This is a genomic window from Pseudomonas sp. LBUM1673, assembly GCF_059695645.1.
In genome coordinates, this window is the sequence record NZ_CP166780.1 from 5558705 (window position 1) to 5674047 (window position 115343).

Consider the following 115343-nt stretch of genomic DNA (forward strand, 5'->3'; position numbering starts at 1 on the left):
TCTTGAAGCCAGGCCGCATGCATCCGTCGAAGTTGCGAAAAATTGCGAAGATTCGGACATGGCGATCCTGGCCATGGGTACCTGGGGCATCACTGACACGCCCCATCACTCCTGGCAGCTATGCCGACAATTTGGTGCTGCAGATTTTGGAGACGCGTTAAATGGCGCATAACGAAGCAGTCGACGTAGTACTGGTTGGGGCCGGCATCATGAGTGCCACCCTTGCTGTACTGCTCAAAGAGCTCGACCCCGCGATCAAGCTGGAAGTCGTCGAGCTAATGGATTCCGGTGCCGCGGAGAGTTCCAATCCGTGGAACAACGCCGGCACCGGTCACGCCGGGCTGTGTGAGCTGAACTACACGCCACAGGCCGCCGATGGCACCGTCGACATCAAGAAAGCCGTACACATCAACACCCAGTTCGAGGTGTCGAAGCAGTTCTGGTCCTACCTGACCAGGAAAGGCACGTTCGGCTCGTGCAAGTCGTTCATCAGCCCGGTGCCGCACCTGAGTTTCGTGCAGGGCAATGACGGCGTCTCCTTCCTCAAGGAACGCTTCAAGACGCTGAGCAAGCACCACGCCTTCTCGGACATGGAATACACCGAAGACAAGGCCACCATGGTCGAGTGGATGCCATTGATGATGCCAGGCCGCCCGGCCGACGAAGTCATCGCCGCCACCCGTGTCATGAACGGCACCGACGTCAACTTCGGCGCCCTGACCAATCAATTGCTCCAGCACCTGACCAGCGCACCCGATGCCCAGGTCAAGTACTGCAAGCGCGTGACCGGCTTGAAGCGTAACAACGGCGGCTGGACCGTCAGCATCAAGGACGTCAACAGCGGCAATACCCGTGACGTCGATGCGAAATTCGTCTTCCTTGGCGCCGGCGGTGCGGCATTGCCGCTGTTGCAGGCTTCGGGCATCGAAGAGAGCAAAGGCTTCGGCGGCTTCCCGATCAGCGGCCAGTGGTTGCGTTGCGACAACCCGGAAGTGGTCAAGCACCACCAGGCCAAGGTCTACAGCCAGGCCGCGGTCGGTTCGCCACCGATGTCCGTGCCGCACCTGGACACCCGCGTGGTCGATGGCAAGAAGTCCCTGCTGTTCGGACCTTATGCCGGCTTCACCACCAAGTTCCTCAAGCACGGTTCGTTCATGGACCTGCCGATGTCGGTCCGTGCCGGCAACATTGGCCCGATGCTCGCTGTGGCGAAAAACAACATGGACCTGACCAAGTACCTGGTCAGCGAAGTGATGCAGTCGATGGAGCAGCGCCTGGAATCCCTGCGTCGTTTCTACCCTGAAGCGAAAGCCGAAGACTGGCGCCTGGAAGTGGCCGGCCAACGGGTGCAGATCATCAAGAAAGACCCGAAGAAAGGCGGCGTTCTGCAGTTCGGTACCGAACTGGTCGCAGCCAAGGACGGTTCCCTTGCCGCCCTGCTCGGCGCTTCACCAGGTGCTTCGGTGACTGTTTCGATCATGCTTGAGCTGATCGAAAAATGCTTCCCGAACAAAGCCTCCGGTGAATGGGCTTCCAAACTGGCGGAAATCTTCCCGGCTCGGGAAAAGGTTCTGGAAACCGACGCTGCGCTGTATCGCAAGATCAATGCGCACAATAACGTCGCGCTGGAACTGGTGGAAGCCAGTAACGAGACCGAAAGCTACGCTTGATTCGGCAGCATAAAAAACGCCCCGTCCTCATTGAGGGCGGGGCGTTTTTTTATGTGCGGTGAAACAAGCTTTGTGGCGAGGGAGCTTGCTCCCGCTTGAGTGCGCAGCGCTCACAAAATCTGCGCCGTTCGCAGAATTTTGGGGCCGCTTCGCAGCCCAGCGGGAGCAAGCTCCCTCGCCACAAATGCCGGTGTGTTGACGTTAACCACGAGCCTTGCTGATCAGTTCGATGTACTCGGCGGCGTTGCGCTGATCCTTGATCAGGGCGACGAAGTCATTGCCGTGCTCATCCTTGCCATCCAGATCGTAGCCGGCTTCAACAAAGAACGTCAGAAAACGCTCGAAGTCATCGATGCGCAAGCCGCGGTACGCCTTGATCAGTTTGTGCAGCGACGGCGAAGTGGCATCGACCGGCTCGAAATCGAGGAACAGTTTGATCTGCGCGTCGCCGATCTCGTCACCAATCACTTGCTTCTTATCTTTACGCATTGCCGACTCCAGCTCGCAGACATTTCACGGGGCGGGCAGTTTACCCCTGCGCGGGCCTATGGCTCAACGCGGACGAACGCTGCCTGTGTGCAGATCGGCCCAGATATGACCGTTGGCGTAACTCAGAAACTGGCAATACACCGTGTCGTTGCGCAGCAAGTCGATCACCACCCGGTATTGAGCCAACGGGTAATAGAGGGTCAGGGTTTTGCTTTTGTCGTCATAGATCGGCTTTTTCAGGCTTTTACTTTCGCCATCGAAGTTGACCAACACCTGGCTGATGGTCGCGCCCTTGTTCAAGGATTTGCCCTTGAGGCGGATCAGTAACGGCGAAGTGACGGGAATCGGCTGTTGGTTGGACTGGCGCTGGCTGCCGATCACCACCGAATACTCGGTGACCTGCAACAGTTGTTGCTGCTCGGGTTCAGCGTCACGCAGGGTCAGGTCGTCCGGGGGCAAAAACTGCGCATGCATCGGCGCTGGCGCGGCGGCCAGGGGCAGGCTGAGGGTCAGCAACAGGGCGGCGCAGCTGCGGATCAAAAGGCTCATGAATGGCTCCAGGGGCGGGCCGAGCACTGTAGCATGGGTGTACGAAAACGCTTCTGTGGACACCGATCCCTGTGGGAGCGGGCTTGCTCGCGAAAGCGGTCTGACTGACACATTCATGTTGAATGTGCCGACGCTTTCGCGAGCAAGCCCGCTCCCACAGGGGGATATGTAGCCGGAGTTACATGCCTTTTACGGCAAAAATCCCGTTGGCGTTACGCCAGTAGCCTTTGTAGTCCATGCCGTAACCGAAGATGTAACGGTCGATGCACGGCAGGCCGACGAAATCGGCTTTCAGGTCCGGGCGTGCCTTGCGGTCGTGGTCCTTGTCGATCAGCACGGCAGTGTGCACGGCGCGGGCGCCGGCGTGCTTGCAGAAGTCGATGATCGCGCCCAGGGTGTGACCTTCGTCGAGGATGTCGTCGATGATCAGCACGTCACGGTCGATGAACGAAACTTCCGGTTTGGCTTTCCAGAACAGATCGCCGCCGCTGGTTTCGTTGCGATAACGGGTGGCGTGCAGGTAGGACGCTTCCAGCGGGAAGTTCAGATACGTCAGCAGCTTGCCGGAGAAAATCAGCCCGCCATTCATCACGCAGAACACTACCGGATTGCTTTCAGCCAGCTGATCGTTGATTTGCGCACCGACGCGGGCGATGGCCGCCTCGACTTCAGCTTCGGTGTACAGGCAGTCAGCCTCTCGCATGATTTGACGGATATGCTCGAGATCAGCGGACATGGCGCTCTCCAAGGGGGAATGGGGGGGGGACGTAGTCACGAAAAGCGGGCAAAGGTACGCATCAAGCACGGCCAGATCAAGCGTTTGTGGACTAACGTACTGTATGTCTATAGGACAACACCCTCGGATAGATTAATCTAGGCCGGTTTTTTTGCCCGCCGCCGGAGCCTTTCCCCATGCCCATCCGTGAGATCCGCCATCCGCTGATCCGTCATAAACTTGGCCTTATGCGCCGCGCCGACATCAGCACGAAGAATTTCCGTGAGCTCGCTCAGGAAGTCGGTGCCCTGCTGACCTATGAAGCCACCAAAGACCTGCCGCTGGAAAGCTACGACATCGAAGGCTGGTGCGGCACGGTGTCGGTCGAGAAAATTGCCGGCAAGAAGATTACCGTGGTGCCGATTCTGCGTGCCGGTATCGGTATGCTCGAAGGCGTGCTGAGCCTGATCCCGGGCGCCAAAGTCAGCGCCGTTGGCGTGGCCCGCAACGAGGAAACCCTCGAAGCCCACACTTACCTGGAAAAACTGGTTCCGGAAATCGACGAACGCCTGGCGATGATCATCGACCCGATGCTGGCCACCGGCGGCTCGATGGTCGCCACCATCGATTTGCTGAAGAAGGCCGGCTGCAAGGACATCCGCGCGATGGTCCTGGTGGCCGCCCCTGAAGGCATCGCCGCCGTGGAGAAGGCTCACCCGGACGTGACCATCTACACCGCCTCCATTGACGAAAAACTAAACGAACACGGTTACATCATCCCAGGCTTGGGCGATGCCGGTGACAAGATCTTCGGCACCAAGCAGAAGGACGCGTGACCATGCAGCAAGAGTTCAACGATCCGCTCTGGCGCACGGTGCTGTCCGGCGCCCAGATGCTGTTCGTGGCGTTCGGCGCCCTGGTGTTGATGCCGCTGATTACCGGCCTCGACCCGAACGTGGCGCTGTTCACCGCCGGCCTGGGGACGATTCTGTTCCAGGTCGTCACCGGGCGTCAGGTGCCGGTGTTCCTGGCGTCGAGCTTTGCCTTTATCACCCCGATCATTCTCGCCAAGGGCCAGTTCGGCCTGGCGGCGACCATGGGCGGTGTGATGGCGGCCGGTTTCGTCTACACCTTCCTCGGCCTGGCCGTGAAGATCAAAGGCACCGGGTTCATCGACCGAATGCTGCCACCGGTGGTGATTGGCCCGGTGATCATCTCTATCGGCCTGGCCATGGCGCCGATCGCGGCGAACATGGCGATGGGCAAGGCTGGCGACGGCACGGAGCTGATTCCTTACCAGACGGCGATGATGATTTCGATGCCGGCGCTACTGACTACGCTGATCGTCGCCGTGTTCGGCAAAGGCATTTTCCGCCTGGTGCCGATTATCTCCGGTGTACTGGTGGGTTTCGCGATGGCGTTCTACTTCGCAGTGGTCGATACCGCGAAGATTGCCGCGGCACCGTGGTTCGCGATTCCACAGTTCACGGCGCCGGAATTCAACTGGCAGGCAATTCTGTTCATCGTTCCGGTCGCCCTGGCCCCGGCCATCGAGCACATCGGCGGCGTGATCGCGGTCGGTAGCGTGACCGGGCGCGATTACCTGAAGAAGCCCGGCCTGCACCGCACCCTGCTCGGCGATGGCATTGCCACCACCGCGGCCGGTCTGTTCGGCGGCCCGCCCAACACCACCTACGCCGAAGTGACCGGTGCGGTGATGCTGACCAAAAACTACAACCCGAAAATCATGACCTGGGCGGCGATCTTCGCGATCAGCCTGGCGTTCATCGGCAAGTTCGGCGCACTGCTGCAAAGCATCCCGGTTCCGGTAATGGGCGGGATTCTGTGCCTGTTGTTCGGTTCGATCGCGGCGGTGGGGATGAACACAATGATCCGCCACAAGATCGACCTGGGCGAAGCACGCAATCTGGTGATTGTCTCGGTGACGCTGGTGTTCGGAATTGGCGGCGTACTGGTCGGCACCGGTACCGGCCCGGACGATTACGGCCTCAAAGGCATCGCGCTGTGCGCGGTGGTGGCGATTGCGCTGAACCTGTTGCTGCCGGGCAATGACAGCTGGAAGCACAAGAAGGCGGAAGAGCCGTTATTGTAACAGGCGACTCAATCCCCTGTGGCGAGGGAGCTTGCTCCCGCTTGAGTGCGCAGCACTCACAAAATCTTCATCGACTGCAAAGATTTTGGGGCCGCTTCGCGACCCAGCGGGAGCAAGCTCCCTCGCCACAACAAGCCCACCTTCACTTCAAAGTGTGTTCCTACAACACCAACGGCGCCCGTTCACACAAGGCACTCAACGCCCGCACCCACTGCGGATCATCGTTGAGGCACGGCACCAGCACCAATTCCTCCCCTCCCGCTTCGCGGAATTGCTCCTTCCCGCGATCACCGATCTCTTCCAGTGTTTCGATGCAATCGGCGACGAACGCCGGGCACATCACCAGGACTTTCTTCACGCCGCTTTTGGCCAATTCATCCAGGCGCGCTTCGGTGTAGGGTTCGATCCACTTGGCCCGCCCCAGACGCGACTGGAACGACACCGACCACTTGCCATCCGGCAGGCCCATGCGCTTGGCAAACTCTGACGCAGTGTGCAGGCACTGAGCGCGGTAGCAGGTGGCTAATACTTCCGGTGAAGCGTTCTGACAGCAATTTTCGCTTTTAAAGCAATGGTGACCGGTGGGGTCGATCTTGGTCAGGTGCCGCTCCGGCAAACCATGAAAGCTCAGCAGCAGGTGATCGTAATCCTGCTGCAAATATGGCGTAGCACTGGCCACCAGGGCATCGAGGTATTCCGGCTGATCATAGAACGGCTGGAGAATCGAGAACTGCACGTCGAGTTTCTTCTCCCGCACCACTCGCTTGGCTTCTTCGATCACCGTGGTCACGGTGCTGTCGGCGAACTGCGGATAGAGCGGTGCCAGGGTGACTTTTTTGTGACCCTGAGCCGCCAGACGAACCAGCGTCGACTCAATGGATGGCTCGCCGTAGCGCATCGCCAGTTCCACCGGCCCGTGGGTCCACTGCGCGGTCATGGCCCGTTGCAGACGACGGCTGAGCACCACCAGTGGCGAGCCGTCCGCCCACCAGATCGACGCGTAAGCGTGAGCCGATTGTTCCGGGCGCTTGATCAGAATCAACGACACCAGCAAACGCCGCACCGGCCATGGCAGGTCGATCACATACGGGTCCATCAGAAATTGATTGAGGTAGCTGCGCACATCCGCCACCGAGGTGGAAGCAGGTGAACCCAGGTTGACCAGAAGCAACGCGTGATCGGTCATGCAACGTCCTATTTCAGAGGCGGCTCGACAGATCGTCCAACGCCGCGCGCAAATCAGTGAACTGGAAAGTGAAACCCGCTTCCAGCAAGCGAGCCGGCATGGCCTTCTGGCCACCCAGCAACAACAATGACAACTCGCCCAGCCCCACCTTCAACACGAGGGTCGGCATTGGCATGAACGCCGGACGATGCAACACACTACCCAACGTTTTGGCGAATTCGCGATTGCGCACCGGCTTGGGGGCGCAGGCATTATATGGACCGCTGGCCTCATTGCGATGCAGAAGAAAATCAATCAAGGCGATTTGATCCTTGATATGAATCCATGGCATCCACTGCCGACCGTTGCCAATCGGGCCGCCCAGCCCCAGTTTGAACGGCAACAGCAGTCGTGACAGAAAGCCACCCTCGGCGGACAACACCAACCCGGTACGGATAAAAATCACGCGAATGCCCAAGGCTTCGGCACGCTGCGCGGTTTCTTCCCAGGCGATGCACAACTGGCTGGCGAAATCATCGATGACCGGTGGAGATTTTTCGGTCAACTCCCGCTCGCCACCGTCGCCGTACCAACCGATTGCTGAGCCAGAGATCAGCACCTGCGGTTTCTGCTCGCGGCTTTCGAGCCAGGCCAGCAAGGTTTCGGTCAGCGTGATTCGGCTGCTCCACAGCAACGCTTTACGTTTATGAGTCCAGAGCCGATCGGCGATCGGTGCACCCGCAAGGTTGATGATTGCGTCCACCGGTTCTTGACCCAGATCCTCAAGCCGTGCGATTCCACGGACTTGAGCGCCACAGACTTTGGCGACTTTTGCAGGCGTGCGACTCCAGACCGTCAGGCGATGCCCCTGGCTCAACCAGTGTCGGCAGAGTTGACGTCCTATCAAACCAGTACCGCCGGTCAGCAATATGTGCATGACATCTTCCTCGCGTGGCGTTTTACCCGGATCACTAGTCTATTTTTATAAGCAAGGATCTTTGGTATCGGGCAGGTTCTGTGTTTAACAATAGGCCAAGCTCTCAGAACGGGAACGCTAAAAGTTATACCAAAAAACAATATTGTACAGGTTTGAACCACGGCGTAGTCTGTACAGAAAGGTAAACGAGGCCCCTATGACTGTACCTATCGCAATCATCGGCACCGGCATCGCCGGACTCTCAGCCGCCCAGGCCCTTACGGAGGCCGGGCATGTCGTTCAACTTTTCGATAAAAGCCGCAGCAGTGGCGGACGCATGTCCAGCAAGCGCAGCGATGCGGGTGCTCTGGACATGGGCGCGCAATATTTCACTGCCCGCGACCGCCGCTTCGTCACCGAAGTCCAGCGTTGGCAAGCCAACGGCTGGGTCGCCGTGTGGACGCCGCAGCTCTATACCTTCCACGGCGGCCAGCTCAGACCCTCGCCAGACGAACAGACACGCTGGGTCGGCACACCGCGCATGAGCGCAATTACGCGCGGCCTGCTCGGTGATCTGGAAGTGCATTTCGCCTGCCGCATCGCCGAGGTCTATCGCGGTGAAGAACATTGGCATTTGCAAGACGCCGAAGGCTTCACTCACGGCCCGTTCAGTCATGTCGTCATCGCCACGCCAGCCCCTCAGGCGACCGCACTGCTGGCTGCCGCGCCGAAACTCGCCGGGGCCGCCGCCGGAGTAAAAATGGAGCCCACATGGGCGGTCGCCCTGGCGTTCGACACGCCACTGGAAACCCCCATCGAAGGCTGCTTCGTGCAGGACAGCCCCCTCGACTGGCTGGCGCGCAACCGCAGCAAACCGGGACGCGACACCACGCTCGATACGTGGGTGCTGCACGCCACCAGCGCCTGGAGTCGTCAGCATATTGACCTGCCCAAGGACGCGGTGATCGAGCAATTGCACGGTGCCTTTGCCGAACTGCTGCACGACGCCATGCCTGCTCCGACCTTCAGCCTCGCTCACCGCTGGCTATACGCCCGGCCGGCCAGCAGCCATGAATGGGGTGCCTTGGCCGATGCTGATCTGGGCCTGTATGTGTGCGGCGATTGGTGTTTGTCCGGCCGTGTCGAAGGCGCCTGGCTCAGTGGTCAGGAAGCAGCCCGCCGCCTGCATGAGCACCTGCAGTGAAGTGAATCAAGTCCAGTCCATTGCTGCTGTCGACATGGACAGCAGTCTCGCAAAAACCTATACAAAAAATTTGACTTGTACACCTTCGAATCTATGATGAAGTCATGTTGTACAGATCTGGATTCGAGGCGCTCCCATGCCTGCACAGTCGACGGCCCAACCGAAAATCGCCATCAGCCCTGAAGACAAACAGGAAGTGCAGTACGTCATCGGCCAATATCGCTACGGCATCGTGCCGCTGCAACCGCACCCGGAAAACCTCAGCCTGCGAAACGCGATCCAATGAAAAACCCACCGGACACCAGCGCCAGCGAAGACCTCGGCACCGACGTCAAGAAGGCCCTGGAGGCAGGTTGGCTGCCCATTCGTGAAGTGGCTCGGCAAACCGGGGTCAATGCCGTCACCTTACGCGCCTGGGAACGGCGCTATGGGCTGATCGTGCCCCAGCGAACGCCCAAGGGGCATCGGCTGTTCTGCGCCGAACACGTTCAACGAATCCTGACCATCCTCACCTGGCTCAATCGCGGCGTAGCTGTCAGCCAGGTCAAACAGCTGCTCGACATGCCTCAAGCGCTCGCCGAGCCCGTCGGGAACGATTGGCGGGTGCTGCGCCAGACACTGCTGCAAGCGGTCACCCAACTGACCGAGCGCACCCTCGATGACACCGTGAACCAAGCGATGGCGCTGTATCCGCCACGCACCTTGTGCGAACACCTGTTGATGCCGTGGCTGGCGGAACTGGAACAACGCTGGCAAGGCCAGTTCGGTGCGCAGATGGAACGGGTGTTTGTTTATTCCTGGTTGCGCAGCAAATTCGGCGCGAGGATCTACCATAACAACCGGCAGTTACGCTCCGCGCCGCTGCTGCTGATCAATCACTCGGATCTGCCACTGGAACCTCACCTGTGGCTCACGGCCTGGCTGATCAGCAGCGTCGATTGCCCGGTGGAAGTTTTCGACTGGCCACTCCCCGCTGGCGAACTTGCGCTGGCGGTCGATCACCTGCAAGCCCGCGGCGTACTGCTGTATTCCAGCAAAGCCATGAATCTTTCGCAGCTGCCGAAACTTTTGAATGGCGTCAGTTGCCCCAAAATGATCGCCGGACCAACGGTATGTATCCACCGCACCGAGTTGTCCGCAAGTACCACCGCCATTGCTGATTTGTCCTTGGCCGAAGACCCGCTGTCGGCTCATCTGGACCTGATACAGCGCAGGCTCATTTAAGGGTGCTTTTTTAATGAGTCGTGCGAACACCACCCTGCAATTGATCTGGCTGAGTCCACTGCAATGGGAAAGTTCGATACTGAAGGGGTTTTCATCAAGCATTGGTTACCGGAGCTCAGCGAACTGAACAAAAAAACCCTGCACAACCCGGCGGGTCTCGACGGATTGTCCGGCATAAGGGATTATCCGTCGCCGATCGTCAACCTGAGCACTTCCAGACGAGCGTTGGCCGCATACAAGAGCCTGCCGTCGCGACCAGGTTGATCGCACCGTAATTATTTTGATGCCGGAGTGTTGCCTTATAGACACTCATTGGCATCGAGCAAAAAACAGCCTAATAAAAAAAGGAATTTGGGATGAGTCTTACACCTCCAAGGCGATATTGGTTAACCGGCGCCAGCAACGGCATTGGTGCCGCGCTGGCCGAAGAAATACTGAAATCCGGTGCCCATCTGGCCGTCAGCTCCCGTTCGGTGGCGCCATTGAAAGCCCTGTCTCAGCGGTATCCCGGACAAGTGTTGGTGGTCGCGGGGGATTTGACCAATGGCCAAAGGGTGCGTGAAATCGGCGAGCAGATTGCCAAGCAATGGGGTTCTCTGGACACCATGATCCTTAACGCAGGCACCTGCGAATACGTCAACACCAATCAGTTCGACTCATCAATCATCGAGCACATCGTGCGTACCAACCTGCTTGCCAGCAGTTATTGCATCGCAGCCGCCCGGCCCCTGCTGCGGATGGGTACTGCGCCGCATCTGGTGGGCATGGCCAGCTCGGTCACCTACCTGCCCCTGCCACGGACCGAATCCTATGGCGATTCAAAGGCCGGGTTGCGTCAGCTACTCGAATCCTTGCGCATCGACATGGTGCCGGAAAACATCGGCATGACCGTGGTCAGTCCAGGGTATATCGATACGCCCCTGAACAACGACGTCCCGGCACACCTCGACTGGTCGGTGGACAAAACTGCGCGATACCTCTTCGACATGCTCAAGAATCGTCCACTGGAGCTCCCCTTGCCGGAGCTGCTCATGCCCGTCCTTTGGCCTCTTTCACAAGAATCCAGCCAGACGAGACTGACAATCGGCAAGCGTATGGCGCGAAACAATCCGCCGTTCGAGGACCTGCCGTGAAGCCTGAGCGTCCGTCAGGCCTTTCACACAGCAAGGGCCCACTGCCTTACACTGCGCGCCATGAAAACCATTCCCCTCACGCAAATAGCCGAGCCTGCGATCACCTGCTCGACCTGCGCAGCCTGCTGCTGTCAGCTTGAAGTCATGCTGATTACCGACACCGGTGTGCCCGAGCGTTTTATCGATACCGATGATTGGGGCGGGGAAGTCATGCTGCGACTGGATGACGGCTGGTGCGCCGCGCTGGATCGCAACAGCATGATGTGCACCATCTACGAAAAACGCCCGCTGATCTGCCGGGAGTTCGAAATGGGCGCACCGGAATGCATCAGCGAACGCCAGGGGATTGCGACGGCGTATCGGTGACGGCTAGATCACCCAATACCAATGTGGGAGCGATCTGTGGCGAGGGGGCTTGCCCCCGTTCGGCTGCGAAGCAGTCGTAAATCCTTTACATACGGTTTAATTTTGAAATCCCGGGGTCGCTTCGCGACCCAACGGGGGCAAGCCCCCTCGCCACAGCCCGCTCCCACATTTAAAGGTGCAGTGTCGCTTACAACGGCATCGTGTAATGCAGCGAGTAACTCTCTACGCCGTCGTTCGGGCTGCTGATCCCGGCATTGGAATAGTGCGTGGCGCGAATCCCGACTTCATGTCCACCGGTAAAACGCAGACCAAACCCGAAACGGTCTTCGAACTGAAAAGCACCACCGAGTTTATTGTCTTCGACTTCGGTGCTGGCAAACACCGCGATGCCGATACCCGCTTCGACGTAGGGTTTGATGGTCTGACCGGCAAACTCATACACCAACACCGGCGCGAACGACAAACTATGGTTGCTCGACGTTTTGTCTCCATCCCAGTAGGTGTAGGCGCCGCTCCAGTAGCCGGTCAAGCGACCGATGTCACTCTGTAACCAGCTCTTGTCCCAGTCGAATTGCATGCCCAGTCGGTAGGTCATGGTCGAATCGCTGGTCTGGCCGACCCCGAATTCCACCCCTGCTGCCTGCGCGATAAAACTGTGCCCCATTAACGCGGTCGCAATCGCGGCCAAGCAGAATAGTCGCTTCATTAGAAACATCCTTTTCCGAACAATTTCGTATGGTTTTTATGCTGTCCAAGAAACGAAGCTATAGAAGTTGACGCTGAATCAGAAGTTCAGCCCAATTATTCGTTTCTTCACATTTATTTCTACAAGTCGAAGCTTTGCACAACACCCGTCGAATGCCACAAAACCGGCAGGATATTTCTGAAATGCGCAGGATCGGCACTCGACCAGAACCGGGCAGCGCGAGCAGGTCCCTCAGCCAGCAATTCACGCTCGCCCAACAACCGTTGAAGCTGCCGCGCCACAGCGGCACCGGTATCGATCAAGCTGATGTTCTGGGGGAGCATCTGCTTAAGCAGCGGCTTTAGAAAGGGGTAATGCGTGCAGCCCAGAATGATCGTGTCGCAATCGGCAGCCAACAGAGGTTCGACATACCCTTGCAGTAACAGACGCAACGTCTCGCTGTGCAGATCGCCATTTTCAATCAGCTCTACCAGCCCAGGGCATGGCTGAGTGATCACCCGTACATCGGTGGCAAAACGGTCGAGCAAAGCGGCGAACTTGGCACTCTGTAAAGTGCCGGTGGTGGCGAGTACGCCCACCACACCACTGCGCGTCGCCGCCGCGGCCGGTTTGACCGCAGGCTCCATGCCGACGATGGGCCACTCGGGGAAATCGCGCCGTAAGTCGGCAACGCCAGCAACCGTCGCCGTGTTGCAAGCCAGCACCAGCGCCTTGGCACCCTGCTGCTGAAAGAACTGCGCCATGACACTGCAACGCTGACGGATGAACGCCGGAGATTTCTCACCGTACGGAATATTCCCACAGTCGCCGAGGTACAACAGAGACTCGTTGGGCAACAGACGCTGGATCTCGGCCAGCACTGACAGGCCACCGACGCCGGAGTCGAACACCCCGATCGGCGCTTCACGCATGGCTCGACCCACAGACGCTACAGCCCGGATCACGCTTGACCCGCAATTCACGGAAGCGCGTGCCCAAGGCGTCGATCAATAACAGGCGCCCCACCAGCGGCTCCCCGAACCCCACCAACAATTTCAGCGCTTCGAGGGCTTGCAGGCTACCGACCAGGCCCACCAACGGACCCAGTACGCCGGCCTCGCTGCAGGTCAGCTCGGCTTCACTGCCGTGCCCGTATAAACAGTGGTAGCACGGGCTTTCCGGACGACGGGGGTCGAACACCGACAATTGCCCTTCCAGCCGAATCGCCGCACCGCTGACCAGCGGTTTGCGCGCAGCCACACACGCGGCGTTGACCGCTTCGCGGGTGGAAAAATTATCGGAACAGTCCAGGACCAAATCCACCGCTGCAACTGCCGCTGCCAGGGAATCTTCATCCAGTGCGGTGCGATGGGCGATCAACTGAATCTCGGGATTGATCGCGGTCAGACGACGGATCGCCGAATCAACCTTACTCAGGCCGACGCTGTCGGTGTCGTGAACGATCTGGCGTTGCAGATTGGTCAGGTCGACCGTGTCGAAGTCCGCTAGATGCAACTCGCCGACACCGGCCGCGGCGAGGTACAGCGCAACCGGTGAACCGAGACCGCCAAGGCCGACAATCAACACGCGGCTTTCTTTGAGCCGCAACTGGCCGTCGATGTCGACGTGTTGCAGCAGAATCTGCCGACTGTAGCGCAGCAATTCCTGATCATTCAGCACGGCAAGCGCCCCAGACTGATACGTTCGTGACCGCCCAGATCGGTGCGGCTGTGGACCTCTTCAAAGCCACGGGTCCGCAGCAAATCGCGCACGACCCCGGCTTGATCGTAACCATGTTCGAGCATCAACCAGCCACCCGTTTCGAGGTGATCCGGCGACTGGGCGACGATCAGCCGCAGATCGTCGAGCCCATCGACGCCGGCTACCAGGGCACTGGCCGGTTCGAAGCGCACGTCGCCCTCCACCAGATGCGGATCGGCGGTCGCGATGTAGGGTGGATTGCTGATGATCAGTTGAAAACGCTGGCCTTCCAAAGCGCTGAACCAATGGCTGCTCAGCACGGTGGCGTTGTTCAGGTTCAGGCGCTGACGATTGCGTTCGGCCAGGGCCACGGCTTCCAGCACGCGATCCACGGCGGTGACTTTCCAGGCCGGACGCTCGCTGGCCAGGGCCAGGGCGATGGCGCCACTGCCGGTGCCCAAATCAAGCACCAAGGCCTGTGTGGCCGGCAACAGTTCCAGCGCGGTTTCTACCAGCAATTCGGTGTCGGGACGCGGAATCAGTGTGTGGGGCGCGACTTCCAGGTCGAGTTTCCAGAACCCTTGCTGACCAAGAATGTAGGCCACCGGCTCACCGCTACGGCGGCGTTGCAGGTACTCGGCAAACTTCAGTGCCGCTTCGCTCGGGACGATGCGTTCGGGCCAGGTATGCAGAAAACTGCGGGACTTGCCCAAGGCAGCCGCCAGCAGCAATTCGGCATCCAGACGCGCGGTAGGCGAGTCGGGCAAATCGGCGGCGCGCAGCAAGCTGGCAATGATCGTCATTTACTCACCTATCGCTGCCAATTGATCAGCCTGGAATTCGGCCAGCAACGGTTCGATCACTGCATCCACGCCACCGGCGAGAATTTCGTCGAGGGAATACAACGTCAGGTTGACCCGGTGGTCGGTGACCCGGCCTTGGGCAAAGTTATAGGTACGGATCCGCTCGGAGCGGTCACCGGAACCTACCAGCAATTTACGTTCGCTGGCGATGGCATTGGCCGCCGCGCTGGTCTGTTGGTCGTTGAGTTTGGCCGACAGCCAGGACATCGCCCGGGCGCGGTTTTTGTGCTGGGAACGTTCTTCCTGGCACTCGACGACAATACCGGACGGCAAGTGGGTGATCCGGATTGCCGAGTCGGTCTTGTTGACGTGCTGACCACCCGCACCGGAGGAGCGATAGGTGTCGACCCGCAGATCCGCCGGGTTGATCTCGATCGCTTCCTGCTCGTCCGGCTCGGGCAATACCGCCACGGTGCAGGCAGAGGTATGGATGCGCCCTTGAGATTCAGTGGCCGGAACCCGCTGTACGCGGTGTGCGCCGGACTCGAACTTCAGCTTGCCATAAACGTTCTCGCCTTCGACCCGGGCAATGACTTCTTTATAGCCGCCGTGTTCGCCTTCGTTCTCCGAAAGGATCTCTACTCGCCATCCACGTCGCTCGGCGTAACGCGAATACATGCGAAACAGGTCGCCGGAGAAAATCGCCGCTTCGTCACCGCCGGTGCCCGCGCGGATCTCGAGGAACACGTTGCGACCGTCGTTCGGATCCTTGGGCAGCAGCATGCGTTGCAGGCTGGCTTCGATTTCGATCAGCTGCTCTTTGGCTTCGCGGACTTCTTCCACGGCCATTTCGCGCATGTCCGGGTCGCTGTCCTTGAGCAGTGCCTGAGCCCCTTCGAGGTCGCCCTGCACTTTAAGCAGCTGTTTATAGGTGCCGACGATCGGCTCGACTTCCGCGTATTCCTTGGAATAGGTGCGGAACTTGTTCTGATCGGAAATGACCTCACCGTCGCCAAGCAGGGCGGTCAGTTCCTCGAAACGGTCCTGGAGGATGTCCAGCTTATTGAGCAGTGACGCTTTCATTGCGGTTTTTTATCCGAAAAGCTATCCGATGAGCCCTCACCGAGGGCAAAGAGTTCCTGGGCCATGGCCAGCGCATCGAGGCGGCCTTCGGCAGAGAGCTTTTTCAATTGCACGCTCGGGGCGTGCAAGAGTTTGTTGGTCAGGCCGCGGGCCAGTTGCACCAGCACGTCTTCGGCGCTGCTGCCATTGGCGAGCATGCGTTGGGCTTTGTGCAATTCTTCGTCGCGCAGGCGCTCGCTTTGTTGACGATAGGCCTTGAGCACATCAACCGCCGCCAGTTCGCGCAGGCGAACCATGAAATCCTCGGCACCGACCGACACCATCTCTTCGGCGGCTTGGGCAGCGCCCTGACGGCTCTTGAGGTTTTCGGCGACCACTTCGTGGAGATCATCGACGCTATATAGATAAACGTCGTCCAACTCGCCGACTTCAGGCTCGATATCTCGGGGAACGGCGATATCCACCATGAAGATCGGCTTGTGCTTGCGTAATTTCAAGGCACTTTCAACCGCACCTTTACCCAGAATCGGCAACTGGCTGGCGGTGGAACTGATGACGATGTCGCTGCGCACCAGTTCTGCCGGGATGTCCGAGAGCAGCACCGCGTGGGCGCCAAATTGCTCGGCCAGGGTACTCGCGCGCTCCAGGGTGCGGTTGGCGACCACGATTCGCTTCACACCCAGCTCATGCAGATGGCGGGCGACCAGGGTGATGGTCTCGCCGGCGCCGATCAGCAAGGCCTGACTGCGTTGCAAATCACTGAAAATCTGTTTTGCCAAGCTGACCGCGGCAAATGCCACGGACACCGGGTTTTCGCCGATGGCGGTGTCGGTTCGCACCTGTTTGGCCGCGTTGAACGTGGCCTGGAACAAACGCCCGAGCAGCGGACCGATGGTGCCCGCCTCACGAGCGACGGCGTAGGCCGATTTCATCTGACCAAGAATCTGTGGTTCACCCAACACCAGCGAATCGAGCCCGGAGGCAACCCGCATCATGTGACGAACTGCCGCATCGTCTTCATGCACATAAGCGCTCGCGCGCAGCTCATCGAGGCTCAAATGATGATAATCGGCCAGCCAGCGCAACACGATGTCAGCCGAAAGGTGATCCTGTTCTATATACAGTTCACTGCGATTGCAGGTGGAGAGGATCGCAGCTTCGCGGCTGTCGGTGAGTCGGCAGAGCTGCTGCAAGGCCTCAACCAGCTGCTCAGGGGTAAAGGCCACGCGCTCGCGGACGTCTACTGAAGCAGTCTTATGGTTAATACCGAGTGCAAGGAAGGCCATTCAAGGTCGCTGATGGTGACGTGAAGCCGACAATTGTCCTACTTCGACAGAGCCAGAACAACCACTCGATATCTATCGCATCGGTAGACGGCCCTGCAGGCTGCGATCCATTCTTATTTGCACAGCCGCCAGGCTTTTGTAGCCGCTGCCAAAGGCTGCGATTTTTTGCCTTTGCAGATCAAAATCAAGGGATCGGATTGCGCGCATGGGTAAATTGGCCGGGCGGTTATGTTTGGCCGAAGGCTTGTGTCATGATGATCTGACCGCAGGTTAGTCGTCCTCTTCCTATATGAATAGATCTTCCGCGTTGCTCCTCGCTTTTGTCTTCCTCAGCGGCTGCCAGGCCTTGGCTCCCGTTCCGTCGGACGGTACGCCGCCGGTCGAAGACAGCACTCCGGCACCTGAAAAGCCCAAGGTTTACAGCTCGTTCAGCGAAGAAACCGTCTTCAGCCTGTTGAGTGCCGAACTGGCTGGCCAGCGCAATCGTTACGACATTGCCCTGGACAACTACGTGACCCAGGCCATCAATACTCAGGATCCGGGCATCTCCGAGCGGGCATTTCGCATTGCCGAGTACCTGGGCGCCGATCAGGCCGCCCTCGACACCGCACTGGTCTGGGCGAAAAACGCCCCGGACGATCTCGAGGCGCAACGGGCGGCTGCCGTGCAACTTGCCCGCGCCGGGCGTTACGACGACTCCATGGTCTATATGGAGAAAGTCCTGCAAGGCAAAGGCGACACGCATTTCGACTTTCTCGCCCTGTCCGCGGCCGATACCGACCAGGAGACCCGCAACGGCCTGATGAAAGGTTTTGACCGTTTGTTGCAGCGTCATCCGCACAACAATCAGCTGATTTTCGGCAAGGCCTTGCTGCTGCAACAGGACGGCGATGCCAAGGGCGCGCTGGCCCTGCTTGAAGACAACCCGCCGGACGAGGGCGAAATAGCGCCGATCCTGCTGCGCGCGCGTCTGCTACAAGGGCTCAACCGTGGCGATGAAGCCTTGCCGTTGTTGCAAAAAAGCATCAAGAAATACCCGGACGACAAACGCCTGCGCCTGACCTACGCGCGCATGCTGGTTGAACAGGATCGTATGGAAGACGCCAAGGTCGAGTTCTCGAGCCTGGTGCAGCAATACCCGGAAGACGACGAACTGCGTTACTCCCTGGCCCTGGTCTGCCTGGAAGCCAAGGCCTGGGACGAGGCAAAAGGTTATCTGGAAGACTTGATCGCTCGGGAAAGCCACGTCGACTCGGCACACCTGAACCTGGGGCGTATTGCCGAAGAGCGTAACGACCCCCAGGGCGCGCTGATCGAATACGCCCAGGTCGGGCCGGGTAACGATTACCTGCCAGCGCAATTGCGTCAGGCCGATATTTTGATGAACAACGGCAAGACTGCCGAAGCCCAAAGCCGTCTGGCGGCCGAGCGCGATGAGCAGCCCGATTACGCGATCCAGTTGTACCTGATCGAAGCCGAAACCCTGTCTGCCAACAAACAGGGCGACAAGGCCTGGAACGTCTTGCAGCAAGCCCTGCAGAAATACCCGGATGATCTGAATCTGCTGTATACCCGGGCGATGCTGGCGGAAAAACGCAATGACCTGGCGCAGATGGAAAAAGACCTGCGCTTGATCATCAAGCGCGACCCGGACAATGCAATGGCGCTGAACGCCCTTGGCTACACCCTGTCCGACCGCACCACGCGCTACGCCGAAGCCAAGACCCTGATCGAACAGGCGCACCAGCTCAACCCGGAAGACCCGGCCGTTCTCGACAGCCTCGGCTGGGTGAATTTCCGCTTGGGCAACCTCGATGAAGCCGAGCGTTATTTGCGCCAGGCGCTGGAACGCTTCCCTGATCAGGAAGTCGCCGCTCACCTGGGCGAAGTCTTGTGGGCCAATGGCAAACAACGCGAAGCCAAACAAATCTGGAGCAAGTTCCTCAAGGAACAGCCCGACAGCCCTACCCTGCGCGGCACCATCAAGCGCCTGACCGGATCAGAGACTCTTTAAGATTATGTTTTTGCGCCACATCATCGTTTTCAGCTTCATCGCTCTGCTCGCCGGTTGCGCGGGTTTCGGCGCCCGTGAATCGGTCCAGGGTCAAGGCAACCCGGCCCAATGGCGCGAGCACAAACAGCTATTGACCGGTCTCGACGGCTGGCAGATCAACGGCAAAATCGGCATCCGCGCGCCAAAAGATTCGGGCAGCGGCACGTTGTTCTGGCTGCAGCGGCAGGACTACTACGATATTCGTCTCTCCGGCCCGCTGGGTCGTGGCGCGGCCCGCTTGACCGGTCGTCCCGGCAAAGTCTCGCTGGAAGTCGCCAATCAGGGCCGTTATGACGCGCAGACCCCGGAAGCCCTGGTCGAAGAACAACTGGGCTGGAAATTGCCAGTGTCCCATCTGGCGTGGTGGGTGCGCGGGCTCCCGGCCCCGGACAGCAAAAGTCGCCTGACCCTGGACATCGACAGCCGCCTGGCCAATCTCGAACAGGATGGCTGGCAGGTCGAGTACCTCAGTTATGCCGAGCAAAACGGCTACTGGCTGCCCGAGCGGATCAAACTGCACGGCACCGACCTTGATGTCACGCTAGTGATCAAGGAATGGCAACCGCGCAAATTGGGGCAGTGAACATGACTGCGCCACGCCTGACATTGCCCTCGCCCGCCAAGCTCAACCTGATGCTGCACATCCTTGGTCGCCGTGAAGACGGTTACCACGAGTTGCAGACGATTTTTCAGTTCCTCGATTACGGCGATGAAATCACCTTCGCCGTTCGCGACGATGGCGTGATTCGGTTGCACACCGAATTCGCCGACGTCCCTCACGACAGCAATCTGATCGTCAAAGCCGCGAAAAAACTTCAGGAGCAATCCGGTTGCTCGCTGGGTATCGACATATGGATCGAAAAAATCCTGCCCATGGGCGGCGGTATCGGGGGCGGCAGTTCGAATGCGGCAACCACGTTGCTGGGCCTCAATCACCTCTGGCAACTGGGCTGGGATGAAGATCGACTGGCCGCTCTGGGCCTGACACTTGGTGCCGACGTCCCGGTTTTCGTGCGTGGCCACGCGGCTTTCGCCGAGGGCGTGGGGGAGAAACTGACCCCTGTGGACCCCGAAGAACCGTGGTATCTCGTGCTGGTGCCGCAAGTATCTGTAAGTACAGCAGAAATTTTTTCAGATCCACTGTTGACACGTAACTCTCCTCCCATTAAAGTGCGCCCCGTTCCCAAGGGAAACAGTCGAAATGACTGCTTACCGGTGGTAGCAAGGCGTTATCCAGATGTACGTAACGCATTGAATTTGTTAGGTAAATTTACCGAAGCAAAACTCACCGGAACTGGAAGTTGTGTGTTTGGGGGCTTCCCAAGCAAAGCTGAAGCTGATAAAGTCTCGGCCCTTCTTACAGAGACCCTTACAGGGTTTGTAGCAAAAGGAAGCAACGTTTCGATGTTGCATCGCAAGCTGCAAAGTCTGCTCTAAAGGAACCGATTACTGGGTAATCGTTGCAACAGATACAGGGGCGTCGCCAAGCGGTAAGGCAGCAGGTTTTGATCCTGCCATGCGTTGGTTCGAATCCAGCCGCCCCTGCCATTTTCCTATACTCATCCAGGTTACCCTCAGCCTTCAGGTACTGCGCGTGTCCAAGATGATGGTCTTTACGGGGAACGCTAACCCCGATCTGGCTCGGCGTGTTGTACGTCAGCTGCATATCCCTCTCGGTGACATTTCTGTCGGTAAGTTCTCCGACGGCGAAATTACTGCCGAGATCAATGAAAACGTCCGCGGTAAAGACGTCTTCATTATTCAGCCGACTTGCGCTCCGACCAACGATAACCTGATGGAACTGGTAGTGATGGCCGATGCCTTCCGCCGCTCCTCGGCTACTCGTATCACTGCTGTTATTCCTTACTTTGGTTATGCCCGTCAGGATCGCCGTCCGCGTTCCGCACGTGTGGCTATCAGCGCGAAAGTCGTTGCTGACATGCTTACCGTAGTCGGCATCGACCGTGTTCTCACGGTTGATCTGCATGCTGACCAGATCCAGGGCTTCTTCGATATTCCGGTAGATAACATCTACGGCTCCCCGGTACTGGTGGATGACATTGAAGATCAGCGCTTCGAAAACCTGATGATCGTGTCCCCGGACATTGGCGGCGTCGTGCGTGCACGGGCTGTTGCCAAATCCCTGGGCGTGGATCTCGGGATCATCGACAAACGCCGTGAGAAAGCCAATCACTCTGAAGTGATGCATATCATCGGTGATGTCGAAGGGCGTACCTGTATTCTGGTCGATGACATGGTCGATACCGCCGGCACTCTGTGCCACGCGGCCAAGGCCCTGAAAGAGCATGGCGCTGCCAAGGTTTTCGCCTACTGCACGCACCCTGTGCTGTCGGGTCGGGCGATCGAAAACATTGAAAATTCCGTGCTGGACGAGCTGGTGGTGACTAACACCATCCCGCTGTCCGCTGCAGCACAAGCCTGCGCGCGTATCCGTCAACTGGATATCGCACCGGTAGTTGCCGAGGCGGTCCGCCGCATCAGCAATGAAGAATCGATCAGCGCGATGTTCCGTTAAGGGCCCTGCCCTTTCCATTACGTCTCGTTGACGAAAAGCGCCCCGCCCCGACATTCCTGTCGGGGCGGGGCTTTTTTGCCCATATCGCCTTTAGCGCTGGTCGCAAACGCTGGGGCGAATGTGGTTATTTTGGAGATACAACATGAACGATTTTACTCTGAATGCTGAAGTGCGTTCCGACCTGGGGAAAGGTGCGAGCCGCCGCCTGCGTCGTCTCGCAAGCCTGGTTCCAGCTGTAGTTTACGGTGGCGAAAAAGCCCCTGAATCCATCAGCATGCTGGCTAAAGAAGTTGCCAAACTGCTCGAAAACGAAGCGGCTTACAGCCACATCATCGAGCTGAACGTTGGCGGCACCAAGCAAAACGTAATCATCAAGGCTCTGCAGCGTCACCCGGCCAAAGGCCACGTGATGCACGCTGACTTCGTACGCGTCGTAGCTGGCCAGAAACTGACCGCTATCGTGCCTGTACACTTCATCGGCGAAGCTGCTCCGATCAAGAAAGGCGGCGAAATTTCGCACGTTGTTTCTGAAATCGAAGTTTCGTGCCTGCCGAAAGACCTGCCTGAATTCATCGAAGTTGACCTGGCTAACGCCGAAGTCGGCTCGATCATTCACCTGTCCGACCTCAAAGCCCCTAAAGGCGTTGAGTTTGTTGCTCTGGCTCACGGTAACGACCTGGCTGTTGCCAACGTTCACGCTCCACGTGTTGCTCCAGAAGCTACTGAAGGCGCAGCAGAGTAATTTCACTCTGTTAGCCGGAGTGACCGGAAACATCGCGGACTAGAGCGTAGCGAGAAAGCGGGCGAGAACGCGGAGTTTACATAATGGTAAATGAGCACTTTTCGTCCACTTTCGCCGCACCCCCTGATTGCGGCGATGTTATCCACCACTCCAAGGAAGGGCCCCTATCGTGACTGCCATCAAACTGATCGTTGGCCTGGGAAATCCAGGCGCTGAATACGAACAGACCCGGCATAACGCAGGGGCCCTTTTTGTTGAGCGCATCGCCCACGCGCAAGGTGTGAACCTTGTGGCCGATCGCAAATATTTCGGCCTGACCGGGCGCTATTCGCATCAGGGTCAGGATGTTCGCTTGCTGATTCCCACCACCTACATGAACCGCAGCGGCCAGGCCGTGGCGGCACTTGCCGGTTTCTTCCGCATCAAGCCTGAAGAAATCCTGGTGGCGCATGACGAACTCGACCTGCCTCCGGGCGTTGCCAAGCTCAAACAGGGCGGCGGCCATGGCGGTCACAACGGGCTGCGCGACATCATTGCGCAACTGGGTAATCAAAATACCTTTCACCGCTTGCGGCTTGGCATTGGCCACCCGGGCGTTGCCAGTATGGTTTCAAACTTCGTCCTGGGTCGTGCGCCACGCGCCGAACAGGAAAAACTCGATGCCAGCATCGACTTTGCCCTCGGCGTGCTGCCGGATATCCTCGCCGGTGAATGGAACCGCGCGATGAAAAACCTGCACAGCCAGAAGGCCTGACTCTAACTCCTCGGGGAAACACCATGGGATTCAATTGCGGCATCGTCGGCCTGCCTAACGTCGGCAAGTCCACCCTGTTCAACGCCCTGACCAAATCCGGGATCGCGGCCGAGAACTTCCCCTTCTGCACTATCGAGCCGAACACCGGTATCGTGCCGATGCCGGATCCGCGCCTGGAAGCCCTGGCGGCCATCGTCAATCCCAAGCGCATCCTTCCGACCACCATGGAATTCGTCGACATCGCCGGCCTGGTTGCTGGCGCCTCGAAAGGTGAAGGCCTGGGCAACAAATTCCTCGCCAACATCCGCGAGACCGATGCCATCGCCCACGTGGTCCGCTGCTTCGAAGACGAGAACGTGATTCACGTTTCCAACAGCGTCGACCCGAAACGCGACATCGAAATCATCGACCTGGAACTGATCTTCGCCGACCTCGACAGCTGCGAGAAGCAACTGCAGAAAGTCGCCCGCAACGCCAAGGGTGGTGACAAGGACGCCGTGGTCCAGAAAGGCCTGCTGGAGCAACTGATCGCTCACTTCACCCTCGGCAAGCCAGCGCGCACGCTGATGAAAAACATGGGCGCCGACGACAAAGCGGTGATTCGTGGCTTCCATCTGCTGACCACCAAGCCGGTCATGTACATCGCCAACGTCGCTGAAGACGGTTTCGAGAACAACCCGCTGCTGGACATCGTCAAAGCCATCGCCGAAGAAGAAGGTGCCATGGTGGTTCCGGTCTGCAACAAGATCGAAGCCGAAATCGCCGAACTGGAAGACGGTGAAGAAAAAGACATGTTCCTCGAAGCACTGGGCCTCGAAGAGCCTGGCCTGAACCGCGTAATCCGCGCCGGCTACGAAATGCTGCACCTGCAGACCTACTTCACCGCTGGTGTCGAAGAAGTCCGCGCCTGGACTGTCCGCGTGGGTGCTACCGCGCCACAAGCCGCCGGCGTGATCCACACCGACTTCGAAAAGGGCTTCATCCGCGCCGAAGTCATCGCTTACGACGACTTCATCCAGTACAAGGGCGAAGCCGGCACCAAAGAAGCCGGTAAATGGCGCCTGGAAGGCAAGGACTACATCGTTAAAGACGGCGACGTGATGCACTTCCGTTTCAACGTGTAGCAGGAACCGTGGATTTCCACGGGCCTCGATAGACGCAAAATCCCCGTAATCACTCGCTGATACGGGGATTTTTGCGTCTTGGGGTCACCATCCTCCTCCATCCGTGATACACCTTCTGTCAGGTCGCTTCGGGTAAAGGGTGCGCTTTCTCAGGCGGTTTGATTGAGCCGATGTAAACCGCAAAGATAGTCACCAGCGCGCCGCAAATCTGCAGCATGGAGCTGGCCTTGCCGAGAAAGGTGACATCAATGAAATACGTGATCACCGGCTCCAGTAACAGGATCAGTCCGGCCAACCCCAGGCTGATGGCTCCGATCGAACGGTTGACCAGCAACCAGCCGACAAACTGCACCAGTCCCCCGTATATGATCAGCATCAGCAAGGTTTGCCCATCCACGATGGCCAAGCTTTCCCCAGTTGCCAGCGCGTATGTCAGCAGAACCAGTGCCGCCCAAAGACTCAAATTGAGCATCTGTGCGATCTTGTCACCCCCGCCGTCAGGCAACTGGGTATTGATCTTCAGGAAGTACACACAGATGGCATACGCCAGCCCCGACATCACGCCATACACCACGCCCTTGATCCCTACCGCACTGCTCATCTCGGGTAGCAACAACAGATAGAGCCCAATAAATGCCAAGGTAATGGATACCAGGAAGTAGATTGAAGGTTTTTCCTTCAACAGGTACAACCCCAGCAGGGTCATGAAGAACACCTGACAGTTGGTCAGGATCGACCCGATGCCCGGGCCGACGATATAGATGCTCTGGTGCCAAAACACCAGGTCAATGGCCAAAAACACCCCAGCCAACGCGGTGTACAGCTGCGCCTTGACGCTTTTGAGCAGCACCGGTGTTTTGCGCACCTTGAGCAGCAGGAAGAACAGGATCGAGGCGAACACCATCCGATAGAACCCTGCGCCACCCGCACCGATATGGGCGAAAGCGACGGCTAGAGCAGACAGACTGAGCATCAGTCCACCGATGGTCAATTCAATGATTGCACGATTGTTATTAGTCGACATGAGAGACCTCATTGATAAAGACCGGCATTAACTTCATGAACAATCACAACTTCTCCCCCCAGGCAACAAATATCAGACTCGACAAAGCAGAAAAGCCCCAAAGGTCTTTTCTGCCACGCCCCCCCAAAAAACAACTAACTTAATTGACTTTAATAGTCAGCAGCAACACAACTCTTTAAACTTCTTGCGCGGCCAACTTCAACCATTGTTGTACCGGTGCATAACCCAGGATATTTTCGACATAGCCCTGCAGTTGCGTAGGGATGGCAATACCATAACGACGAAAGCGGAACACCACCGGAACAAACATCGCATCAACAATGCCAAAGTCACCACAGAGGAACTGTGTTGAACCGCTCACCTCACGGAGCTGGCTCCAGATAGCGAATACCCGCACTATTTCCTCTCGGGTCTCGGCGGTCAGGCTTTCTGGGATGTCACCGGTGTTCAGGCCAAACGACATCTGCGTGCGCAGGTGGATGAAACCGGAGTGCATCTCTGCCGCAGCAGCTCGTGCCAGGGGCTTGGTCCGTGAATCCTGGGGCCAAAGGTTGGCGGCCGGATATGTGTCGGCAATGTATTCGCTGATGGCCAGGCTGTCGTTGATGACGACATCATCAAGCAGCAGCGCCGGTACCTTGCCAGAAGGCGAGTGCTCCAGAATGCGCTGGCGCGTGTCGCTTTGTTCCAGTTTGATCTGAAGGGTTTCAAATGCAACATCCGCTGTCACAAGAACCAGCCACGCACGAAATGACCATGAAGACTTATTAAAATCCCCAACTACCAGTTTTGTAGACATCGCATCCCCTAGCTTGTGTTATGAAATAGGTGCTAAATTTAGCGACCTTTTCTTCATACGTATTGTACAAAACTGGACAATTCATGGACGAGAATCGCCCTAACAAAGCCCCTCAAAAAGACAAGGACTTTGTTCAATTCTGGCGTATACCCGAAGGCGACTGTGAGTTGCTATCTGCGCGTTACAGTACTCAATCTTTCGGCCGACATTCACATGACCGGTACGCTATCGGCGTTATAAGTAGCGGTGTTGAAAAACTTTTTTATCGCGGTAGTTACTACATGGGGGTCGCTGGCAGTGTGGTCACCATTACCCCCGGGGAGATCCACGACGGCTTGCCAGGCCATGATGAGGGCTGGATGTATCGAATGCTCTATATCGACCCCGAATGGGTCAATCGGATGGTGTTTCAAGGGCGTTTTTCAGACGATCATATTCATCTTTTTCAAACAGCTCTGAGCCAGGCTCCCGACTTCGCCCGGACCTTTTTGCATCAACATCAAATCATTGAAAAATCCCCCTCCAGCCTTGAACGGGAAACTATCCTGCTGGATCTGGTGACGCAGCTCTTCGAGCGCAGCGGAGCGCCCATCGAACCAGTCAGTGCGGCTGAGCAGCACGCAGTGCAAAAGATCAAGAGGAAGCTCGAAGACGAGTTCGACAAACATCTGTCTCTGGAAGAACTGGCGCAACTGGTGAACCTTGACCCTCTTTACCTGATCCGGGTGTTCAAAAAAAGCGTTGGCGTCTCCCCCCACAGCTATCAAATCCAGAAGAGAATCGCCCAGGTCCAAAAACTGCTGCGCACCGGGTCCAGTCTCGCAGAAGCGTCACTCATTTGCGGCTTCTTCGATCAAAGCCACATGACCCGGGCCTTCAAAAAAGTAGTAGGCATCACACCCGGCAGCTTCCGCAAAAGCAGTACCTGAACGTGTTCGTCCCCATGGGCTGACTCATTTGAGCCTGCTTTAAAAGGCCTTCCAGTATCTGCGTGAAGCCCCCTTAGAGCCTTCAATGTGCGTGGTGTTACACGCTCTGCATCGGCCACCACCCACGCCTCCAATCCTCCCCCATGTAACCTGCTCGCGCTTGTACCTTGAAGCGGGCAAGCGTTCCTGCATCAGGCGGCTGCACACGTGCCGTTGATCGGCCTGTGCACTGGCAGCTTCGTGCTCGCGCTACATGGCCTGATGGAGGGGCGAACTGCGTGTGTACACGCGCATCTGGTCGGCACCAGTAAACGGCAATTGGAACGCCTGTTTGTCGCTGAAACCAACAACAGCCCAGCCCAGTTCGCCAGGTCCGGTCGAACTGTGGGGCCAGGGCGAACTGCACATCCATCCCGAAATAGCCTTTCAGCAAGCGCTACATGATCTTGACCCCGAGCCCCTGACAGGTGGCCAAATAGTAGCTAGTATTCCCCTGTTTTCCCCCGGCAAAGGACTGCAGCCATGGATCGGCTCGAGCTACTTACCAAATGGAATCGCATGATCGTGCGGTTGCAGATTGAACACGACGTCAGTGCCCGGGATTTCGGGAAGTTCAGTTGGAAACTGGGCATTCCTTGCGTGGCGCTGTCAGCGGTAGTCAGCGCCAGCGTCTTTAGCTCAATCAATGAGTCCTCGCTCGTCTGGCTCCAATATGTCGCCGGAGTCATATCAATCCTGACCTTGGTCTCGGGTTCGGTACAGACCTTCCTCAACTTCGACACCCGCGCCGCTGGGCACAAAGACACCGCCGAGAAGCCCGATGCGATATCCCGTGAAACTCAGGACGAAATCGCCAGCGGCAAGGACGAGGCTGTCCTGAGGCAAATTGTTTCTGACATCCGCAAGCGCCTTGATTCGATTCCTCTTGATGCCCCGACGTTGCCTAAGTCAACGATAAGGACACTGGGGGATGCTCGCGCCTATGTAGAGACACCGCCAGAGTAGCAAGACACCGTTCAAGCTTGAATAGAGGCGATTAATATGGCGCCTGAACTGCATTGCCCCATCAATCACGTGCCATAGCGCACAGTTTTATCAAAAGGAGAAATACATGAAGAAATTAGCCGTGGTACTCCCGATTTTCATTTTATTCTTATTCGGATGCAGTAATCCAATCAGGGATGGCATCAACAATCTTCGCACTTCGGTGAGAAACGGGTTTCAGGAAACGAAAGTCGAAGTAAGCCCGGCAGTCTCTAGTGTGGCCACCTTAGATCAGGTGAAACTGGAAGCGAGTCTGGACGACAGGTTCGATCTGAATGGTTATGTGACGTACTCAAAATCTTGCAAAATGTTTTTGACCATGGGTGTGCGGTTCTATAGTGCGGACGGTTCATCCCTTGGAAATAGCACGGCCATGTCGAAAGCTTATCTGGCAGGAGACCGCTCAAAATTCAAAGCGTCATTCAAACAAATCGCAAAAAATAGAGACGAGTTGATCAGCAAAGTCATCATTGACGATTTGAAGTGCATTTGATGCGATGAATTAACGAAGCATGGAAAAGCCCGCGTGTATTGATACAAGCGGGCTTTTTGATCTGCTGCCGGAGTAATGGGGGCAGCCCCTGAGAAACTCCCTTCGTCATCCACCTCAGTGAAACCGGTGTACCACTACCGTTATTGTCACACCCGGTACTTTGTCCGATTGAAGAACATCGAAGCCCCCGCCCCCACTACCGCGATTGCAAAGATCCCGACATCGATGCTGCCAATGTAAGGCGGCAGCACAAACATCACGCCAAAGCCCAAACCGACCAGAGCAATACCCAGCCATTTCCTGAGTACGTAGCTGCTTACGCAAGTGTACAGGAGCATCATCCCCACGCAGGCCAACGCATACTGACTGTAGAGATTCATGGGCCTATGTTCCTTGGGACTTGATGATCATGGAAGACACCGAGCGCTGCGGTCCGATGCCGCCGCTGACTTGAGCGTCCAGACTGACGATGATATCGCCAACGTGGTCGGTCGGTAGCTTGCCCTTCGCCAACCCTCGGCCAAAATAGCCTGCCGCCGGTCCGGGTCAAACTTTTTTGGTTCGTGGCAGAAAGATCGCCAAGACCCCAAGCAGCGGCAAGAACGAACACAGGAAATACACGTACTCAATGCCGTGAATATCCGCCAGGTACCCGAGCAACGCCGCGCCAATCCCGCCAAAGCCGAACATTAATCCGAAGAACACCCCGGCAATCATCCCGACATTTCCCGGTACCAGCTCCTGGGCATACACCACAATGGCCGAGAACGCCGAAGCGAGGATGAAGCCGATCACCACGCTCAAGATACTGGTCCAGAACAGGTCGACATGAGGCAGGATCAGGGTGAACGGCGCGACGCCGAGGATCGAGAACCAGATCACCGCCTTGCGCCCGATCTTGTCGCCTATCGGCCCGCCGAAGAAGGTCCCCGCCGCTACCGCACCGAGAAACAGGAACAGATGCAGCTGCGAGCTGGCCACCGACAGATCAAATTTCTCGATCAGGTAGAACGTGAAGTAACTGGTGAGGCTGGCCATGTAGAAATACTTGGAGAACACCAGCAACCCGAGCACCACCAGTGCGCTGATCACCCGACCTTTCGATAAACCGTGATTCGCTGCGTGACCTTGCTTGAGTTTGAACAGGTTCAAGTGATTGGCGTACCAACGGCTGATCCGGTACAGCACGAACAACGCAAACAGCGCAAACAATCCGAACCAGGCCACATGACCCTGACCGTAGGGAATGATGATCGCCGCCGCCAGCAACGGCCCGAAGGCCGAGCCCGCATTACCGCCGACCTGAAACGTCGACTGCGCCAAACCGAAGCGCCCACCCGAGGCCAGTCGCGCCACGCGAGAAGCTTCCGGGTGAAAAGTCGACGAGCCGATACCGATCAACCCCGCCGCCAGCAGAATCATGGGGAAATTACCGACCACAGACATCATCAGAATACCGATCAATGTGCAGACGGTACCGGCCGGCAACAGCCAGGGTTTGGGATGGCGATCAGTGTGGTAACCGACCCATGGCTGCAACAGCGAGGCCGTTAGTTGAAAGGTCAGGGTGATCAGGCCGACCTGGGTGAAGGTCAGGCCATAATTGGCCTTGAGCATCGGATAGATCGACGGCAATACCGCCTGAATCAGGTCATTGATCAAATGCGCCAGCGCCACCGCGCCGATGATGCGCATCACCAGCGGGCTGCTTTGCGAAGTGGCGGACGCCGACGTGGCGGCGGACTGAACGTTGCTGATGGCCATGGGAGTTTCCGTACTGCGGATGGGTGCGCACTGGCAGGCCGGTCAATGTGCCATTTTTGGCTGCAGGTGCGCCATCCCCTTAGCCTGCTAACGACTTCAAAAAAAGAAGGTGATAGCGCAAAGCCATGGTCTGAATCTTGCCTTGTTTTTCCGTTCAACGCGGCCCCTTACAAAGGGGACCGAGAATGGGAAGTTTCGCTACAGAGTCGGCCTACAAGAGCGGACCAAGGTGAACTTTCGAGGCCTTTTAGAAGGACACACGTCGCGGTCGCAATGACCCCGACGCACGCCAATGGTGCGTGGTGTCCAGAGGAGTCATGGGGCATGCAGGCTTTTTTATCACCGGGGATCGGGTTGCTGGGGCGTTTTGGTTTCGCGCGCAAATTTCAGCTGCTGTTTCTGCTGTTTATCCTGCCGCTCGCCGGCAGCCTGTGGATGATCGGCCAGGACTATCGTGACAAGTTGAGCCTGATCTCCGGCGAACGCGCCGGGGTTCGCCAATTGCTCGCCCTCGATGCGCTCGACAACCTGCTCGCCGCCCAACGTGACCGCGCCGCTCGCTGGCGCGCCACCGAAACCAATCGCCAACCGACACCCGCGACCCTCGCGGCGATGGCAGCATTCGATGCGGTTCAGCCAGCCGTCGCCCAAGCCACCACGGACCTGGGCAATGCGCTGAAAACCGAAGGCGCCGAGGGCGAAACCCTTGCCCGCTATCAAACCCTGCAAACCGCCCTCAACGGACTGGACTCGAAAAGCTTGAGCAGCGTCGGTTGGTGGCCGGATGGTTATGATCGTTTCACCAATGCCTTGAGTGCCCTGCAAGCCTTGCGTGAGCAAATCGCGATGGACAATCGTCTGACCCTGGCGCCTTGGCTGGAAACTTATCTGCTGACACAGATTTCCACCCAGCATGCACCGGACCTGATCGAGCGCGTCGGTCGCCTCGCCGCAGTCGGCCAGGCGTCAGTGGTGTCCGGGCAGTTCACCCTGCAAAGTCGCCTGCAACTGCGGGACTTGCGCAGCCGCATCGGCGATGCCCGGGAACAGTTGGTGAAAACCGCCAGCTTGCTGGAAGCGCGCCTGCCCAGCGCCTTGCAAACCTGGGCCGGGCAATACCACGACAGCCTCAAACACTTGGACGCGGGCCTGAAAGTACTGGACGAGGGCGTCTTCGGCGGCAGCATCAACCTCAAGCCGGAAGACTTTGAACGCAGTATCGATGCCCTGCTCGGCAACCTCGCCTCGCTGCGCCAGCAATCGTTGGTTTCGCTGGATCAGCGGCTGGATTATTACCACGGCTCGGCCATTCGACAGTTCATCCTGGTGGCGACAATTTTTGGCTGTCTGCTACTGGCTGCGTTGTACCTGTTCACCTGCTTGCAGGCCTCGATCCGTCGCAGCGCGAGTGGCATCACGCTGCTGGCCGAAGCACTGCGTGACGGCAACCTGAGCCTGCAAGTACCGGTGCAGGGCCGCGACGAACTGGCAGCGATCAGCACCGCCCTCAATGTCGCCGTGGTGCAACTGCGCAACAGCCTGCTGGGGGTCGATCACGAAACCCTGCAACTGAGCAACGCGGTGCGCACGCTCAACGATCACTCCAGCGGCGCTCTCGGCGAAGTCGAGGCCCAACAGTTGCAGATCAGCCAGATCGCCGCAGCGGCCACGCAATTGGCCGCGACCTCCCAAGGGGTCGCCCAGAGTTGCGAACAGGCGTCTGGCAGCGCCCAGCACACCCAGCGCATCGCTGCCGACAGCAGCCGCGACAGCCAACGCACGACGGCGAGTATTCAGCAGCTCAATCAGCGTTTGAACGACACCGCGGCGGCACTGGGTCGGGTCAGCGAGCAAGGGCAGCAGATTCAATTGGTGGTCGATACCATTCGCGGCGTGGCCGAGCAGACCAACCTGCTGGCTCTCAACGCCGCCATCGAGGCCGCACGGGCCGGCGAGCAAGGTCGCGGTTTTGCGGTGGTGGCCGATGAAGTACGCAGCCTGTCACAACGCACCCAGTCGTCTACCGCGCAGATCGCCGGTACGGTCGACAGCCTGCGCAGCACCGTGAACGAAGCGGTAAGCCTGATGGAGGCCGCCTGCGGCCAGGCACAATCCGATGCGCAAGCTGTCACGGGTCTCGGCGAGCGACTGGGAGAAATCGCCAGCGCGGTGCAGAGCGTCACCGACACCCTGGCGCAGATCGCCACCGCTGTCGAAGAGCAAGCGAGCACTGCCGATGAAGTCAGCGGCAACATCCAGCAAGTCGATCAGGCCGCAGTACGCTTGCTTGAAGGCGCGCGGGCGGTGAACCTCGCGGCGGACAGCTTGAGCCAGGGCAGCAAGGCCCTGAGTGCGAATACCGGGAGATTTCAGCTCGGCTGACGCCTCCGCTGGCCCGATTTTTCGGGCCAGCGGGATAAGCGGTTGAAAGTGTGGAGAAATATTTTAGATTTACGCTTGACGCATCTTCGTTACAGGTGAATAATGCGCGCCACTTGGCTACATAGCTCAGTTGGTTAGAGCATAGCATTCATAATGCTGGGGTCCGGGGTTCAAGTCCCTGTGTAGCCACCAAGTACTAAAAACGGCTTACCGAAAGGTAGGCCGTTTTTTTATGCCTTGAGAAAAGTGGCGGGGAAACCCTGATTTGCGTCCCTCCCCCTCGGTCGATAAAGTCCCCGGACCTTTTATCCCATGGACGGAGTGCCCCGCGTGTTCAGAGCCTTCCACTTGAGTCGCTATCGCCTGTCAGCTTTTTCGCTGATCGCCACCGCTTTTACCCTCGCCGCATGTAATGCCCCGCCCTCCTCGCCTTCGGTCTCGACCCTGCCGGTCGCGCCGGAAATCGTCTCCGGTTATCGTACCGACCTACAGACCCGGCACGCCTCGAAACACATGGCCGCAGCCGCCAACCCGCTGGCAGCCGAAGCCGGACGAGAGATGCTGCGCGAGGGCGGCTCGGCAATTGATGCGGCCATTGCCATGCAAGCGGTGCTGACGCTGGTCGAGCCGCAATCGTCGGGTATCGGCGGTGGCGCGTTGATTGTGCTGTGGGATGGCAAGGCTGTACGCACCTACGACGGTCGCGAAACCGCTCCGGCCGGCGCCACCGAGACACTGTTCCTGCAAGCCGATGGCAAACCGATGCCCTTCACCCAGGCGCAGATCGGCGGGCGCTCGGTAGGTACACCGGGAGTGTTGCGGGCGCTGGAGCTGGCCCATCAGAAGCACGGGCGCCTGCCGTGGGCGACGCTGTTTGAGCCCGCCATCAAACTCGCGGAACAAGGCTTTTCCATCTCGCCACGATTGCATCGGTTAATCGCGGCGGATGCATTTATACAGCGCTCGCCGGACATGGCCGCCTACTTTTTGAATGCCGATGGCAGCCCGAAAGCCGTTGGCACGCCGTTGAAAAACCCGGCACTCGCCGCTGTGTTGAAACGCATCGCCAAGGAAGGTCCAGACGCGCTGTACACAGGCCCGATCGCCAAAGAGATCGCCGCCAAGGTTCAGGGCCACAGCAACCCCGGAAGCCTGTCGCTGAACGATCTCCAAGGCTACAAGGCCAAGGAACGCGCGCCGCTGTGCACTGACTATAAACGCTGGCAAGTCTGCGGCATGCCGCCGCCGTCGTCGGGCGGGATCGCCGTGGCGCAAATCCTCGGCACCTTGCAGGCGTTGGAATCCCGCGATCCGCGTTTTGCCCTGGCGCCACTCAAACCGCTCAAGACCAGCAAACCCGCGGGTATCGAACCGAAGCCTGAAGCTGTGCACCTGATCGCCGAAGCCGAGCGCCTGGCTTACGCCGACCGCGCGCTGTACGTCGCCGACACCGACTTCGTAGCTGTGCCGGTCAAAGGTCTGGTCGACCCTACTTATCTGGCTAGCCGCGCCGCGTTGATTGGCGACCGCAGCATGGGCCTGGCCAAACCCGGCACCCCGCCGGGCATTCAGGTCGCCTATGCGCCGGACCGCTCGCCGCTGCGTATCTCCACCTCGCAAGTGGTGGCGGTCGATGACGAAGGCGGCGCCGTGTCCATGACCACCACCGTGGAAGCGGCGTTTGGTTCACACCTGATGGTCCAGGGTTTCCTGCTCAACAACCAGATGACCGACTTCTCGTTCATCCCCGAAGAGAACGGGCAAAAGGTCGCCAACCGCGTAGAACCCGGCAAGCGCCCGCGCTCATCCATGGCGCCCACACTGATCTTCGACCGCCAGAGCGGCGAATTCCTGGCCACCGTCGGCTCCCCCGGCGGCTCGCAGATCATCGAATACGTGGCCAAATCCACCATCGGCCTGCTCGACTGGAACCTCGACCCACAAGCGGCCATCAACCTGCCCAACTTCGGCAGCCGTAATGGCCCGACCGAGCTGGAACAGGGGCAGTTCAGCCCGGCACTGATTCAGGCGCTGAAAGACAAAGGGCACAGCGTGAACGAGGTCGACATGACCAGCGGGACTCAGGCGATTGTTCGGGTCAAGGATGCGCAAGGGAAAGCGGCGTTGGCCGGCGGGGCCGATCCACGGCGTGAGGGGGAAGCGTTGGGGGATTGAGTTGTACGCAGGAATGAGAAAAGGCTTACCGGGAGGTAGGCCTTTTTCATTGGTAAAAAATCCTGATCAAGTATCTCGCGCAGCCTTTTCCTACCCTCAAATTGCTACCGCTTAGATAGAGTGTGGCAACCGTTTTTATCTCGAACGCCTTATAAACCCACCTCATCAAATCGCTATCGGTAGTGCCTGATTGCAGGAGTCGAATTTACTCCCCACATGTCGGTTGCTGCGCCACAGACTTGTACAAGTCCCACCACGGGACTAGGATCATGCTCATGAGAATCATCGCCATCAGTCAGCTGAAAAGTTTTTGGGAGAGACACCCTGACTCAGAACAACCTTTCCTGGCCTGGATTGACGAAGCAAGGAAAGCGCGCTGGAAGACGCCTGCTGACATCAAGGCACAATTTACTACCGCCAGCATTCTCAAAAGCCGCAGAGTCGTGTTCAACATCAAGGGCAATGACTTTCGGTTAGTAGTCGCGGTGGCCTATCGCTTCGGCGCTGTGTACATAAAATTTGTCGGCACCCACAAGCAGTACGATGGAGTCGACGCTGATACCGTCGAAATGGAGTAACCCATGAACATTCGCCCGATTCACACCGACGAGGACTACCGTGCAGCCCTCAAGAACGTATCTGCACTATTCGACAATGAGCCTGAACCGGGATCCCCCGAAGGCGATTACTTCGACATCATGATTACCCTCATCGAGGCCTATGAATCGAAGCAGTTTCCTGTCGACCTCCCCACTCCGATCGACGCGATCAAATTTCGCATGGAGCAGTCCGGTCTGTCCGCCGCTGATCTGGCACCAGCCATTGGCCGGCCAAACCGGGTTTATGAAGTGCTCAACGGCAAGCGTGCATTGACGCTTCCGATGATCTGGAAGCTTCATGATCTATTCGGGATACCAGCGGAAAGTCTGATCAAGCCGGTGAAGCAGGCCTGATCCTTCGATCTCATTTGCATTTTTATCCCCCTTTCGGCGCTGTGACAGCTCCACCAACCCAAGTAGAGGGAAAAAATCAGTGTATGCCCTGAATGACTTCGAATTTTGGACGAGGCAGACGTTAAAGGCTTGAGCTTGCCAGGACTTATACCTGCAAGATCTTGCCGTCCACCGGATCACCGATCTTCAGAAAGTGCCCACCCGCCACGTGATGCAACGTACGCAAGGCGTCCTGCCCTTCGAAGTGCCAACGTCCCTCACTGAACACGCGCTCGTCCGCCTGAGCGGCGATCACTTCGGCCAGGAACAGATCGTACTGCTGATGATTGTCGGGCTCTGGCAGCAATCGACACTCCAGCCAGGCGACGCAACCTTCGAGCATCGGAGCGTCGATCGACTCACCGCTGAAAGTCTGTAACCCATAAGTCTGGAATTTGTCCTGGCCTTGGTCACGGGTGATCTCCAGGCCAGACGTCGAGCCCACGGTTTGTACGATATCGACCTGGGCAGCGCAGGGTACATTCAAGACGAAGGTGCCCGATGCTTCCAGCAATTGGCGGGTCCAGGTGGACTTGTCCAGCACCACGGCGATTTTCGGCGGTTCGAAGTCCAGTGGCATCGCCCAGGCAGCGGCCATGATATTGCGCTGGCCGTCGTGAGCCGCGCTGACCAGCACGGTCGGCCCATGGTTGAGCAGGCGATACGCCTTGGACAAGGGAACCGGGCGGCGGTGGGAAGCGCTCATGATGTCTGCTCCTGGAAAAGAGCCGATTGTAGCGATATCCGTTGTTCAGGCCACCCACGGGAAACAGGGAACCTCAGTTGAAATGGATAGCCCTTTTTTGAGGGCTACCCACGCCTGGATGGAGGGCATCAAGTCGATAATTGATTGGCAAACTGCCCGACCGCGTTCACCACTTTCTGCGCACCGTCCTGGATCTCGACGATCACCGTGCCCGCTTCCGCCGCCAGCGCCAGCCCCTGTTCGGCCTGCAGCTTACCGTCGGTCATCAGGGCCACGGCGTTGCGCGCCATGTCCTGGTTCTGGCGCACAACGCCGACAATTTCATCGGTCGCCTGGCTGGTACGCGAGGCCAGTTGCCGGACTTCGTCAGCCACCACGGCAAAACCCCGACCCTGTTCACCCGCGCGAGCCGCTTCGATGGCCGCGTTGAGCGCCAGCAGGTTGGTCTGTTCGGCGATGCCACTGATGGTTTTGACGATGGTGCCGATCACCAGTGATTGCTCGTTCAGCGCTTCGATGCCTTCGCCGGCGGTTTGCATGTGTTTGGCCAAGTCACGCATCACGTCCACGGCCTGGGTCTCCACGGCAGTACCGCGCTGGGCGCTCTGGTCGGTTTGCTGAGAGGTGCTGTAGGCAATGTTGGCCGCCTCGGAGACGGCGCGTTCCTGATTCACCTGATCGGTAATCACCGTGGCGAATTTCACTACTTTGTAGAGCTTGTTGTTGGCGTCGACCACCGGATTGTAGGAAGCCTCCAGCCAGACCACGCGGCCATGACTGTCGATGCGCTTGAAACGATCGGCCACATACTCGCCGGCGTTCAGACGGCGCCAGAAGTTCTGATACTCGGCGCTGTTGTATTCCTCTGGCGGGCAGAAGGTGCGGTGATGTTTGCCCTGGATCTGCGCCAGGCTGTAACCCATGCCGCTGAGGAACCGCTCGTTGGCCATCAGCACGTTGCCATTGAGGTCGAACTCAATGACCGCCGTCGAGCGCACCAGTGCGCCGATCAGGTTCTCATGCTCACGGGAGGCCTCGATGGTACGGGTCAGGTCGCTGGCAAAAATCGAAAATTGCTTGATCCGGCCGTCCGACGACCGCACCGGCTGCATGATCGAACGCAGCCAGGCTTCGACACCGTTGCCGCGCAGCAAACGTACCGCACCGGCAAAGTGCTCGCCACGGGTCAGCGCGGCCTTGAAGCGGTGGTGGAATTCGTCCGACTTCACATGGGCCGGGACGATGTCGTCAATGTGCCGACCAATCAGGTCGCTGCTTTTGTAGAGCATCTCGCCGATGAAGTTTTGATTGACCCATTGAATTCGCCCATCGGGATCGAGGGTCAGGGCCAGCATTTCGCTCTCCAGACTCTCCTTGACTTGCAGAAGGCTGGAGAGTTCTTCGCGAAGAGCCGACAGCTCCTGCTTCAAGCGTTTGTTGAACATGGGAAAGCACCGATGGCAGAGATAGAAAGCGGTATACAGCCTAACCATCGGCCTTGAGGACATTTTCTAAAGAGGGTTTCAGGTGTGTTCTACAAAAATAGTGGCGGTACGAACACCCTCATGCCGCGCCAGCCACCGAACAGCGCCCGATTCGTGGCATCCGCGCGCCGAAATACGCCGCGCTGCTGATACCCACCGCCCCCATCACCGCGCAGAAAATCACACAAATCCATGGGCTCCACGGCATCAGGCCGATCAACAACAACGGTGTGATACTGGCCCAGGCGGCATAGGCGATGTTGTAAGTGAAGGAAATCCCCGAGACGCGAATCCGCGCCGGAAACAGGCTGACCATCACCGACGGCACCGCGCCGACCACCCCACAACCGAGACCGGCCACTGCATAGGCCAAACCGATCCACTGGCCTTCAACGATCAGGCAGGTATAGAGCACGCCAATGCCCAAAGGCAGCAGCAGGCTATACAGCATCACCGTGCGCCAGGCGCCGATGCGGTCGACGAGCAACCCGGCAAGCACGCAGCCGATGTTCAGAAAGACGATGCCCAAGGCACTCAGGGCGAAGGTATGGCTGGCAGTCATGCCGAAGGTTTTCTGCATCATGGTCGGGGTAATGACCACGAACACCACCACGGCCGAGGTCAGCACACAGGTGAGGATCATCGCCGGCAGCATCGCCAGGCGATGCTCACGCAGGACCGTGCGCAGCGGCAGTTCGACAGCCGCCTCGCGCTGGGCCTGCATCGCCATGAATACCGGGGTTTCGCTGAGCCAGCGGCGCAGCCAGACACCGATGACGCCAAACACACCGCCCAGCAGAAACGGGTAGCGCCAGGCGTAATCGAGGATTTCCAGCGGAGTGAACACCTGTGCCAGAAAAGACGCGGTCAAAGCGCCGATCAGGTAACCGAAGGTCAACCCGGCCTGCAAGAAACCGAGGGCATAACCGCGATGTCCTACTGGCGCGTGCTCGGCGACGAACACCCAGGCGCTCGGCACTTCACCGCCCACCGCCGCGCCTTGCAGGACCCTCAGGGCCAACAGCAACAGCGGTGCGAAATAGCCGATCTGGGCGTAGGTCGGCATGATCCCGATCAACAGGCACGGCAACGCCATCATCAGGATGCTCAGGCTGAAAACCTTCTTGCGCCCCAGTCGGTCGGCGAAATGCGCCATCAGAATCCCGCCCAACGGACGCGCCAGGTAGCCGGTGACGAAGATCCCGAAGCTTTGCAGCAGGCGCAGCCACTCGGGCATGTCGGGTGGGAAGAACAGTTGGCTGAGGGTCAGGGCGAAAAATACGAAAATGATGAAGTCGTAAATTTCCAGCGCACCGCCAAGGGCTGCAAGCCCCAGGGTCTTGTAGTCCGAGAGGGTGAAGGGCGCCGGGCGCGCATCGGTATGGGCAGTCATGGCAAAGAACTCTGGCAGGCAAAAAACCAAGGCGCCCATGGTCTACGCAAATACGCTTGCGGACAACCCGTTAGACCATAGTCCCAAACGCACAAAACAGCGTCACCGCACGGACCGATTGCTTTACTGTTGGCACCGACTGGACGGGCCTTTGCGCCCTGAACACCACAATAAACATAAAAACGAGGTACTCCCGTGGCCGCTGATATCGAAGATAGCCGCTATGCGCGCTTTGCCCTGCATTGTTCAAATTTTGCCGAACGCTGGTTCCCTGACTCGTGGGTATTCGCCGCGCTGGCGGTGATCATCGTCGCTGTGGCGACTATGGCCATGGGCGCCAAACCCACCGACGCCGCCATGGCCTTTGGTGACGGTTTCTGGAGCCTGATTCCGTTCACCATGCAGATGGCGTTCGTGGTGATCGGGGGTTACGTGGTCGCCAGTTCGCCACCGGCGGTGAAACTGATCGATCGCCTGGCACGGATCCCGAAAAACGGCCGCTCTGCCGTGGCCTGGGTGGCGCTGATTTCCATGGTCGCATCATTGCTGAACTGGGGGCTGTCACTGGTGTTCGGCGGGCTGCTGGTGCGCGCCCTCGCCCGCCGCACCGATCTGAAAATGGACTACCGTGCGGCCGGTGCTGCCGCCTATCTCGGTCTGGGCGCGGTCTGGGCCTTGGGCCTTTCGTCGTCCGCGGCACAATTGCAGGCCAACCCGGCCAGTCTGCCGCCCTCGATTCTGTCGATCACGGGCGTCATTCCCTTCACCCAAACGATCTTTCTCTGGCAGTCGGGTGTGCTGCTACTGGCACTGACCGTGGTCTCGCTGATCGTTGCCTACGCCACCGCACCCGGCCCGGCGACAGCCCGCGACGCCAAAGCCTGCGGCATCGATCCGAGTTGCAGCCTGCCGGCGCCGCCACCGCGTACCCGTCCCGGCGAATGGCTGGAATACAGCCCGCTGCTGACGGTTCTGCTGGCGCTGCTGGCAGCCGGATGGCTGTTTCATGAATTTGCGACCAAACCGGCGATCAGCGCGATTTCCGGACTGAACACCTACAACTTCCTGTTCCTGATGCTGGGTGCCCTGTTGCACTGGCGGCCGCGCAGCTTCCTCGATGCAGTGGCCCGTGCGGTACCGACCACCACCGGCGTGCTGATCCAGTTTCCGCTGTATGGCTCGATCGCCGCGCTGATGACTGTGGTCAAGGGCACCGACGGACAGTCATTGGCCCACCATATCTCGACCTTTTTCGTACAAATCGCGTCCCATGACACCTATGCGCTGCTGATGGGCGTGTACTCGGCCATCCTCGGTTTCTTCATCCCGTCGGGCGGTGGCAAGTGGATCATTGAAGCGCCGTACGTCATGCAAGTGGCCAACGACCTGAACTACCACCTGGGCTGGGCCGTACAGATCTACAACGCCGCCGAAGCCCTGCCGAACCTGATCAACCCGTTTTATATGCTGCCGCTACTGGGCGTGCTCGGGTTGAAGGCCCGGGACTTGATCGGTTTTTCGTTCGTGCAGTTGCTGGTACATACGCCGCTGGTGCTGTTTCTGCTGTGGGCGCTGGGGACGACGCTTACGTATATGGCGCCGGTAATGCCTTGAACAGACTTTCAAATCACCACACATCCAGTGTGTGCGGGCTTGCTCGCGAAGACGGCTTTCCAGTCGATAGAGATGTCGCCTGATACTCCGCTTTCGCGAGCAAGCCCGCTCCCACATTAGCGACTGAGGGGCGCTCTGACCGGCGATCTTTTCACATGGGTACTAGACCGTTCGCTACAAGTAGTTTCAGTATGTATCAGCCCCACCTCCGAGGGCTCACGCTGAAAAGGATCTGAGCATGTTCAAACTCGCAGGGCTTACCCTCGCCGCACTCACCCTGAGTGCCGCCGCCCACGCCGATGTCGATCTGAATCTGGGCAGTACCGAACGCGTCACCCGTCTGTTCGCCTACCCCAACAACTGCAACGTCATCTGCTTTCGCAACTGGACACTGGAGCAGACAGTCGAGCATTACCTGACCCAAAGCGTCCAACGCGATGGCTACAAAACCGCAAAAGTGGTGGTCAAAACCGACAACAAGCAGCTCTACGCCAATATCAGCGGTGTGCCCAAAGGCTATGACAAGCCACTGACCGCATTGCTCAAAGCTGGGGATTTGGCTTACAACGGCGCCAGCAAGCTGAGTGCCGATGGTAAATGGACCTATAACTGGTACCTGTTCCTCCCGCTGGGCATGGCGCTGGAAAACCGCAAAAGCGTCGAACTGCTGCACTTCCCGCCGGATTACTCCCTGACCCAGGCCCAGGACTATCTGGAGTCCAAGACCACCGATCGTTGGGCCACGCTGCTGACGGACAACGGCATTCCCGCCGACCAGACACCGGGCTATCAGACCATCATCGACATCGCGCCGATTGCCGCGCCGTCCAGCGCCGGTAAGGATCTGGAAGGTGTCTACGACTACTTCAAGGACTACCAGACCACCATGGTCAAGGAAGTCAGCCAGAACGCCAGCGGCGCTGCATTACCAATGGTTGCTTTTGGCGCACCGGTGCGTAACTGGATCAAGCAACAATACGGGCCGACCGTGGACGTGCTGGGCCTGGCAACCATCAGTCCGAGCGCAGGTGTGAAGGTGCCAGTACTGGGTTCCAACCACCCGAGCTACATCTGGTACGCCGCCGACCCCGAAGCCTACAGCGGCGCCGATGCACAGGCCAAGGCTGACGCCGCGGGGCTGAAAGTCATGGGGCAGGATTTGAGCGCCGCGTGCTGGCAGGCCGGAATGGGCAGCAAACCGGGCACCGACCCTACCGTTCAGCTGAAAAGCTGCACTCAGACCTGGCAAGTGACCCAGAAAGAAAAAACCTGCGAACTGTTCTACACCTCGATCCGCAGCCTGACGCCTGCAGAGGCGGTGGCCAAGTGCGCAACAGCGCCGGTCAAGTCCCAGCTGAAAGAGCTGAAGACCCCGTCCCTTGTGACCTCCGCCCCTGCCCCACACTTGTAAAACGATGAAAGTCTTTCCCGTGTGAGCCATGGCTGACGCGGGAAAGAGCTTTTTACGCCTGTCATATCTGACAGTAGACCCTTGATCCGCTTTGGTAGAGTCTTGAGCCATACCCCGTGCTGCAGAGCTGACAAAGATTTAGCATTCCGGTAGTCGCAGCCTGAAGCTGACAAGGATCGTTATGAAAGCCAACACCCGGAATTCGGCCAATGCGCTGTCGACCGACTGCATTTATCCCTCTCACGATTTATCGCCCTGCCTGGGCTATCCCGCGAAAAGCCAATTCAAACGCCGACGGCCAGCTGTTTCTTCAGTGCTGGCAGCGGCGCAGCCTCTGCTGAACAGAGGCACTCAAGTTTTACAACGCCTCGACCGGACGTAAACGGTACTGCGGCGGCAGCTGTTCGAAACCACTGATGGTGGCGTTCAGGCTTTTCCAGCGACCGTCCTTGATGCCATAGATGCAACCGTGGATCGACAGGCTCTGCCCTCGGTGCCAGGCGTTTTGCACAATGCTGGTGTGACCGACGTTGGCTACCTGCTGGATCACGTTGAGCTCGCAGAGGCGGTCGACCCGCTCTTCTTCGGTGGACAACTTGGCCAGTTCATCACGCTTTTCATAATAGAGATCGCGAATCGAGCGCAGCCAGCCGTCGATCAGGCCCAACTGACGATCCTGCATCGATGCCCGTACACCGCCGCAGCCATAGTGGCCGGTGACCAGAATGTGTTTAACCTTGAGTACGTCCACCGCGTACTGAATCACCGACAGGCAGTTGAGGTCGGTGTGCAGCACCACGTTGGCCACATTGCGGTGCACGAACAGATCGCCCGGCAGCATGCCAACAATCTCGTTGGCCGGCACGCGAGCGTCGGAGCAGCCGATCCACAGGAATTCCGGCGTTTGCTGACGGGCCAGTTTGGCGAAGAAGTCAGGATCTTCTTTGGTGATCGCGTCAGCCCAGCGTTCGTTGTTATCAATCAGATCTTGTAATTCGTTCATGCAATGAAGCCTCAAGAATGATTTGCTGCTTTGACAGACGCCTGCCCGTCGGGGTCACGCGCGTGATGCAGATACCCCTGATGTCCTGATGCACATAACGGCTAACCGGCGTTCCATGCCGGTGGAATTCTCGCAAGCCCAGTGGGTCAACTGTAGTAAGGCCTACAGTATGAGGAATTGCCATGACTGATTCACGCCGTCCGTTCGATGCGACGCAACCCAAGCCCATCGACGACAATGAAGACCGCATGGGTTCGGTGCATGAGCTGGATTTCGACGAGGAAGAGCCCGGCGCCAGAATCGGCGACCTGATTCCCGAACACGAGCGCGCGCAGAAGATGCCAGACGAACGCGTCCGTGACGTCGGCATGACCGGGGCCTCGACCGATGACAATGAATCCACCGATGATGACATGAGCCCGGAAACCCTGATCCATGAAGACGGCGCACGAGATGCCCACGAAGAGGGTGAAGGCGGCCAGGCGGATTGGGATTTGAGCATTGTCGATGAGGACGACATCGGCGGGGGTAATGGGCTGGATGAAGCGGAATTGGCGCAGCGGGATCCGATGGATGGGAATCGTTGATCGTTCTCGTCAGTGAGAACGCCTTCGCGGGCAAGTCGGATCGCCGCACCGCTCGCTCCCACAGGTTCTGTGCCGTTCATACCCAATCCCGTAGGAGCGAGCGGTGCGGCGATCCGACTTGCCCGCGAAGCTTTTCAATCCACTAATGTACAAGCCATAACGACCGCGTCTTCGCGCCCACCCACCGCCGGGTAGTAATCCCGCCGACGCCCCACTTCGTTGAACCCATACCGCTCATACAACCGAAACGCCGCCCGGTTACTGTCGCGCACTTCCAGAAAACATTCCCGTGCCTCTGCCTTGTAGGCAATCGACATCAAATGTTCCAGCAGTGTCAAACCCAAGCCGCGACCCTGATTTTCCGGCTTGACGGTGATGTTCAGCAGATGCGCCTCATCAAGGATGATCTGCACCACACCATGACCAACCTGCTGCTGCCCTTCGAACATCAGCCAGATCTGGTACTTGCCCAGGCCATCGAGAAAAATCCCGCGGGTCCAGGGATGGCTGTAAGCCGCATATTCGATTTTCAGTACAGTGTCCAGGTCCGCCTCGGTCATCGGGCGGAACGATACAGCGTCACTCATTCGATTCTTTCCAGCGCGCCATCAGCCGACGCATGGCTTGCCAGACATCAGCCTTACGCTGTGGCTCTTCCATTAATGACTCCAGACCCGGCAGGGCCCAGACCGAGCCCAGGCCTTCGACCTGGAGTTCACGGTTGAAGGATTCGGCATTCGCCTCACCGGCAAAACGCACCGCCGGCAGGCCGATCAGCCACAGGCAGACGCACGGCGCGTCTTCCAGACGGGCCGACAGAAAGCCTTGTACGAAATCCCGAGCCGCTTCCGGTCCTTGATCCATGGTGCCGCGAGCCAGCAGCGGCCAGCGCACCGGCTCGCCGACGATCTGCGGGCTGTCCGGCAGACCGGCAGCGCGCAACATGTCCTTGAGCAATAAATAGGCGGGATCGCGGGTCTGGAAGCTTTCGCCTGTGGGTAACTCCACCAGCAACAGGCAACGACCTGCGCGCAGCAATTGCAGGGCGAAACGCGGTGGCGGGACGTGCGCAGCCTTGGCAACGACCGGCGCCTCTTCGGCTTCCTCCAGCGGTTTCGCCCCGGTGCGCGTGCTCGACAGCGATGGGCGCGGCACCTCGATCTTCACCCGCTCGGCCGGTTTGGCCGCAGGTTCCATGGGCGCCTGCGCCACCGGAGCAGGCGCAACCGGGGTGACGACCAATGGCTCGGGCATCTCCAGCAGTTCGGGCCGCGACGGCGCAGCAAAGGGCAATTCGGTGCGCGGCAGCCAGTTGACCACCTGCATGGCGGTCAAATAAGCGCGGCGACGGGACTCGATAAGCAAAGGTCGGCCACTTGTGGATAACTAAAGTGCGATGATTCTACCGCCCTTCGCTCAAGATCGCCCACGCTTGATCGATAGAAAACCGACTGTCCATCCCGAGAGTGAATCGCATCGGCCTCAATGCAGTACAATCGCGGCTTTTAATCGCCAACCAGCCGGCCATTCCGATGATCGAACCCAAGCGCGTCTTGCGCGCCCTCGCTGAACACTGGGCACTTCTGGAGCCACTGTGCGAGCACTTCGACCAAGGCACCCTGAGCCTCAACGAACTGCGTTCACAGTTGGCCGCCCAGCAACTGGACAGCACGCCTCAGGACATCACCAGCCTGTTGGACGTGTGGATCCGCCTCGACATTCTGGTTCCCGTGGCGAAAAGCCCGAACCGTTTCGAGCTCAACGCGCAGATTCACGACTTCCTCGCCTACCTGCGCCGTGAGCACCGTCTAGGCCTGTGCCTGGAGATCGAAGCCTATCTGCGCCATCTCGAGCGTCTGGCCGGGTATATCCAGGACGCTTTCGACATCCGCGACGGCCACGACCTGGCACGCCAGTTGCGCTTGCTCGACATGCGCGTGCGGGACGTTCTGAAGAAGCTCGCCAACGACGAACAGGCCCTGGTGGCCGTCGCCGAGCGGGCCAAGACCAGCGACCGGCAGATTCCATTGCGTCAGCGCTACGCTGAAGTGCTGGCGACCTGGGATGAATACGTCGAACCGATGATTCAGTTGGTGAACGCCGACGGAGCCTTCGAACAAGGCGTGCGCAAGGTCGAGAACGTGCTGCTGCGCATGCTCACCGAGCAGCAGCGCCTTGGCCATCTGGTCGACGATGACATGCTGCTGCGCACCCACGCGCGCATCCTCGAAATGCAGACCAGCGCCCAGCTGACCTTGCGTCATGCCCGTGAACTGCTGCTGCCGCTGCGTGAAGAGGCACGCCGGCACAACGCCGTGACCCGTGGAGCGGCCCTGGCCTTGTCGGCCATTCGTCGTAAAGGTATCGATGCGGTGCCGCAAGCCGCGATGCCGATGTTCACTCGTCCGCAAAGCACCTTCCTCGGCAGCGCCAGTCAGGTCGAAGCCTACGTCTACGCTCTGGCCCGTTTCGAGCCAAAACCGGCGCGTTTCCCCAAGGCCCATAAGACCCAGAAAGGCGAAGCCCCGCGCGCTCCACGCACGGTTAGGGAAATGCTCGAACGCTGCGAAGACGCCCTGCCGATGCCCGACCTGATGACCTGGCTGCTGGAGCAGGAGCCGGACGGCGCCACCGACGAATTGCTCTACTGGTTCTCGCGCCTGTCGCGGGAAAAACGCTTCAAGCGCGAGCGTCTGGAACGCCGCGACTACCACACTCACGAGCACCAGGTCAGCCTGCGCTCCTTCGCCCTGCTCTCGGCCGGTGACACCGCCGCCGAGAATTCTGCGAGCATTCCACATGCATCTTGATCTATCCGAACTGTCCCAGCTGGCGCCGATCTTTCGCGAGCTGTTCAAGGGCTACCACGTCAGCCGTCGCGATCCGGAGCTGTACGCGCAACTGTCGAACTTCCAGGACCAGTACCGCACGCTGTTCAAGGCACTGGGCTTTGAACTGGTCTGCGACACCCGGGGTTTCTACTACTTCGTACCAGACCTCGCCGCAGCGGCGGTGAACAAGACCGCGCAACGTCTGGCGCTGTTCACCTTCATTCTCGTCGAGCATCTGGCGGATCAGGGCCGTGACCCGATTGCCGTGCTCGACGGTGGCAGCCTCGGTCGCGACGAATTGCCCTCGTTGCTGGAAAAGTACCGCGACCTGTTCATTCAGGCTGAAGTGCAGACCGTCGAAGAACTCGAAGAAAAAGTCATGCGCCGCATGACCCAGCTCGGTTTCGCCAGCGAAGAGACCGGTATCTACCGTTTCCTGCCGCCGATGCACCGTTTCCTTGATGTCTGCCTGTCGGTTCAACAGGACCGCGATCTGGCGGCCAGCCTGCACAGCGTGCTGCCGCTGCCGGTTCCGGTGTTGATCGACGACGATAGCGACGAGAAGCTGCTGCAAACCGATGACCCGCTGGATCTCAGCGACTTCGAAGAAGAAAGCGAAGAAGACGCCCTGGCCCGCGCCATTGCCGAAGAACAGGAGACCGACGCATGAGCAAGGAACGCTACGGCATTCGCCGCTTTGCCCTTTTGAACACCGCCGGTTACAGCCTCGGTCTGTTCCCGCTGGAAGAGCCGCTGTCGGTCTACGGCGCGAACAACCTCGGTAAATCCGCCTCGATCAACGCCTTGCAGTTCCCGATTCTGGCGCGCATGTCGGACATGAGTTTCGGCAAGTACAGCCTGGAACAATCCCGACGCTTCTACTTCGCCTCGGACACCAGTTACATCCTCGTTGAAGTCTCCCTGCCCCACGGCCCGCATGTGATCGGCGTGGTCGGTCGTGGCCCGGGTGGCGGTTTCGGTCACCAGTTCTTTGCCTACGCGGGCAAACTCGACCTGGCCCACTATCAGAAAGATGACACCTGCCTGCGCCAGAAAGAACTGTTCACCAATCTTGAGCGCGAGGGCCTGAAAGCCTACGAACTCAAGCCGGATGAACTGCGTCGTTTGTTGGTGGGCGGCCACACGTCGATCCCGCTGGACCTGACCCTGATCCCGCTGCGTTCCACCAGCGAGCAGAGCCTGAAGACCTTCCGCGCACTGTTCATCAACCTGCTGCACATGCGCGAAATCACTGCGGCCAAGCTCAAGCAATTGTTCCTCGATGCCTTCGAACACAGCCTGCGCTCCGGCAGTGTCGATTACATCGCTGCGTGCGAAGAAGCCTTCCGCGATGTTCGCCGCATGGAACAGGACTACAACTCGCTGGTCGCGGCCGGGCCTTTGGTGGAAGCCTTGGCCAACGGCGTGAAACAGCGGGACATCCTGCGCGGTAAACTGCATCGGCTGTCGCCACTGCTCGACTCCCTGCTCGGCACCTGGTCGGACTACGCCAGTGCCCGCAAGGAAGAACTGACGATTCAGGCCGAGCACTACCGCAACGAACAGGACGCGCTGCAAAACGATCAGCGCGGCGGCACTCAGGAGCTGATGCGTCTGGAGCGGGAAATCACCGGCATCCAGCGCTGGCTCGGCGAGTTGTCGGTGCTCAAGCATCGCTTCGCCCTGGTCGATGACGTCAAAATCCTTGAGCAGCAACTGCTCGCCGCCAAGGACGCGCACGATGAACTGGCCGGTGCACTGGCTCAGTCGCGGCAGTTCTCTGCCGAAGACCTGGAAGAACGTCTGCGGGATCTGGAAAAACGCCTGAAGTCGGTCAAGCAGCAACTCGATCACGCCGACAACAACAGCTACGCCCGCCTGCGCGAAGAGTTTTCGCAACAGGACGTCGAGCGCCTGATGCGTCTGTTCAATAGCGCGCTGTTCAGCCTGCCGCTGGGCGAGCATGGCATCACGCTGGATGAGGACGGCCAGTGGGTCAAATCCATGGAGTTGATCCTCGATGGCTTCAAAGGCGAGCGTTTTGAAGTGCCGGGGCTCTCCATCGACATCTCGCACATTGAGCCTCCAGCGCTGCAAGCCCTGGCTGACCGTGCGGCATTGCGCGATCAGAAAGAGCGTCTGGATAAAGAGCTCAAACAACTGAAAACTCAAGCTGCTGTGGCTGCTGACCGCGCCGCCAGCAAGACCCAGACCGAAGCGCTGTACCAGCAAGTGCTGGACGCGCAGAAAGCCTTGGAAGATTTCCGTCGCTCGCAAACCCTAAGCGCCGAAGAAGGCGACAAGCTTGAGCAGCTTGAACAACTGGAGGCTGCTCAGGACGAGTTGAAGCGTTCCAGCGATGCCTTCACCGAACGCGTCCAGCAACTGTCGGCCAAGCTGCAACTGGTCGGCCGGCAGATCGGCGACATGGAAGCCAAGCAACGCACCCTCGACGACGCCCTGCGCCGCCGTCAGCTGCTGCCGGCCGACCTGCCGTTCGGCACGCCGTTCATGGACCCGGTCGACGACTCCATGGACAACCTGCTGCCGCTGCTCAACGACTATCAGGATAGCTGGCAAGGTTTGCTGCGCAGCGACGGGCAGATCGACGCGCTCTACGCTCAGGTTCGCCTCAAAGGTGTGGCCAAGTTCGACAGCGAAGACGATATGGAGCGTCGCCTGCAACTGCTGATCAACGCATACGCACACCGCACCGACGAAGCCCTGACCCTCGGCAAGGCTCGCCGAGCGGCGGTCACCGACATCGCCCGGACCCTGCGCAACATCCGCAGCGACTATGACAGCCTCGAACATCAACTGGCGCTGTTCAACCGCGAGATCAACAAGCGTCAGGTCTCCAACCTGCAGAGCTTCCGCATCGTGCTCGCGCCAAACAAGGAAGCGCTCAAGCACATTGACCAGATCATCCACAGCGCAGGTCAGTATGAAGAAGGCGAAACCCTCTCCGTCTTCGACCTGAGCCAAAGCGCCGATCAGGACAACAAGAACGAAGAAGCCAAGGAGTACCTGGCGCGGCTGGTGGCGGCAAACCACAACCAGCTCGGTCTCAAGGACTTGTTCGAACTGGCATTCGAGATCACCAAGGTCAACGGATCGCCGGTGATCCACACCGACATCGACGGCGCGGCGTCCAACGGCACCACGATGACCATCAAAGCGCTGACCAACATGTACTTGTTGCTCCACTTGATGGACCGCGACCAGGCCGGTCGCGTGCGCCTGCCGTACTACCTCGACGAGGCGGCGGACATCGACGAGAAGAACCAGGCAGCGCTGCTGGAAACCAGCCTGCAACTGGGCTTCGTACCGATTCTGGCGAGTGTGAAGCCGCAAGTCTGCGCCAGTGTCGCCATCGACCTGGAAGGCGGCAGCGGCCCGAACGGCATTTACATCGACGAGGCGGACTGGAAGTACATCCGTCGTCACGATGAAGTGAAGCCGACCATTGTTGTGGAAGCTGATGAGCCGGAGCTGGATGCGGTCTGACGCTTGAATCCAAGCCAATAAAAAGGCCGCGATCCAATGGATCGCGGCCTTTTTTTGACTAGAAACTTTCAGTGAGCTTGAGGCCGCCTTCGCGAGCAAGCCCGCTCCCACACTGGATCTATGTCGGTCATAGCATTTGTGTACAACACCGATTAAATGTGTGTGTGTGTGTGTGAGCTTGCCCGCGAAGGCGGCATCACAGACGCCAACAGGCTACTTGCCGATCGAGATTTTCGGCGCCCAGGTCAGCCATTCATCTTCGAACTGGTCGAACAACGGAAACGTTTGCTCGGGCCGCGCCGGGACACCCATCCGATCGCCATCCGGTGTGGCAAAGGCGATGCCGCCCTGAATCAGCGTCTCCAGCGATTCGGTGCGTATTGTCGCCCCTTTGAACAAGCCGTAGTCAAAACCAAAACCACTGGTGTTCCAGAACCGCGTGCCGCTGCGTACCAATGGCGCGTACTTCGGTTCAATCAGGATGTGCACCAACACTCGATCAGCCGTCTGACCCAGTTCATAGCCGGTCACCTTGCCTACCGTGATTTCACGATAGGTGACGGGGACGCCTATCTTCAACGAGCCACGACGAGCAGCGCTCAACACCAGGCTCAAACCGGCCTCTTCCTTGGCGATTTCCGGGGGATTGGTCAGGGCCACGAAGTTCTTTTGCGGGCCGAGGTTCTTCAGCGCCGGTTGCACCTCGATGTACTGCCCGGTCACCAGTGTCTCGAGATTGGACGTCTTGATCAGACCCAATTCAGGTTTGACCACCCAGAACTGACTGCCAACCCGAGCGATACGCTCCGGCACTTCCGTGATCCGCGCGGTCAGCAGTACTGATTGCAGATCATCAGTGAGGTCGACGTCTTCGATCTTGCCAACGTCCAGGCCTTTATATCGAACCGGCGTGCCGGTGCGCAGACCGTCGGCGCGATCGACTTTGATCGTTACCACGGCGCCTTTCTGTGTTGCTTCGTCATGGCTCGCATGCAGGCGGAAGCGTGGAATACGCCTCTGCAACGGCGCTTTGGCTTCCGGGGTTTCGAAGGCAATGCCGCCGGCCATCAGGCTTTGCAACGACTCACTTTTGACCTGGATGCCGCCGGTCAGCCCCCCCGTCAGCGTAATGCCGCTGGCATTCCAGAAACGTGTCGAGGCGTTGACCAGCCCTTCGTATTCCTTCTCGATGTGCACACCGATCACCAGCTGCTTTTTGGTGCGGGAGAACTGGTAGCTCTGCACCGAACCGACCTTGACCTGCTTGTAGAGAATCGGGCTGCCGACTTCCAGTGAACCGAGGTTTTCGGTGAACAACACCAAGTGCAGGCCCGGCGAACGCAGATCCAGTGGCGGCGCCTTGGGTCGGGCTTCGAACTCGCGCTGCGGCGCACCGCCCTTGTCGCCAGGGCGCACGGCGATGTAGTTCCCTTTGACCAACGCTTCCAGGCCAGTGATACCGGCGAGCGAAATCGACGGTTTGACCACCCAGAACTGCGTGCCGGTGACCAGGTATTCCTCGGCCAGGGGATCGAGGGTCAACTCAGCATTGGCAGCGGATAAATCCGGGTCAATCTTCAGCGCTTTCAGAGTGCCGACCTGGATGCCTTTGTACATCACCGGCGTACGACCGGCCTGCAGGCCTTCGAAATCGCTGAGTTTAACCTTGACCCGAATACCGGCGGCGGCTGCATCGAAATCTTCGTAGAGACGGAACGGCAGGCTTGGATCGGTGGGCGGGCTGTCCTTGCGGTTTTCCGGGGTGGCAAACGCAATACCACCGGCGACGATGCTGGCGAGGGACTCGCTACGCACTTTCACACCAGAGAGGTTGGCGTCGATGCTGATGCCGCTGGCATTCCAGAAACGCGTGTGTTTACGCACCAGGCTGGCGTAGGTCGGCTCGATGAAAACTTTGAGTTCGACAGTGCTCTGGTCTGCGGACAGCAAGTAGCTTTTGATCTGACCGACCTGGATCTGCTTGTAGAACACCGGACTGCCACGATTCAGCGAACCGAGACGGTCGGCCTTGATGGTCAGGTGCAGACCAGGCTTGGCGTCCGACAGTGGAGGTTCTTCGGCTAGCGCCTTGAACTTGCGGGTTGGCTCGCCTTCGCCTGGGCTAACGGCCACGTAGTTACCCGAGACCAACGTCTCCAGGCCCGTGATACCGGCCAGGGTCACGCTCGGTTTGACCAGCCAGAAGCGTGTGCTGGTCTTGAGGTATTGTTCCACGTCCTTGTTCATCTCGATGGTGGCGATCACGCCTTTAGAGTTGCCTTCATCATCGAGTGTGAGGGCTTTCACTTTACCGACCGACATGCCTTTGTAGACAACTTCGGTCTTGTTGGCCTGAATGCCTTCGCCGCTTTCGAAGCGCACCTGAATCTCGATGCCTGTCTCGCTGTAGGCACGCCAGCCGAGCCAGCCGCCGATGATCAAAGCGACCAGGGGCAACACCCAAATGGCAGACCAGTTCGAGGCCGGTCGGGTTTTCGCTGTAGGCAAATCAGTCATGGTCGTCGTCCGACTCCGTGTTATCCCAAATCAGTCGGGGATCGAAAGTTACTGCGGCAAGCATCGTCAAAATCACCACACTGGCGAAGGCAATGGCGCCAAGATTGGCTTCTACGCTGGCAAGCCGTCCGAAATTCACAACCGCCACCAGGATGGCGATCACAAAAACATCCAGCATCGACCAGCGACCGATGAACTCGATAAAGCGGTACATCAGAATGCGCTGGCGTGCCGAGAGTGGCTGGCGGCGCTGCACCGAAAACAGCAACAACGCGATCCCCACCAGCTTGAACGTTGGTACCAGAATACTGGCGATAAAAACCACGGCAGCGATTGGAATCATGCCGTGCTGAACCAGTTGGATCACCCCGGACATGATGGTACTGGGATCGCCCTGGCCCAGGGAGCTGACGGTCATGATCGGCAGCACGTTGGCCGGGATGTAGAGAATCGCGCCTGTGACCAACAACGCCCAAGTACGCATCAGACTGTTAGGGCGGCGGGCATGAACCAGTGCACCACAGCGGGTGCAGACCTGCTCGTCGGCATCAGCTTCCTGCTTGTTCAACTCATGGCATTCGGCGCAAATCAGAATGCCCGCATCAATCGCCCGCATGGGCATCTTCTCCTGATAGAGCCTGCCAGATCTGGTGCGGTGACATCACCACTTCCAACCAGACCTGGACTAACAACAAACTGATAAAGCATGCCAGACCAAGACCTACGGTGATCGCCGCCATATCGGCCAATTTGACGATCGCAACCAGTACGCCCATGAGGTAAACCTCGAGCATCCCCCAGTCCCGTAAATGGTGATAAATGCGGTAGAGCAGCAAGCCGTAACTGCGTCCGATATCGAAGCGAATACTCAGCAACACGACCAGCTGGCAAAGCAGCTTGAGTAGCGGAATCCCCATGCTGCAGAGAAACACCACTACCGCTACACCTCGCATACCGGTATCAAAAAGACCGACAACGCCACTCCAGACAGTGTCATGTGACGACTGTCCGAGTAGATTGAGTTGCATGATGGGTAAAAAGTTCGCCGGGATATACAACAACAGTGCGGAAATGACCAGGGCGAGACTGCGCTGCACGACATTGTGCCGATGGGCATACAGTTCATAACCGCAGCGTGGACAGATAGCCTTCTCACCGTGGGCGAGTTCAGGCTTGCGCATCAGCAAGTCGCACTCATGACATGCCACCAAGTCGTCCAGCGGTAAATCTGACAGCCCAGGGGCGTCAACCGAATCTGGCATAAAGGCTCTGGCTCCAAGAAAGTTGGACCTATTCTAGTATCCTGACTCGAAAATAACTGTGCAATTTTGTGCTGTCGTCGGAGTGTTCTTTTCCTGCGGACAAAACAAAACCCCTACCTGCATACGCAGATAGGGGTTTCGGAATTTAATCTTGACGATGACCTACTCTCACATGGGGAAACCCCACACTACCATCGGCGATGCATCGTTTCACTGCTGAGTTCGGGATGGGATCAGGTGGTTCCAATGCTCTATGGTCGTCAAGAAATTCGGTAGCCAGCTCGTTTTCTCTTGCGAGATCACGCTCCAGCGAATGGGTATGCGATAGATTTGGTGTTTCGTGAGTGTCACAAACTTTCGGTTCGTTTCGTCTTCACACACCGCAATCTGGTGCCCGTTCGGGTCAACAAATTGCTTGGGTGTTATATGGTCAAGCCTCACGGGCAATTAGTATTGGTTAGCTCAACGCCTCACAGCGCTTACACACCCAACCTATCAACGTCGTAGTCTTCGACGGCCCTTCAGGGGACTCAAGGTCCCAGTGAGATCTCATCTTGAGGCTAGTTTCCCGCTTAGATGCTTTCAGCGGTTATCTATTCCGAACATAGCTACCCGGCAATGCCACTGGCGTGACAACCGGAACACCAGAGGTTCGTCCACTCCGGTCCTCTCGTACTAGGAGCAGCCCCTCTCAAATCTCAAACGTCCACGGCAGATAGGGACCGAACTGTCTCACGACGTTCTAAACCCAGCTCGCGTACCACTTTAAATGGCGAACAGCCATACCCTTGGGACCGGCTTCAGCCCCAGGATGTGATGAGCCGACATCGAGGTGCCAAACACCGCCGTCGATATGAACTCTTGGGCGGTATCAGCCTGTTATCCCCGGAGTACCTTTTATCCGTTGAGCGATGGCCCTTCCATACAGAACCACCGGATCACTAAGACCTACTTTCGTACCTGCTCGACGTGTCTGTCTCGCAGTCAAGCGCGCTTTTGCCTTTATACTCTACGACCGATTTCCGACCGGTCTGAGCGCACCTTCGTACTCCTCCGTTACTCTTTAGGAGGAGACCGCCCCAGTCAAACTACCCACCATACACTGTCCTCGATCCGGATAACGGACCTGAGTTAGAACCTCAAAGTTGCCAGGGTGGTATTTCAAGGTTGGCTCCACGCGAACTGGCGTCCACGCTTCAAAGCCTCCCACCTATCCTACACAAGCAAATTCAAAGTCCAGTGCAAAGCTATAGTAAAGGTTCACGGGGTCTTTCCGTCTAGCCGCGGATACACTGCATCTTCACAGCGATTTCAATTTCACTGAGTCTCGGGTGGAGACAGCGCCGCCATCGTTACGCCATTCGTGCAGGTCGGAACTTACCCGACAAGGAATTTCGCTACCTTAGGACCGTTATAGTTACGGCCGCCGTTTACCGGGGCTTCGATCAAGAGCTTCGCGTTAGCTAACCCCATCAATTAACCTTCCGGCACCGGGCAGGCGTCACACCCTATACGTCCACTTTCGTGTTTGCAGAGTGCTGTGTTTTTAATAAACAGTCGCAGCGGCCTGGTATCTTCGACCGGCATGAGCTTACGGAGCAAGTCCTTCACCCTCACCGGCGCACCTTCTCCCGAAGTTACGGTGCCATTTTGCCTAGTTCCTTCACCCGAGTTCTCTCAAGCGCCTTGGTATTCTCTACCCAACCACCTGTGTCGGTTTGGGGTACGGTTCCTGGTTACCTGAAGCTTAGAAGCTTTTCTTGGAAGCATGGCATCAACCACTTCGTGTTCTAAAAGAACACTCGTCATCAGCTCTCGGCCTTGAAATCCCGGATTTACCTAAGATTCCAGCCTACCACCTTAAACTTGGACAACCAACGCCAAGCTGGCCTAGCCTTCTCCGTCCCTCCATCGCAATAACCAGAAGTACAGGAATATTAACCTGTTTTCCATCGACTACGCTTTTCAGCCTCGCCTTAGGGACCGACTAACCCTGCGTCGATTAACGTTGCGCAGGAAACCTTGGTCTTTCGGCGTGGGTGTTTTTCACACCCATTGTCGTTACTCATGTCAGCATTCGCACTTCTGATACCTCCAGCAAGCTTCTCAACTCACCTTCACAGGCTTACAGAACGCTCCTCTACCGCATCACCTAAGTGATACCCGTAGCTTCGGTGTATGGTTTGAGCCCCGTTACATCTTCCGCGCAGGCCGACTCGACTAGTGAGCTATTACGCTTTCTTTAAAGGGTGGCTGCTTCTAAGCCAACCTCCTAGCTGTCTAAGCCTTCCCACATCGTTTCCCACTTAACCATAACTTTGGGACCTTAGCTGACGGTCTGGGTTGTTTCCCTTTTCACGACGGACGTTAGCACCCGCCGTGTGTCTCCCATGCTCGGCACTTGTAGGTATTCGGAGTTTGCATCGGTTTGGTAAGTCGGGATGACCCCCTAGCCGAAACAGTGCTCTACCCCCTACAGTGATACATGAGGCGCTACCTAAATAGCTTTCGAGGAGAACCAGCTATCTCCGAGCTTGATTAGCCTTTCACTCCGATCCACAGGTCATCCGCTAACTTTTCAACGGTAGTCGGTTCGGTCCTCCAGTTAGTGTTACCCAACCTTCAACCTGCCCATGGATAGATCGCCCGGTTTCGGGTCTATTCCCAGCGACTAGACGCCCTATTAAGACTCGCTTTCGCTACGCCTCCCCTATTCGGTTAAGCTCGCCACTGAAAATAAGTCGCTGACCCATTATACAAAAGGTACGCAGTCACCCAACAAAGTGGGCTCCCACTGCTTGTACGCATACGGTTTCAGGATCTATTTCACTCCCCTCTCCGGGGTTCTTTTCGCCTTTCCCTCACGGTACTAGTTCACTATCGGTCAGTCAGTAGTATTTAGCCTTGGAGGATGGTCCCCCCATATTCAGACAAAGTTTCTCGTGCTCCGTCCTACTCGATTTCATGACCAAGAGATTTTCGCGTACAGGGCTATCACCCACTATGGCCGCACTTTCCAGAGCGTTCCGCTAATCTCAAAGCCACTTAAGGGCTAGTCCCCGTTCGCTCGCCACTACTAAGGGAATCTCGGTTGATTTCTTTTCCTCAGGGTACTTAGATGTTTCAGTTCCCCTGGTTCGCTTCTTAAGCCTATGTATTCAGCTTAAGATACCTAACTTATGTTAGGTGGGTTCCCCCATTCAGACATCTCCGGATCAAAGTCTGTTTGCCGACTCCCCGAAGCTTTTCGCAGGCTACCACGTCTTTCATCGCCTCTGACTGCCAAGGCATCCACCGTATGCGCTTCTTCACTTGACCATATAACCCCAAGCAATCTGGTTATACTGTGAAGACGACATTCGCCGAAAATTCGCGATTAAACTCACAAATTTTACCTTAGCCTGATCCACCACCAGTGAAAGTGGCGTTCAGTCTATCTTTCTATCACATACCCAAATTTTTAAAGAACGATCTAGCAAAAGACTAGAAATCAACATTCACCATCATCACAATGGAATGCTCATTTCTAAGCTTTCAACAACAGAAGCAGTTAGTGGTGGAGCCAAACGGGATCGAACCGTTGACCTCCTGCGTGCAAGGCAGGCGCTCTCCCAGCTGAGCTATGGCCCCGTATTTCTACAGGCGTTTCCCACACAAAATTGGTGGGTCTGGGCAGATTCGAACTGCCGACCTCACCCTTATCAGGGGTGCGCTCTAACCAACTGAGCTACAGACCCAATTTCGGGCTGCTTCTTATCGTCTTCTTCAATGAATCAAGCAATTCGTGTGGGAACTTATGGAGCAGCTGATGTCGTCGATTAAGGAGGTGATCCAGCCGCAGGTTCCCCTACGGCTACCTTGTTACGACTTCACCCCAGTCATGAATCACACCGTGGTAACCGTCCTCCCGAAGGTTAGACTAGCTACTTCTGGTGCAACCCACTCCCATGGTGTGACGGGCGGTGTGTACAAGGCCCGGGAACGTATTCACCGCGACATTCTGATTCGCGATTACTAGCGATTCCGACTTCACGCAGTCGAGTTGCAGACTGCGATCCGGACTACGATCGGTTTTCTGGGATTAGCTCCACCTCGCGGCTTGGCAACCCTCTGTACCGACCATTGTAGCACGTGTGTAGCCCAGGCCGTAAGGGCCATGATGACTTGACGTCATCCCCACCTTCCTCCGGTTTGTCACCGGCAGTCTCCTTAGAGTGCCCACCATTACGTGCTGGTAACTAAGGACAAGGGTTGCGCTCGTTACGGGACTTAACCCAACATCTCACGACACGAGCTGACGACAGCCATGCAGCACCTGTCTCAATGTTCCCGAAGGCACCAATCCATCTCTGGAAAGTTCATTGGATGTCAAGGCCTGGTAAGGTTCTTCGCGTTGCTTCGAATTAAACCACATGCTCCACCGCTTGTGCGGGCCCCCGTCAATTCATTTGAGTTTTAACCTTGCGGCCGTACTCCCCAGGCGGTCAACTTAATGCGTTAGCTGCGCCACTAAGAGCTCAAGGCTCCCAACGGCTAGTTGACATCGTTTACGGCGTGGACTACCAGGGTATCTAATCCTGTTTGCTCCCCACGCTTTCGCACCTCAGTGTCAGTATCAGTCCAGGTGGTCGCCTTCGCCACTGGTGTTCCTTCCTATATCTACGCATTTCACCGCTACACAGGAAATTCCACCACCCTCTACCATACTCTAGCTCGACAGTTTTGAATGCAGTTCCCAGGTTGAGCCCGGGGATTTCACATCCAACTTAACGAACCACCTACGCGCGCTTTACGCCCAGTAATTCCGATTAACGCTTGCACCCTCTGTATTACCGCGGCTGCTGGCACAGAGTTAGCCGGTGCTTATTCTGTCGGTAACGTCAAAACAGATACGTATTAGGTAACTGCCCTTCCTCCCAACTTAAAGTGCTTTACAATCCGAAGACCTTCTTCACACACGCGGCATGGCTGGATCAGGCTTTCGCCCATTGTCCAATATTCCCCACTGCTGCCTCCCGTAGGAGTCTGGACCGTGTCTCAGTTCCAGTGTGACTGATCATCCTCTCAGACCAGTTACGGATCGTCGCCTTGGTGAGCCATTACCTCACCAACTAGCTAATCCGACCTAGGCTCATCTGATAGCGCAAGGCCCGAAGGTCCCCTGCTTTCTCCCGTAGGACGTATGCGGTATTAGCGTCCGTTTCCGAGCGTTATCCCCCACTACCAGGCAGATTCCTAGGCATTACTCACCCGTCCGCCGCTCGCCACCAGGTACAAGTACCCGTGCTGCCGCTCGACTTGCATGTGTTAGGCCTGCCGCCAGCGTTCAATCTGAGCCATGATCAAACTCTTCAGTTCAAACATCTTTGGGTTTTGAGAAAACCCTAAACTTGGCTCAGCAATCGTTGGTTACATCTTTGATTTCTCGCGGAGTAACTTGTGATGCTGATAATCTTGTTGACTATCAGTCTGACTCCACAAGCACCCACACGAATTGCTTGATTCAGTTGTTAAAGAGCGGTTGGTTAAGATCTTTCGTCTCAACCGAGGCGCGCATTCTACAGCAGCCTCTGTTACTGTCAAGCGGTTATTTTCAGAAGTTTTCAAAGTTTCGCTTGGAAATCCTTAACAACTTCAACCACTTGCGCTTCCGATCTCTCGTTAGCGGGAGGCGAATTCTACAGCGTTACTCGCTGCTGTCAACACCTCTTTTTCTCCGCTTTCGACCGAGAAGATCGAACCGTTAAAAGAGCCAAACAACACCGCCCTTTCAACTCCTTCCGGCTTCGATGAACTGAAGCGTAACCGCTGCCGAAAACCGCGTAACTCTTTGTTTACCAAGGAGTTTTCCGTTTCGACTGCGCCGGAAGTGGGGCGAATTATAGACTTCCAGAATCTGCCGTCAACCCCTAATTACGCTTTTCTTGCAGAAGGTGCCTTTTTAGCTATCAAACGGGGAATTCGGCGAATTACAGGCGGCAACCTCAACACGAGAAGCAACGCACCTATCGAGGCATAGACAGCCCACTCTTTCAGATCGGCGCGCACGATCCACAACATGTGCAGCAACCCAAGCCCGAGAATCAGATAGACCAGTCGGTGCAGTTTTTTCCAGCGAGCGCCCAAACGCCGCTGACTATAACGATTGGAAGTGACTGCCAATGCCAACAGACACAGAAATCCCAGCATTCCGACAATAATGTACGGCCGCTTGCGCAACTCGATGCCCAGCTGTGACCAATCAAAGCCAAGAATGAACGCCGTATAACCGCTCAAATGCAGCACCACATAAGCGAAACACCACAACCCCAACTGCCGTCGGACAGCTATCCACCCCGACCAACCAGTGAGTTTCTGCAAAGGCGTCATGCTTAACGTAATGAGCAGCAGAACAAGTGCCCCCAGCCCCAGACGGTCAACCAGCACTTTACCTGGATCAGGGCCCAGTACATCCGCCCAAGCCTGATACAACCAAAGCAACGGCCAGATCACTGCAGCGATGAAGACACCAATACGCCAGAACAGATATCGCATCAGTAATTTTTCCGCAGATCGAGCCCTGCATATAAAGAAGCGACTTCATCCGAGTAGCCGTTGAACATTTGCGTGTCCCGCACATTGGGCTTGAACAGACCACTCGGCAAACGCCGCTCCCGTGCCTGAGTCCATCGCGGGTGATCAACTGTCGGATTCACGTTCGCATAAAATCCATACTCATCCGAGGCGATACTCTGCCATGTAGTTTTCGGCTGCTCGCTGACCAGGCTGATCCGCACGATGGATTTGATGCTCTTGAAGCCGTACTTCCAAGGCACCACCAGACGCAGCGGCGCACCGTTCTGATTCGGCAATTCACGTCCATACATACCCACAGCAAGAATCGCCAATGGATTCATCGCCTCATCCAGACGCAACCCTTCTACATAAGGCCAGTCAATCAAGGCAAATCCGGAACGCTGCCCGGGCATACTGCCGGGATCCTGCAAAGTTTCGAAGCGAATGAACTTGGCTTTAGAGGTCGGCTCGACCTCCCTGAGCAAGGCCGAAATGGGAAATCCGATCCATGGAATGACCATCGACCAGGCCTCCACGCAGCGAAGACGGTAAATCCGTTCTTCCAACTGATAAGGCTTCATAAAGTCGTCCAGCGCATACCGCCCCGGCTTACCTACCTCCCCATCTATCACCACACTCCACGGCTCGGTCTTCAGCGCCCCTGCATTGGCGGCCGGGTCACCTTTATCGGTACCGAACTCATAGAAGTTGTTGTAGTGGGTCGCATCCTTGAAAGGTGTGATCGCCTCATCCTTTACGTTGACCGCTCCCCATTTAGTAGAAGGAAGCTTTTCAGCAAACCAGGACGGCGCCTTGCCAGGTTCGACATCGGCATAACGCGCAACATCGTCGGCACTCGCCCAACGCGGCAGACTGCTCACAACCAAACCGGCAACGGCGGTACTTAGTACATTGCGACGAGAAAGGTAGAGGGATTCAGGCGTGACGTCCGACTCATGACAGTCAGACGCTTTGGGGACTTTGATCAGCATGGCAACTCCGCAGCATTGGAGGACAGATGCACCCATAGACTGCGGAGTATGAGGGAAATTACATCACTCGGCTTTTTTGTGCCGACGAAGGCGTAACAGGTACTGCACCGGCCCGGAAGCCGCATAGGCAAGGAAAACCAGCAGCAGGATGCGCGGTGGATCACTGAACACAACGGCAAATACCAGTACCACCGCCAGGATCGCGACAAAGGGAACGCGCCCCTTCAAGTCCAGCTCCTTGAAGCTGTTGTACTTGATGTTACTGACCATCAGCATGCCAGTGGCGGCGACCATCAGAGCAACCAGGAAAGACATCTTGGAACCCTGAATGCCGTAATCGCTGAACGCCCAGACAATCCCGGCGACCACACCTGCGGCAGCCGGGCTGGCCAGACCGATGAAGTAGCGTTTGTCCGCAATGCCGACCTGAGTATTGAAGCGCGCCAGACGCAACGCCGCCCCCGCCACATAGATGAAGGCAACCATCCAGCCGACTTTGCCCATATCGCCCAAGGCCCAGCCGAACGCCAGCAATGCCGGCGCCACACCAAAGGCAACCATGTCCGACAGCGAGTCGTACTCGGCACCGAAGGCGCTTTGGGTATTGGTCATACGGGCAACGCGGCCGTCGAGACCATCGAGCACCATGGCGACGAAAATCGCGATCGCTGCAAATGCAAAATACTTGCTCGCACCGATTGCATCACCGGCACTCAAGGCACTCTGAGCGCTCATCGAGTTGATGATGGAATAAAACCCTGCGAAGAGGTTCGCAGTGGTGAACAGATTCGGCAGAAGATAGATACCACGATGCCGGACTTTACGGCCTTCAGCGTCATGCCCTTCTTCAATGTGTTCATCAATGGGCAGAAGGCTTTCGGCGTCAGAAGCCTGCTTTGGCTCTTCGGGACGTTCGCTCATGGGCATTTACCTTGCAACGGGGTGGAAAGTTTCGACAGGTGTCTGGGACGACGGTTCGGCCGCAAACGATGCAGCTTTATACCAGAACCGGCGGATCCAAACGAAAAAACGCGGCCTAGGCCGCGTTTTCCGTACAAGCTCGCGACTTAGTTCTTGGCTTTGTCGACGATCTTGTTGGCACCGATCCACGGCATCATGGAGCGCAGTTGCTCACCGATGATTTCGATACCGTGAGCGGCGTTGTTACGACGCTTGGCGGTCATCGAAGGATAGCCGGTGGCGCCTTCGCTGATGAACATCTTGGCGTATTCGCCGTCCTGAATACGTTTCAGGGCGTTGCGCATGGCCTGACGGGATTCGGCGTTGATCACTTCCGGACCGGTCACGTACTCGCCGTACTCAGCGTTGTTGGAGATCGAGTAGTTCATGTTGGCGATACCGCCTTCGTACATGAGGTCAACGATCAGCTTCAGTTCGTGCAGGCACTCGAAGTAGGCCATTTCCGGCGCGTAGCCAGCTTCAACCAGGGTTTCGAAACCGGCTTTTACCAGCTCAACGGTACCGCCGCACAGAACGGCTTGTTCGCCGAACAGGTCGGTTTCGGTTTCGTCCTTGAAGGTGGTTTCGATGATGCCGGTACGACCACCGCCAACGCCGGCAGCGTAGGACAGTGCAACGTTTTTGGCGTTGCCCGACGCATCCTGGTAGATAGCGATCAGGTCAGGGATACCGCCGCCTTTGACGAATTCGGAACGCACGGTGTGACCCGGTGCTTTCGGCGCGATCATGATCACGTCGAGGTCAGCGCGCGGGACAACCTGGTTGTAGTGGATCGCGAAACCGTGGGAGAAGGCCAGGGTGGCGCCTTTCTTGATGTTCGGCTCGATTTCGTTTTTGTACAGGGCAGACTGGAACTCGTCCGGGGTCAGGATCATGACCAGGTCGGCAGCCGCTACAGCGGAAGCAACGTCGGTCACTTTCAGGCCGTGAGCTTCGGCTTTGGCAACAGTCGCCGAACCTTTACGCAGGCCAACGGTAACATCAACGCCGGAGTCTTTCAGGTTGCACGCTTGAGCGTGGCCCTGGGAACCGTAACCGATGATGGCAACTTTTTTGCCCTGGATGATCGACAGGTCGCAGTCTTTCTCGTAGAAAACTTTCATGAATTTCCCCTCTATATCCTGGCCGTTCAGGCCATTCGCTAATTTGGTTTAGACGCTCAGTACTTTGTCGCCGCGGGCAATCCCGGTGACGCCACTGCGTACGGTTTCCAGAATCGAGGCAGTGCCGATCGATTGAATGAAGCTGTCGAGCTTGTCGCTGGTACCGGTCAATTGAACGGTATACACGCTAGCGCTGACATCAACGATCTGCCCACGATAAATATCGGTGGTGCGCTTGATCTCGGCGCGCTGGGCGCCGGTGGCCTTGACCTTGACCAGCATCAGTTCGCGCTCGATGTGAGCGCTCTCCGACAGGTCGACCAGTTTGACCACTTCGATCAGCTTGTTCAGGTTTTTGGTGATCTGCTCGATAACTTCATCGTGGCCGACAGTGGTCAGCGTCAGACGCGACAGGGTCGGGTCTTCGGTAGGAGCCACGGTCAAGCTTTCGATGTTGTAGTTGCGCTGCGAGAACAGGCCGACTACACGAGACAGCGCGCCCGGTTCGTTTTCCAGAAGCAAGGAAATAATGTGCCGCATGATTAAGTACGCTCCGTCTTGCTCAGCCACATATCACGCATGGAGCCGTCTTTGATCTGCATCGGGTAGACGTGCTCGCTGGTGTCGACCGAAATGTCGATCACCACCAGGCGATCTTTCATGGCGAACGCTTCCTCCATCTTCGACTTCAAATCTTTCGAGTCGGTGATGCGCACGCCGACGTGACCATAGGCCTCTGCCAGCTTGACGAAATCAGGCAGCGATTCCATGTAGGAGTGCGAGTGACGGCTGCCGTAACTCATGTCCTGCCACTGGCGAACCATACCCAGTACGCCGTTATTCAGGATGACGATTTTTACCGGCAAACCATATTGCAGGCAGGTCGACAGTTCCTGAATATTCATCTGGATGCTGCCCTCGCCCGTTACGCAGGCGACGTCGTCATCCGGGAAGCTCAACTTGATGCCCATGGCCGCCGGGAAACCGAAGCCCATGGTGCCCAGGCCACCGGAGTTGATCCAGCGGTTCGGCTTGTTGAACTTGTAGTACTGCGCAGCGAACATCTGATGCTGACCCACGTCGGAGGTCACAAAGGCGTCGCCCTTGGTCACTTCACACAGTGTTTCGATCACGGTCTGTGGCTTGATGATGCTGCCGTCGCCCTTGTCATAAGGGAACAGGCCGCGGTCACCACGCCACTCATCGACTTGCTTCCACCAGCTGGCAACGGACTCCTTGTTCGGGGTCTCGCCGATTTCCTTGAGGATCGCGACCATTTCGGTCAGGACGCTCTCGACCGGGCCGACGATAGGCACGTCTGCCTTGATGGTCTTGGAGATCGAAGCCGGGTCGATGTCGATGTGAATGATCTTGGCATTCGGACAGAATTTGGCCGGGCCGTTGATCACGCGATCATCGAAGCGCGCACCAACTGCAAGGATCACGTCGGCATGGTGCATCGCCAGGTTGGCGGTGTAGCTGCCGTGCATGCCGAGCATGCCGATGAACTGACGGTCGGTGCCAGGGTAGGCACCCAGGCCCATCAGTGTATTGGTCACTGGCAGATTGAGCATCTTCGCCAGCTCGGTCAGCGGCGCGGAGCCACCACCGAGAATCACGCCGCCGCCTGAATAAAGCACAGGACGCTTGGCCGCCAGGAGCATTTCTGCCGCCTTGCGGATTTGCCCGGAGTGACCGCGAACAGCCGGGCTGTAGGAACGCAGCTTGGCTTTTTTCGGGAAGATGTATTCGAACTTCTCGGCCGGGTTGGTCATGTCTTTCGGGATATCGACAACGACCGGACCAGGACGACCGGATTGCGCCAGGTAGAACGCTTTCTTCATGACTTCCGGAATTTCCGACGCGTGCTTGATCATGAAGCTGTGTTTCACGATCGGCCGGGAGATACCGATCATGTCGGTTTCCTGGAATGCATCGGTGCCCACCATGGTGCTAGGCACCTGGCCGGAAATGATCACCATCGGAATGGAGTCCATGTAGGCCGTGGCAATACCGGTGATGGCGTTGGTTGCGCCCGGGCCAGAAGTGACCAGTACCACACCGGCTTTACCGGTGGCACGGGCATAACCGTCAGCCATATGGGTCGCAGCCTGCTCGTGACGAACCAGGATGTGAGTCACTTCCGGTTCTTTGAACAGGGCATCGTAGACATGAAGAAGAGCACCACCCGGGTACCCGTAGATGTATTTGACGCCTTCGTCACGCAAAAAGCGGACGAGCATCTCACCGCCAGATAAAAGCTCCACGTTGTTCACCTCTAAAACGCCAGAATACCGCCCACATACAAAGAGGACGGGTCTTAATAGGTTTACTTCTCGGCAGAGCATGAGCGACGGTGGTCGCCGACTACGTCAGCACTGACTGAGCAAGTATTGGGATCGTCCCAAGTGTTGCGGGCCTTTCCCACCCAGCGCGAGGTAACGCGTTGCGGGTGTAACAGGTCGGCGCGGATGTGCGCCTCATGATCTACCGAGTGGGTCTGCTTCTGGCAGTCCCTCTACAGCGGACTTTGGATTCTTCTGTTTCGCCCATCGCAAGTCAAGCCGTCAATGTGCTTTATTCGAACTAAGCGCATGAGAACGCAAGAAAAAACCTTTAAACCGCAACTGTGTTAGCTTCAATTGCGCACCCATGACAAGGAAATGGCATGCGAACGTTCTTCTTCACCGCCGGCTTGCTGATCGGCCTGAGCCCTTTGTGCATGGCGGGTCAGATCTATAAATGGGTCGATGCCCAGGGCGTTACCCATTTCGATGCGCAACCGCCCCCAGGCCAGGAGCCCACCCTCGTGGTGACGCCCGCCCCGCCCGTCGGCAAACCGAGCACGCCAATGCGCAGCAACGTCATAGGCGACCAACAAGCCATCGACAACAAAGTGAAAAAGCAGGTCGCCGAGCAGCAAGCCCAGCTAAAAGTATTCTGCGAACAGGCCCGAACGAACCTGGCTCAACTGCAGAATAATCCGCGACTACGGGAGGAGGTCGATGGTGAAATGCGCCGCCTGGACGACCAACAACGTCAGGAGCGCATCACCGAAGCACAGAAACAGATCACGAAAAACTGCCAGTAGATCCTGGCAGTTTCGATTCAGCGGGAGGCGGTGATCAACAGGTCGAACTCTTTGAGCAAGACCTGAAGCTGCCGATCCTTACCCTGGACGTTGCGACCGGCGAAGACCATTTCGGCCATCTCCTGGATGCCCGATGCATTGGGCAATGGTAGATCCTGCTCCAGGATCACCTTCATGCGCGGCAAGAAAATCCACTGCAGCCATTGCTCAAAATCCAGCGTATCCACCGAAAATGGCTCGACGCTGGAAAGCGCTTCAACGGATGGCGAGACTTCGTCCCACCATCCCTGAACGCGCAGTTCGCGCTCGATCAACAGCAACTGCTCGGCAATCTTTGGGAAGCGTGCATCCATCACAGCGAAACCTTGGCCTTCTGACGGGCCAATGCTGCACCGGCGGAGTCACCCTGCTTCTCACGGGCCTGGGCGATCAATTCCCACAGGCTGGCCTGAAGGGCCGGGCGACCGTTGGCGAACGTCAGACCACGACGGGCAAACTGCTCGGCTTGTGCCGCATCACCTTGAGCCATACGCACCTGGGCCAAGCGATACAGCACTTGGGGCTCACGCGGCGCGACGCGCTGGGCGCGCTCGAGACTGGAAGACGCACCATTGAGGTCGCCACTGGCCTGTTGCTGCTGGGCGGTGGTCAACAATGCCAGGACAGGACCGTCCAGCTGCTCATCGGCGGACAGGCCGCCAGAGCTTGCCGAAGGAATCCCGCTCGGCGTCGATGGCATGCTGTAGCTGCCCTGATTGGTCGGTGCCGACTGCACCGGCGAGGTATCGATCGGCCCCGGAGTGATCGGGCCTGGGGTAATCGGCGAAGTGCTGATCGGAGCCGAGGAAACGGCGCCACCACCTGGCACCATCACAACAACACCAGTATCACCTTGCGGGATTGCCTGAGTCTGGGCTTGTGCAGGACGTTTTACCGTCGTCTGACGATAACCGCCATTCGCCTGTATCCGTTCACTGTTCGAAACGGCGCTGCCGGAATCCACAACCGGAATCGAACCACGCTGTACGGTGGAGCAGCCGCTGAGCAAAGCCACGGCGGTCACTGCTGGAATCAACCACTTGTTCACTTGAAACCCTCTTTGCTTAATTCATCCAGCCCTTGACCCAATCCATCACCGATTCGCCGGAAGCCGGGCTTTCGCCACCGCAAGCGGCACCGGGAGGCGGTTCGCTGCCGCGAATATACGGCATCTGCACCGCGCCTGGGCAGCTGCCTTCAGAACCTTGTCCAGTGCGCGAATCGACCCAGGCCTGAACAATGTTGTCCGGCTGCGGCATGTCCAGCGGTAGCGGATCGGCCTTGCGCATGAAACTGGTCCAGACCTGCAACGCACCGGTGGCACCGGTGAACGGTGTCTTGCCGTTATCATCGCGCCCCAGCCAGACCACTGCCAGCAGATCCTGACTGAAACCGGCGAACCAGCTGTCCCGCGAATCGTTACTGGTACCGGTCTTGCCGGCCAGGGTCAGGGTTTTCGGCAACACGTTATAAACCGAACTGCCGGTGCCTTCACGCATGACACGCTGCATAGCGCTCTGGATCAGGTAAATGGACGCCGGATCGAATTGCTGCTGAATCTGGAACGGATAACGCTTGAGCGGTTCGCCTTCGGCAGTCAGCACGCTGCGAATCCCGCGCATCGGCGTATTGAACCCGCCGTTGGCCAGCGTCTGGTACATGGTCGCCACTTCGATCGGAGTCAAACCGCCGGCACCCAACAACATCGACGGGAACGCCGGGAACTCGCGACTTACCCCCAGACGCGCCAAGGTTTTCAAAACATTCGGTACACCCACCGCCAACCCGAGACGCGCGGTCGACAGGTTGTAGGAGTGCGCCAACCCTTGATAAAGGAACACCGTACCGTGGGAACGGCGATCATAGTTCTGCGGTTTCCAGACCTGACCGTCCGCGCCTTTGACCGAGAAGGATTCGTCCGACAACCAACTGGTCAGCGTGTACTGGCTCGGCTTCTCAAGGGCTGTCAGATAAACCGCCGGTTTGATCAACGAGCCGATCGGTCGTACCGCGTCCAGCGCCCGGTTGAAGCCGGCAAAACTCGCCTGGCGGCTGCCGATCATGGCCTGGACTTCGCCGGTTTCCGGGTTGGTCACGACCATGGCCGCCTCAACCTCATCGGAGCCTTTGCGCCCGGCCAGACGCTTGAACGTGTCGTTAACCGACGCTTCGGCCTTCATCTGCAGGATCGGGTCGAAACTGGTGAAGATGCGTAGCCCCTCCTCAGTCAAGTCCTCGTCGCGGTAGTCTTCGCGCAACTGACGCTTGACCAGATCGAGAAAGCCCGGGAACGAGCTGTCGGCCAACTTGCCGCGAGTGGTCACACCCAGTGGCATTTTCTTCGCCGCCTCAACCTGCTCGGCGGTGGCAACGCCTTGTTGCTCCAGAACATCGAGCACCAGATTGCGCCGCTCCAGCGCCCGCTCAGGGTTGCGACGCGGGTTGTAATAGGACGGCCCCTTGACCATGCCCACCAACAAAGCGACTTGATGCAGTTTCAGCTCGGACAATGGCTGCCCGAAGAAGAACTGGCTGGCCAGGCCGAAACCGTGCACCGCGCGCTGACCATCCTGGCCGACAAACACTTCATTGAGGTAAGCCTCAAGAATTTCGCGCTTGTCGTAATGCAGCTCAAGCAACATCGCCATCATGGCTTCGGTGAGCTTACGGGTTAGGCTGCGTTCACTGGTGAGGTAGAAGTTTTTGACCAACTGTTGTGTCAGCGTACTGCCGCCCTGGGTCATCTTGCCGCCCGAGGTGTTGACGTAGATAGCCCGGACAATCGACTTCGGCGACACGCCCCAGTGGTTGTAGAAATCCCGGTCTTCTACGGCAACCAGAGTTTCGAGCAGATACGGCGGAACCTGATCGATCTTGATCAGGATGCGGTCTTCAAGGTTTTTCGGGTAAATCCCGCCGATCAGCAGCGGCTCCAGTCGCACCACAGAAAGCTTCGAACCGTTGGTCGCAGAGAGCTCGGCCACGTAATCGCCGGAGAACCGCACGCGCACGGGCTGAGCCGTCTCCATACCTTCATAGAACTGGAAACCTCGGGTATTCAAGTCGACGGTATTGCCATTGACCGCCGCCGCGCCGGGGCCGTTGCTGACGGCTTCGCGTCGGTAGCCCAAGGCATCGAGCTCGGTGAGGAAGTCATCCTTGCTCAGCTTCTGGCCAGTGAACAGCTCGAGCGGGCGCGCATACACCTTGGCCGGGATAGTCCAGCGTTTGCCGGAAAACTTCTCCTGGACCACAGCGTCGAGGTATACCGCGAACCCGGCAAGCACCACAAGGCCGACCAGGCTGAGTTTAAGGGCCCAGCCCAGCCAGGGGCGCATGCCCCTGGAAGGTGGTTTTTTAGGGGTACGGGGGGATCGAGTACGAGTCATGGCGGCGGATTATACGCATTTTATTCATACTCAACAGGAGCCCTCCGAGGTTTGCGTCGGGCGGACTTGCGGCCATAATGACGGCCTTGAATTTTCCCCAGACTCTGAAGGATCGCCTGTGAGCCAGTCCCTGATCGCTGCCCTGCAAAACCCGGCCCTCTACCCGCATCCCGTAGACGGGTTCCAGGTCATCGAGACCCATATTTCCTGGGTGCTGCTCACCGGCCCCTTTGCTTACAAGGTGAAGAAGCCAGTGAATTTCGGCTTCCTCGACTTCACCAGCCTCCAAGCTCGCGAGCATTTCTGCGGTGAAGAGCTGCGCCTGAACCAGCGCCTGACCCATGATTTATATCTTGAAGTGTTGCCGATCACTGGCAGCGCCGAGGCACCACAACTGGGCGGCGATGGTCCAGTCGTCGAGTACGCCCTGAAAATGCGTCAGTTCCCACAAAGCCAATTGCTCAGCACCTTGCAAGCCAACGGCGAACTGACCACTACACACATCGACGAGATGGCCGCGCAGATCGCTCAATTCCACCTCAGCGCACCGAAAGTACCTGCTGAACACGAAGCCGGCACGCCAGACAGCGTCATGGCACCGGTACGGCAGAACTTCGAACAGATCCGCCCGTTCCTCAGTGACAAGGCCGATCTGCTGCAACTCGATGCCCTGCAAGCCTGGGCCGAAAGCAGCTTCGAGCGCCTCAAACCGCTGTTCGCCCAGCGTAAGGCCGACGGCTTCATTCGTGAATGCCACGGTGACATTCACTTGGGCAACGCCACCGTGATCGACGGCAAGGTGGTGATCTTCGATTGCATCGAGTTCAACGAACCGTTCCGCTTCACCGACGTTTACGCTGACACCGGCTTCCTGGCCATGGACCTGGAAGATCGTGGCCTGAAAAGCCTGGCGCGCCGTTTCATCAGTCAATACCTGGAGCTGACCGGCGACTATCAGGGCCTTGAGTTGCTGAACTTCTATAAGGCCTACCGCGCACTGGTTCGCGCCAAGGTCAGCCTGTTCAGCATGCCGGCCGAAGCCGATCCGGTGCAGCGCGCCACTACCCTGCGCCAGTACCGCAACTACGCCAACCTGGCGGAAAGCTACAGCACCATTCCTTCGCGCTTCCTGGCGATTACCCACGGTGTTTCCGCCGTCGGCAAAAGCCACGTGGCCATGCGTCTGGTGGAAGCGCTGGGCGCCATTCGCCTGCGCTCGGATGTCGAGCGCAAACGCCTGTTCGGTGAGCAAACCGTACCGAACGACCCACAGGCAGGCATCTATAGTGCCGACGCCAGTGCCGCCACCTACAGCCGTCTGCATGACATTGCCGGTGTGATTCTGCATGCCGGTTTCCCGGTGGTGGTCGATGCCACGTACCTCAAGCGCGATCAACGCGACGGCGCAGCAAAAATCGCCGAAGCCACCGGTGCGCCGTTCCTGATCCTCGATTGCGACGCACCGCAAGCGGTGATCGAGAGCTGGTTGAAGCAACGTCAGGAGGACAATAACGATCCGTCCGACGCCAACCTGGCTGTTATCGCCGCCCAACAAGCCAGCCGCGAGGCTCTGACGCCAGCAGAAATCCTCTGCAGCAAACGCGTCCAGACCAATGAAAGTGGCACCCTCGACACCGTCGTTGCGCAGATTCGCCAACGTCTGCCGGGCCTGTAAGAAACTATTTCAGCCGTGAAGCCCTCACCGGCTTCACGGCTGCCAAATAGTGGCACTATACTGGCGTCATAAAACCATCAGGTGATGTGACATGAGCCAGCCGAAACTTCTCGACACCCCGCTTTATGCCTTGCTGCACAAAGACGACATCACAGGCTTTAACAACGAACGCCCATCAGGCGGACCTATCGACATGGTCGGTGGTGACTTCCGGGGTCTCGATCTGCGTGAGTTGAACGTCGACGGCATCGACTTCACCGATGCCTATTTCCGCTCCGCCGACTTGCGCGGCATCGATTTTCGCAATGCTTCCTTGGAAGGCGCGAGCCTGGCCCATGCGCAGATTTCCGGCGCCTACTTCCCGCCAGAGTTGAGTGCCGATGAGATTCTGATGTCGATGAATTTCGGTACCCGCCTGCGTTATCGCACCCGCTAAAAGCGACTGTCTACCAGGTCCGGCGCCCCCGCTGCGCGCTGGACTCTGTACTTCTTTTGCCTGAAAACTCAATTCTTCACACGCCTTCTGCCCACACTTGCAGCCTTTTCATACCCCCTCTTGAGTCTGCCTCTTAGAAGCTTTTACGTCGAAACCGACCAAACAATCACGCTTTTCCTACTGATGGCTACACTGCTGAGAGGCTCGCCCACGCTCCGTTCGGCTGTCGCAAGGAGGCTTGATGAATGATGAACTGCAACACCTGAAAAATCTTGGCAAGACGTCGGCGCAATGGCTGCATGCCGTGGGCATCCACAGTGCCTCGGACTTGCGTCGGCTGGGAGCTGTGGATGCTTATCGGGCCGTGCGCACGCGCGGTTTTCGGGCATCCAAGGTGTTGTTGTATGCGATCGAAGGCGCGTTAATGGATGTTCACTGGAACGACATTCCCGCTGAGCGCAAGGAAGCCTTGAACAAACAGCTGGATGCTATTTCGTCTCGCCACAAGAGTTGAACAGATAATTTCACTCAAACACACAGAATCAAACCCAATGATTACGAGGCTTTCCAGTGAAGGAATGGCGTAATTCACGGAAATGAGGAAATCAGCGGTTGACTTGGTAATGAGAATCGCTATGATTATCACAACTGGTCGCGAGACTGGTCGATATTTGAAAAGCCCTTGGTTCGGACTCTCAGATATCTCCTCATCAGGCTAATCACGGTTATTTGACCCGGCTCTTGCCGGGTCTTTTTTTGCCTGTGGAAAACTCGCCAGGTTTACTGACCTGATTGCCTGCCGAACTGTTTACGCATTTGCGCGCAGTAGTCCTGCGGCGGTGTGGCGGGGGTGTACCAGACGTAATCGGCCATGGCCGGCGTAACCTCAGCCCCCTGCTCTGCCAGCATCAACACCGTTGGTGCCTCGGGCTCACTCAGATCCAGCACATGGATCGGCACCCCGACATCCTTGCGCGCGTGGTATGCGCCAGCAAACAGCAGTGACGGCGTCGGTGCGACCAGTAATCGCTCGGCCATCCGCCGGTCACGTTGCTGCTGGACGGCCAGCATCGCGGGCATTTGCGATGTGGGCAGCAAGCCGCAGTGGGAATCGCTGATTTGTGCCAGCAACGTTTCCTTGACCGCCGGGGCGTTGGAGCGTGAACCACTCAATGTCGGTGGTTTGGAATAGACAGTACGGATTTCAAGTGTGTCCAGATTGGCCGCCAGCAACGGGTACGGCTGAGTCAGGGCGAAACCAACGATCGGCCCGTACAGACTCCAGTCCCATCCCGGCTGCCAGGCCAATGCACCGGACAAGTCTGTCGGCAACGGTGAGGCATGCCGAACCTCATCGACGCGCGGTTGTTGATCCGGCGTGAGCATTTCCAGCAGCAAACTGCCTTGGGGCCGCCGTTCACCCAGTGCCTGCAATAACCACAATTGCAGTTGATGGTGATCGCGATTGTCATGCTGTTCACCGACGATTAGCCGCGAAGACTCAGCTAACCGTGCAACCAATTCCTGCGCTGTCAGGATTTGACCACTGCGCAGTTCCCGGACTTCGCCGCTGACCGGCGGCGGCACCGAAACATGCTGGCAGGCACTCAGTAACAACACAGCCAGAATCACCATTACACGCATGTGCTCACCTCGATGAAATACTCAGCGGGCGATGATCAGCGGATGCCCACGCTCCGGGTGCGGCTGCACCAGTACTTCCAGCCCGAACACGGCCTTGAGCGGTTCCGGGCGCAATACCTGTTCCGGTGTGTCCAGCGCCACGGGACGCCCACCTTCGAGCAGTAACAAGCGATCACAATAACGCGCCGCCAGGTTCAAATCATGCAGGATCACCAGCACCGCCGCGCCGCGATCGGCGAACTCGCGCACGGCTTGCAGAGTGGTGTGCTGATGCAGCGGGTCGAGCATCGATGTCGGTTCATCGAGCAACAACGTTTGCCCCGCCTCCCCCGGCCAGAGTTGCGCCAGTACCCGCGCCAGATGCACCCGCTGACGCTCGCCGCCGGACAACGCCAGATAACTGCGACCACTCAAGTGCCCCGCATCGGCTGCGTGCAACGCCGCGGCGACGATCTCGTCATCCCGGACCCGGCCACTTTGATAAGGCAGACGCCCCATGCCGACCACTTCTTCGACGCGAAAGGCAAAGTCCAGGGTCGACACCTGCGGCAACACCGCCAAACGCTGGGCTCGTTGCGCCCCGGCCCAACGACTCAGCTCGCGCTCATCGAGCCAGACACTGCCGTGGTCCGCCTGCAATTCGCCGCATAGGGCGCCGAGCAACGTACTTTTACCGGCACCGTTGGGGCCCAGCACGCCGAGGACTTCGCCCGGTTTAAGCTCAAGCGTGATGTCCGTGAGAACAATCTTTCGCCCGCGCCGGATTTGCAGATTCTGCGTTCGCAACATCAGGCACGCCCTCTGAGCAATAAATACAGAAAGAACGGCGCGCCGATGAAGGCCGTGACAATCCCGATCGGCAGCTCGGCCGGCGCCAGGGCCAGCCGCGCCACCAGATCGGCAAACAATAAGAGACTGGCCCCCGCCAATACCGAGGCTGGCAATAGCACCCGATGATCGGGGCCGGCCAGCAACCGCACCAGATGCGGCACCACCAGGCCGACAAACCCGATCATACCGGCTGCCGCGACCGCCGCGCCGACGCCCAGCGCCGTGCAGAACACCAGTTCGCGCTTGAGGCCTTCGACGTCGATCCCCAGATGACCAGCCTCCGACTCCCCCAACAACAATGCATTCAGAGCCTTGGCCCGACGCGGCAACCACAACGCCACACCGGTGCTCACCAGCAGCAACGGCCAGAGCCTCGAATAACTGGCGCCGTTAAGGCTGCCCAGGTTCCAGAACGTCAGGGTGCGCAGGGTCGCGTCATCCGCCAGATAGGTGAATAACCCTACCGCCGAACCGGCCAGGGCAGTCAATGCAATACCGGCCAGCAGCATGGTGGCGACGTTGGTCTGGCCATTGCGCCGCCCCAGTCGATAGACCAGCGCCGTCACTCCAAGCCCGCCGAGAAACGCGCACACCGATAACAGATAAGGCCCGAAGGACTCAGGCAGACCGCCGAACACCGAGCCACCGACAATCGCGATGGCTGCGCCCAAGGCCGCGCCGCTGGACACCCCCACCAATCCCGGATCAGCCAGAGGGTTGCGAAATAACCCCTGCATCGCCACGCCGGACAGCGCCAACACACCGCCCACCGCCAATCCCAGCAACGTCCGCGGCAAGCGAATCTGCCCAAGGATCAGCTCGGCCTGCTCCAGCCCATCGGGCGCAATTGGCCAGCCGATCAGCCGCAACGCCGCACGCAACGTGTCGAGCAACGGCAAGCTCACCGGCCCCAACGCCAGCGACAGCCAGATCGCCAGCAAACACAGCAGGTTCAGGCCAATGAACAACGCACGGGGTTTAACCAAAAGGGTCATTGGCCGGTCGTACCGGGATAGAACCCGTCATACAGCCTGGTCAGACTTTCGGGCAACCTTGGCCCCAACCCACCCACCAACAGTGTCGGGTCCAGCTCCATGACTCGCCCGTCCTTGACCGCGCGGGTGGACGAGAGGATCGGATTCTCCTTGAACAAGGCTGCACGCGCCGCATCACCCGTCAGCGCACGATCGGAGAACACCAGCACTTCGGGATTGAGGCTGGCCAGGGATTCGACAGAAAACGGTTTGTAGCCGGTATGCGTCGCCAGATTGTGGCCTCCGGCCTGTTGCAGCAGCCAATCGGCGGCGGTGCCTTTACCGGCAATCAACGGTTTGCCGCCCGCGTGCCCCAACAGCAGCAATACTCCCGGCGCTTTGTGTTTTAGTTGCGCCTGACTGACCCGAGCTTGTTGCTGATCGAGTTGCTGTTGATAAACCTGGAACACTTGCGAAGCCCGATCTTCAGCTCCCAGCAATTTGCCCAGATGCTGCAAATTACCCTCTAATGTCGGCAAATCGGGCTGGGCCGAGAACAATTCGACCTGAACGCCCGCGCTGCGAATCTGCGAAAGCACCGGTGGCGGCCCCATTTCTTCGGTGCCCACCAGTATTTGCGGGCTCAGGCTCAGAATGCCTTCTGCCGAGAGTTGCCGTTGATAGCCGATGCTCGGCAGTGCCTTCAGGGATTCGGGATGCTGACTGGTGGTATCGACACCCACCAGCTTCGACTCACCACCCAGTGCGCTAACCCATTCCGACAAGGCACCACCGGCGCTGACCCAACGTTGCGGCAATTCGGCCGCCGTGGCCTGGTGACTGACGAAGAGTGCGACACAGAGCGCAGCAACGCGGGTACTCAGGCGCATAAACAGCTTCCTTTTAAGGTTTTTCCCAGGCATCGAGAGGACAGGCCAAGTATCCTCGGCATCCGGCGATCGCCCTGTGGGTGAGCGGCCATTTGATAATTGTTTGCATTTGGACGTCAAGCTCGGACATATCTGGTCACGAGCTGCACGACTTGAGGATAGGCATGAAGCTTCTTTGCACAGGCGCCGAATTGGCTGACGCCAGCAGTCGCGGTTTCGACGTCGACGGCCAGAAGCTCCTGGTCGTGCGCCGGGGCGGGCGGGTGTATGCGTATGAAAATCGCTGCCCGCACCGTGGCGTCGGACTGGAATGGAAGCCCGACCAGTTTCTCGACCCCAGCAACAGCCTGATCCAGTGCGCTACCCACGGCGCACTGTTTCTGATCGAAGACGGCGAATGCGTCGCCGGCCCCTGCGCCGGGCAATCCCTGACCGCCATCCTCTGCCGCGAAGACGATCAAGGGATCTGGGTCACGTTTTAACCGTTCAACAACACTTCCAGCCGCCGATCGACCACCATCTCTTCGTGGGTCAAGCGCACGCCATACGCCAGCACTTCGACCCCGCACGCTACCGCCTCACGTAACGCAGCCGCATAGGCCGAATCAATTTCTTCGGCAGGACGCACAGAGTCGACACCGGTCAGGTTCACGCAATACAACTGCACGGCACGAATCCCGTCCCGGGCCAAGTGTGCCAACTCCCGCAAATGCTTGGCCCCACGCTGGGTCACTGCATCAGGAAACGCCGCCACCGACGAGCCATCGAAACCCAGGGTGACGCTTTTGACTTCTACATAGGCTGGCCCGCTCGGGTAATCGAGACGGAAATCGATGCGACTACTTTCCTGACCGTAGGACACTTCGCGCTTCAGTTCGGTAAAGCCGCTCAGCTCGGTGATGACATTTGCGCGCAACGCCTCCTCGATCAAACCGTTGGCGCGCCCGGTGTTTACGCAGAACAGCCGTCCCTGTGGGGTTTCGCCGACTTCCCAGGTGCCCGGCAACTTGCGTTTGGGGTCGTTGGAACGGCTAAACCAGACCTGCCCGCCTTCGACCTGGCAATTAAGCATCGAGCCGGTGTTCGGACAATGGATGGTCAGCAACTCGCCACCTACGGTTTCGATATCGGCAAGAAAACGTTTGTAGCGACGAATCAAGCGACCTTCTTCAAGGGGAGGATGAAAGCGCATCAGCCTTGCCAACTCCGCAATCCACGGGCGATCCGCTCAACTGCTTCCTGCAAGCGTGGAAGGCTTTGGGTGTAGGCAAATCGCACATGATGCCCGGCCTGATAACGTCCGAAGTCCAGGCCCGGCGTAATCGCAACGTGCTCGGTTTCGAGGAAATGGCGACAGAACGCGAAGGCATCGCCGCCGAACTTGCTGATATCGGCGTACAAATAAAACGCCCCTTCCGGCTCCACGGCGATACCGAAGCCCAAGTCCCGCAGGGCCGGCAGCAGGAAATCACGACGTCGGCCGAACTCGGCGCGACGCTCCTCGAAAATGCGGATAGTGGCGGGTTCGAAGCAGGCCAACGCGGCGTGCTGGGCCATGCTCGGTGCGCTGATGTAGAGATTCTGGGCGAGTTTTTCCAGCTCACCGACCGCCGCTTCAGGCGCTACCAGCCAACCAAGGCGCCAGCCAGTCATGCCGAAATACTTGGAGAAACTATTGAGAACGAAGGCGCTGTCATCGACTTCCAGCACGCTGGCCGCATCCGTGCCATAAGTCAGGCCATGGTAGATCTCGTCGACCACCAAATGTCCATGGCGGGCCTTGATCGCTGCAGACAACCCGGCCAATTCGTCGCGGGTCAGGATGGTTCCGGTCGGGTTGGCCGGCGACGCCACCAGGGCACCGACGCTGTCGTGATCCCAGTGACGCGCGACCAGGTCCGGCGTTAATTGATAACGCACGTCCGGGCCGACCGGCACCAGTTGCGCCGCGCCCTCCACCAGCCGCAGGAAGTGCCGGTTGCACGGGTAACCCGGGTCTGCCAGCAACCAGTGCTTGCCTGGGTCTACCAGCAAGGCACTGGCCAACAGCAGCGCGCCTGAGCCGCCGGGTGTGATGAGGATGCGTTGTGGATCGATGTTCAGCCCATAGCGCTGCTGATAAAAGCCCGAAATGGCTTCACGCAGCTCAGGAATGCCGCGGGCGGCGGTGTATCGGGTTTTCCCCGCCGTCAGCGCGGCCTGACCGGCCTGGATGATCGGCTCGGCGGTGGTGAAGTCCGGCTCGCCGATTTCCAGGTGAATCACGTCGTGGCCGGCTGCTTGCAGCTCGTTGGCCCGTGCCAGCAGGGCCATGACGTGAAACGGTTCGATAGCGCGACTGCGCGCACTGTAGGACAGAGCCATTAGCCTTCCTTACAACGGGGAAAAGAATCGATTCTACCCAAGCGCAGGAACGAGCGAGAACCTAAAGCGGTCAGAGCCCATATAACTGGTCTCAAACGGTTCAAGCGTATGTCTCAGATTTGACTAAAATCAATAATTGATCAGGTCTCCAGAGCCACCAGGCAACGCTTTGCAAACTTTTGCGAGTGCCACGGGGCGCGGGCTCGACATCCGGGAGTAGCGCGGTCCGATTTGATCTGGTAAGTTCGCCCGCTTGCAGCCGCAGGGCCGGCAGGTGTCGGTGATGGAGCAATCCTGCGCAATGGATTACAAGAGTAGAGGCGGTCCATTTCATGCCCACCCAAGCAAAGCAACAGCAGAACCAGTCGATCAGCGGCTTCGAACCCTACAAAGCAGTGAAGGGCGAAGAGTACATGGGCAAGCCCATGCGCGCTCACTTCACCAAGATCCTGAACAAGTGGAAACAGGACTTGATGCAGGAAGTCGACCGTACTGTTGATCACATGAAAGACGAGGCGGCCAATTTCCCTGACCCGGCAGACCGTGCCAGTCAGGAAGAAGAATTCAGCCTCGAATTGCGCGCCCGCGACCGCGAGCGCAAGCTGATCAAGAAAATCGACAAAACCCTGCAATTGATCGAAGACGAAGAATACGGCTGGTGCGAGTCCTGCGGCGTCGAAATCGGCGTCAAGCGACTGGAAGCCCGCCCTACCGCCGACATGTGTGTTGACTGCAAGACCCTGGCGGAAATCAAGGAAAAGCAAGTCGGCAAGTAATCTTGGCGACTTGAACGAAGAACGGAGCGTGCGAACGCTCCGTTTTTTTGTTTCTGACTTTGCTGATTTGTTGCGTATTTAAGATCGCCTTCGCGAGCAAGCTTCGCTCCTACAAAAGCTAGCGCAATCTTCTGTAGGAGCGAAGCTTGCTCGCGAAGGCGGCTTCAAGCCATGCTCAAAACGATTGAACAGCCTGACGCCACCCTTATGACCACCATCGTTTCCCCCGCCTACATCGGACGCTTCGCCCCTACGCCCAGTGGCCACTTGCACTTCGGTTCGCTGGTCGCAGCGCTGGCCTCCTACCTCGACGCCCGTTCGGTCGGCGGCCGCTGGCTGGTGCGCATGGAGGATCTCGATCCGCCGCGCGAAGAACCCGGCGCTCAGGCGGCGATTCTCAAGGCGCTGGAATGCTACGGTTTCGAGTGGGATGGCGACATGGTCCGACAGAGTGATCGGCACGCTGCCTACGACGAAGTCATCAATCGCCTGTTCAATCAGGGCCTGGCCTATGCTTGCACCTGCTCGCGCAAACAGCTGGAACCGTATCACGGCATTTATCCGGGGTTTTGCCGCAACGCGGGGCACGGCACCGAGAACGCGGCGATCCGCCTGCGCGTACCGGAGCTGGAATACCACTTCATCGACCGGGTGCAGGGCGAGTTTCGTCAACACCTGGGCCGGGAGGTCGGCGACTTCGTGATTCGCCGCCGCGACGGGCTCTACGCCTATCAATTGGCGGTGGTGCTGGATGACGCCTGGCAAGGTATCACCGATATCGTGCGCGGCGCCGACCTGCTGGATTCCACGCCGCGCCAGCTCTATCTGCAAGAACTGCTTGGCCTGCCGCAACCGCGCTACCTGCACATCCCGTTGATTACCCAGCCGGACGGCCACAAACTCGGCAAATCCTACCGCTCGCCACCGCTGGCCGAAGATCAGGCCACACCGCTGTTGCTGCGCGCATTGCGGGCGCTGGGGCAAAATCCTGTTACCGAACTGAATGACGCCACGCCACGGGAAGTGCTGAACTGGGGCATTGCCCACTGGGATGCATCGCTGATCCCGCGCACATTGACGTTGCCCGAAGCGCAACTGCAGTGATGCCGCTTGCAGTGGCGCGCCCATCCGTTACCATCGCCGCACGTTTTCGGGCACGCGCATAAAAGAGAGAGGCCGGGATGTACATCTATCGCTTGGTCCTGCTCCTGGTAGTGGGGATTTATCTGTTCTCCCCGGCCATCATGGATTGGTGGATCGACGCCACTGGCGCCTGGTATCGCCCATATTTGCTCTGGCTGATTCTGATCGTCGTGACCTTCATCCTGCAGAGCCAAAAAGATGCCGATGAGCTTTAGCCTGACCCAGATGATCCTGATCAGCGCCGCGTACCTGGCGGTGCTGTTCGGTGTGGCCTGGATCAGCGAACGGGGCATGATCCCTCGGGCGATCATTCGCCACCCGTTGACGTACACCCTGTCGCTGGGTGTTTACGCCAGTGCCTGGGCGTTTTACGGCACGGTGGGCCTGGCCTATCAGTACGGCTATGGTTTTCTGTCCAGTTACCTCGGGGTTTCCGGGGCCTTTCTGCTGGCGCCGGTGCTCTTGTACCCGATCCTGAAGATCACCCGCACGTATCAACTCTCGTCCCTGGCCGACCTGTTTGCGTTCCGTTTCCGCAGCACCTGGGCCGGCGCGCTGACGACTATTTTCATGCTGATCGGCGTGCTGCCGTTACTGGCGTTGCAGATTCAGGCGGTGGCCGACTCCATCGGCATCCTCACCCGCGAGCCGGTGCAGCATCGCGTGGCCCTGAGTTTCTGCGCGCTGATTACGCTGTTCACGATTTTCTTCGGCTCGCGCCACATCGCCACCCGCGAGAAACATGAAGGCCTGGTGTTCGCGATTGCCTTCGAGTCGGTGATCAAGTTGATCGCGCTTGGCGGCGTCGGTCTGTATGCGCTATATGGCGTGTTCGACGGCCCGCAACAGCTGGAACTGTGGCTGCTGCAAAACCAGACCGCCCTCGCCGCCCTGCACACGCCATTGCAGGAAGGCCCGTGGCGCACGCTGCTGTTGGTGTTCTTCGCCTCGGCGATCGTGATGCCGCACATGTACCACATGACCTTTACCGAAAACCTCAACCCGCGCTCGCTGGTCAGTGCGAGCTGGGGCTTGCCACTGTTCCTGCTGCTGATGAGCCTGGCAGTGCCGCTGATTCTCTGGGCCGGGCTGAAACTTGGCGCCACCACGAATCCGGAATACTTCACGCTGGGCATCGGCATCGCCGCCAATAGCAAAGCCCTGGCGCTATTGGCTTATGTCGGTGGATTGTCGGCGGCCAGCGGCCTGATCATCGTCACCACCCTGGCGCTGTCCGGCATGGCGCTGAACCATCTGGTGCTGCCGCTCTATCAGCCGCCAGCCGAAGGCAATATCTACCGTTGGCTGAAGTGGACCCGTCGAGCACTGATCGTCGCGATCATCATGGCCGGTTACGGTTTCTACCTGCTGCTGGGCGCCGAGCAGGATCTGGCCAACCTCGGCATCGTCGCCTTCGTCGCCACGTTGCAGTTCCTGCCGGGTGTGTTGTCGGTGCTGTACTGGCCGACCGCCAACCGTCGCGGCTTCATCGCCGGTCTCCTGGCGGGGATTCTGGTATGGCTGGTGACCATGTTGCTACCGCTGGTCGGCAATCTGCAAGGCTTCTACATTCCGCTGCTGAACATGATTTACGTGCTGGACGACACCAGTTGGCACATGGCTGCGATTGCCTCGCTGGCCGCCAACGTGCTGATGTTCACCCTGATTTCGCTGTTCACCAACGCCAGCCCCGAAGAGGCCAGCGCCGCCGAAGCCTGCGCGGTGGACAACGTTCGCCGCCCGCAACGCCGCGAACTGCACGCCGCCTCGCCTCAGGAATTCGCCACGCAACTGGCCAAACCGCTGGGTGCCAAGGCAGCGCAGAAAGAAGTCGAACAAGCACTGCGTGACCTCTATCTGCCGTTCGATGAACGCCGGCCTTATGCCTTGCGTCGTTTGCGTGACCGTATCGAAGCCAACCTCTCCGGCCTGATGGGGCCGAGCGTGGCGCAGGACATGGTCGAAACCTTCCTGCCCTACAAGGCCGGCGGCGAAAACTACGTCACCGAAGACATCCACTTTATCGAAAGTCGCCTCGAGGATTACCACTCGCGCCTCACCGGTCTTGCCGCTGAACTCGATGCCCTGCGCCGCTACCACCGCCAGACCTTGCAGGAATTGCCGATGGGCGTGTGCTCGCTGGCCAAGGATCAGGAAATCCTCATGTGGAACAAAGCCATGGAGGAGTTGACCGGGATTGCCGCGCAACGTGTGGTCGGTTCGCGCCTGAGCACGATTGGCGATCCGTGGAAAGAGCTGCTGCAAGGCTTCATCAACCTGCCGGACGAGCACTTGCACAAGCAGCACCTGGCCCTCGATGGCCAGACCCGCTGGCTGAACCTGCACAAAGCGGCGATCGATGAACCGTTGGCACCGGGTAACAGCGGCCTGGTGCTACTGGTGGAAGACCTGACCGAAACCCAGATGCTTGAAGACAAACTGGTGCACTCCGAGCGCCTGGCCAGCATCGGCCGACTGGCGGCTGGCGTGGCCCATGAAATCGGCAACCCGATCACCGGTATTGCCTGCCTCGCCCAAAACTTGCGCGAAGAGCGTGAGGAAGACGCCGAACTCACGGAAATCAGCGGGCAGATCCTCGAACAGACCAAACGCGTGTCACGCATCGTTCAGTCGCTGATGAGCTTCGCCCACGCCGGCAGTCATCAGCACAGTGACGAGCCCGTCTGTCTGGCGGAAGTGGCCCAGGATGCCATCGGCCTGCTGGCCCTGAACCGGCGCAATTTTGAAGTACAGTTCTACAACCTGTGCGACCCCGATCACTGGGTCGAAGGCGACCCGCAGCGGCTCGCTCAGGTATTGATCAACTTGCTCTCGAACGCCCGCGACGCCTCGCCTGCGGGCAGTGCGGTGCGAGTCAAAAGCGAAGCCGGCGAACACACGGTCGATCTGATCGTCGAAGACGAAGGCAGCGGTATTCCCTCGAGCATCATGGACCGACTGTTCGAACCTTTCTTCACCACCAAGGATCCTGGCGAAGGCACCGGTCTGGGCCTTGCACTGGTCTATTCCATCGTTGAAGAGCATTATGGACAAATCACCATCGACAGCCCGGCTGATGTTCAAAGCCAACGCGGCACCCGTATCCGGGTGACCTTGCCGCGTCATGTCGAAGCGACGTCCGCTGTGAACTGAGACCGTCGAGAGTATCGAATCAATGCCGCACATTTTGATCGTCGAAGACGAAACAATTATCCGCTCCGCCTTGCGCCGACTGCTGGAACGTAACCAGTACCAGGTCAGCGAAGCCGGATCCGTGCAGGAAGCACAAGAGCGTTTCAGCATTCCCACGTTTGACCTGATCGTCAGCGACCTGCGCCTGCCTGGCGCGCCTGGTACCGAGTTGATCAAACTTGGCCAGGGCACTCCGGTGCTGATCATGACCAGTTACGCCAGCCTGCGTTCGGCCGTCGACTCAATGAAGATGGGCGCGGTGGATTACATCGCCAAGCCTTTCGATCACGACGAAATGCTTCAGGCCGTTGCGCGAATCCTGCGTGACCGGCAATCGGCGCAAGCCAGCGGTGAGCCGGTCGTCGGTAAAGCGACCAATGGTGCTGCAAAAAACAGTGTCGACAACAGCAACGGCGAAATCGGCATCATCGGCTCGTGCCCACCGATGCAGGACCTGTACAGCAAGATCCGTAAAGTCGCGCCGACCGATTCCAATGTCCTGATCCAGGGTGAATCCGGTACCGGTAAAGAACTGGTAGCACGAGCCCTGCACAACCTGTCCAAACGTGCCAAGGCGCCGATGATTTCGGTGAACTGCGCGGCCATTCCGGAAAGCCTGATCGAGTCCGAACTGTTCGGCCACGAAAAAGGCGCGTTCACTGGCGCCAGCGCCGGGCGTGCCGGGTTGGTGGAAGCGGCGGACGGCGGCACCTTGTTCCTCGATGAAATCGGTGAGCTGCCTCTGGAAGCCCAGGCCCGCCTGTTGCGCGTATTGCAGGAAGGTGAAATCCGCCGGGTTGGCTCGGTCCAGTCGCAGAAGGTCGACGTACGCCTGATCGCCGCAACCCACCGGGACCTCAAGAGCCTGGCGAAGATCGGCCAGTTCCGTGAAGACTTGTATTATCGCCTCCACGTGATTGCCTTGAAACTGCCGGCCCTGCGCGAACGCGGCGCGGACGTCAATGAAATTGCCAATGCTTTCCTGGTGCGGCAGAGCGCGCGGGTCAATCGCACCGATCTGAAATTCGCTCTGGATGCCGAACAAGCCATTCGGCATTACACCTGGCCGGGTAACGTTCGCGAACTGGAAAACGCGGTCGAACGCGCGGTGATTCTGTGCGAGAGCCCGGAGATTTCCGCCGAGCTGTTGGGTATCGACATCGAACTCAGCGATCTGGAAGACGACGACTTCATCGGACTCGCGCCCCAGCAGGGCAACAACACCGGTAACACCAGCCACGAACCGACCGAAGATTTGTCCCTGGAAGACTACTTCCAGCACTTCGTGCTCGAGCATCAGGACCACATGACCGAAACCGAACTGGCTCGCAAACTCGGGGTCAGTCGCAAATGCCTGTGGGAACGCCGTCAGCGCCTGGGCATTCCGCGGCGCAAGACCGGGGTGGCCAGCGAGAGCTGAACCGCACCTGTCGGATGCGCGAGTAACACATGACTTTGTGAAAAAACTGTTACCTCAGCTTTTTCGCGTAACAGAAGCCGGGGCTTACGGTAACGAAGCCCCGGTTTTTTTGGGCCTGAAAATACATCATTAGCCTGCCTAACCCCTTGTTTTACTGGGCTTCACAAAAGTTGGCACGCACCCTGCTATATGTTTGGTACAAGAACAATAACAAGTAATGCACAAGACAATAAAAATAAGACGAATCGACTCACGCACAATAAAAACAAGACGGCGAGAGGCGTAGCTAACTGATTCTTTTGGAGAGGCGTTGTATTTGGGGCTTGCCCCACGACCAGGCCGAGAATAATAAAAAACTGTCCCAAGACAGTGCCTGAACTGGTTGGATCGAACGATCATAGCAACACAGCGACCAAAGCAATCCGTTTGCTCTTGGCTCCCGATTGGGAGGGTCATGAAGGAAAACTTCATGGCGAGGGCGCTCAACAAAAACAAGAAGCCCGAAACCAATAATAAAAATAGAGCATGCAACTACTTCTTGGGGAGCTTCGGCTCCCCTTGTGGTTTCTGGCGTTTGGCAGCTGCTACAGGGCTACAGATCGTGCCTGCCAGACATCCCCTTCAAGCGCTTGCGCAGCTTCCTACACCATCCCCCGACTAAATGCTAGAATCCCCGCCCATCATGCGGTCATTCTTCGTTATGGCCGAACATTCCTTCAAACAGTGCATCCCATGCTGAAGAAGTTGTTCCAGTCATTCCGTTCTCCCCTGCGTCGTACGCAACACATCCGCAGCACGCCTGAAGTGCTCAACAGCGGCCAACATTCTCTGCAAAAGGCACAATTCAGCCGGTACGCGGTCAACATCGTCGAACGCCTGCAGAATGCCGGTTACCAGGCTTACCTGGTCGGCGGCTGTGTGCGTGACATGCTGCTCGGCATCACGCCGAAAGATTTCGACGTCGCCACCAGCGCCACACCTGAACAGGTACGCGCCGAATTCCGCAACGCGCGGATCATCGGTCGGCGCTTCAAACTGGTGCATATCCACTTTGGCCGCGAAATCATCGAAGTCGCGACCTTCCGCGCCAATCACCCGCAAAATGACGAGGAAGAAGACAGCAACCAATCTTCCCGTAACGAAAGCGGCCGCATTCTGCGCGATAACGTTTACGGCACCCTGGAAGAAGACGCGCAACGCCGCGACTTCACCATCAATGCCTTGTATTACGATCCGGTCAGCGAGCGCATTCTCGACTACGCCAATGGCGTACACGACATCCGTAATCACCTGATCCGCCTGATCGGCGATCCGAAGCAACGCTACCAGGAAGACCCGGTGCGGATGCTGCGAGCCGTGCGTTTCGCCGCCAAGCTGAATTTCGGTATCGAAAAACACAGCGCCGCGCCAATCCGCGACCTGGCGCCGATGCTGCGCGAGATTCCGTCGGCCCGCCTGTTCGAAGAAGTGCTCAAGCTGTTCCTCTCCGGCCATGCCGCGGACACCTTCGAAATGCTGGTCGACCTGCAGTTGTTCGATCCACTGTTCCCGGCCAGTGCGGCAGCGTTGGAATACAACCCGACCTACACCCACACGCTGATCAGCGAAGCACTGATCAACACGGACCTGCGGATCAAGCAGAACAAACCGGTCACCCCGGCGTTCCTGTTTGCCGCCCTGCTCTGGCCTGCCCTGCCGGCCCGTGTATTGCGTCTGCAAGAACGCGGCATGCCGCCGATTCCGGCAATGCAGGAAGCGGCGCACGAGCTGATCGCCGAACAGTGCCAGCGCATCGCCATTCCGAAACGCTTCACCATGCCGATCCGCGAGATCTGGGACATGCAGGAGCGCCTGCCACGACGCAGCGGCAAACGCGCCGATCTGTTGCTGGACAACCCGCGGTTCCGCGCCGGTTATGACTTCCTGCTGCTGCGCGAAAGCGCCGGGGAACAGACCGATGGCCTGGGCGAATGGTGGACCGACTATCAGGACGCCAACGACAGCGAACGTCGGGACATGATCCGCGACCTCAGCGGCAAGGACGACGGTGCCGGCGCTCCGCGCAAACGTCGCCGCAGCGGCGGCGCCAAGCGCAAGCGCGCTGCCGGCGCACCGAGCACGACAGGCGAGTAAGCCATGGAACGCATCTACATCGGCATGGGCAGCAATCTGGCTGACCCCGCCGAACAGTTGCGCAGCGCTGTCGAGGCGCTGGCGCAGTTGCCGCAGACCGAACTGGTCGGGGTTTCCGCGTTTTATCAAAGCGACTCGCTGCTGCCCGGCCAACCGCGCTACACCAACGCGGTCGCCGCCCTCGACAGCCGCCTCGCGCCACTGGACCTGCTTGATGCGCTGCAAGCCATCGAGAACGGACAAGGCCGCGAGCGTCTTGAACGTTGGGGGCCGCGCACGCTGGATCTGGACATCGTGCTGTTCGGCGATCGACTGATCGACGAACCCCGTCTCAAAGTCCCGCACTATCACCTGCAGGAACGGGCCTTTGTCCTCTATCCGCTGGCCGAGCTGGCACCGGTGGATCTGCGTCTGGCCGATGGCCGCACCCTCACAGAATTACTCGCCGCCTGCCCGTTCGTCGGTCTGGAACGCATTTCTCACGCCTGACAAATATCCCCTGTGGGAGCGAGCCTGCTCGCGATGACGGACTGACATTCAACAATGATGTTGACTGAATGACCGCTATCGCGAGCAGGCTCGCTCCCACATTGGTTTTTTGTCGGACAAGAAATCTGCAAATCATCCCTGCCAACCTGCTGAATCGCATCAGTAACGTCGGTAACACCCCAGACGTAACAACGCGGTAACACACGCAATTGACTTCCCGGGTTCTCCTCACGACTATAGGCGTCCCGCTGCCGCCAACGCGGCGCCAAAGGGCGCAATCCAGGCCTTACAAGCACCACGAAAGAGGGTGCGCCTGTATAAATGACGAATCACGCGCGTTACTCGCAGTAGTTTCCATAGCGCCTGTAATGAGGATTTTTTCATGCCAGCCATCACCCTGACCACGCTCCAGAGCCTCAAGCAGAAAGGTGAAAAGATCACCATGCTGACCTGCTATGACGCGACCTTCGCCCACGCCTGCAACGAGGCCGGAGTCGAAGTGCTGCTGGTGGGCGACTCCCTCGGCATGGTCTTGCAAGGTCACGACAGCACCCTGCCGGTGACCACCGCTGAAATGGCCTACCACGTGGCGGCCGTCAAACGCGGCAACACCGATGCCCTGATCCTCGCCGACCTGCCCTTCATGGCCTACGCCACCCTCGAACAGACCATGACCAACAGCGCGCTGCTGATGCAGGCCGGTGCGCACATGGTCAAGGTTGAAGGGGCACTGTGGCTCGCGGACTCGATCCGCCTGCTGGCCGAACGCGGCATCCCGGTGTGCGCACACTTGGGGCTGACGCCGCAATCGGTCAATATCCTCGGCGGCTATAAAGTCCAGGGCCGCAACGAGAACCAGGCGCGGCAGATGCGTGCCGATGCGATTTCCCTGGAACAGGCCGGCGCGGCCATGCTGCTGCTCGAATGCGTGCCCAGCGAACTGGCCGAAGAAATCTCCCAGGCGGTGAAGATCCCGGTGATCGGCATCGGCGCCGGCAGTGGCACTGACGGTCAGGTATTGGTTCTGCACGACATGCTGGGCTTGTCCATTACCGGCCGCGTGCCCAAATTCGTGAAGAACTTCATGACTGGCCAAACCAGCATTCAAACCGCCTTGAGCGCTTACGTCACTGAAGTCAAAGCGGCGACTTTCCCTGGTATCGAACACGGATTCTCTGCATGAACACCGTAAAAACCGTACGCGAACTGCGGGCCTCCGTGGCCCGTGCCCGTAGCGAAGGCAAGCGCATCGGCTTCGTGCCGACCATGGGCAACCTGCACAGCGGGCATATCGCGCTGATTACCAAAGCCACCCAACGGGTGGATTTCGTGGTCGCGAGCATTTTCGTCAACCCGCTGCAATTCGGCGTCGGCGAAGACCTCGACAAGTACCCGCGGACCTTGGCGGCCGATCAGGAGAAACTGCTCCAGGCCGGTTGCCATCTGCTGTTCGCACCGACCGTCGAAGAAATGTACCCCGACGGCATGGCCGGCCAGACCCGCGTCAGCGTCCCGCAACTCTCCGAAGGACTGTGCGGCGCCAGCCGTCCAGGGCATTTCGAAGGGGTGGCGACCGTAGTCAGTAAACTGTTCAACATGGTCCAGCCGGACCTGGCGATCTTCGGCCAGAAAGACTTCCAGCAACTGGCGGTGATCCGCGCCCTGGTCCACGACCTGAACATGCCGATCCAGATCATCGGCGAACCCACTGTGCGTGCCGCCGACGGTCTTGCGTTGTCGTCGCGCAATGGGTTCCTCAGCGAAGAACAGCGGGCCATTGCGCCAGAGGTCTATCGCACCCTGACCCATATTGCCGATGCAATTAAACAGGGTGAGCGGGATTACCCGACGTTGATCAACGAGCAGATCAAGCAACTCGAAACCGCTGGCCTGCGTGCCGATTACCTGGAAATTCGCCATGCGCTGACCTTGCGTCCGGCGACAGCGCAAGATCGGGACCTGGTGATTCTGGTGGCGGCGTTCCTGGGCACGACGCGGTTGATCGACAACCTGCATCTGAACCTAGACACCCCCGCATAAACACCACAAAACCATTGTGGGAGCGGGCTGTGGCGAGGGGGCTTGCCCCCGTTTGAGTGCATGGCACTCACAAGATCTTTGGCACATCAGAGATTTTGGGGCTGCTTCGCAGCCCAACGGGGGCAAGCCCCCTCGCCACAGGCCCGCTCCCACATTGGATCTATGTCGTTTCCAGACTGTATTGCTGCCCACAAACCCTTCGGGCAAACTGCCCACCGTTCGATTCCGACCTGGGGAAACACTCATGCACGCCATCATGCTCAAGGCCAAGCTGCATCGCGCCGAAGTCACCCATGCTGTACTTGATTACGAAGGTTCTTGCGCCATCGACGGTGAATGGCTGGACTTGTCCGGCATCCGTGAGTACGAACAGATCCAGATCTACAACGTCGACAACGGCGAACGCTTCACCACCTACGCGATCCGTGGCGAAGAAGGCTCGCGCATGATTTCGGTCAACGGTGCCGCGGCGCACAAGGCCAAGGTCGGTGACCGCGTGATCATCTGCGCTTACGCCCACTACAGCGAAGCCGAACTGCTCAACTTCAAGCCGCGCATGCTCTACATGGCCCCGGGTAACGAGCTGAGCCACACCAGCAATGCCATTCCGGTTCAGGTCGCCTGATCGAGCAGCTCCCCCTGTCAGCCTTCCGTTTGTCGGACCGCTCCCTGCTTAAATGTTAAAAAAGTACCGGGAGCAGGTCAGACAAAGTCAAGACAGATTGCAGCGCGAGGTTTACTGTATTCGCCCTGCGCCATGAAATCGTGTCGACGCAGTTGACCGGACGCCCACCCGCAGCGCTCCGGGTTTTTTCATGTTCAAAAGGCCGTTCAAGTAAAAAGGAAAACCGCAGCGATGGCGTACTACCGCACTCCTCACGACGTGACCGCTCTGCCCGCCTGGCAAGCGTTGAATGACCACCGCCAAGCCATGCAGGATTTCAGCATGCGCGAAGCCTTTAATGCCGATCCGCAGCGCTTTACTCAATTCACCCTCAGCAGCTGTGGCCTGTTTCTCGACTACTCGAAGAACCTGATCAACGCCGAGACCCGCAACCTGCTGGTGGGCCTGGCCAACGAAGTCGACCTCAAGGGCGCAATCAAAGCGCTGTTCGATGGCGAAATAGTCAACTCTTCCGAAGGGCGCCCGGCCCTGCACACCGCACTGCGCCGCCCGGTGGGCGACAAGCTGTCGGTCAACGGCGTCAACGTGATGCCCGATGTGCACAAGGTGCTGAACCAGATCACCGACCTCGTGGGCCGTATTCACGACGGTCTGTGGCGCGGTTACACCGAGAAGCCGATCACTGACGTGGTGAACATCGGTATCGGTGGCTCGTTCCTCGGCCCTGAGCTGGTGTCCGAAGCGCTGCTGTCCTACGCCCAGAAAGGCGTGCGCTGCCATTACCTGGCGAACATCGACGGCAGTGAATTCCACGAACTGACCATGAAGTTGCGCGCCGAGACCACGCTGTTCATCGTCTCGTCGAAATCCTTCAACACCCTCGAAACCCTGAAAAATGCCCAGGCCGCACGCGCCTGGTACCTGGCTCAGGGTGGTTCGGAAGCCGAGCTGTACCGTCACTTCATCGCCGTTTCCAGCAACAACGCGGCGGCAGTGGCATTCGGTATCCGCGAAGAAAACATTTTCCCGATGTGGGACTGGGTCGGCGGCCGTTACTCGCTGTGGTCGGCTATCGGTCTGCCGATTGCACTGGCCATCGGCATGTCGAACTTCAAGGAGCTGCTGTCCGGTGCCTACACCATGGACCAGCATTTCCAGAGCGCGCCATTCGAACAGAACATGCCGGTGCTGCTGGCGTTGCTCGGTGTCTGGTACGGCAACTTCTGGGGCGCGCAGAGCCACGCGATCCTGCCGTACGACCACTACCTGCGCAACATCACCAAGCACTTGCAACAGCTGGACATGGAATCCAACGGCAAGAGCGTGCGCCAGGACGGCACGCCAGTGTCCACCGATACCGGCCCGGTGATCTGGGGTGGCGTCGGCTGCAACGGTCAGCACGCTTACCACCAGTTGCTGCACCAGGGCACCCAACTGATTCCGGCGGACTTTATCGTGCCGATCGTCAGCTTCAATCCGGTGTCCGACCACCACCAGTGGCTGTACGCCAACTGCCTGTCCCAAAGCCAGGCACTGATGCTCGGCAAGACCCGCGCAGAGGCCGAAGCCGAGCTGCGTGACAAGGGCATGAGCGAGGATGAAGTGCAGAAACTCGCGTCGCACAAGGTGATCCCGGGCAACCGTCCGAGCAACACCCTGGTGGTCGAACGCATCAGCCCGCGTCGTCTTGGCGCATTGGTGGCGCTGTACGAACACAAAGTATTCGTGCAAAGCGTGGTCTGGGGCATCAATGCCTTCGACCAGTGGGGTGTGGAACTGGGTAAAGAACTGGGCAAAGGCGTTTACAACCGCCTGGTCGGCAGCGAAGAAACCCCGGCCGACGATGCCTCCACCCAAGGCCTGATCAACTACTTCCGCGGCCGTCACCGCGGGTGATTTGACGCCAGTCCTGTAGGAGCGAAGCTTGCTCGCGAAGAACGATGACTCGGTGTATTTGATACACCGAGGCACCTGCTTCGCGAGCAAGCTCTGCTCCTACAGGTTTGTGTTTGTTTTCGGTATTGAACCCTTTCCCCTCTCGGCGCATCTTTATTACTTGTCGCAAAAACAAGCATAAGGAACCGTCATGTTCGATATCAGCACGTTCCCCAAAGCCGATGCCGTCCGCCGGGCTGCCCAGTTAAGTCAAGACGACTACCAACGCCTCTACCGCCAATCCATCGAACACCCCAGCACCTTCTGGGCCGAACAAGCCACACGCTTTCTCGATTGGAGCGCGCCGTGGCAAACCGTCCAGCGTTATGACCTGAAAACCGGTGAGGCGAGCTGGTTCGCCGGCGCAAAGCTAAACGTCAGTTACAACTGTATTGACCGTCACCTGGAAAAACGCGGCGATCAAGTCGCGATCATCTGGGAAGGTGATGACCCCGCCGAATCCGACCGGATCACTTACAAAAAACTCCATCACAACGTCTGTCGACTGGCCAATGTGCTCAAAAGCCGTGGCGTGAAGAAAGGCGACCGCGTATGCATCTACATGCCGATGATCCCCGAAGCCGCCTACGCCATGCTCGCCTGCGCGCGGATCGGCGCGATTCATTCGGTGGTGTTCGGCGGTTTCTCCCCGGACTCGCTGCGTGACCGGATTCTCGACGCCGATTGCCGCACCGTGATCACTGCCGACGAAGGCGTGCGCGGCGGTAAATTCGTGCCGCTCAAACAGAACGTCGACACGGCACTGCAAAACTGCCCCGACGTGAACACAGTGATCGTGGTCGAACGTACCCAAGGCCAAGTTAACTGGGTCGACGATCGGGACATCTGGTACCACCAGGCTTTGCGCGACGTGAGCGACGACTGTCCGCCAGAGCCGATGGACGCCGAAGACCCGCTGTTCATCCTCTACACCTCCGGCAGCACCGGTAAACCCAAAGGTGTGCTGCACACCACCGGCGGCTACTTGCTGCAAGCCGCCATGACCTTCAAGTACGTGCTCGACTATCGCGACGGTGAGGTTTTCTGGTGCACCGCCGATGTCGGCTGGGTCACCGGCCACAGCTACATCGTCTACGGGCCGCTGGCCAACGGGGCGACCACGCTGATCTTCGAAGGCGTGCCAAGCTACCCCAACACCTCGCGCTTCTGGCAAGTGATCGACAAACACCATGTAAACATCTTCTACACCGCCCCCACCGCGCTGCGTGCGCTGATGCGTGAAGGCCCCGAGCCGTTGAAGGAAACGTCCCGCGAGAGCCTGCGGTTACTCGGCACCGTCGGTGAACCCATCAACCCGGAAGCCTGGGAGTGGTATTTCAATACGGTCGGCGAGCAGCGCTGCCCGATTGTCGATACCTGGTGGCAGACAGAAACCGGCGGCATCATGCTCAGCCCGCTGGTCAGCACCCAACGGATCAAACCCGGTTGCGCCACCCAACCGATGTTCGGCGTGCAACCGGTACTGCTCGACGAACACGGCAAGGAAATCAAAGGCGCCGGCAGCGGCATACTGGCCATCAAGTCCAGCTGGCCGGCGCAGATCCGCAGCGTCTACGGCGACCCGAAACGGATGGTCGAAACCTACTTCAAGCCCTACCCCGGCTACTACTTCACCGGCGATGGCGCGCGCCGCGACGAGGACGGCGACTACTGGATCACCGGGCGTATCGACGACGTCATTAACGTCTCCGGTCACCGCATCGGCACGGCCGAAGTGGAAAGCGCCCTGGTGCTGCACGACAGCATTGCCGAGGCTGCTGTGGTCGGTTACCCCCACGATGTCAAAGGCCAGGGCATCTATGCCTTCGTCACCCCCATGAACGGCGTCGAACCCAACGATGAACTGAAGAAAGTACTGCTGGCTCACGTCAGCAAGGAAATCGGCAGCTTCGCCAAACCGGACTTGATCCAGTGGGCTCCGGCCTTGCCGAAAACCCGTTCGGGCAAGATCATGCGACGGATTCTGCGCAAGATCGCCTGCAACGAACTGGACAGCCTGGGCGACACCTCGACCCTCGCCGACCCGAGCGTGGTGCAGGGCTTGATCGACAAACGCCTGAACCCGTAAATCGCTCGTGTCTGCTGAACCGAGACCGGCGCGCACATAACCCGACCGGGCGGTTCGCGATTGGAACCGCCCCACGGCTGTGTGCAAACATGGGGCTCCGATCGATCACCTTCAAGAGGATTCGCGCCATGCAAGACGTCGTCATCGTTGCCGCCACTCGCACCGCCATCGGCAGCTTCCAGGGCTCGCTGGCCAATGTGTCCGCGGTTGACCTCGGTGCCGCGGTGATCCGCCAATTGCTGGCGCAAACCGACCTGGACCCGACGCAGGTCGATGAAGTGATCATGGGCCAGGTATTGACCGCCGGCGCCGGGCAAAACCCTGCGCGCCAGGCCGCGATCAAGGCCGGCCTGCCCTTCGCCGTGCCGGCCATGACCCTGAACAAGGTCTGCGGCTCTGGCCTGAAAGCGCTGCATCTGGCGGCGCAGGCGATTCGCTGCGGCGATGCCGAGGTGATCATTGCCGGCGGCCAGGAAAACATGAGCCTGGCCAATTACGTGCTGCCCGGTGCCCGCACCGGTCTGCGCATGGGCCACAGCCAGATCGTCGACACCATGATCAGCGACGGTTTGTGGGATGCGTTCAACGATTACCACATGGGCATCACCGCTGAGAATCTGGCCGAGAAATACAGCCTGCCCCGTGAGCAACAGGACGCGTTCGCTGCCGCCTCGCAGCACAAAGCCGTGGCCTACCATACAAGCGGGCTTGCTCGCGAAGACGGCCTCATAACCACCACATCCCTCACATTTGCCCCCCAAACTCAACGCCCATAGCTGTTAAACTCCCGCGCCCCCAATTCCCTCCTGCAAGGCGCCCAGCATGTCTTCCTTGAATCAGGCGCTGCGCGCCGCCCTTGATCGTCGTCAGGACCTGCTCGCCGAGCTGCATCAGCAAGGCACCGATTGCTATCGCCTGTTCCATGGCAGCCAGGAAGGTGCCGGCGGCCTGACCATCGACCGCTATGGCCCGCAACTGTTGGTGCAGAGTTTTCACCAGGCGCTTGAGCGTGACGCCCTGCTGCAACTGCACGAGACCATCAATCAACAGCTGAGCCTCGACACCCTGCTGGTTTACAACGACCGCTCCCGCGGCAACTCACGCATCGACCGCGAAGACACGGTCTACCGCGCCGACGAAGCCGCCCTGCAAGATTTGATCGGTCACGAATGGGGGCTCAACTATCGGGTTCGCGGGCGTCACGCCGGCCAAGACCCTTTGCTGTTTCTCGACCTGCGCAACGCCCGCGGCTGGGTCAAGGACCACAGCAAAAACAAAAGTGTGCTGAACCTGTTTGCCTACACCTGTGGCGTCGGCCTCAGCGCCGCGGCCGGTGGTGCGAGCGAGGTATGCAACCTGGACTTTGCCGAAGGCAATCTGGCGGTCGGTCGTGAGAACGGTCTGCTCAACCCGCAATTGCCGACAATGGAATTCATCCAGTCCGATTATTTCCCGGCGATTCGTCAATTGGCCGGCCTGCCGATCAGCCAGCGTCGCGGGCAGAAACTGCCAAGTTATCAACGTCTGGACCCGCGTCAGTACGATCTGGTATTGCTCGATCCTCCGGCCTGGGCCAAGAGCGTTTTCGGCACGGTCGACCTGTTGCGCGACTACCAGAGCCTGCTCAAACCGGCACTGCTGACCACCGCCGACGATGGCGTGCTGATCTGCTGCAACAACCTGGCGAAGGTCAGCATGGACGATTGGCGCGAACAGGTTCTGCGCTGCGCAGAGAAGGCCGGGCGCCCGGTGCGTGAGTGGACAGCGCTGACACCGGGCAGCGATTTCCCGTCGATGGACCAGCAGCCGCCGCTGAAAACACTGATCCTGCAGCTATGAAAATCCACACCGATAATCAGACAAATCCTATAAAGCGTGATTGCTTCGGAACCGCAAACGCATGCCATACTCCAAGGCACTCCGATTCCGACAGATGAAGCCGCACATGCCCAAAGGATTGATTCGCGCTATCGGCGCCTTGTTGACTGCCCTGGCTCTTTATAGCCTGTTGGGGTTTCTGATTTTGCCGGGCATCGCGTTGCGGGTAGCCAACCAACAATTGGCCAACTACGCCACGACGCCCGCCACGATTCAGCGGATCGAACTCAACCCTTTTAGCCTTGAAGTCACCCTTTGGGGCCTGGTCGTCGGCGAGCCGGGCAAGGAGCAAGTGGGCTTCGAACGCCTGTACGCGAACCTGCAGATCGACAGCCTCTGGACCAAGGCGCTGCACCTGTCCGATATCGAACTCGACAAACCCAAGACTGAAATCCTCTTCGGCAAGGACGGTAAGCTCAACCTGCTCGGGCTGTTCAAAATCCCCGCCAGTGAACCGACCCCGGTCGACCCGGACGCCAAACCATTCCCGCTGCGCGTGGAGCGGATCAAACTGGCCAGCGGCTCCGTACATTTCGAGGATGCACGGCCCAGCGAACCCATCGAATTCCTCTACGACAAACTCGACTTCGAACTGAAAAACCTCAGCACCCTGCCCGAAGACAGCGCCGACATGACGTTGGTCGCCGTCGGCCCGGCAGGTGGACAGATCGACTGGAGCGGTAACTTCAGCCTGATCCCGATCGCCTCCGAAGGTAAGCTGAAAATCACCGATGGCAAGATGAAATCCTTTTGGCCCTATGTGCGTGATGCTGTGCCACTCGCACTCGAGGATGGCGTCGTCAGCCTCAGCACCGACTACAAACTCAACCTGGCCAAGGAAACCGAACTGCTGCTGAGCAACGTCGCCGTCAGCGTCGCGCCTTTCGCCATCAAGACTGCGGACGGTCGACCGCTGGCGAAACTCGAGCGGCTGGACATCAGCGAAACCACCGTGGATCTGGCCAAACAGCAAGTGGTGGTCGGCAAGATTCGCAGTCAGAAACTGGAAACCTGGGCCGCCCTCGAAGCCGATGGGCAACTCGATTGGCAAAAACTGTTCGCCAGTCAGCCATCCAAAGCGGCCGCCAAAGCCAATGCCGAGCCAGCCAGCACACCGGCGGTAGCCGATTCACCGAAGCCCGAACCGACCGCGCCGAGCAAGCCTTGGCAGGTGCTGCTCAAAGACGTGCAGCTGCGCGATTATCAGGTGCACCTGGCCGACCGTAAGGCACAACCGGCGGTGGCGCTGGAGCTGGGCCCGCTGAACCTGGACCTGCAAAATTTCGACAGCCTCAATGGTTCACCTTTCAACCTCAAGCTCGACACCGGCGTGGGCAAGCAAGGCAAGATCACAGCGGACGGGGTGGTCAATCTGGCCCCGATCAACGCCAAACTGAAGGTGCAGACCAAGGACATCGACCTGCGCGTCGCTCAGTCCTACATCAACCCGTTCATTCGCCTCGAACTGCGCAGCGGCATGCTGGGCAGTGATCTGGCGGTCGACCTGAAAAGTACCGACCCACTGGCGTTCAACGTCACTGGCCGTGCCCAGGTCGATCAACTGCATACCCTGGACACCCTGAAAACCCGCGACTTCCTCAAGTGGCAGCAGTTGGTGCTCGAAGGCCTGAACTATCAGCACGGCGACAGCCTGTCGATCGACAAGGTCAACCTGTTCCAGCCCTATGCGCGCTTCATGATCAACGATGACCGCACCACCAACATCGATGACCTGCTGATCCCGCAACCGGCCGACTCCGGCGCCACAACCGCCGCGGCAAAGCCCGCAGCCGGAAAAGAAAAACCCTTGGGCATCCACATCGGCGGTATTGCCATCAATGACGGTTCGGCGAACTTCGCCGACTTCAGCCTGACCCCGAACTTCGCCACAGCCATTCAACAGCTCAACGGGAAGATCGGCACCATCGACAGCCGACAGGCAAAACCGGCCAGTGTCGACATCAAAGGCAAGGTCGACCGCTATGCGCCGGTGACCATCAAGGGTTCGGTCAACCCGTTCGACCCGATGGCCGCCTTGGACATCGCCACCAGTTTCAAACGGGTGGAACTGACGACCCTGACGCCCTACTCCGGCAAGTTCGCCGGTTACCGCATCCGCAAGGGCCGGCTCAATCTCGACCTGCATTACAAGATCACCAACGGCCAACTCCTGGCCGAAAACAAAGTGGTGGTCGAGCAGTTGCAACTGGGTGAAAAGGTCGACAGCCCAGACGCGGTGAGCCTGCCGTTGAAGTTGGCGATTGCCTTGCTCAAGGATGTCGACGGCAAGATTTCCATCGAGCTGCCGGTGAGCGGCGACCTGAACAACCCACAGTTCAGCGTCATGCCTATTGTCTGGCAGACCCTGCGCAATCTGATCGTCAAAGCTGCAGCGGCGCCGTTCAAAATGATTGGCGGGCTGGTCAGCGGCGGTGGTTCGCAAGATTTGGGCAGCGTCGCGTTCGCACCAGGTTCAAGTGACCTGAGCAAGGATGCCGAAGCGGCGCTGGTCAAACTGTCTCAGGCGCTCAAGGAACGTCCGGCCCTGCGCCTGGAAATCGAAGGCACCGCCGCCAAGAGCAGCGATGGCCCACTGATCGCCGAGCAACGCCTGGAACGGGAATACCAGTACAACTACTACAAAATGCTCCAGCGCCGCGGAGACAAGGTGCCGGCCCAGGCCTCATTGCTGAATGTGCCGGACAACGAGAAAGCCCCGCTGCTTGAAGGGATCTACCGCACGCGCCTCAAGACCCAGCCGCTCGCCGAATGGAAGGATCTGGGCAAGGAAGAACGCAGCAAAAAAATGCGTGAAGGCGTGATCGCCTTCTGGAGCTCCAGCGAAGTGCTGTTGCGTCAACTGGGGCAAGAACGGGCCAGCAGCATCAAGGATTATCTGGTGGACAAGGGTCAGTTGGCCGATGACCGCGTGTACTTCATCGACGCCAGCCTCGGTGAGGCAGAAAGCGATGGCCGCGTTATTACCCCTATGCATCTGGATGCCGAGTGATGGGCGCACGCTGGCTTCTGAATCTGGCCCTGGTGCTGGCTGCCAGCCAGGCAGCGGCGGCCGATACCTTGCGCTGCGGCAGTCAATTGATCAGCGTGGGAGACAGGTCCAGCGAAGTGCTGCACAAATGCGGAGAGCCCGTTGCCCGCGACCTGCTGGGCTACAAGCGCAGCGCCAATCGCCGGGAAGAGTTTCAGGTCGAGGAATGGACCTACGGGCCCAACAGCGGGATGTACCAGTACCTGCGCTTTGAAGGCAATCGGTTGGTTCGAATCACCAGCAAGCGTGGCAATTGAATCCGCCACAATCCAATGCGGGTGCCAATCAATGTGGGAGCGGGCTTGCTCGCTCCCACAGGTGATTTGCGACACTGCAAATAGAACAGGCCCCGACACGAATGTCGGGGCCTGTAATGGCCACGTCCTTGTGGCCTTTCGCATGAACTCTCAAGTCGCGGCAGACGTATGACTCGGCCCGTCTACCGCACCTTCTCCCGGTCCAGGCGAGAAGCCTTGCCTTACTCGGATTTCAGGCCGTCAGCGGACACAGCTTTGACGCCTTTGATTTTCTTGGCGATAGCCACGGCGGTTGTTTTCTGAGCGTCTGTCAGAACGGTCATGGAAGACAGGGAAACAACGCCTTTGTTGGTTTCGACTTTGATGTCGGTTCCCGGGATGCCTTTTTCGGTCACCAGGTCTGCTTTGACTTTGGTCGTGATCCAGGTATCGGAAACATCCTCTTTCGCTTCAGTGACTTCACCGGCGGCCAGCATCATGGGTGCCTGAGTCACCTGGGTGGTCTGTGCAAATGCAGCGGTGGCCATGGTCAGGGTCAGCGCGGTAGCAGTAGCAGCAGCGATGGCGAACTTCTTCATACGATTAACTCCTGTATTTCTGGGAAGTCTGCTGCGTGTCTTGTCAGCAGGGTTACCAGAGATAGTGCGAACGCTGTGCCAACTGGAAAAGTAAAAATAAACACTTATAAATCAATTAGTTAACAAAAACGCTAATTTTCGAAATCATGCAAAATGCATGACGTTGAAATTATCTACATGCAACTTGCGGGTTTTAACGCAGGCCTAAGGCCATGAATTGTCGGGGGTTTCTCGATTATTCGAACAGCCTGGGAAATGACGAGCAAAAAAATGCCCCGCGTCGTGAAACGCGGGGCATTCGGAGGATGAAAAATGGATCAGGCACCAGTGCAGCCTTTAGGGGCATACTCCTGCGCAGCCGTTGTGGCGCAAGTCCAGCCACCCGCGAGCGTACGCGAAAGCGTAATGGTTTTGGCGAGCACCGGCCCCGGAGCATTGAGGATCGTGCAGCCAATACTGCCCACACCAGTAGAAGCGGTACCCGATGCCGCAATCGTGCAATTACCTGTAGCCGCCGTACCGCCGATCAGATCGAGGGTGGGATCGGTGCCTTGATTGATAATGTCTTCGAAAGGCACCTTCAGTGCCGAGATTTCTGCAAGAGCGGCGGTTACCTTCGCTCGCGCCTGGTACTTCGAATACTGCGGCAACGCAAACGTTGCCAGAATCCCGATGATCGCCACGACGATCAGCAGTTCGATCAGAGTAAAACCTTTTTGATTGTTCATAGACAGGCTCCATGCATGAGTCGAAATCTCATGATCTGAACAAGACAAAGCACAGGCCATGCCAAGCCCCGCGCGCCCCTGCTGACGGGGTGCGAGATCAACGCCAAGACCTTTCCTACCCCCAGAATCCGTACTATCTGACACTTTTTGTCACCTCACCCCGGCTGGTTTGGTTCCACTGCTTGACTAGGCTATAAGTCATTAACCGTCTGCGTCCGGAATCCCAATGAATGACATCGCCCTTAGCGGTCTGGCCAAGCAATTGGTACTGGCCGAGCTGATCACCGACCAAAGTGCGCAACAGGCGTATCAGCAAGCCCAGCGCAATCGAATCTCGCTGGTCAGCTACCTGGTGCAGAACAAACTGTTGAACAGCTGGCAGGTCGCCGAAGTGGCCTCGGAACATTTCGGCATGGCCTTGCTGGACCTCAATTGCCTGGACAAGGACACCCAACCCCGAGGGCTGGTCAGCGAGAAGCTGGTCCGTCAGCACCACGCCCTGCCCCTCTGGCGGCGTGGCAACAAGCTGTTCGTAGGGATTTCCGACCCGACCAATCATCAAGCCATCAACGACATCCAGTTCAGCACCGGGCTGAGCACCGAAGCCATCCTGGTGGAGGAAGACAAGCTCAGCGACGCCATCGAGAAATTCTTCGACAACCACTCCACCGGCCTGGAAGACATGGCCGATGTCGACCTCGAAGGTCTGGATATCGAGTCAGTCGATGACCAGAAACAGGACTCCATCGCAGGGCAAGATGCCGATGACGCGCCTGTGGTTCGCTTCGTCCACAAGATGTTGCTCGATGCGATCAAGAGCGGTTCTTCCGACCTGCATTTCGAACCCTATGAAAAAATCTACCGTGTGCGGATGCGCACCGACGGCATGCTGCGGGAGGTCGCCAGGCCGCCGACGCAACTGGCCAACCGCATCGCATCCCGCCTGAAGATCATGGCCAGCCTCGATATCTCCGAGCGGCGCAAACCCCAGGACGGGCGAATCAAGATGCGTCTGTCCAAAAGCAAGTCCATCGACTTCCGGGTCAACACCCTGCCAACCCTGTGGGGCGAGAAGGTGGTGATCCGGATCCTCGACCCGTCCAGCGCACAAATGGGCATTGACGCCCTTGGCTACGAACCCGACCAGAAAGCCCTGTACATGGCCGCCCTCAAGCAGCCACAGGGGATGATCCTGGTGACCGGCCCCACCGGCTCAGGCAAGACCGTGTCGCTCTATACCGGCCTGAACATCCTCAACACCGTCGACATCAACATCTCCACTGCCGAAGACCCGGTAGAAATCAACATGGAAGGCATCAACCAGGTCAACGTCAATCCCAGGCAGGGACTGGATTTCGCCCAGGCGCTGCGCTCGTTTCTGCGCCAGGACCCAGACGTGATCATGGTCGGCGAAATCCGCGACCTCGAAACCGCCGAAATTGCCATCAAGGCCGCCCAGACCGGGCACATGGTACTTTCCACCCTGCACACCAACAGCGCCGCGCAAACCCTGACCCGCCTGCACAACATGGGGATTCAGGGGTTCAACATCGCGACCTCGGTCAGCCTGATCATCGCCCAGCGCCTGGCGCGCAAACTGTGCAGCCATTGCCGCAAACCCATCGATATTCCCCGCGAGGCGTTGCTCAAGGAAGGCTTCCCTGAGGAACGCATCGGCTCGTTCACGATCTATGAACCGGTCGGTTGCGATCAGTGCAACAGCGGTTACAAAGGGCGAGTAGGTATTTATGAAGTGGTAAAGAACACCCCGGACCTGCAACGGCTGATCATGGCCGAAGGCAATTCACTGGAAATCGACATCCAGATGCGTAAGGACGGCTTCAACGACCTGCGTACTTCAGGCCTGCTCAAGGCCATGCAAGGCATCACCAGCCTTGAAGAAATCAACCGGGTCACCAAGGACTGAACATGGCGGTCAAAGCAGTGAAAATCAGCGTATATGCCTGGGAAGGCACAGACAAAAAAGGCGCCAGAATGACCGGCGAGTTGACCGGCCAAAATCCCGCGCTGATCAAGGCCCAGTTGCGCAAACAAGGTATCAACCCGGGCAAGGTGCGGAAAAAATCCGCGTCCATTTTCAACGCCGGCAAACGCATCAAGCCCTTGGACATTGCCCTGTTTACCCGGCAGATGGCGACCATGATGAAAGCCGGCGTACCGCTGCTGCAATCGTTCGATATCATCGGCGAGGGCTTCGATAACCCGAACATGCGCAAGCTGGTGGACGAGGTGAAACAGGAAGTCGCAGCCGGTAACAGCTTCGCCGCGGCCCTGCGCAAAAAGCCGCAGTATTTCGATGAGCTGTATTGCAACCTGGTGGACGCTGGCGAGCAGGCCGGTGCCCTGGATACGCTGCTGGAGCGGGTGGCGACCTACAAGGAAAAGAGCGAAAGCCTCAAGGCCAAGATCAAAAAAGCCATGACCTACCCGCTGGCCGTGGTATTCGTCGCGATCATTGTGACCGGGATTCTGCTGGTCAAGGTTGTGCCGCAGTTCGAATCAGTGTTCTCAGGGTTTGGCGCCGAGCTGCCGGCGTTCACCCTGATGGTCATCGGCTTGTCGGAGTTTTTGCAGGAATGGTGGTGGATATTGCTCGGCGCGCTGGTTGCGATGTTTTTCGGCGTACGCCATGCCTTTAAAAAATCACCAGGCTTTCGCGACCGTATGGACACCTGGCTGTTGAAACTGCCGTTGGTTGGCGCGCTCATGTACAAGTCCTCCGTGGCCCGTTACGCCCGCACACTATCAACGACGTTCGCCGCCGGGGTGCCCCTGGTCGAAGCTCTGGATTCAGTGGCGGGCGCGACCGGCAACATCGTGTTCAAGCGAGCGGTCCTGCGCATCAAGCAGGACGTTTCAACCGGCATGCAGCTGAATTTTTCCATGCGCACCTCCGGCATCTTTCCGAACATGGCGATTCAGATGACAGCCATTGGCGAAGAGTCCGGCGCACTGGACGACATGCTCGACAAGGTTGCGAGTTTCTACGAGGCCGAAGTGGACAACATGGTCGATAACCTGACCAGTCTGATGGAGCCGTTCATCATGGTGGTGCTGGGGGTTATCGTCGGCGGCCTGGTGGTTGCAATGTACCTGCCCATCTTCCAACTCGGCTCAGCGATCTGATATGTCCTTGAACGAATTCCTGAGCTTCAACCCGCTGACCTTCGTGATCGCCGCTTTGGCGATCGGCCTGTTGATCGGCAGCTTTCTTAACGTGGTGGTCTGGCGCCTGCCGAAAATGCTTGAGCGTGAATGGCGACTGCAGGCCCATGACGTACTGGATTTGCCACCCGAAGCCCCCGGCCCCGCTTACAACCTGATACTGCCCCACTCCGAGTGCCCCCATTGCGGCCATCGAATTCGAGTGTGGGAAAACATTCCAGTGCTCAGTTATCTGTTTTTACGTGGGCGATGCTCGAACTGCGCGGCACCGATCAGCAAACGTTACCCGCTGACCGAACTGGCTTGTGGCGTGCTGTCGGCGTTCGTCGCCTGGCATTTCGGTTTCGGCTGGCAGGCGTGCATGGTGCTGGTGCTGGGCTGGGGCCTGTTGGCGATGAGCCTGATCGACGCCGAACATCAGCTGTTGCCAGACGTGCTGGTGCTGCCGTTGATGTGGCTGGGATTGATCGTCAACAGCTTCGGGCTCTTCGTATCACTGCATGACGCACTCTGGGGCGCGGTGGCCGGCTACATGGCGCTGTGGTCGGTGTTCTGGCTGTTCAAACTCATCACCGGCAAGGACGGCATCGGCTACGGTGACTTCAAGCTGTTGGCGATGCTCGGCGCCTGGGGCGGCTGGCAAATCCTGCCCCTGACTATTCTGCTGTCATCGTTGGTTGGGGCCATCCTCGGGGTGATTTTGCTGCGCCTGCGGGACGCAAAAACCTCGACTCCGCTGCCCTTTGGCCCCTATCTGGCCATTGCCGGCTGGATTGCCTTGCTCTGGGGTGGTCAAATAACCGGCTTCTATTGGCAGTTTGTCGGTTTGAAATGAATACCCCTGTGGAAAAACCCTGGATTCTCGGCCTGACCGGCGGCATCGGCAGCGGCAAAAGCGCGGCCGCCCAGCACTTCATCGACCTGGGCGTGCATGTAGTGGACGCCGATCATGCGGCTCGCTGGGTGGTCGAACCCGGTCGCCCGGCGCTGGCAAAGATCGCCGAGCACTTTGGCCCCGGCGTGTTGCAAGCCGACGGCCAACTGGATCGTGCGTCCCTGCGCAAGCTGATCTTCGAGGTACCGGATGAACGCCGCTGGCTCGAAGCGCTGATGCATCCGTTGATCGCCGAGGAAATCGCCCATCATCTGGCCAAGGCACAATCGTCTTACGCGATTCTGGTTTCGCCGCTGCTGATCGAGTCCGGGCAGTACACCATGACCCAACGGGTCCTGGTGATCGATGCCCCGGAACAGCTACAGATCGAACGCACCCTGCAGCGTGACCAGACCAGCGAACAGCAGGTTCAGGCGATCCTCAAGGCTCAGTCCAGCCGACAGGACCGCGTGAGCCATGCCGACGACGTGGTGGTCAACGACCGTGACCTCGCCTGGCTGCACAGCGAGGTCGAACGCCTGCATCACTTTTACCTTACTTTGCGTGGAGGCCAGTCATGAGCCAAACCCCAACCGTCGATTGCCCAACTTGCGGTGCCCCTGTCGAATGGAGCCCCGAGAACAAGTTCCGGCCGTTCTGTTCGGACCGTTGCAAACTGATCGACCTGGGCGCCTGGGCGTCGGAAGAACACAAAATCCCGGTGAGCCCGGATGCCGAAGACGAGCTGTTCAGCGAAGACTTCGACCCGCGTCACTGATCCCGACCCTCAGGGCCGCATAAAACCATAGTCCTGGCCCTCATCGAGGTTCTCGGCGAGAAACCGCAACTCATCGGCCAGGTCTTCGATATTGCGTACCGCCTTGCTCTGCTGCACCACCGCACTGAGCAAGGCGCGCAGGCTCAATCCCGGATCGAAGCCCACCTCTTGCGCCACATCCAGACTCTGACGCAACTCCTGCCTGGCCCACTCATACACACTCATGCCGTTGCTCCTGAAGGTTTTCCAGAGCATGGATTCGGCAACGTTTTTTGGATTTGATGTGGATCAAGATTTGGGATCGTCGTCCTTCCAGGGCGCCGAAAGGTAGCGCGTGCGATTGAACGTCTCCAGCCACTCAGGGCAGAACACCACCAATGCGCTGACCACCATGCCGTTGATAAACGCTTCCGGAAAAATAAGCAGCCACAGATAACCGACAAAATCTTCCAGCCAATACGGCATGGCGAAACGTTCGTCGTACCACAGCAACGTGAGCGCCAGAATCAGACACAACAACGCCGACAGCGCTGCTGCAAAGAAACCGGAAACGAAGATATACACAAACGGATTACGCGGCTGCGCGCGCTCCACCAGGATTGCGCAGCACTCGGTGATCAGCACAGGCAGCAGAATCAGCAGTGCGCCGTTGACCCCGACAGCGGCCAGGTCCTGACGCCCGAGCAACACCAATCCCGCTTGCGCGACCAACCCGCCGACAATCGCCAACGGCCAATCCAGCAGTAATGTCACCGCCGTCATGCCGATGAAGTGATAGGACACTCCGGTGTCGAAGTCCCGTCGCACCAGCCAAAGCATGAACAGTGCGAACACCGTGCCGAACAACAGATGCTGACGGCGGCTGTCGCTGAACAGCTCGACCCAGGGCGCTCGACAGACAGCCCAGATCACTACCGGCACGTAAATCAGCCAGCCAACTGTGAGGCTTTGCGATGACAGCAGTTCGGCGCCAATCATGGGCGTGCCTTTTTCGGCGCCTGGGCCCGTATAAGCACAAGACTGAGCAGCAACACTGTTCTATATTTCACGCGTCTCTCCCATCGTGATAGGTCTCAGTCTATACCGGCGTTTCTGACTGGCCGTGTCGCGCGTCTACCCCGGCGAATAGAGAATCCGAGGAACGAAAAAAGTTACGCAAACTTTACGAGACAAAATGACAAGCCGATCGATACTGCGCGGCGCTAACAAGACAGGCGTTATTTATGTCCATTGCGGTACTGCGGCTTATCGGTTTCATCCTGGGTATTTTTCTGATCACGCTGGCAGTGAGCATGGCGATACCAATGCTCACGCTGGTGATCTATGAACGCAACGATGATATGTCGGCCTTTTTGTGGTCGAGTCTGATCACGGCGGTGTCCGGGCTGCTGTTGATTAACAAGGGACGTCCTGAGGACGCTCAGTTGCGTCCCCGCGATATGTACATGCTGACCACCGCCAGTTGGGTAGTCGTCTGCATGTTCGCCGCATTGCCCATGGTCCTGATCCAGAACATCAGCTACACCGACGCGTTTTTTGAAACGATGTCCGGCATCACCACCACCGGATCGACCATCCTGACCGGTCTGGACACCGCCTCTCCCGGATTGCTGATCTGGCGTTCAATGCTGCATTGGCTGGGCGGCATCGGCTTCATCGGCATGGCCGTGGCCATCCTGCCACTGTTGCGGGTCGGGGGCATGCGGCTGTTTCAGACCGAATCATCCGACTGGTCGGAGAAGGTCACACCACGCTCCCACGTCGCCGCCAAATACATTCTGGGCTTGTATATCGGGCTGACCGCTGTTTCCACGCTGGCGCTGTGGATAACAGGCATGACCCCGTTCGAAGCCATCAACCATGCAATGTCGTTGATTTCCACGGGAGGTTTTTCCACCTCCGATTCGTCTCTGGCGCACTGGACGCAACCGGCCATTCATTGGGTGGCGGTGGTTATCATGATTCTGGGCAGCCTGCCTTTTACGCTGTATGTGAGCCTGTTGCGCGGGAATAAACGGGCCTTGTTCAACGATCATCAGGTACGTGGGTTCATTGGCTTTTTGATCATCACCTGGCTGCTGTTCGGCACCTGGTTGTGTTTGCACAGCGAGTACAGCTGGTGGGAAGCGTTTCGGATTGTCGCCGTTAACGTGACGTCAGTGGTCACAACGACCGGCGTGGCGCTGGGGGATTACACGCTATGGGGCAGCTTCTCTGTGTTGCTGTTCTTTTATCTGACCTTTGTCGGCGGCTGCTCCGGTTCCACCGCTGGCGGCCTTAAAATCTTCCGCTTTCAAGTGGCTGGCGCATTGCTCATGGGCAGTCTGAAACAACTGATTCATCCTCGAGCCGTCATCAGTAAAAAGTACAACAACCATCCCATCGACGAGGATATCGCCCGTTCGCTCCTGACGTTTTCATTCTTTTTCACCATAACCATCGGGGCGATCGCCATGGGGTTGGCGCTCATCGGCCTGGACTGGACCACTGCATTGAGTGGCGCGGCCACTGCCGTCTGCAACGTGGGGCCTGGCCTTGGTTCGATCATTGGCCCGGCAGGTAACTTCTCGACACTGCCCGATTCGGCCAAATGGCTGCTGACCATTGGCATGCTGCTGGGACGGCTGGAGATCCTCACCGTTCTGGTGCTGTTCATACCGGTTTTCTGGAAATACTAGGGGGCGTTCTCAATTAGTTTCCCCGCCGCGCCGGGTTGTGCCTTAAAGCGGGCCAGGCTGCGTTGCAGGCCTTGGAAAGGGAACAAGCCCCCAACCCCAACGACCAATGGTGATTTATTGCCTAGACTCCTCTTGTCCACCGTGCAAAACGTTTCAGACATGAACGGCACGAGAACTAAAACAAGAGGAACATCTAAATGCTCAAATCATTGTGCAATGCAGTCGTCTGCGCACTCGCGCTGGGTGCGTCGAGCCTGACGCTGGCGGCTGATCCAGTCATTATCAAGTTTTCCCACGTCGTCGCCGAACAAACGCCTAAAGGCCAGGGCGCCCTGCTGTTCAAGAAACTGGTTGAAGAACGCCTGCCGGGCAAGGTCAAGGTAGAGGTTTATCCAAACTCTTCGCTGTTTGGTGACGGCAAGGAAATGGAGGCGCTGCTGTCGGGTGATGTGCAGATGATTGCGCCGTCGCTGGCCAAGTTCGAGCAATACACACCCAAGCTGCAATTGTTCGATCTGCCGTTCCTGTTCAACGACATCTCGGCAGTCGACCGCTTCCAGCGAAGCCCTGATGGCCAGGGGCTTCTCAAGTCCATGGAAAGCAAGAACATCACCGGTCTGGCCTATTGGCATAACGGCATGAAACAGCTGTCCGCCAACAAAGCGCTACGTAAACCGGGCGATGCTCGCGGTTTGAAATTTCGTGTGCAGGCTTCGGCCGTGCTCGAAGAGCAATTCAAGGCGGTGCGCGCCAACCCTCGCAAAATGAGCTTCGCCGAGGTGTATCAGGGCTTGCAGACCGGCGTCGTCAATGGCGCGGAAAACCCTTACTCGAACATCTACAGCCAGAAAATGCACGAAGTGCAGAAATTCATCACTGAGTCCGACCATGGCTTGCTGGACTACATGTTGATCACCAACACCAAGTTCTGGACAGGCCTGCCGCCGGATATAAAAACCGAACTGGACAAGATCATCGCCGAGGTCACCACTCAGGTGAACAAGGATGCGGAAAAACTGAATCAGGATGCCAAACAGAACATCATCAACGCCAAAACCACTGAAATCATCACGCTGACCCCGGAGCAACGTGGCGAGTGGCGCGAAGCAATGAATCCGGTCTGGAAGAAGTTCGAAGGTGATATCGGTGCCGACCTGATCAAGGCCGCCGAAGCTGCCAACCAGGCTCAGTAATCTGCCGGCGGGCGCCGCCCGAAAGGGTGGCCCCTGTTCCATAGCCGTCACTCGATCGGGAGAGGCCACTCATGAATGCCTTACGGCGTATCTGGGATCACTTCGAAGAAGGTTTTATCGTCTTCCTGCTGGCGGCAATGACGCTGGTAACGTTCGTTTACGTCATCCTTAACAACCTCTATAGCGTTTTCTACAGCCTCGCCGAGCAGTGGCAGAGCGCCAGCGAACCCTTGTTCGCCATTGGCGACAGCGTGATGGGGATGGCCCAAGCCATGACATGGAGCATATCGCTGACCAAAGCCTTGTTCGCCTGGCTGATCTTTTTCGGCTTGTCCTATGGCGTGCGCACCGCCGGGCATATTGGTGTCGATGCCTTGGTGAAGCTGGCCACCAAACCGGCTCAGCGAATCATTGGCATCATTGCCTGTCTCTGCAGTCTGGTCTATGCGGGCCTGCTCAGCGTCGCCAGTTTCGAATGGATTCAGACGCTGTTCATCGCCGGCATTGGTGCCGAGGACCTCGGTCATTACGGCATCATGCAATGGCACATCGGGCTGATTGTGCCAGTGGGTTTTGCCTTGGTGTTCATCCGCTTTGCCGAGATCCTGGTGCGCATTGTACAAAACCGTCAAACGGGCCTGGGCCTGGCCGACGAGGCCGCGGAGGCGATGAAACTGACCGAACATGAGGATGACAAGAAATGACTATTCTTTTTCTCTTTGTTGCCCTGTTCGTGCTGATGTTTATCGGTGTACCGATCGCCATTTCCCTGGGCCTGGCCGGTTCGCTGACGATCATCTTTTTCAGCCCTGACTCCGTGCGTTCACTGGCCATCAAGCTGTTCGAGACCTCCGAGCACTACACGTTGCTGGCCATCCCGTTCTTTCTACTGGCCGGTGCCTTCATGACCACGGGCGGTGTGGCGCGGCGCTTGATCGATTTCGCCAACGCTTGCGTTGGGCATATTCGCGGCGGCCTGGCCATCGCGGCGGTGCTGGCGTGCATGTTGTTCGCCGCGCTGTCCGGCTCAAGCCCAGCAACGGTAGCCGCCGTGGGTTCCATCGCCATTGCGGGGATGGTCCGCTCCGGTTATCCACAGGCGTTCGGTGCCGGTATTGTGTGCAATGCGGGCACGCTGGGGATTCTTATTCCCCCCTCCATCGTGATGGTGGTGTATGCGGCGGCGACGGAAACCTCGGTCGGCAAGCTGTTCATGGCCGGCGTGGTACCGGGCCTGCTGCTGGGCACAGCGCTGATGGTGGCCATCTACGTCGTCGCCGTCAGGAAAAACCTGCCCGCCATGCCACGGGCGACCTTTCGTGAATGGTTGAGTGCAGCACGCAAGGCCATTTGGGGCCTGTTGCTGATGGTCATCATCCTGGGCGGCATCTACAGCGGAATGTTCACTCCGACCGAGGCGGCGGCCGTGGCGGCGGTCTACGCGGCATTCGTTGCGCTGTTCGTCTACAAGGACATGTCGTTTCGCGAAACACCGAAGGTGCTGCTCGAATCCGCCAAGCTGAGCATCATGCTGATGTTTATCATCGCCAATGCCATGCTCTTCGCTCATGTACTGACCACCGAGCAATTGCCCCAACAAATCACCGCCTGGGTCATCGGCGCGGGCCTGACACCGGTGACATTCCTGCTCGTGGTGAACATCGTGTTGTTGGTGGCTGGGGCGTTCATGGAGCCCTCGGCAATCATCCTGATCCTGGCGCCGATCATGTTCCCGATTGCCATGAAGTTGGGGATCGACCCGATTCATTTGGGGATCATCATGGTGGTGAACCTGGAGATCGGTCTGATTACGCCGCCCGTAGGCCTGAACCTGTTTGTCACGTCGGCGGTGACTGGCATGTCACTGACCGCCACCATCCGTGCAGCCATGCCTTGGCTGATTATCCTGCTCCTGTTCCTGATATTGATTACCTATGTACCGTGGATTTCTCTGGTTCTGCCGAACTCGCTGGGGATGACGTAAACGAGAGGTCAGGCCCAATGCCGCGGATCGTTCATCACCGCATCATGTTCGGTGAACAGCTTGGGTAATTCGACCTTGAGAAAGGCCACCCAGGTCCGGACCTTGGCATCGAGAAAACGCCGCGACGGGTACAACGCATACACATTGCGTTGACGGGGCCGCCAGGCTGGCAGCAGGCGCAGCAACGTGCCGTCACTCAAGGGGCGCGTCGCGGTATAGAACGGAATCAGGCTGATGCCCATGCCGGCCTCTGACGCCTTGACCATTGATTCGGCGACGTTGCACTGAAAGGTCTTGGCCGGGCGGACGGCATGCTCCCCATGGTCGTCCTTGAACACCCATTGATCGCTGTACAACGGGTCGAGCATGCGCAAACACTGATGATCGTTCAGCGCCTGCGGGTTGTCCGGCACGCCCCGGCGTTGCAGGTATTCCGGGGAGGCGCAGGGCACACTGTAGATCTGCCCGATGGTCTGGGCGACCAATTGCGAATCGGCCAGTTCGTGGGCAATCGAAATCACCACGTCGTGCCCGTCCTCCAACGGATCTGGATTACGCTGCGACAAGGTCAGCTCGAACACCACATCAGGGTAAAGCTCGCTGTAGCGGGCAATCAACGGCGTGATCAGCACGCCCAAGCCATTCATGCTGTGCACCCGCAACCGTCCACTGGGTTTGAGATGGGCGCCGCGGGCTTCTGCCGTTGCCTCCTCCATCTCTTCGAGTATTTGCCGGCTGCGCAGCAGAAATCGTTCACCGGCCTCGGTCAGGCTCAATCTGCGTGTGGTGCGCTGCAGCAAGCGCGCTTGCACATGCTGCTCCAGATCCGCCACCAATCGCGATACTTGCGCGGTCGACAAGTCCAACGCATCGGCGGCGGCGGTAAAACTTGCGCTGTCCACCACGCGGACGAACACCCGCAAGTTATTGAGCAGATCCATAAGCCCTCCAGGGGCGGTGACTGTTACGTTTCATGTAAGGATGCATCAGGCGTTGGCCCCATTATCGATTGCGGGCAAAGCCTAGAATTGAGCCATCGGAATCAACACGGAGTACTGAAAAATGAAAACCTTGATCAGCCTGTTTCTGACCCTCGCCGCCACCTCGACCATGGCCGCCGGCAACGAGCCGGCCGCCGCCACCTCGTACAACCCGGCGCAGCCGCTGGACAACGCCAAGGTGGTTTCTGTGACGAACACGGCAACCGCCTGCGGGGTTGTGCCAGCGACCATGGAGTACGTCGATCATCAGGGCCAGAGCCATCGGGTGACGTACGAAGTCATGGGTGACTGCACCAGCAACCTGTGACACTGGTGCACAGCACGACTCACACGATCATCCGTTTCGCCTGCAAGGTCAGATCGTGCAAACCGGCCAAGCGCGCCATGATGCGCTCGACCACCTCCACCCTGGCCACCGCACCGCTTTGCAGCTCACCCATCGAGTGCAAGGCCACTTTGGCCTTTTCCAGGCCCAGTCGGGTTGAACCGGACAACTGCTGCAGCCCCTGGCGCGCGTTTTCGGCGGACTGCTCCAGCCCCGTCGCGATCTGCCTGATCTGTGCACTGGACTCCGCGGCCTGACGCGAGAGATTGCGCACCTCATCCGCCACCACCGCAAACCCTCGGCCATGGCTGCCCGCCCTCGCCGCCTCAATGGCTGCGTTCAATGCCAACAGGTTGGTCTGACGGGAAATGTCCTGGATGCTGCCGACGATTGCGCCGATGCGCATCGATTGACTGCCGAGCTCGTCGAACACTTGATCCAGACGCTGCATGTAGAGGTTCAGATCATCCAGCACACTGGCCGACGACTGCATGCTCAGCGCACTCGCCTTCACCCGTTCGCCTGCCGTGCGCGCCAGCTGATTGGCGAAGCGCATGTCTTCCTCTGTTTGCAGGACGGACTCGGTCAATTGCTCAAGCGTCACCGACACAACCGTTCCCGGCCATTCGCGCTCAGGCACCGCTGGCTGTAGCGCTGACGGGGCCTCGGTCTGCAAGAGGCTCGGCTCGCAAACCTCCCGCACGGGTGCAGACTCCACCTCCAATTCCGCTCTTGGCTGACGACGATAGAGCACTGCCGCACCCAGCAACACAAGGTTGACCCCTGCAGCCAGCATCAGCCGCCCGCTATCGCCCCACCCCACCATCACGGCACCTGCGCCAGCAATGACCAACAGTAGACTGGCGCCAAATGGATAAGGTCGTTGGGCTTGTTCAGTGCTCATAACAGCTTCCAGGTGTAGCTGAGGATCAGGCGGTTTTCGTCGATATCACTGCGGTAGTTGGAACGCGCCATGACGTTGCGCACGCGGATCCCGAGCCCTTTGAGGCTGCCGCTCTGCAGCACATAACCGATATCCAGATCGCGCTCACGGTCCTTGCCTTCAAAGCCCTTGCCGGTGTCGACGTTACTGCCGGTGATGTAGCGCACGGTGCTGGTCAGCCCCGGCACGCCGAGGGCCGCGAAGTCGTAGTCGTAGCGCGCCTGCCAGGAACGCTCATCGGTGTAAGCGAACTCGTAGGTCGGCACTTCATTGCCCAGTGGCGAGATGTTGGCAAACACTCGCGGGAAGGCGCTGTCGCCGAACATGCCCTGATAGCCGACATAAAACGTGTGGCCGCCGCGCTTGGCCGACAACAAGGAGAAGAACGCCTGGTTGTCGATATTGCCCAGCAACTTTTTGCCGTCTTCGCGCGAATCGTAATAACCAAGGTTGGCGCCCAGGGTCCAGTCTCCCAACGGTTCACTGTGCTTGAGGCCGACAAAACGCTGGTTGTAGATATCTTCCAGTTGCCCGAACCAGGCGCTGACCGAGCTGCGTTTGCCATTGAAGGCGTAATCGGCGCCAGCAAAGTTGAAACCATCGCTGCTGACCTGACGCTGCGGTACATGACCGAGCATGGCTTGCATCTTTTCGTCGCCGGCCTCGTTGCGCAGGCTGGTCGAATTCAAGTGGCCACCTTGCAAGGTCAGGCCATCGATCTCATTGGAGCTGATGCTTGCGCCTTGATAGCTGGGCGGCAGCAGACGGATATCGCTGAAGGCCAGCACCGGCACGTTGGGTTGCAGCTCACCCACCTTCAACTCGGTCTTGGAGTAACGCACTTTCAACGCACCCTC

At 58.4% G+C, this 115343-nt stretch carries 104 protein-coding genes, 4 tRNA genes, 3 rRNA genes and 3 pseudogenes (1 of these 114 cut by a window edge); 62 read left to right on the plus strand and 52 right to left on the minus strand.

The genetic code is table 11. The features are described from left to right. The first annotated feature begins 161 nt into the window (after positions 1-161). Complete coding sequence (gene mqo / locus ACA044_RS25425) at positions 162-1670, plus strand: malate dehydrogenase (quinone) (protein ID WP_497443803.1); 1509 nt, start codon at positions 162-164, stop codon at positions 1668-1670. Positions 1671-1871: 201 nt separating this feature from the next. On the opposite strand, the gene ACA044_RS25430 is transcribed toward mqo, so the two are convergent. The 3 genes from ACA044_RS25430 to ACA044_RS25440 all read right to left on the minus strand — a co-directional run bounded on the left by ACA044_RS25430 (position 1872) and on the right by ACA044_RS25440 (position 3444). After that, the gene (locus tag ACA044_RS25430; protein ID WP_497443804.1) at positions 1872-2159 is read right to left on the minus strand and encodes a PA4642 family protein; all 288 of its coding nucleotides are present in this window, start codon (positions 2157-2159) and stop codon (positions 1872-1874) included. Positions 2160-2222: 63 nt separating this feature from the next. Continuing rightward, the gene (locus tag ACA044_RS25435) at positions 2223-2708 is read right to left on the minus strand and encodes a hypothetical protein (protein WP_497443805.1); all 486 of its coding nucleotides are present in this window, start codon (positions 2706-2708) and stop codon (positions 2223-2225) included. 178 nt (positions 2709-2886) lie between these two features. Further along, the gene (locus ACA044_RS25440) at positions 2887-3444 is read right to left on the minus strand and encodes a hypoxanthine-guanine phosphoribosyltransferase (RefSeq protein WP_033061274.1); all 558 of its coding nucleotides are present in this window, start codon (positions 3442-3444) and stop codon (positions 2887-2889) included. A 176-nt stretch (positions 3445-3620) separates the two neighbouring features. Between ACA044_RS25440 and upp the strand changes: the two genes are divergently transcribed. Together upp and ACA044_RS25450 are read left to right on the plus strand one after the other, a co-directional pair. Beyond that, a complete protein-coding gene (gene upp / locus ACA044_RS25445) occupies positions 3621-4259 on the plus strand; it encodes a uracil phosphoribosyltransferase (RefSeq protein ID WP_497443806.1) in 639 nt (212 codons plus the stop codon). Positions 4260-4261: 2 nt separating this feature from the next. Then, a complete protein-coding gene (locus ACA044_RS25450) occupies positions 4262-5536 on the plus strand; it encodes a uracil-xanthine permease family protein (RefSeq protein WP_497443807.1) in 1275 nt (424 codons plus the stop codon). A gap of 160 nt (positions 5537-5696) precedes the next feature. Here ACA044_RS25450 and hemH read toward each other — a convergent pair whose 3' ends face one another. Together hemH and ACA044_RS25460 are read right to left on the minus strand one after the other, a co-directional pair. Then, on the minus strand, positions 5697-6722 hold the full coding sequence (gene hemH / locus ACA044_RS25455) for a ferrochelatase (RefSeq protein WP_497443808.1): 1026 nt from the start codon (positions 6720-6722) through the stop codon (positions 5697-5699). Between the two features lie 13 nt (positions 6723-6735). Further along, the gene (locus ACA044_RS25460; RefSeq protein WP_497443809.1) at positions 6736-7638 is read right to left on the minus strand and encodes a TIGR01777 family oxidoreductase; all 903 of its coding nucleotides are present in this window, start codon (positions 7636-7638) and stop codon (positions 6736-6738) included. 196 nt (positions 7639-7834) lie between these two features. Between ACA044_RS25460 and ACA044_RS25465 the strand changes: the two genes are divergently transcribed. The 6 genes and pseudogenes from ACA044_RS25465 to ACA044_RS25490 all read left to right on the plus strand — a co-directional run bounded on the left by ACA044_RS25465 (position 7835) and on the right by ACA044_RS25490 (position 11544). Then, positions 7835-8821, plus strand: coding sequence for an NAD(P)/FAD-dependent oxidoreductase (locus ACA044_RS25465; RefSeq protein ID WP_497443810.1), 987 nt, complete (start codon positions 7835-7837; stop codon positions 8819-8821). Positions 8822-8957: 136 nt separating this feature from the next. Continuing rightward, positions 8958-9107: a hypothetical protein gene (locus tag ACA044_RS25470; RefSeq protein ID WP_497447340.1), complete on the plus strand. Its 150-nt coding sequence runs from the start codon at positions 8958-8960 to the stop codon at positions 9105-9107. Further along, positions 9104-10045 (plus strand): MerR family transcriptional regulator, encoded by a 942-nt coding sequence (locus ACA044_RS25475; RefSeq protein WP_497443811.1) that lies wholly within the window; start codon positions 9104-9106, stop codon positions 10043-10045. The genes ACA044_RS25470 and ACA044_RS25475 overlap by 4 nt, the downstream gene beginning before the upstream one ends. Before the next feature lie 69 nt (positions 10046-10114). Further along, positions 10115-10309, plus strand: a pseudogene (locus ACA044_RS25480) (FAD-binding domain-containing protein); the annotation flags it as partial. A gap of 92 nt (positions 10310-10401) precedes the next feature. Beyond that, on the plus strand, positions 10402-11178 hold the full coding sequence (locus ACA044_RS25485) for an SDR family NAD(P)-dependent oxidoreductase (RefSeq protein ID WP_497443812.1): 777 nt from the start codon (positions 10402-10404) through the stop codon (positions 11176-11178). A 60-nt stretch (positions 11179-11238) separates the two neighbouring features. Beyond that, the gene (locus ACA044_RS25490) at positions 11239-11544 is read left to right on the plus strand and encodes a YkgJ family cysteine cluster protein (RefSeq protein WP_497443813.1); all 306 of its coding nucleotides are present in this window, start codon (positions 11239-11241) and stop codon (positions 11542-11544) included. 187 nt (positions 11545-11731) lie between these two features. Here ACA044_RS25490 and ACA044_RS25495 read toward each other — a convergent pair whose 3' ends face one another. The 6 genes from ACA044_RS25495 to hemA form a co-directional block, all read right to left on the minus strand. Further along, entirely contained in the window at positions 11732-12250 is a 519-nt protein-coding gene (locus tag ACA044_RS25495; protein WP_497443814.1) for an acyloxyacyl hydrolase, read from the minus strand. Between the two features lie 119 nt (positions 12251-12369). Beyond that, positions 12370-13161, minus strand: coding sequence for a glutamate racemase (murI, locus tag ACA044_RS25500; protein WP_497443815.1), 792 nt, complete (start codon positions 13159-13161; stop codon positions 12370-12372). Further along, entirely contained in the window at positions 13154-13909 is a 756-nt protein-coding gene (locus ACA044_RS25505) for a molybdopterin-synthase adenylyltransferase MoeB (RefSeq protein ID WP_448093975.1), read from the minus strand. The genes murI and ACA044_RS25505 overlap by 8 nt, the downstream gene beginning before the upstream one ends. Continuing rightward, positions 13903-14733 (minus strand): peptide chain release factor N(5)-glutamine methyltransferase, encoded by an 831-nt coding sequence (prmC, locus tag ACA044_RS25510; RefSeq protein ID WP_497443816.1) that lies wholly within the window; start codon positions 14731-14733, stop codon positions 13903-13905. Before prmC ends, ACA044_RS25505 begins: the two co-directional genes overlap by 7 nt. Continuing rightward, positions 14734-15816 (minus strand): peptide chain release factor 1, encoded by a 1083-nt coding sequence (gene prfA / locus ACA044_RS25515; protein ID WP_038981576.1) that lies wholly within the window; start codon positions 15814-15816, stop codon positions 14734-14736. Beyond that, complete coding sequence (gene hemA, locus ACA044_RS25520) at positions 15813-17102, minus strand: glutamyl-tRNA reductase (protein WP_497443817.1); 1290 nt, start codon at positions 17100-17102, stop codon at positions 15813-15815. The genes prfA and hemA overlap by 4 nt, the downstream gene beginning before the upstream one ends. Before the next feature lie 289 nt (positions 17103-17391). Between hemA and ACA044_RS25525 the strand changes: the two genes are divergently transcribed. The 8 genes from ACA044_RS25525 (at position 17392) to ychF (ending at position 24311) form a co-directional block, all read left to right on the plus strand. Next, a complete protein-coding gene (locus ACA044_RS25525; RefSeq protein ID WP_497443818.1) occupies positions 17392-19116 on the plus strand; it encodes a tetratricopeptide repeat protein in 1725 nt (574 codons plus the stop codon). A 4-nt stretch (positions 19117-19120) separates the two neighbouring features. Continuing rightward, a complete protein-coding gene (gene lolB / locus ACA044_RS25530; protein ID WP_497443819.1) occupies positions 19121-19738 on the plus strand; it encodes a lipoprotein insertase outer membrane protein LolB in 618 nt (205 codons plus the stop codon). Positions 19739-19740: 2 nt separating this feature from the next. Continuing rightward, a complete protein-coding gene (gene ispE, locus ACA044_RS25535; RefSeq protein WP_497447307.1) occupies positions 19741-20592 on the plus strand; it encodes a 4-(cytidine 5'-diphospho)-2-C-methyl-D-erythritol kinase in 852 nt (283 codons plus the stop codon). Positions 20593-20628: 36 nt separating this feature from the next. Next, positions 20629-20703, plus strand: a tRNA-Gln gene (locus tag ACA044_RS25540). A gap of 46 nt (positions 20704-20749) precedes the next feature. Next, positions 20750-21691 carry a ribose-phosphate pyrophosphokinase gene (locus ACA044_RS25545; RefSeq protein WP_003171603.1) on the plus strand — a complete coding sequence of 314 codons (942 nt, stop codon included), beginning with the start codon at positions 20750-20752 and terminating at the stop codon, positions 21689-21691. 142 nt (positions 21692-21833) lie between these two features. Then, positions 21834-22433 carry a 50S ribosomal protein L25/general stress protein Ctc gene (locus ACA044_RS25550; protein ID WP_497443820.1) on the plus strand — a complete coding sequence of 200 codons (600 nt, stop codon included), beginning with the start codon at positions 21834-21836 and terminating at the stop codon, positions 22431-22433. Positions 22434-22602: 169 nt separating this feature from the next. After that, positions 22603-23187: an aminoacyl-tRNA hydrolase gene (gene pth / locus ACA044_RS25555; RefSeq protein WP_007905795.1), complete on the plus strand. Its 585-nt coding sequence runs from the start codon at positions 22603-22605 to the stop codon at positions 23185-23187. 23 nt (positions 23188-23210) lie between these two features. After that, a complete protein-coding gene (gene ychF, locus ACA044_RS25560) occupies positions 23211-24311 on the plus strand; it encodes a redox-regulated ATPase YchF (protein ID WP_008011955.1) in 1101 nt (366 codons plus the stop codon). 118 nt (positions 24312-24429) lie between these two features. Here the strand turns inward: ychF and ACA044_RS25565 are convergent, their stop codons facing one another. Both ACA044_RS25565 and ACA044_RS25570 read right to left on the minus strand, forming a co-directional pair. Then, on the minus strand, positions 24430-25335 hold the full coding sequence (locus ACA044_RS25565) for a DMT family transporter (protein ID WP_497443821.1): 906 nt from the start codon (positions 25333-25335) through the stop codon (positions 24430-24432). Between the two features lie 175 nt (positions 25336-25510). Next, positions 25511-26134: a glutathione S-transferase family protein gene (locus ACA044_RS25570; RefSeq protein WP_497443822.1), complete on the minus strand. Its 624-nt coding sequence runs from the start codon at positions 26132-26134 to the stop codon at positions 25511-25513. An 83-nt stretch (positions 26135-26217) separates the two neighbouring features. Between ACA044_RS25570 and ACA044_RS25575 the strand changes: the two genes are divergently transcribed. The 3 genes from ACA044_RS25575 to ACA044_RS25585 all read left to right on the plus strand — a co-directional run bounded on the left by ACA044_RS25575 (position 26218) and on the right by ACA044_RS25585 (position 28600). Then, positions 26218-27063: a helix-turn-helix domain-containing protein gene (locus ACA044_RS25575; protein ID WP_497443823.1), complete on the plus strand. Its 846-nt coding sequence runs from the start codon at positions 26218-26220 to the stop codon at positions 27061-27063. 522 nt (positions 27064-27585) lie between these two features. After that, positions 27586-28068 carry an SLATT domain-containing protein gene (locus ACA044_RS25580; RefSeq protein WP_497443824.1) on the plus strand — a complete coding sequence of 161 codons (483 nt, stop codon included), beginning with the start codon at positions 27586-27588 and terminating at the stop codon, positions 28066-28068. 106 nt (positions 28069-28174) lie between these two features. Further along, positions 28175-28600, plus strand: coding sequence for a hypothetical protein (locus ACA044_RS25585; protein WP_497443825.1), 426 nt, complete (start codon positions 28175-28177; stop codon positions 28598-28600). A 146-nt stretch (positions 28601-28746) separates the two neighbouring features. On the opposite strand, the gene ACA044_RS25590 is transcribed toward ACA044_RS25585, so the two are convergent. Then, complete coding sequence (locus ACA044_RS25590) at positions 28747-28980, minus strand: hypothetical protein (RefSeq protein WP_497443826.1); 234 nt, start codon at positions 28978-28980, stop codon at positions 28747-28749. Positions 28981-29146: 166 nt separating this feature from the next. Further along, on the minus strand, positions 29147-30364 hold the full coding sequence (locus ACA044_RS25595) for an MFS transporter (RefSeq protein WP_497443827.1): 1218 nt from the start codon (positions 30362-30364) through the stop codon (positions 29147-29149). Between the two features lie 324 nt (positions 30365-30688). Between ACA044_RS25595 and ACA044_RS25600 the strand changes: the two genes are divergently transcribed. The 5 genes from ACA044_RS25600 to ACA044_RS25620 all read left to right on the plus strand — a co-directional run bounded on the left by ACA044_RS25600 (position 30689) and on the right by ACA044_RS25620 (position 35874). Further along, on the plus strand, positions 30689-32746 hold the full coding sequence (locus ACA044_RS25600; protein WP_497443828.1) for a methyl-accepting chemotaxis protein: 2058 nt from the start codon (positions 30689-30691) through the stop codon (positions 32744-32746). Positions 32747-32861: 115 nt separating this feature from the next. Beyond that, a tRNA-Met gene (locus ACA044_RS25605) sits at positions 32862-32938 on the plus strand. Between the two features lie 138 nt (positions 32939-33076). Beyond that, on the plus strand, positions 33077-34921 hold the full coding sequence (gene ggt / locus ACA044_RS25610) for a gamma-glutamyltransferase (RefSeq protein WP_497443829.1): 1845 nt from the start codon (positions 33077-33079) through the stop codon (positions 34919-34921). 275 nt (positions 34922-35196) lie between these two features. Further along, positions 35197-35499, plus strand: a complete 303-nt coding sequence (locus ACA044_RS25615; RefSeq protein ID WP_497443830.1) for a type II toxin-antitoxin system HigB family toxin — start codon at positions 35197-35199, stop codon at positions 35497-35499. A 3-nt stretch (positions 35500-35502) separates the two neighbouring features. Beyond that, positions 35503-35874 (plus strand): helix-turn-helix domain-containing protein, encoded by a 372-nt coding sequence (locus tag ACA044_RS25620; protein ID WP_497443831.1) that lies wholly within the window; start codon positions 35503-35505, stop codon positions 35872-35874. A 145-nt stretch (positions 35875-36019) separates the two neighbouring features. On the opposite strand, the gene ACA044_RS25625 is transcribed toward ACA044_RS25620, so the two are convergent. From ACA044_RS25625 to ACA044_RS25640, 4 genes and pseudogenes are all read right to left on the minus strand, one after another. Beyond that, entirely contained in the window at positions 36020-36619 is a 600-nt protein-coding gene (locus ACA044_RS25625) for a flavin reductase family protein (protein ID WP_497443832.1), read from the minus strand. A 128-nt stretch (positions 36620-36747) separates the two neighbouring features. Continuing rightward, entirely contained in the window at positions 36748-37308 is a 561-nt protein-coding gene (locus tag ACA044_RS25630) for a methyl-accepting chemotaxis protein (protein WP_497447308.1), read from the minus strand. Beyond that, positions 37288-38127: pseudogene (locus tag ACA044_RS25635) on the minus strand (PAS domain-containing protein); the annotation flags it as partial. The gene ACA044_RS25630 and the pseudogene ACA044_RS25635, both read right to left, overlap by 21 nt. Positions 38128-38182: 55 nt before the next feature. Then, entirely contained in the window at positions 38183-39496 is a 1314-nt protein-coding gene (locus tag ACA044_RS25640; RefSeq protein ID WP_497443833.1) for an MFS transporter, read from the minus strand. Positions 39497-39691: 195 nt separating this feature from the next. Between ACA044_RS25640 and ACA044_RS25645 the strand changes: the two genes are divergently transcribed. Continuing rightward, the gene (locus tag ACA044_RS25645; protein WP_497443834.1) at positions 39692-41110 is read left to right on the plus strand and encodes a short-chain fatty acid transporter; all 1419 of its coding nucleotides are present in this window, start codon (positions 39692-39694) and stop codon (positions 41108-41110) included. Positions 41111-41348: 238 nt separating this feature from the next. Next, positions 41349-42521, plus strand: coding sequence for a hypothetical protein (locus ACA044_RS25650; protein WP_497443835.1), 1173 nt, complete (start codon positions 41349-41351; stop codon positions 42519-42521). A 358-nt stretch (positions 42522-42879) separates the two neighbouring features. Here the strand turns inward: ACA044_RS25650 and can are convergent, their stop codons facing one another. Beyond that, on the minus strand, positions 42880-43524 hold the full coding sequence (can, locus tag ACA044_RS25655; RefSeq protein ID WP_447794365.1) for a carbonate dehydratase: 645 nt from the start codon (positions 43522-43524) through the stop codon (positions 42880-42882). 182 nt (positions 43525-43706) lie between these two features. Between can and ACA044_RS25660 the strand changes: the two genes are divergently transcribed. Then, the gene (locus ACA044_RS25660) at positions 43707-44111 is read left to right on the plus strand and encodes a serine kinase/phosphatase (RefSeq protein ID WP_497443836.1); all 405 of its coding nucleotides are present in this window, start codon (positions 43707-43709) and stop codon (positions 44109-44111) included. Between the two features lie 134 nt (positions 44112-44245). Here the strand turns inward: ACA044_RS25660 and rimI are convergent, their stop codons facing one another. After that, positions 44246-44698 carry a ribosomal protein S18-alanine N-acetyltransferase gene (gene rimI, locus ACA044_RS25665; RefSeq protein ID WP_497443837.1) on the minus strand — a complete coding sequence of 151 codons (453 nt, stop codon included), beginning with the start codon at positions 44696-44698 and terminating at the stop codon, positions 44246-44248. Then, entirely contained in the window at positions 44691-45437 is a 747-nt protein-coding gene (locus tag ACA044_RS25670; protein WP_497447309.1) for an energy transducer TonB, read from the minus strand. The genes rimI and ACA044_RS25670 overlap by 8 nt, the downstream gene beginning before the upstream one ends. Before the next feature lie 206 nt (positions 45438-45643). On the opposite strand from ACA044_RS25670, the gene mksB reads away from it, so the two are divergent. From mksB to mksF, 3 genes are read left to right on the plus strand one after another with little or no spacing between them, the layout of a single operon-like run. Continuing rightward, positions 45644-46921 carry an Mks condensin complex protein MksB gene (mksB, locus tag ACA044_RS25675; protein ID WP_497443838.1) on the plus strand — a complete coding sequence of 426 codons (1278 nt, stop codon included), beginning with the start codon at positions 45644-45646 and terminating at the stop codon, positions 46919-46921. After that, on the plus strand, positions 46911-47612 hold the full coding sequence (gene mksE, locus ACA044_RS25680) for an Mks condensin complex protein MksE (RefSeq protein ID WP_497443839.1): 702 nt from the start codon (positions 46911-46913) through the stop codon (positions 47610-47612). Before mksB ends, mksE begins: the two co-directional genes overlap by 11 nt. Further along, complete coding sequence (mksF, locus tag ACA044_RS25685; RefSeq protein WP_497443840.1) at positions 47609-50449, plus strand: Mks condensin complex protein MksF; 2841 nt, start codon at positions 47609-47611, stop codon at positions 50447-50449. The genes mksE and mksF overlap by 4 nt, the downstream gene beginning before the upstream one ends. 213 nt (positions 50450-50662) lie before the next feature. Here mksF and ACA044_RS25690 read toward each other — a convergent pair whose 3' ends face one another. The 14 genes from ACA044_RS25690 to ACA044_RS25755 all read right to left on the minus strand — a co-directional run bounded on the left by ACA044_RS25690 (position 50663) and on the right by ACA044_RS25755 (position 66126). Further along, the gene (locus ACA044_RS25690; RefSeq protein ID WP_497443841.1) at positions 50663-52966 is read right to left on the minus strand and encodes a PqiB family protein; all 2304 of its coding nucleotides are present in this window, start codon (positions 52964-52966) and stop codon (positions 50663-50665) included. Continuing rightward, positions 52959-53582, minus strand: coding sequence for a paraquat-inducible protein A (locus ACA044_RS25695; protein ID WP_497443842.1), 624 nt, complete (start codon positions 53580-53582; stop codon positions 52959-52961). Before ACA044_RS25695 ends, ACA044_RS25690 begins: the two co-directional genes overlap by 8 nt. Further along, complete coding sequence (locus ACA044_RS25700; protein ID WP_497443843.1) at positions 53569-54228, minus strand: paraquat-inducible protein A; 660 nt, start codon at positions 54226-54228, stop codon at positions 53569-53571. Before ACA044_RS25700 ends, ACA044_RS25695 begins: the two co-directional genes overlap by 14 nt. Before the next feature lie 149 nt (positions 54229-54377). Further along, positions 54378-54493: ribosomal RNA gene (rrf, locus tag ACA044_RS25705) — 5S ribosomal RNA — on the minus strand. Positions 54494-54654: 161 nt separating this feature from the next. Then, positions 54655-57546, minus strand: a 23S ribosomal RNA gene (locus ACA044_RS25710). A gap of 236 nt (positions 57547-57782) precedes the next feature. Next, positions 57783-57858: transfer RNA gene (locus ACA044_RS25715), tRNA-Ala, on the minus strand. A 30-nt stretch (positions 57859-57888) separates the two neighbouring features. After that, positions 57889-57965, minus strand: a tRNA-Ile gene (locus ACA044_RS25720). 82 nt (positions 57966-58047) lie between these two features. Beyond that, positions 58048-59586 (minus strand): 16S ribosomal RNA (locus ACA044_RS25725). The 16S, 23S and 5S rRNA genes sit together here with 2 tRNA genes alongside, the layout of an rRNA operon. Before the next feature lie 555 nt (positions 59587-60141). Next, positions 60142-60762 (minus strand): protein-methionine-sulfoxide reductase heme-binding subunit MsrQ, encoded by a 621-nt coding sequence (gene msrQ / locus ACA044_RS25730; protein ID WP_497443844.1) that lies wholly within the window; start codon positions 60760-60762, stop codon positions 60142-60144. Beyond that, on the minus strand, positions 60762-61775 hold the full coding sequence (gene msrP, locus ACA044_RS25735) for a protein-methionine-sulfoxide reductase catalytic subunit MsrP (protein ID WP_497443845.1): 1014 nt from the start codon (positions 61773-61775) through the stop codon (positions 60762-60764). Before msrP ends, msrQ begins: the two co-directional genes overlap by 1 nt. 63 nt (positions 61776-61838) lie before the next feature. After that, positions 61839-62696 (minus strand): CDP-diacylglycerol--serine O-phosphatidyltransferase, encoded by an 858-nt coding sequence (gene pssA / locus ACA044_RS25740; protein WP_497443846.1) that lies wholly within the window; start codon positions 62694-62696, stop codon positions 61839-61841. Positions 62697-62842: 146 nt separating this feature from the next. Next, complete coding sequence (gene ilvC / locus ACA044_RS25745) at positions 62843-63859, minus strand: ketol-acid reductoisomerase (RefSeq protein ID WP_497443847.1); 1017 nt, start codon at positions 63857-63859, stop codon at positions 62843-62845. Positions 63860-63907: 48 nt separating this feature from the next. Further along, positions 63908-64399, minus strand: a complete 492-nt coding sequence (gene ilvN, locus ACA044_RS25750) for an acetolactate synthase small subunit (RefSeq protein WP_057008762.1) — start codon at positions 64397-64399, stop codon at positions 63908-63910. Between the two features lie 2 nt (positions 64400-64401). Next, positions 64402-66126: an acetolactate synthase 3 large subunit gene (locus ACA044_RS25755; protein WP_497443848.1), complete on the minus strand. Its 1725-nt coding sequence runs from the start codon at positions 66124-66126 to the stop codon at positions 64402-64404. Positions 66127-66527: 401 nt separating this feature from the next. Between ACA044_RS25755 and ACA044_RS25760 the strand changes: the two genes are divergently transcribed. Beyond that, entirely contained in the window at positions 66528-66950 is a 423-nt protein-coding gene (locus ACA044_RS25760) for a DUF4124 domain-containing protein (protein ID WP_497443849.1), read from the plus strand. Between the two features lie 17 nt (positions 66951-66967). Here the strand turns inward: ACA044_RS25760 and ACA044_RS25765 are convergent, their stop codons facing one another. Genes ACA044_RS25765 through mrcB form a run of 3 tightly spaced genes read right to left on the minus strand, consistent with a single transcriptional unit; the run spans position 66968 to position 70378 of the window. After that, complete coding sequence (locus tag ACA044_RS25765) at positions 66968-67303, minus strand: YqcC family protein (protein ID WP_497443850.1); 336 nt, start codon at positions 67301-67303, stop codon at positions 66968-66970. Beyond that, the gene (locus ACA044_RS25770) at positions 67303-68037 is read right to left on the minus strand and encodes a tetratricopeptide repeat protein (protein WP_497443851.1); all 735 of its coding nucleotides are present in this window, start codon (positions 68035-68037) and stop codon (positions 67303-67305) included. Before ACA044_RS25770 ends, ACA044_RS25765 begins: the two co-directional genes overlap by 1 nt. A 16-nt stretch (positions 68038-68053) precedes the next feature. Next, entirely contained in the window at positions 68054-70378 is a 2325-nt protein-coding gene (gene mrcB, locus ACA044_RS25775) for a penicillin-binding protein 1B (RefSeq protein ID WP_497443852.1), read from the minus strand. A gap of 118 nt (positions 70379-70496) precedes the next feature. On the opposite strand from mrcB, the gene ACA044_RS25780 reads away from it, so the two are divergent. The 3 genes from ACA044_RS25780 to ACA044_RS25790 all read left to right on the plus strand — a co-directional run bounded on the left by ACA044_RS25780 (position 70497) and on the right by ACA044_RS25790 (position 73003). Next, positions 70497-72053 (plus strand): bifunctional aminoglycoside phosphotransferase/ATP-binding protein, encoded by a 1557-nt coding sequence (locus ACA044_RS25780; protein ID WP_497443853.1) that lies wholly within the window; start codon positions 70497-70499, stop codon positions 72051-72053. A gap of 91 nt (positions 72054-72144) precedes the next feature. After that, the gene (locus ACA044_RS25785) at positions 72145-72489 is read left to right on the plus strand and encodes a pentapeptide repeat-containing protein (RefSeq protein ID WP_497443854.1); all 345 of its coding nucleotides are present in this window, start codon (positions 72145-72147) and stop codon (positions 72487-72489) included. A 241-nt stretch (positions 72490-72730) separates the two neighbouring features. Further along, complete coding sequence (locus ACA044_RS25790) at positions 72731-73003, plus strand: TfoX/Sxy family protein (protein WP_497443855.1); 273 nt, start codon at positions 72731-72733, stop codon at positions 73001-73003. 266 nt (positions 73004-73269) lie between these two features. Here ACA044_RS25790 and ACA044_RS25795 read toward each other — a convergent pair whose 3' ends face one another. The 4 genes from ACA044_RS25795 to ACA044_RS25810 are packed head-to-tail and all read right to left on the minus strand — an operon-like array spanning position 73270 to position 76828. Beyond that, complete coding sequence (locus ACA044_RS25795; RefSeq protein ID WP_497443856.1) at positions 73270-74133, minus strand: ChaN family lipoprotein; 864 nt, start codon at positions 74131-74133, stop codon at positions 73270-73272. Positions 74134-74154: 21 nt separating this feature from the next. After that, positions 74155-74922, minus strand: coding sequence for a heme ABC transporter ATP-binding protein (locus tag ACA044_RS25800; protein ID WP_497443857.1), 768 nt, complete (start codon positions 74920-74922; stop codon positions 74155-74157). Further along, entirely contained in the window at positions 74922-75905 is a 984-nt protein-coding gene (locus tag ACA044_RS25805) for a FecCD family ABC transporter permease (RefSeq protein ID WP_497447310.1), read from the minus strand. The genes ACA044_RS25800 and ACA044_RS25805 overlap by 1 nt, the downstream gene beginning before the upstream one ends. A 50-nt stretch (positions 75906-75955) precedes the next feature. Next, entirely contained in the window at positions 75956-76828 is an 873-nt protein-coding gene (locus tag ACA044_RS25810; RefSeq protein WP_497443858.1) for a heme/hemin ABC transporter substrate-binding protein, read from the minus strand. A 164-nt stretch (positions 76829-76992) separates the two neighbouring features. Between ACA044_RS25810 and ACA044_RS25815 the strand changes: the two genes are divergently transcribed. Continuing rightward, positions 76993-77310: a Rieske (2Fe-2S) protein gene (locus ACA044_RS25815; protein WP_497443859.1), complete on the plus strand. Its 318-nt coding sequence runs from the start codon at positions 76993-76995 to the stop codon at positions 77308-77310. Here the strand turns inward: ACA044_RS25815 and sfsA are convergent. Both sfsA and ACA044_RS25825 read right to left on the minus strand, forming a co-directional pair. After that, a complete protein-coding gene (gene sfsA / locus ACA044_RS25820) occupies positions 77307-78020 on the minus strand; it encodes a DNA/RNA nuclease SfsA (protein ID WP_497443860.1) in 714 nt (237 codons plus the stop codon). The two genes, ACA044_RS25815 and sfsA, sit on opposite strands and share 4 nt — an antisense overlap. Further along, on the minus strand, positions 78020-79192 hold the full coding sequence (locus ACA044_RS25825; RefSeq protein WP_497443861.1) for a pyridoxal phosphate-dependent aminotransferase: 1173 nt from the start codon (positions 79190-79192) through the stop codon (positions 78020-78022). The genes sfsA and ACA044_RS25825 overlap by 1 nt, the downstream gene beginning before the upstream one ends. A gap of 332 nt (positions 79193-79524) precedes the next feature. Between ACA044_RS25825 and dksA the strand changes: the two genes are divergently transcribed. From dksA to ACA044_RS25905, 16 genes and pseudogenes are all read left to right on the plus strand, one after another. Continuing rightward, the gene (dksA, locus tag ACA044_RS25830) at positions 79525-79968 is read left to right on the plus strand and encodes an RNA polymerase-binding protein DksA (RefSeq protein WP_497443862.1); all 444 of its coding nucleotides are present in this window, start codon (positions 79525-79527) and stop codon (positions 79966-79968) included. 207 nt (positions 79969-80175) lie between these two features. Then, positions 80176-81072 (plus strand): tRNA glutamyl-Q(34) synthetase GluQRS, encoded by an 897-nt coding sequence (gene gluQRS, locus ACA044_RS25835; protein ID WP_497447311.1) that lies wholly within the window; start codon positions 80176-80178, stop codon positions 81070-81072. 77 nt (positions 81073-81149) lie between these two features. Then, positions 81150-81326: a hypothetical protein gene (locus tag ACA044_RS25840; RefSeq protein WP_003176118.1), complete on the plus strand. Its 177-nt coding sequence runs from the start codon at positions 81150-81152 to the stop codon at positions 81324-81326. Beyond that, on the plus strand, positions 81310-84264 hold the full coding sequence (locus tag ACA044_RS25845) for a sensor histidine kinase (RefSeq protein ID WP_497443863.1): 2955 nt from the start codon (positions 81310-81312) through the stop codon (positions 84262-84264). Before ACA044_RS25840 ends, ACA044_RS25845 begins: the two co-directional genes overlap by 17 nt. A 22-nt stretch (positions 84265-84286) precedes the next feature. Continuing rightward, positions 84287-85723 (plus strand): sigma-54-dependent transcriptional regulator, encoded by a 1437-nt coding sequence (locus tag ACA044_RS25850; protein WP_497443864.1) that lies wholly within the window; start codon positions 84287-84289, stop codon positions 85721-85723. A gap of 732 nt (positions 85724-86455) precedes the next feature. Then, positions 86456-87856 (plus strand): polynucleotide adenylyltransferase PcnB, encoded by a 1401-nt coding sequence (locus ACA044_RS25855; RefSeq protein ID WP_497443865.1) that lies wholly within the window; start codon positions 86456-86458, stop codon positions 87854-87856. A gap of 3 nt (positions 87857-87859) precedes the next feature. Next, positions 87860-88345: a 2-amino-4-hydroxy-6-hydroxymethyldihydropteridine diphosphokinase gene (folK, locus tag ACA044_RS25860; protein ID WP_497443866.1), complete on the plus strand. Its 486-nt coding sequence runs from the start codon at positions 87860-87862 to the stop codon at positions 88343-88345. Positions 88346-88727: 382 nt separating this feature from the next. After that, entirely contained in the window at positions 88728-89528 is an 801-nt protein-coding gene (gene panB / locus ACA044_RS25865) for a 3-methyl-2-oxobutanoate hydroxymethyltransferase (RefSeq protein ID WP_497443867.1), read from the plus strand. Then, positions 89525-90385, plus strand: a complete 861-nt coding sequence (gene panC, locus ACA044_RS25870) for a pantoate--beta-alanine ligase (protein ID WP_497443868.1) — start codon at positions 89525-89527, stop codon at positions 90383-90385. Before panB ends, panC begins: the two co-directional genes overlap by 4 nt. Before the next feature lie 244 nt (positions 90386-90629). Further along, complete coding sequence (gene panD, locus ACA044_RS25875; protein WP_003228271.1) at positions 90630-91010, plus strand: aspartate 1-decarboxylase; 381 nt, start codon at positions 90630-90632, stop codon at positions 91008-91010. A 231-nt stretch (positions 91011-91241) separates the two neighbouring features. Continuing rightward, on the plus strand, positions 91242-92906 hold the full coding sequence (gene pgi / locus ACA044_RS25880) for a glucose-6-phosphate isomerase (protein WP_497443869.1): 1665 nt from the start codon (positions 91242-91244) through the stop codon (positions 92904-92906). A gap of 190 nt (positions 92907-93096) precedes the next feature. Further along, positions 93097-95034: an acetate--CoA ligase gene (acs, locus tag ACA044_RS25885; protein ID WP_497443870.1), complete on the plus strand. Its 1938-nt coding sequence runs from the start codon at positions 93097-93099 to the stop codon at positions 95032-95034. Between the two features lie 128 nt (positions 95035-95162). Further along, positions 95163-95756: pseudogene (locus tag ACA044_RS25890) on the plus strand (thiolase family protein); the annotation flags it as partial. A 100-nt stretch (positions 95757-95856) separates the two neighbouring features. Next, positions 95857-96873, plus strand: a complete 1017-nt coding sequence (locus ACA044_RS25895; protein WP_497443871.1) for a class I SAM-dependent rRNA methyltransferase — start codon at positions 95857-95859, stop codon at positions 96871-96873. A gap of 61 nt (positions 96874-96934) precedes the next feature. Continuing rightward, positions 96935-99922 carry a DUF748 domain-containing protein gene (locus tag ACA044_RS25900; RefSeq protein ID WP_497443872.1) on the plus strand — a complete coding sequence of 996 codons (2988 nt, stop codon included), beginning with the start codon at positions 96935-96937 and terminating at the stop codon, positions 99920-99922. Further along, the gene (locus ACA044_RS25905; RefSeq protein WP_497443873.1) at positions 99922-100218 is read left to right on the plus strand and encodes a DUF2845 domain-containing protein; all 297 of its coding nucleotides are present in this window, start codon (positions 99922-99924) and stop codon (positions 100216-100218) included. The genes ACA044_RS25900 and ACA044_RS25905 overlap by 1 nt, the downstream gene beginning before the upstream one ends. Positions 100219-100439: 221 nt before the next feature. On the opposite strand, the gene ACA044_RS25910 is transcribed toward ACA044_RS25905, so the two are convergent. After that, positions 100440-100796, minus strand: coding sequence for a BON domain-containing protein (locus ACA044_RS25910; protein WP_497443874.1), 357 nt, complete (start codon positions 100794-100796; stop codon positions 100440-100442). 317 nt (positions 100797-101113) lie between these two features. After that, positions 101114-101524 carry a pilin gene (locus ACA044_RS25915; protein ID WP_497443875.1) on the minus strand — a complete coding sequence of 137 codons (411 nt, stop codon included), beginning with the start codon at positions 101522-101524 and terminating at the stop codon, positions 101114-101116. 226 nt (positions 101525-101750) lie between these two features. On the opposite strand from ACA044_RS25915, the gene pilB reads away from it, so the two are divergent. The 5 genes from pilB to yacG are packed head-to-tail and all read left to right on the plus strand — an operon-like array spanning position 101751 to position 106362. After that, positions 101751-103451: a type IV-A pilus assembly ATPase PilB gene (pilB, locus tag ACA044_RS25920; protein WP_497443876.1), complete on the plus strand. Its 1701-nt coding sequence runs from the start codon at positions 101751-101753 to the stop codon at positions 103449-103451. A gap of 2 nt (positions 103452-103453) precedes the next feature. Next, entirely contained in the window at positions 103454-104671 is a 1218-nt protein-coding gene (locus tag ACA044_RS25925; RefSeq protein WP_497443877.1) for a type II secretion system F family protein, read from the plus strand. 1 nt (position 104672) lies between these two features. Beyond that, positions 104673-105545: a prepilin peptidase gene (locus tag ACA044_RS25930; RefSeq protein ID WP_497443878.1), complete on the plus strand. Its 873-nt coding sequence runs from the start codon at positions 104673-104675 to the stop codon at positions 105543-105545. Further along, positions 105542-106165, plus strand: a complete 624-nt coding sequence (gene coaE / locus ACA044_RS25935; RefSeq protein ID WP_497443879.1) for a dephospho-CoA kinase — start codon at positions 105542-105544, stop codon at positions 106163-106165. The genes ACA044_RS25930 and coaE overlap by 4 nt, the downstream gene beginning before the upstream one ends. Then, positions 106162-106362 (plus strand): DNA gyrase inhibitor YacG, encoded by a 201-nt coding sequence (gene yacG / locus ACA044_RS25940; protein ID WP_030130376.1) that lies wholly within the window; start codon positions 106162-106164, stop codon positions 106360-106362. The genes coaE and yacG overlap by 4 nt, the downstream gene beginning before the upstream one ends. Positions 106363-106371: 9 nt before the next feature. Here the strand turns inward: yacG and ACA044_RS25945 are convergent, their stop codons facing one another. Next, on the minus strand, positions 106372-106587 hold the full coding sequence (locus ACA044_RS25945; protein ID WP_007938959.1) for a hypothetical protein: 216 nt from the start codon (positions 106585-106587) through the stop codon (positions 106372-106374). 63 nt (positions 106588-106650) lie between these two features. Next, a complete protein-coding gene (locus ACA044_RS25950; protein WP_497443880.1) occupies positions 106651-107340 on the minus strand; it encodes an energy-coupling factor ABC transporter permease in 690 nt (229 codons plus the stop codon). A gap of 245 nt (positions 107341-107585) precedes the next feature. On the opposite strand from ACA044_RS25950, the gene ACA044_RS25955 reads away from it, so the two are divergent. The 4 genes from ACA044_RS25955 to dctM all read left to right on the plus strand — a co-directional run bounded on the left by ACA044_RS25955 (position 107586) and on the right by dctM (position 112217). Then, positions 107586-109040 (plus strand): TrkH family potassium uptake protein, encoded by a 1455-nt coding sequence (locus tag ACA044_RS25955; protein WP_497443881.1) that lies wholly within the window; start codon positions 107586-107588, stop codon positions 109038-109040. Between the two features lie 197 nt (positions 109041-109237). Next, positions 109238-110233 (plus strand): C4-dicarboxylate TRAP substrate-binding protein DctP, encoded by a 996-nt coding sequence (gene dctP / locus ACA044_RS25960; protein WP_497443882.1) that lies wholly within the window; start codon positions 109238-109240, stop codon positions 110231-110233. Between the two features lie 71 nt (positions 110234-110304). Continuing rightward, the gene (locus tag ACA044_RS25965) at positions 110305-110937 is read left to right on the plus strand and encodes a TRAP transporter small permease (protein ID WP_497443883.1); all 633 of its coding nucleotides are present in this window, start codon (positions 110305-110307) and stop codon (positions 110935-110937) included. Then, a complete protein-coding gene (gene dctM, locus ACA044_RS25970; RefSeq protein ID WP_497443884.1) occupies positions 110934-112217 on the plus strand; it encodes a C4-dicarboxylate TRAP transporter large permease protein DctM in 1284 nt (427 codons plus the stop codon). The genes ACA044_RS25965 and dctM overlap by 4 nt, the downstream gene beginning before the upstream one ends. Positions 112218-112225: 8 nt before the next feature. Here the strand turns inward: dctM and ACA044_RS25975 are convergent, their stop codons facing one another. After that, the gene (locus ACA044_RS25975; RefSeq protein WP_497443885.1) at positions 112226-113158 is read right to left on the minus strand and encodes a LysR family transcriptional regulator; all 933 of its coding nucleotides are present in this window, start codon (positions 113156-113158) and stop codon (positions 112226-112228) included. A gap of 121 nt (positions 113159-113279) precedes the next feature. Between ACA044_RS25975 and ACA044_RS25980 the strand changes: the two genes are divergently transcribed. Then, on the plus strand, positions 113280-113525 hold the full coding sequence (locus ACA044_RS25980) for a DUF2790 domain-containing protein (RefSeq protein ID WP_497443886.1): 246 nt from the start codon (positions 113280-113282) through the stop codon (positions 113523-113525). A gap of 19 nt (positions 113526-113544) precedes the next feature. Here the strand turns inward: ACA044_RS25980 and ACA044_RS25985 are convergent, their stop codons facing one another. Together ACA044_RS25985 and ACA044_RS25990 are read right to left on the minus strand one after the other, a co-directional pair. Further along, positions 113545-114447 carry a methyl-accepting chemotaxis protein gene (locus ACA044_RS25985; RefSeq protein WP_497443887.1) on the minus strand — a complete coding sequence of 301 codons (903 nt, stop codon included), beginning with the start codon at positions 114445-114447 and terminating at the stop codon, positions 113545-113547. Next, positions 114444-115343: the 3' portion of an OprD family porin gene (locus ACA044_RS25990; protein WP_497443888.1), read on the minus strand. 369 nt of this gene lie beyond the right edge of the window; only the last 900 of its 1269 coding nucleotides appear in the window; its start codon lies beyond the right edge, outside the window; the stop codon is at positions 114444-114446. Before ACA044_RS25990 ends, ACA044_RS25985 begins: the two co-directional genes overlap by 4 nt.

What these genes read in the sequence shown, in the direction of transcription:
- mqo (WP_497443803.1), top strand. Translation starts at nt 162, where the DNA reads ATGGCGCATAACGAAGCAGTCGACGTAGTACTGGTTGGGGCCGGCATC.
- ACA044_RS25430 (WP_497443804.1), bottom strand. Translation starts at nt 2,159, where the DNA reads ATGCGTAAAGATAAGAAGCAAGTGATTGGTGACGAGATCGGCGACGCG.
- ACA044_RS25435 (WP_497443805.1), bottom strand. Translation starts at nt 2,708, where the DNA reads ATGAGCCTTTTGATCCGCAGCTGCGCCGCCCTGTTGCTGACCCTCAGC.
- ACA044_RS25440 (WP_033061274.1), bottom strand. Translation starts at nt 3,444, where the DNA reads ATGTCCGCTGATCTCGAGCATATCCGTCAAATCATGCGAGAGGCTGAC.
- upp (WP_497443806.1), top strand. Translation starts at nt 3,621, where the DNA reads ATGCCCATCCGTGAGATCCGCCATCCGCTGATCCGTCATAAACTTGGC.
- ACA044_RS25450 (WP_497443807.1), top strand. Translation starts at nt 4,262, where the DNA reads ATGCAGCAAGAGTTCAACGATCCGCTCTGGCGCACGGTGCTGTCCGGC.
- hemH (WP_497443808.1), bottom strand. Translation starts at nt 6,722, where the DNA reads ATGACCGATCACGCGTTGCTTCTGGTCAACCTGGGTTCACCTGCTTCC.
- ACA044_RS25460 (WP_497443809.1), bottom strand. Translation starts at nt 7,638, where the DNA reads ATGCACATATTGCTGACCGGCGGTACTGGTTTGATAGGACGTCAACTC.
- ACA044_RS25465 (WP_497443810.1), top strand. Translation starts at nt 7,835, where the DNA reads ATGACTGTACCTATCGCAATCATCGGCACCGGCATCGCCGGACTCTCA.
- ACA044_RS25470 (WP_497447340.1), top strand. Translation starts at nt 8,958, where the DNA reads ATGCCTGCACAGTCGACGGCCCAACCGAAAATCGCCATCAGCCCTGAA.
- ACA044_RS25475 (WP_497443811.1), top strand. Translation starts at nt 9,104, where the DNA reads ATGAAAAACCCACCGGACACCAGCGCCAGCGAAGACCTCGGCACCGAC.
- ACA044_RS25485 (WP_497443812.1), top strand. Translation starts at nt 10,402, where the DNA reads ATGAGTCTTACACCTCCAAGGCGATATTGGTTAACCGGCGCCAGCAAC.
- ACA044_RS25490 (WP_497443813.1), top strand. Translation starts at nt 11,239, where the DNA reads ATGAAAACCATTCCCCTCACGCAAATAGCCGAGCCTGCGATCACCTGC.
- ACA044_RS25495 (WP_497443814.1), bottom strand. Translation starts at nt 12,250, where the DNA reads ATGAAGCGACTATTCTGCTTGGCCGCGATTGCGACCGCGTTAATGGGG.
- murI (WP_497443815.1), bottom strand. Translation starts at nt 13,161, where the DNA reads ATGCGTGAAGCGCCGATCGGGGTGTTCGACTCCGGCGTCGGTGGCCTG.
- prmC (WP_497443816.1), bottom strand. Translation starts at nt 14,733, where the DNA reads ATGACGATCATTGCCAGCTTGCTGCGCGCCGCCGATTTGCCCGACTCG.
- prfA (WP_038981576.1), bottom strand. Translation starts at nt 15,816, where the DNA reads ATGAAAGCGTCACTGCTCAATAAGCTGGACATCCTCCAGGACCGTTTC.
- hemA (WP_497443817.1), bottom strand. Translation starts at nt 17,102, where the DNA reads ATGGCCTTCCTTGCACTCGGTATTAACCATAAGACTGCTTCAGTAGAC.
- ACA044_RS25525 (WP_497443818.1), top strand. Translation starts at nt 17,392, where the DNA reads ATGAATAGATCTTCCGCGTTGCTCCTCGCTTTTGTCTTCCTCAGCGGC.
- lolB (WP_497443819.1), top strand. Translation starts at nt 19,121, where the DNA reads ATGTTTTTGCGCCACATCATCGTTTTCAGCTTCATCGCTCTGCTCGCC.
- ispE (WP_497447307.1), top strand. Translation starts at nt 19,741, where the DNA reads ATGACTGCGCCACGCCTGACATTGCCCTCGCCCGCCAAGCTCAACCTG.
- ACA044_RS25550 (WP_497443820.1), top strand. Translation starts at nt 21,834, where the DNA reads ATGAACGATTTTACTCTGAATGCTGAAGTGCGTTCCGACCTGGGGAAA.
- ychF (WP_008011955.1), top strand. Translation starts at nt 23,211, where the DNA reads ATGGGATTCAATTGCGGCATCGTCGGCCTGCCTAACGTCGGCAAGTCC.
- ACA044_RS25565 (WP_497443821.1), bottom strand. Translation starts at nt 25,335, where the DNA reads ATGTCGACTAATAACAATCGTGCAATCATTGAATTGACCATCGGTGGA.
- ACA044_RS25570 (WP_497443822.1), bottom strand. Translation starts at nt 26,134, where the DNA reads ATGTCTACAAAACTGGTAGTTGGGGATTTTAATAAGTCTTCATGGTCA.
- ACA044_RS25575 (WP_497443823.1), top strand. Translation starts at nt 26,218, where the DNA reads ATGGACGAGAATCGCCCTAACAAAGCCCCTCAAAAAGACAAGGACTTT.
- ACA044_RS25580 (WP_497443824.1), top strand. Translation starts at nt 27,586, where the DNA reads ATGGATCGGCTCGAGCTACTTACCAAATGGAATCGCATGATCGTGCGG.
- ACA044_RS25585 (WP_497443825.1), top strand. Translation starts at nt 28,175, where the DNA reads ATGAAGAAATTAGCCGTGGTACTCCCGATTTTCATTTTATTCTTATTC.
- ACA044_RS25590 (WP_497443826.1), bottom strand. Translation starts at nt 28,980, where the DNA reads ATGAATCTCTACAGTCAGTATGCGTTGGCCTGCGTGGGGATGATGCTC.
- ACA044_RS25595 (WP_497443827.1), bottom strand. Translation starts at nt 30,364, where the DNA reads ATGGCCATCAGCAACGTTCAGTCCGCCGCCACGTCGGCGTCCGCCACT.
- ACA044_RS25600 (WP_497443828.1), top strand. Translation starts at nt 30,689, where the DNA reads ATGCAGGCTTTTTTATCACCGGGGATCGGGTTGCTGGGGCGTTTTGGT.
- ACA044_RS25615 (WP_497443830.1), top strand. Translation starts at nt 35,197, where the DNA reads ATGAGAATCATCGCCATCAGTCAGCTGAAAAGTTTTTGGGAGAGACAC.
- ACA044_RS25620 (WP_497443831.1), top strand. Translation starts at nt 35,503, where the DNA reads ATGAACATTCGCCCGATTCACACCGACGAGGACTACCGTGCAGCCCTC.
- ACA044_RS25625 (WP_497443832.1), bottom strand. Translation starts at nt 36,619, where the DNA reads ATGAGCGCTTCCCACCGCCGCCCGGTTCCCTTGTCCAAGGCGTATCGC.
- ACA044_RS25640 (WP_497443833.1), bottom strand. Translation starts at nt 39,496, where the DNA reads ATGACTGCCCATACCGATGCGCGCCCGGCGCCCTTCACCCTCTCGGAC.
- ACA044_RS25650 (WP_497443835.1), top strand. Translation starts at nt 41,349, where the DNA reads ATGTTCAAACTCGCAGGGCTTACCCTCGCCGCACTCACCCTGAGTGCC.
- can (WP_447794365.1), bottom strand. Translation starts at nt 43,524, where the DNA reads ATGAACGAATTACAAGATCTGATTGATAACAACGAACGCTGGGCTGAC.
- ACA044_RS25660 (WP_497443836.1), top strand. Translation starts at nt 43,707, where the DNA reads ATGACTGATTCACGCCGTCCGTTCGATGCGACGCAACCCAAGCCCATC.
- rimI (WP_497443837.1), bottom strand. Translation starts at nt 44,698, where the DNA reads ATGAGTGACGCTGTATCGTTCCGCCCGATGACCGAGGCGGACCTGGAC.
- ACA044_RS25670 (WP_497447309.1), bottom strand. Translation starts at nt 45,437, where the DNA reads ATGCAGGTGGTCAACTGGCTGCCGCGCACCGAATTGCCCTTTGCTGCG.
- mksB (WP_497443838.1), top strand. Translation starts at nt 45,644, where the DNA reads ATGATCGAACCCAAGCGCGTCTTGCGCGCCCTCGCTGAACACTGGGCA.
- mksE (WP_497443839.1), top strand. Translation starts at nt 46,911, where the DNA reads ATGCATCTTGATCTATCCGAACTGTCCCAGCTGGCGCCGATCTTTCGC.
- mksF (WP_497443840.1), top strand. Translation starts at nt 47,609, where the DNA reads ATGAGCAAGGAACGCTACGGCATTCGCCGCTTTGCCCTTTTGAACACC.
- ACA044_RS25690 (WP_497443841.1), bottom strand. Translation starts at nt 52,966, where the DNA reads ATGACTGATTTGCCTACAGCGAAAACCCGACCGGCCTCGAACTGGTCT.
- ACA044_RS25695 (WP_497443842.1), bottom strand. Translation starts at nt 53,582, where the DNA reads ATGCGGGCGATTGATGCGGGCATTCTGATTTGCGCCGAATGCCATGAG.
- ACA044_RS25700 (WP_497443843.1), bottom strand. Translation starts at nt 54,228, where the DNA reads ATGCCAGATTCGGTTGACGCCCCTGGGCTGTCAGATTTACCGCTGGAC.
- msrQ (WP_497443844.1), bottom strand. Translation starts at nt 60,762, where the DNA reads ATGCGATATCTGTTCTGGCGTATTGGTGTCTTCATCGCTGCAGTGATC.
- msrP (WP_497443845.1), bottom strand. Translation starts at nt 61,775, where the DNA reads ATGCTGATCAAAGTCCCCAAAGCGTCTGACTGTCATGAGTCGGACGTC.
- pssA (WP_497443846.1), bottom strand. Translation starts at nt 62,696, where the DNA reads ATGAGCGAACGTCCCGAAGAGCCAAAGCAGGCTTCTGACGCCGAAAGC.
- ilvC (WP_497443847.1), bottom strand. Translation starts at nt 63,859, where the DNA reads ATGAAAGTTTTCTACGAGAAAGACTGCGACCTGTCGATCATCCAGGGC.
- ilvN (WP_057008762.1), bottom strand. Translation starts at nt 64,399, where the DNA reads ATGCGGCACATTATTTCCTTGCTTCTGGAAAACGAACCGGGCGCGCTG.
- ACA044_RS25760 (WP_497443849.1), top strand. Translation starts at nt 66,528, where the DNA reads ATGCGAACGTTCTTCTTCACCGCCGGCTTGCTGATCGGCCTGAGCCCT.
- ACA044_RS25765 (WP_497443850.1), bottom strand. Translation starts at nt 67,303, where the DNA reads ATGGATGCACGCTTCCCAAAGATTGCCGAGCAGTTGCTGTTGATCGAG.
- mrcB (WP_497443852.1), bottom strand. Translation starts at nt 70,378, where the DNA reads ATGACTCGTACTCGATCCCCCCGTACCCCTAAAAAACCACCTTCCAGG.
- ACA044_RS25785 (WP_497443854.1), top strand. Translation starts at nt 72,145, where the DNA reads ATGAGCCAGCCGAAACTTCTCGACACCCCGCTTTATGCCTTGCTGCAC.
- ACA044_RS25790 (WP_497443855.1), top strand. Translation starts at nt 72,731, where the DNA reads ATGAATGATGAACTGCAACACCTGAAAAATCTTGGCAAGACGTCGGCG.
- ACA044_RS25795 (WP_497443856.1), bottom strand. Translation starts at nt 74,133, where the DNA reads ATGCGTGTAATGGTGATTCTGGCTGTGTTGTTACTGAGTGCCTGCCAG.
- ACA044_RS25800 (WP_497443857.1), bottom strand. Translation starts at nt 74,922, where the DNA reads ATGTTGCGAACGCAGAATCTGCAAATCCGGCGCGGGCGAAAGATTGTT.
- ACA044_RS25810 (WP_497443858.1), bottom strand. Translation starts at nt 76,828, where the DNA reads ATGCGCCTGAGTACCCGCGTTGCTGCGCTCTGTGTCGCACTCTTCGTC.
- ACA044_RS25815 (WP_497443859.1), top strand. Translation starts at nt 76,993, where the DNA reads ATGAAGCTTCTTTGCACAGGCGCCGAATTGGCTGACGCCAGCAGTCGC.
- sfsA (WP_497443860.1), bottom strand. Translation starts at nt 78,020, where the DNA reads ATGCGCTTTCATCCTCCCCTTGAAGAAGGTCGCTTGATTCGTCGCTAC.
- ACA044_RS25825 (WP_497443861.1), bottom strand. Translation starts at nt 79,192, where the DNA reads ATGGCTCTGTCCTACAGTGCGCGCAGTCGCGCTATCGAACCGTTTCAC.
- dksA (WP_497443862.1), top strand. Translation starts at nt 79,525, where the DNA reads ATGCCCACCCAAGCAAAGCAACAGCAGAACCAGTCGATCAGCGGCTTC.
- gluQRS (WP_497447311.1), top strand. Translation starts at nt 80,176, where the DNA reads ATGACCACCATCGTTTCCCCCGCCTACATCGGACGCTTCGCCCCTACG.
- ACA044_RS25840 (WP_003176118.1), top strand. Translation starts at nt 81,150, where the DNA reads ATGTACATCTATCGCTTGGTCCTGCTCCTGGTAGTGGGGATTTATCTG.
- ACA044_RS25845 (WP_497443863.1), top strand. Translation starts at nt 81,310, where the DNA reads ATGCCGATGAGCTTTAGCCTGACCCAGATGATCCTGATCAGCGCCGCG.
- ACA044_RS25850 (WP_497443864.1), top strand. Translation starts at nt 84,287, where the DNA reads ATGCCGCACATTTTGATCGTCGAAGACGAAACAATTATCCGCTCCGCC.
- ACA044_RS25855 (WP_497443865.1), top strand. Translation starts at nt 86,456, where the DNA reads ATGCTGAAGAAGTTGTTCCAGTCATTCCGTTCTCCCCTGCGTCGTACG.
- folK (WP_497443866.1), top strand. Translation starts at nt 87,860, where the DNA reads ATGGAACGCATCTACATCGGCATGGGCAGCAATCTGGCTGACCCCGCC.
- panB (WP_497443867.1), top strand. Translation starts at nt 88,728, where the DNA reads ATGCCAGCCATCACCCTGACCACGCTCCAGAGCCTCAAGCAGAAAGGT.
- panC (WP_497443868.1), top strand. Translation starts at nt 89,525, where the DNA reads ATGAACACCGTAAAAACCGTACGCGAACTGCGGGCCTCCGTGGCCCGT.
- panD (WP_003228271.1), top strand. Translation starts at nt 90,630, where the DNA reads ATGCACGCCATCATGCTCAAGGCCAAGCTGCATCGCGCCGAAGTCACC.
- pgi (WP_497443869.1), top strand. Translation starts at nt 91,242, where the DNA reads ATGGCGTACTACCGCACTCCTCACGACGTGACCGCTCTGCCCGCCTGG.
- acs (WP_497443870.1), top strand. Translation starts at nt 93,097, where the DNA reads ATGTTCGATATCAGCACGTTCCCCAAAGCCGATGCCGTCCGCCGGGCT.
- ACA044_RS25895 (WP_497443871.1), top strand. Translation starts at nt 95,857, where the DNA reads ATGTCTTCCTTGAATCAGGCGCTGCGCGCCGCCCTTGATCGTCGTCAG.
- ACA044_RS25900 (WP_497443872.1), top strand. Translation starts at nt 96,935, where the DNA reads ATGCCATACTCCAAGGCACTCCGATTCCGACAGATGAAGCCGCACATG.
- ACA044_RS25905 (WP_497443873.1), top strand. Translation starts at nt 99,922, where the DNA reads ATGGGCGCACGCTGGCTTCTGAATCTGGCCCTGGTGCTGGCTGCCAGC.
- ACA044_RS25910 (WP_497443874.1), bottom strand. Translation starts at nt 100,796, where the DNA reads ATGAAGAAGTTCGCCATCGCTGCTGCTACTGCTACCGCGCTGACCCTG.
- ACA044_RS25915 (WP_497443875.1), bottom strand. Translation starts at nt 101,524, where the DNA reads ATGAACAATCAAAAAGGTTTTACTCTGATCGAACTGCTGATCGTCGTG.
- pilB (WP_497443876.1), top strand. Translation starts at nt 101,751, where the DNA reads ATGAATGACATCGCCCTTAGCGGTCTGGCCAAGCAATTGGTACTGGCC.
- ACA044_RS25925 (WP_497443877.1), top strand. Translation starts at nt 103,454, where the DNA reads ATGGCGGTCAAAGCAGTGAAAATCAGCGTATATGCCTGGGAAGGCACA.
- ACA044_RS25930 (WP_497443878.1), top strand. Translation starts at nt 104,673, where the DNA reads ATGTCCTTGAACGAATTCCTGAGCTTCAACCCGCTGACCTTCGTGATC.
- coaE (WP_497443879.1), top strand. Translation starts at nt 105,542, where the DNA reads ATGAATACCCCTGTGGAAAAACCCTGGATTCTCGGCCTGACCGGCGGC.
- yacG (WP_030130376.1), top strand. Translation starts at nt 106,162, where the DNA reads ATGAGCCAAACCCCAACCGTCGATTGCCCAACTTGCGGTGCCCCTGTC.
- ACA044_RS25945 (WP_007938959.1), bottom strand. Translation starts at nt 106,587, where the DNA reads ATGAGTGTGTATGAGTGGGCCAGGCAGGAGTTGCGTCAGAGTCTGGAT.
- ACA044_RS25950 (WP_497443880.1), bottom strand. Translation starts at nt 107,340, where the DNA reads ATGATTGGCGCCGAACTGCTGTCATCGCAAAGCCTCACAGTTGGCTGG.
- ACA044_RS25955 (WP_497443881.1), top strand. Translation starts at nt 107,586, where the DNA reads ATGTCCATTGCGGTACTGCGGCTTATCGGTTTCATCCTGGGTATTTTT.
- dctP (WP_497443882.1), top strand. Translation starts at nt 109,238, where the DNA reads ATGCTCAAATCATTGTGCAATGCAGTCGTCTGCGCACTCGCGCTGGGT.
- ACA044_RS25965 (WP_497443883.1), top strand. Translation starts at nt 110,305, where the DNA reads ATGAATGCCTTACGGCGTATCTGGGATCACTTCGAAGAAGGTTTTATC.
- dctM (WP_497443884.1), top strand. Translation starts at nt 110,934, where the DNA reads ATGACTATTCTTTTTCTCTTTGTTGCCCTGTTCGTGCTGATGTTTATC.
- ACA044_RS25975 (WP_497443885.1), bottom strand. Translation starts at nt 113,158, where the DNA reads ATGGATCTGCTCAATAACTTGCGGGTGTTCGTCCGCGTGGTGGACAGC.
- ACA044_RS25980 (WP_497443886.1), top strand. Translation starts at nt 113,280, where the DNA reads ATGAAAACCTTGATCAGCCTGTTTCTGACCCTCGCCGCCACCTCGACC.
- ACA044_RS25985 (WP_497443887.1), bottom strand. Translation starts at nt 114,447, where the DNA reads ATGAGCACTGAACAAGCCCAACGACCTTATCCATTTGGCGCCAGTCTA.